A 112,799-nucleotide genomic window follows, 5' to 3' on the forward strand; every position below is an offset into this window, starting at 1 on the left:
TGGAACCGCGACCGGGTTTCCGGCTGGCTGTTTGCGCCCTATGCCCTATGGGTGGCCTTCGCCACCTTGCTCAATGCGTCGCTGCTCCTGTTGAACTGAGTGCTTTGCTGCAGTGCAGCAAAAGCATTTGCGTGGCGTTCAGGCGTCTGCGATAAGCTTTGCAGATAAATCAGGGCGATGGCCATGGCAGCAAAGATCGTACCCGCACCCGATTATGAGGACCGCGTCAGGGCGTCGTTCGCCCGCCAGCAGGCGATGGCGACCATTGGCGCCGAGCTGACCCTTGTGACGCCGGGCATCATCGAGATCGAAATGCCCTATTCCCAGGCACTGACCCAGCAGCACGGTTTCCTCCATGCCGGGGTGATTTCGACGGCGCTGGACTCGGCCTGCGGCTATGCCGCGTTCTCGCTGATGCCGGAAAATTCCGGCGTGCTGACCATCGAATTCAAGGTCAACCTCCTGGCGCCCGGCCGGGGCGAACGCTTCCTGTTCCGCGGCTCGGTGACCAAACCCGGCCGCACCATCATTGTCGCCGATGGCCAGGCGTACGCCTTTGCCGCCGATGGCGAGGCCAAGCTGATCGCGACCATGACCGGCACGATGATGACGGTGGTTGGCCGTGACGGGATAGCGGGATGAGGAGTGGTCCGTGTAACCGACGAAAAGCCCCCAAATTGGCTTTTCGAGCGACCCGGAGCCATAGCGAAGGGCCGGCAGCCGACGAGAGCACCGCCCTTTTTGTTCCGCAGCCGAGGGAGTCGAATTCATGACCGGCAAAGTGTCGCGAATTGGCGGCAAGGACGTACTTTTCGTCATGGCGGCGCAGGCCGAGTACGGTCCGCATCTGCAAAAACTGTTCACGCCGCTGATGACGGGCGTCGGCCCGGTAGAGGCAGGTGTGCGGCTCGGCGCCGAACTGTCATGGCTGAAATCCGAGAAGGCGTTGCCCGATCTCGTCGTCTCGCTCGGCTCCGCCGGCAGCCGCACGCTTGAACAGACGCAAATCTACCAGGCGGTCTCGGTCAGCTATCGCGACATCGACGCTTCGCCGCTGGGCTTCGAGAAAGGGGTTACGCCGTTTCTCGACCTGCCGGTGACAGTGCCGCTGCCGTTCAGGATACCGGGCATTAAAGAAGCCAGCCTGTCGACCGGCGGCGCCATCATCACCGGTGCCGCCTATGACGCCATCGCCGCCGACATGGTCGACATGGAAACCTTCGCCTGCCTGCGCGCCTGCCAGTTGTTCGATGTCCCGCTTATCGGCCTGCGCGGCATTTCAGACGGTGCAGCCGATCTGCGCCACGTTGGAGACTGGACCGAATATCTGCATGTCATCGACGAGAAGCTGGCGGATGCAGTCGTGCGCCTCGAACAGGCCATCGGCTCCGGCACGCTACACAAGGAGCAGCCTGGGCAAGAGCCGGCAGCGCTCTGAAAGTCGGGCTACGCACCCCATTGCGCCGACTCGTTTCTTTCTCTAAAGGCTCGCCATGACGACAGCCAATCATCCCGATACAGTCCTGATTGTCGATTTCGGCAGTCAGTTTACGCAGCTCATCGCCCGCCGCATCCGCGAGGCCGGCGTGTTTTCCGAGATCGTGCCGTTTCAATCGGCCGAAGCTGCCTTCAAGCGTATCAATCCAAAAGCCGTGATCCTGTCGGGCGGTCCCGCCTCGACATCAGACATCGGCAGCCCGCGCGCTCCGCAGATCGTCTTCGATGCCGGCGTGCCGGTGCTCGGTATCTGCTACGGCCAGATGGCCATGTGCGTGCAGATGGGCGGCGTCGCCGAAAGCTCTAACCATCGCGAATTCGGCCGCGCCTTCGTCGAGATCGAAAAGGACAGCCCGCTGTTCGAAGGCCTGTGGGCGCCCGGCCAGCGTCACCAGGTGTGGATGAGCCATGGCGACCGCGTCATCTCGCTGCCCAAGGGGTTCGAAGTCTTCGGCAAGTCGGAAGGCTCGCCCTTCGCCATCTTCGGCAATGTCGCGCGCAAGATGTACGGCATCATGTTCCATCCGGAGGTGGTGCATACGCCGGATGGCGCCAGGCTGCTCCGGAACTTCGTCCACAACATCGCCGGCATCGAAGGCGACTGGACGATGCGCGCCTATCGCGAGCATGCGGTCGAAACCATTCGCAAGCAGGTCGGCAAGGGCAAGGTCATCTGCGCGCTGTCGGGTGGCGTGGATTCCTCGGTCGCCGCACTTTTGATCCACGAAGCGGTCGGCGACCAGCTGACCTGCATCCTCGTCGACCATGGCCTTATGCGCAAGGACGAGGCGGCCGGCGTGGTGGCGATGTTCCGCCAGCACTACAATCTGCCGCTGATCCTGGTCGACGCGTCGGAAAAATTCATCTCGGCGCTGGAAGGCGAGTCCGACCCCGAGAAGAAGCGCAAGACCATCGGCCGGCTGTTCATCGAAGTGTTCGAGGAAGAGGCCAAGAAACTCGGCGGCGCCGATTTCCTGGCGCAAGGCACGCTCTATCCCGACGTCATCGAGAGCGTCTCCTTCACCGGCGGCCCGTCGGTGACCATCAAGTCGCACCACAATGTCGGCGGCCTGCCGGCGCGCATGAACATGCAGCTGGTCGAGCCGCTGCGCGAACTGTTCAAGGACGAGGTGAGGGCACTGGGCAAGGAACTCGGCCTGCCCGAAAGTTTTATTGGCCGCCATCCGTTCCCCGGACCAGGCCTTGCCATCCGCTGCCCCGGCGGTATCACCCGCGAAAAGCTCGAAATCCTGCGCGAGGCCGACGCCATCTATCTCGACGAGATCCGCAAGGCCGGCCTCTACGACGCCATCTGGCAGGCTTTCGCCGTGCTGCTTCCGGTGCAGACCGTCGGTGTGATGGGCGACGGCCGCACCTACGAATTCGTCTGCGCCCTGCGCGCCGTGACGTCCGTCGACGGCATGACCGCCGACTTCTACCACTACGACATGGCTTTCCTCGGCGCGGCGGCCACCCGCATCATCAACGAAGTCCGCGGCATCAACCGCGTCGTCTACGACGTGACGTCAAAGCCGCCAGGCACCATCGAGTGGGAGTGATTCAGGCCCACTCAAACGCCGCCGAAATATGCCGATCTGCGATGTAACCTACTGAAAACAAAAATAAATCCTTCACGGACAATCAGCGACAATCGGTACGCAAAGATTAACTTTGACGGACCGGTTGACGGACCCTTCCGCACATTGCCCACCCGAGTTTTTCCAAGTACCGTAGGAGCCAACGAGGCTCGTGACGGTACTTTTTTCTGCCTAAGGCATTGAAGAAAAAAAAGGAATTTCCTGCCACGCAGCCTCGAAATTGTACTGACGGTACTTTTCAGAAGGCAATGGGTATGCTGACGGATGCCGCCCTTAAGGCACTGAAACCAAAAGAGAAAATCTAGATTGCGGACCGCGACGGCATATATGTTCGCGTCATGCCCAGTGGCGCGATCTCCTTTCGGCTGGATTACAGGCTCAACGGACGCCGCGAGACGGTCTATCTTGGCAGGTATGGACGGGACGGAATCTCGCTTGCCTCGGCCGGGAGAAGTGTCTCGACGCGAAGCGCGCTATTGGCGAGGGACGGTCGCCGGCGATAGAAAAGCAGCGCGACAAGCGCCGAGTTGTCACCCCGATCTCCGGCCGACTTCAGCGCCGAAATGGCTACCAAACCAAAGCGATGCCCGGGCCTTCAAGGCCTCTTCTTATTCCGGCCAAGCCGGCCCGGAGCGCCGCATTCACTCACATCCCTTGAACCTGAGTGCAGAGTTGCCGCATCGAAGCCATTTGAGCAGCCGAGTTCGCGCCCGAACCCGTGCTGGTGCTGGCGGTCGTATCGCCAGCTGTATTCGAGGATCCCGACGTGCCGGTGGTTGTACCCGAACCAGTGCTGTTGCTGGCCGTGGTGTTACTGCCGGTCGAACCAGAGCTGCCTGAAGTGCCGGTGGCTGTGCCAGAGCCGGTGCCGATACTCGCCGTTGTATCACTGCCGGTCGAAGCCGAGCTACCTGACGTGCCGGTCATTGTGCCAGAGCCAGTGCCGTTACTGGCCGTCATTCTCGAGCAGTCGGAGCGAACCTGTGCCTGCTGTTCAGAGCTCAGGGACGACCAGTTCTTGCGGATCTCATCCTGCGACAGAAGTCTTCCCGAATTGGCGTCGCTGAAGAATGAGCCGGAGAGCTTGCTGTCCCAGCCGCTCGGGATACCGCTTTGGCCGGAGCGGGACGTAGAGCTCATACCCGACCCGGCCGATGAGCCGGAAGTTCCGTTCGTGCCGCTGGATGTTCCCGACGACTGCGCCAAGGCCGCGGTGGCGAGACAGAGAGAGATCGCTGTAGCTGTCAAAATCTTACGTTTCATGTGAGTCTCCTTTGGGGTTCGACGCCGTTGCGGCGTCGAATCCTAATCCCGAGGAAAGGCACTTGTTCCTGTAAAGAGTGGAATTCGATGTCATGATCCTTGTGCACCAGCCTTGGCCTCGAATGCGATGCCGGAGCGCTTCAACGACGACTGACGCCTCAGGCGAGAGCTGTCCGCTACTGGGTGTTAGAGGCGATATGCGGAACGCTTCCCGAATAGTTGGGTGCCACCATCGGGTAATTGCGAGGCAGGTTCCATTTGGTTCGGTAATCGTCCGGATTCATGCCCAGTCGGCCAAGGTGCGAACTGCGTCGGGTCTCGGTTAGAGACAGGAGGGTGGCCTTTGCCGCGGCGTATAGCTCGACATGCGGAGCTCGTCTCGACCGCGCACACTCAATATGTTTTACGATGACGCCGCCAGATGTCATATGAGCGAATGCCTTTCCGGCGAAATAAATTGCTCCCAGCAGGTCGACGCTCAGCACCTTCAGCCAGCCCGCTCTAGTGAATGCCTCAATGGTTAAAGATTATCAGGCCGGCGCGTTGTTGACGATTATCACCAACCTGCCGAACGCGTGAGCGCAAGTCGACAGCACCGTGATAGCGGCCTCCCCGGCGCGCCCCTTGTCGAACCGATGCGCGCCTTCTCGACCTTGCCTCCACCCACGTCGGCTCACCCGTGCACCTTCGGTGCCCAACCGCATGGCGATGGCCAGTCCAATGCCGCTTGCAGCACCGGTTACAATGCAGTCTTGTTATCCAGGCGCATCGGGTTCGACCTCTTTCTGGGGAGCAGCAAGTGGTTCAGTCCAGCCTTCAGCGACCCGATCCACGCTCAGCAGGCTGCGCGCATAATCCTGTTGCGCGCGAACAATGGCATCGTCTTGCTGTGAGGGAAGAAAGACCGGCAAAGCAAGGCAGACACTTTGTGTGGCCAGCAGCTTGTTCCAGTTCGCGATCAGCCCCTTGAAAGCGCGCCCCACCGCCCTCGGATTTCGGTCGAGGTCATAGAGGCCGAGCGGATTGATCCGTTCGTTGTTCTCCCGAAGCGCACTGTCCCAGTCCACCTGATCCGTCAGCGAGTACCAGGTGAAGCCTACGATGGGGATGCCATCGTTGCGGATCCGCAGCACGTTGGCCCACTCTTTCCACAGCCAATAGACGGCCTCGTCTCCATTGGGGCCTTCGCTGATGTTGGTCTCCGTATGCATTACGGGAAGCCGGTAGCGGTTGAAGTACTGCCGCGTGATCTCGTCATAGCCAAACACCTCGCCGGACCCGGACGTCGTTCCGTCTGCCCAAACCCGATGTTCGTTGGTCTGGTAATAGTCGGTGCCCATCACGCAATGCCTGCGCAGATGGCTCTCCAGGAAGAAACTGTATTCTTCGGCCGTCATCCCGTTTTCGAGAAGATAGCGATAGGTGTGCGCGTCGACGTCATGACCGTAGTTGAGATCAAGCGACAGGAAACGCTCGCTGTTGAACCGTTCCGCTCTGCCGACCGCCTCGGGAGAATCGGCGTGGAAGTATTCCGAGGATTCGCTCTGTATGAAGATGGCGTCCGGCCGCACTTCGAGGATCGCCCGCATGGCAAGCACGTTCGCCTTCACGATGTGCTTGAGGGCGGTGACGAAAGCAGTGTCGCTGCTCAGTTGTTCGTTCCACCATCCCCAGCGAGCCGAAAAGGTGGCGCAGATGAACATCTCATTTATTGGGGTGAAGAGCTGGATCCACGGATAGCGCATCGCGAAATCCCTGGCGTAGTGCTCGAATAGTGTCGGAAAGTCCGGGTTCTGGAAGTTGCCAACCCAGTCCGGCACGCCAAAATGGCAAAGGTCGACGATCGGAAGAATGTCTTTCTCCTTCAGGTCCGCGAAGGTCTCATCGGCGAATGCCCAATCATAACGTCCATCACCCAGCCACGTTTTGTGGATGGGAGGTCCGTAGCGGAGGAAATGCACCCCGAGATCCTGGACCAGTTCGAAGTCGGTGCGCCATCGTTCGTAGAAGCGGCATTTTTCCATTTCGTCGACGCGCTCCCGGCCTTGTCGAATGGTGGGGGTGCTGTTCTCGATGCCGGTGGCAAACATGAACGTGAACATTGATGGTCCTTAGCCAAGGCGGAGATGCCCGCGCTTGGGTCAAACGTTCAGTGCTCGACGCAGTTCCTGCAAGACTGCTTGTCAAGTTCGGTGGGCGCCTGGCAACCACGTGCCTGCAAGTGCTATTCAAAGTCGGGTGACCGGTCTTTGCGAAAGGCAACGCCACATGGCGGGAAAGCCTTCGAACCGGCTTTTTGCCAAAGCCGGAGAATGGCTGGTCGAGAAGGTTCGGCGGCGATTTCTCCAGCCCTACCCGGCCATTCGGAAGACGGCGCTACGCTCGTGATCGTGAGCAGGGCCACCCCAGGCATAGGCGGGTCGAGATTGGCGGAATTCTATCCCACGGTTCAAGCGAGCAGCTTGCGCCGAATATGATCGGACTATGCTGGACGGAGAGGTCGGCTTCGGGCCAGCCCAGTTGGCGTCAAACGGGTCTTTGCGAGTTAAGGCGGTATGGCAGTTATCCACGTTTGCAAACCGTAAGCGGATGTTCCGCTGCCGGCCCCATTTGAGCCATTCACTGGGAGGCAGACCCGCAGTACATCACCGATATTCTCGAAGCCAATAGTTAGTCTCGTTCATCGTCCCATGGTTCGACAGACCCATACGAGAGAATACGAGAGGTGTGGACCGGCGAACCATCCGCTGTATTGATCTCCTGTAGAAAACAGTGCCCCTCAGAGACTAGCATGATCATTATTTGTCAATGCGCTACGAAGCTGTTCGCCCAATTGACTCAAGAAGCTGATCCAGCCACTCCCTGACCGCATTTATCTTCTGCCGAACGGCAGCAACGCGCCTGAATCCTGCCTCCGGATCAATGTTCGCGTACGCAAAAACCGCCGCTCGCGAACATACATTGACAGGTCCAGTTCCGAATAATAAGTTCGGTCACAGAACGAATTAACCGGGGTTCGATGTGACTGACCTGCCGCGCATATCCCGTCAGTTCTCACAGCGCTCCGTGATGGAAGCGATCGTCCAGGGCGGGCCGATCTCGCGCGCCTCGATCGCCAAGCTGACGGGCCTGTCGAAGCAGACCATCTCCGAAATCATGCGCGGGCTCGAGCAGGAGGGCTGGGTCCAGGAAACCGGCCGCACCAGCGGCCATGTCGGGCGCACCGCCGTCACCTACGAACTGGTCCACGACGCAGCCTATATCATCGCCGTCGACCTTGGCGGTACCAAGGTGCGGGTCGCGCTGACCGACCTTGCCTGCCAGATCTTTGCCGAAGCCGCCACACCGACCGATCCGCGCGGCGGCCAGTTCGTCGTCGATCAGATTGCAGCGCTGGCCTTCGATGCCGCGGCCAGACAGCACGTCGCGCGCAAGAAGATACGCCTGGCCGTCATCGGCGCGCCTGGCGCTCCTGACCCGGCCACCGGCCGCATTCTAATGGCGCCGAACATTGCCGGCTTCGACACAATGAATGTGCTGGATGCCTTCGAAGAAGCGCTCGGCGTCGCGGTGATGATCGAGAACGACGTCAATCTCGCGGTGCTTGGCGAGAACTGGCTCGGCCAAGGCCAGGGCATCGACAATCTCGCCTACATCGCGCTCGGCACCGGCATCGGCAGCGGGCTGATGCTGGGCGGCCATCTGGTGCGGGGTGCTGGGCACGCCGCCGGCGAGATCGGTTTTATGCCGATCGGCGCCGATCCCTTCGCCGAGGAATCACTGCGCACCGGCGCATTCGAACGCGCGGTGGCCACCCACGCCATGACCGATCGCTACCACGCCCTCACCGGCAGGCAGGTCTCGGTGCCGGCAATATTCGAGAATGCCGCGCTTGGCGACAAGGACGCGCTCACCGTGCTCGACGAAACTGCCCGCCATCTGGCGCAAGGCGTTGCGGCAATCGCAGCGATCGCCAATCCAGAAAAGTTTATCCTCGGCGGCTCGATTGGGTTGCGGCCCGAAATCCTGTCCAGGGTGCAGGCGCTTCTGCCGCTATGCTTCCCCTATCCGGTCAGGGTCGAGGCGAGCGAACTCGGCGCACGCGCAGCCCTCATCGGCGCGGCGGCAATCGGCCTTGGCCAATTGCACAACACGCTGTTCGGCGTCGACGCGCCTGATGGCCGGATTTCGCTGCCGCCTGCCCAGGCCGCCGCGCTGAAGGAGGCCGCGATATGACTTGCAATATTACCGCCCGCCTGCAGGCAGCGCTCGACCGTGACGACGCACTAACGCTGTTTCGCGGCGCCATCGGCCGAGAGAGCATCACCGGCAACGAAGCCAACTTCGTCGACTTCCTCGAAGCCAGGATGCGCGACCTTGACCTCAGCGGCCTGACCAGGACGGAATTCCTTCCTGGGCGGCCCAACATCTGGGGCGAGCGCAAGGGGGCCGACCAGGGAAAGCGCCTGCTGTTCATCGGCCATACCGACACCGTCCATGTCGACGGCTGGCGCGAGCATTGGGCAGGCACCGAGCGTGAGGATCCGTTCGCCGCCCCGATCATTGATGGTGCTGTCTGGGGCCGAGGCTCCGGCGACCTCAAGGCCGGCATCATTGCTTCGCTGGCGGCACTCGCGCTGCTCGACAAGGCCGGCGTTCGCCTCAAGGGCGACGTCGCCTTTGCCTTCGTCGGCGACGAGGAGAGCGGCCAGCCCGGCACCGGCATTTCCGCCGGGATCAAGCACTTCGTCGGACGCATCGAGACCGGCGAGGTCACAGCACCCGATTTCAGCGTCTATGTCGAGCCGACCCGCCTGGCCGTCTATGCGGCACAGATCGGCTTCTTCATCACCGATATCTCGATTACCGGCAAATCCGCCTATTTCGGTGTGCCAGAACTCGGCAAGGATGCGCTCCGTGCAAGCCATGCCGCGATGACGGCGCTTTGGAAGCATTCGGATGAGGTCGCCGCGCGCGCCGAGCACAAACTGGTCGGGCGCGGCTTCCTGCTTATCACCGGGCTTGCCGGCGGCGGCTACATTGCCGTTCCCGAGCGCTGCACGCTCTCGCTGATCCGCAAGCTGTTGCCTGGCGAGGACCTCGACACCGCCGCCGCCGAGATCGAGGCTGCCGTGCGCGGCGCGATCGCCGATCCGGATATTTCGGTAGAGTTCGCCTACCCCGCCGGCCGCGACCACAGGCTGGGCGGCACCGCTGCCGAGATCGGCGAAACGCGGGCAGAAGTCGCCATGCTGTCCGACGCGATGGCTGGCGCAATGAGCGGACGCGGCGTCATCGAGGGCGCACCGTTCTGGTCGGAGTCCCCCTTCATCATCAATCAGCTCGGTATTCCTGCCGTCTATTGCGCGCCCGGCGACATCAGGAATTGCCACACATTCGAGGAGCACGTGGATGTCGAGGAATATTTCGCCGGCATAGTCGGCTTCGCCGCCTTCATGGCCCGCTATTGCGGCGTGGCCGACTGAACCACCAACGAAGCAAAATGGGAGAACTGACATGCCGATGAAGACACTGATCGCCGCCGCCTTTGCCGGCGGATTGATGCTTGCCGCCAACCCAGCTTTCGCACAGACGGTCGGCCCGCAGGGCGAGAGCGCCACGCCGAGCGCCGACGTGATCCTAAGCGATGCCGACATCGCCGCGCTCAAGGACAAGGGCTACAAGGCTGCGTTGCTCTGGCACACCTCGTCCGATTTCACCAATGCGGTAACCGCCGGCGCCACCGACGAATTCGCCCGCGCCGGCATCACCATTGCGGTCAAAACGGATGCCCAGTTCGACTCCGCCCGCCAGCGCAGCGACATCGAGACGGCGTTGGCCGCCAAGCCCAACGTCATCTTGGCGCTGCCGCTCGACCCGGTCACCTCGGCAGAAGCCTTCCGCCAGGCGGTCAAGGACGGCACCAAGTTGGTGTTCCTGTCCAACTTGCCCAAGGGCTACAAGCAGGGCACCGATTACGCTTCGATCGTGACTGACGATCTATTCCAGATGGGCATGCAGGCTGCGGACGCGATGGCCAAGGCGATTGGCGGCAAGGGCAAGGTCGGCTACATTTTCCACGACGCTGCCTACTACGTCACCAACCAGCGCGACCAAGCCTTCAAGACTACCATCGAGAAGGTGTATCCCGACATCAAGATCGTCGCCGAACAGGGCATATCCGACCCGGCCCGCGCCGAGGAACTGGCCAACGCGATGCTTTTGCAGCATCCCGATCTCGACGGCATCTACGTGACCTGGGCCGAGCCGGCCGACGGCGTGCTGTCGGCGCTACGCGGCGCCGGCAACGCCAGGACCAAGATCGTCACGCTCGACCTCGCCGAGCCGGTCGCGCTCGACATGGTCAAGGGCGGCAATGTCGCAGCCCTCGTCGCCGACAAGGCCTATGAACTCGGCCGCGCCATGGCTGCTTCCGGCATGAAGTCGCTGCTTGGCCAGCCGACACCGGCCTTCGTCGTCGCCCCGGCCCTGACCGTCACCAAGGAGAATGTCGCGCAGGGCTGGAAGGACTCGCTCAACCGCGACGCGCCGCAGCCGGTGCTCGACGCGGCCAAGTAAGGCTCTCGCTCGGGCGCGGCCCGCCGCACCGGAGCTTTTCTTCGACACAACAAAAAGGGAACCGGGATATGCGCAAAGCATCTGTAATCATAACGACAGTGGCGAGCCTGCTAGCCATGCACGCCTTCGCCGCTGAAGGCGTCACCACAGGACCGAATGGTGAAAAGCCGGTGCCGGCGAGCAGTCTTACGCTGACGCCAGCCGAAGAGCAGCAGATCAAGGACGGCAAGTTCACCGCCGCCCTCGTCTGGCACGAGATGAGCGAATACACCAACGCCGTCAACGCCGGCGCCCATGACGAATTCAAGCGCCTCGGCATCGAGGTGGTGGCGCAGACCGATGCCGGTTTCGACGCCGCGCGACAGAAGGCCGATATCGAGACGGTGATGGCCAAAAAGCCGTCGATCATCCTGTCGCTTCCCGTCGATCCGGCGACCGCAGCTTCGGTCTACGATCCGGCACGCCAGGCCGGCGTCAAGCTCGGCTTCGTCGACAATTCCCCGGCCGGCTACAAGCAGGGCAGGGACTATGTCACCATCGTCTCCGACGATCTCTTTCAGATGGGCAACAAGGCCGGCATCGCCATGGCCGAGGCGCTCGGCAAGAAAGGCAAGGTCGGCTACATCTTCCACGATGCCGACTTCTACGTCACCAACCAGCGCGACCAGGCCTTCAAGAAGACCATCGAGCAGGACTATCCCGATATGAAGATCGAGGCCGAGGCCGGCATGGCCGACCCGGCGCGCAGCGAAGACATCGCCCAGGCGATGATCACCCAGCATCCGGACCTGGACGGCATCTATGTCACCTGGGCCGAACCGGCGCTGAGCGTGCTTTCGGCCTTGCGCGGTGCCGGCAACACACACACCAAGATTGTCACGCTCGACCTCAACGAGCCTGCCGCGCTCGACATGGTCAAGGGCGGCAACATCGCGGCCCTCGTCGCCGACGAGGCCTACAGCATTGGCGTGACGCTGGCGCGCGCCTCGGCAGGTTCGCTGGTCGGCAAGAAGGCCGAACCATTCTATGCCGTAGATTCCATCGCCGTCACCAAGGACACGGTGAAGGACGGTTGGAGGAAGTCCCTCAACAGGGACGTACCGGCGGCCATCGCGGACGCGGTGAAATAGGCTCGAGGCGAAGCGCTCACCACCGGAGGGATAAATGTCCAGTGCCAACACCAGTGCCGGTGGCAGCTTCGCCAGCCGCTTCAATCTGCAGCAATATGTCGTCTACCTCGGTTTCCTGGCGATCTTTCTGTTCTTCGCCATTGTGCTGCGGGACAGCGGCTTCCTCACCGTCCGGAACTTATCGAACATCGTGTTGCAGACGACGCCGGTGACGATCATGGCCATCGGCCTGGTCTTCGTCATGTCGGCCGGCGAAATAGATTTGTCGATCGGCTCGATCGTGGCGGTGGCGGCCCTTGCAGCCGCCGTCACCATCAACGCGTACGGCATGCCGGCAGGGATAGTCGCCGGCCTCGGCGCCGGCCTGCTGATCGGCGTCATCAACGGCGTGCTGGTGGCGTATGTCAGGCTGCCCTCCTTCCTGGTGACGCTGGCGACGCTCGGCCTGTTCGCCGGCGTTTCGCGTTCGATGACAGACCTTCGCTCGATCTCGGTGACCAACGAAGCGTTCACCGGCTTCTTCGGTTCCGGCTCGCTGCTCGGTGTCCCCTCACTCGTCTGGTGGTCGGTGATTGCCGTGGCCATCGGCCACCTGGTGTTCCGCGAAACCCGTTTCGGCGCGCATGTGCTGGCGACCGGCGACAATGCCCGCGCCGCAAGCGTATCGGGCATCAGCGTGCCCAGGATCAGGCTCGCCGTGCTGACCATCAGCGGCGGGCTCGCCGGTCTTGCCGGCTTGCTCTATGCCGGTCGCCTGCAGGCGGCGAAATATACTCTCGGCGAAACCGACTTGATGACGGTCATCGCCGCCGTCATCGTCGGCGGCACGCTGCTCAATGGCGGCAAGGGCTCCGTGGTCGGCGCGCTGGTCGGCTCGTTGATGATGGGCATGCTCAACAACGGCCTGATCCTGATGGGCCTGTCGGTCTCCGACCAGATGATCGTGCGTGGCCTCATCATCCTGACCGCAGTCGCCGTGTCGCTGCGCGAAAAGAACCGCTGAAGGAAGCCATCCATGTTTCTCGACATTTTGCGCCGCCGCAACCCCGCCTTCATCGAATCAGCTATCCGGTTGCACCAGCAAGGTAAGTTGCCGGCCAATGCTTATGTGCTCGATCTCGACACGGTTGAGGCCAATGCGCGGGTTCTCAAGAGCGAAGCCAGCCGCAACGGCCTGAAGATCTTCGCCATGACCAAGCAGGTCGGCCGCTCCTCGTCGTTCTGCCGGGCCGTGATGCGCGGCGGCATTGACCGCGCGGTCGCCGTCGACATGGCTTGCGCCCGCGCCACCCACAAGGCAGGCATGAAGCTTGGCCATCTCGGCCATCTCCAGCAGGTCGCAAAATTCGAAGCGGCGGCTGCGGCGAAAACCTTCAAGCCGGACTACTGGACCGTGTTCAATGATACCAAGGCTGGGGAAGCGGCAACAGGCGCCAAGGCGGCCGGCTATGTGCAGCATCTGCTGGCCCGCATCGCCGCCGAAGGCGATATCTTCTATCGCGGCCATGAAGGCGGTTTCAATGCCGCCGACATTATCGATGTCGCCGACCGGCTGGATGCCGTCGAAGGCGGCCGTTTCGCCGGCATCACCACTTTCCCTGCTCTGCTGTTCGACCATGCTTCGCGGAAAGTGCTGCCGACCCCCAATCTGGCGACGCTCGCGAAAGCTGCGGAAGCGTTGGCCAAGGCAGGCCGCAAGGACATTGAGATCAACGCGCCGGGCACCACGTCGAGTGTCATGCTGGCGGCACTCGCCGAGGCTGGCGCGACGCAGTGCGAGCCCGGCAATGGACTGCATGGCACCACCGCGCTGCATGTCATGGAAGATTTGCCGGAGCTGCCGGCGGTGCTCTATCTCACCGAGGTCTCGCATCTCTCCGGCGGCAAGGCCTATTGCCTTGGCGGCGGCTTCTACATCGATCCGATCTTCCCCGACTACGACGTCAAGGCGATCGTCTCGGCTGAACCGACGACGGCAGGCTCGGCACTGCGCAGCGTCGAGGTGCCGCCGCCCTCTGCGATCGACTATTACGCCATGATCGATGCCGCCGGCGCGAACGCGCCGAAGCCTGGCGACAGCGCCGTGTTCGGCTTCCGTGGCCAGGCCTTCGTCACCCGCGCCCATATTGTCGGCATGTCGGGCATTTCGACGGACAATCCGAAAGTGGAAACCATCGAGAACGGCTTCGGTGAACCCTATGCCTGGCCAGTCTAGGAGAAACACATGACGGTGAGCGCGCCCATCCTTCAGCTGCACGACATTCGCAAGAATTTCGGCGGCATCACCGCGATCGAGAGTTTTTCGCTCGAGGTTTTCCCGGGCGAGATCGTTGCACTCGTCGGCGACAACGGCGCCGGAAAGTCGACGCTGGTCAAGATCGTCTCGGGCGTCCACCCGCCCTCGTCCGGCACCATCGTCATCGAAGGAAAACCGGTGACGATGTCGAATGCCACCATGGGGCGCGCGCACGGCATCGAGGTCGTCTACCAGGACCTGGCGCTGGCCGACCAGCAGACGGTCTACATGAACATGTTCCTCGGCCGCGAGCCGCTGAACCGCCTCGGTTTGCTCGACCGCCGCCGCATGATCGACGAGACCGAGAAACTGGTAAAGGAACTGGACGTGCGCATCCCCTCCGCCCACGCCACTATCCGCGATCTCTCCGGCGGCCAGCGCCAGGGCGTTGCGATCGCGCGCGCCACGCATTGGGCAAGCAAGCTGATCCTGCTGGATGAGCCGACGGCGGCGCTGGGCGTTGCCGAAACCGCCCGGGTGGAGGCTATCGTCCAGTCGCTGAAGCAGCGCAATGTCGGCATCCTGATCATCAGCCACAGCCTCGACCAGGTCTTCAAGCTCTCCGACCGCATCTGTGTTCTCAGGCGTGGCAAGCAGATTGGAATTCGCGAGACCGCGAAGACCGATAAGAACGAGATCATTGCCATGATCACCGGCCTGCAGCAGCAATAGCAGGAACCTCTCTGAGAGCCCCCGCCCGAGATCCGGATGTTGTCGGCGATCACGCGATCGATCAGCTTGTGCCGCGTGGTGATCGCCATCGGCCCGTCCTGGTCGTAGCTGCCTTGCCACTCCGGATGCGGCGCCAGCAGCGCTGGCACATACATCGTGTCGCCCGAATTCATGCGCTGTTCCTTGCCGTAGTTTGCGAGGTAGACCGAGTGGCCGGGCGTGTGGCCGGCGCAGCGATGATCTGGAAGCCGGGCGCGACTTCGGCGCCGTCATGGATGCTGCTGGAACTGCTGCGTCTGGTGAAGCTGCCTGCATCGCCTGAATTTCTCCAGGCGTATCCGCACCAGCTTTCTGGCGGCCAACAGCAGCGCGTTGGCATCGCTATCCCAGTCTCGATTTGATAGGACCTATGCAATGTATCGCGGCGCCGACATCACCGTGCCGCCCGGCGGCGTCAAGCTGTCCGGTTTCGGTCGCGACAAAGTCGCTGCATGCGCTGGACAGATACACCGTCTCAAAACAGCCTGGATTTCTCTGGGCTGCCCGTTTCTCGCTAAGCGCTGCCGAGGATGAAATCGGCGCACCGATCGGCGATCATGATCACCGGCGCGTTGGTGTTGCCGCTGATGAGACGCGGCATGATCGAGGCGTCGCAGATGCGTAGGCGCGGCACGCAGCGCACGCGCAATTGCGGGTCGACCACCGCCTGGTCATCGGTGCCCATCCGGCAGGTGCCGCAGGGGTGATAAACCGTCTTGGCGTGTTCGAGGATGTGGTCTGTTATGGACTGATCGGAAAGGTCGGCGGCCCCGCCCGGCGACAGCTCCTCGGCGATCACCGCCTGCAGGGCCGGCTGACGCAGGATGGTGCGGGCGATCTTCATGCCGGCGAGCAGCAGGGCAACCACGCAAGATGCGACGGCAGGCTTTCCCTACGAAACCCGCTTCGAGGATCTGGAATATCTCACCACCGGTCGCACCGATCTGGTTTCGGTTCTTACCAACAATGCCTACCTCCATTCCCATTCCTCATTCTTTTGTCTTCCTGCTTGTCCTGGCGGCGGTGATGTTGGTCGTTCTGCACCGTACCGCCTTCGGACTATATCTCTACGCCGTCGGCAAAAATGAAGAGGCCGCGCGGTTTTCGGGAATCCGTACCGGCCGGGTTATCATCTGCGCCTATGTGATCTGCGCCGGGCTGACGGCGCTGTCATCCATCTTTCTCGCAATGTACACACGCTCGATCCTGCCAAGCTCGCACGGCAATTTCTAGGAGCTCTACGCGATCGCCGCCGCCGTCCTTGGAGGGTTCTCGTTGCGGGGCGGGGAAGGCTCAATCATTGGTGTGGTGCTTGGAACGATCTTGCTGCAGGTGCTTCAGAACCTTGACAATCTTCTAGGCATTCCCTCCTCACTCAACTTTGCCGTGAGTGGATCGGTGATCCAGATCGGGGTACTGGCCGACCAGGAATACACAGAGTTTCGAAAGCGCCGCGAATTGATGCGGGGCCGGCTCGCAACCGCCGAAGGTAGGCTGTGATGCCCGAGCCGGTGAAATAGGTTGTTCACGGCAGTTGCGATCGCCGACCGGTTGGCTGCTTGCGCCCGGGGGGCAGCCGAAGGCCGGGATCTAAAACGCCGCAATATTGCCTCTCGAGCGGCTCCTGCTTCGAAGGCAGTCGCCGCAATGTCGATGCAGTCGGCTCATGATGTGCCGAGTTTCGATCTCGCATGGCGATGTAACTTATGCGATCAGCCCGTACTGCCGTGCCTTGTTGCGCAAGAACGGCAGACCGTTGCCCATTACAACCGCTTCACTCTCGGCCACCGGACGCCACACGCTGAGGCCAAACGCCAGACGCGGATCCATGTTGATGAAGCTCTCCATCGCGAGCCCGCCCTTGAAGCGGATCGCGGCCAGCGTTGCGAACGTCTCATCCCAATTGCAATTGCCCTCGCCTGGGGTGCCGCGATCAGACTCGGAGAGGTGGATATATTTGAGGTAATCGCGGGCGACGATAATACCGTTGCCCATACCTTTCTCCTCTATGTTCATGTGGTAGGTATCAAGGTGCACGAACATATTGTCGGCGCCCACTCGTTCGATCAAAGCCACCGCCTGAGCCGCGGTGTTGATGATGTGGTTCTCGTAGCGGTTCACGGCTTCGACACCGAGTTCGACGCCGCGAGACTTGGCTTGCGCGGCGGCGGACGTCATCACTTTCGCAACGTTATCAAGTTCGTCCTGGGTAGGTGGCACGCCAGTACGCTCGCCGATGCCGCCATAGATTACGCCGCACAGCGCCTGGGCTCCGATGTCGGCCGTCTTGTCGATAGCCACCTGGAGAAAGTCAATCGCCTCCTGCGGGTGGCGCGATGCCCACGCATATTCGGGCAACCCTAGCGAGCACACCGCCTGCATGCCATTTGCCGCCAGCAGCTTGCGGGTGTGATCGGCATCGCAAGAAAATGGATCGGCCAGCGAAATTTCAATGAAATCGAGATCGTATTTTTTCACCGCCGCTACTGTGTGCTCGGCGCCCTCTACGGACCAACCACTCGTCCACATGCTCGTATGAACGCCAAAACCCTTCATCGTGTTATCCTCATGAAATTGAGCTGCCCGGCAGCCCACCGCAAGATCATGACGCCGATCAGCATGATGCCCCAAATGGCTGTGGCCAGGTGCTGGCTGGCGCCCAAGAGATTCAGTCCCGAAGAAAGCAACTGCAAAACGATGAGGGCTAGGAAGACCGAAACGACCTTGCCGAAGCCGCCAAACGGATTCACCCCGCCCAAGAAGCAGGCAAGCACCGTAATCAGCACATAGGACTCGCCATGGCCGACACGGACGGAATTGAATCGTGCCATCATGATAATGCCGGCCAACGCACACATGGCGCCAGACAGCGCGTAGATCAGAATGATCACGCGTCGCGTCGAGATGCCGGAATAGCGCGTCGCCTCGATGTTGGAGCCGACCATATAGTTTGAAAAACCAAGCCTGGTTCGGGTCATCAAGACATGCCAGACGATGACTGCGCCGAGCAGTATCAGCAGCGGGACAGGAATGCCGACGATGCTGCCGTGGCCCAGGGGCTGGATGAATTCGGGAAAGCCCGAAATATCGGCGCCGCGGGTCAGAAACTCGCCAAGGCCGCGCAGGAAAATCATCACCGAGAGCGAAACAAGGATGGGGTGCGCGCCGGTATAGGCTATCACCGGGCCCATGACCAAGCCGCTTGCCGTGCCAACGCCGACCGCAAGAACGGAACCGAGTAGAAAGGCATAGATGCTTGCGTCCGGTCCTCCGTTGGCCTGAAGAACCCAGGCGAGCGTGAGGCCACAGAGATTGGCCGTGAACGTCACGGCGAGATTGATACCGCCCGAGATGATCGGCATCAACATCGCGAGCGTAAGCAGTCCAAGTTCAGGCAACTGGAAGGCCACCGATTCAAAAGTTGCTCTGGACAGGAACCGCGGCGAGAGAGACCCGAAAAATCCAATCACCAAAATCAATGCCAGCAAAAGCCCGATATTCTCGGCGCCCAGCTTGCTGGCAAGACGGCTCAAGGATTCATGCCGTAGGGCTCCAGTTTCGAGCACGCGCTGCGTCATGTACCCATCCTCTGCCGCAAGCCCGCGAGGATGAGCCCGAGCGGGGCGTTGGACAGCGTGATGGCAATCAGAATGACCGCCCCGACGATCATCTTGAAAGCATAGGGCGAGATGCCGAGGAGGTTCAGCCCGTTTTGCGTCACCGACACAAGAAACACGCCAAGGATGCAACCGAGCACGGTGCCGCGCCCGCCACCCAGTCTGGCACCGCCAAGGACTACCGCTGCCAGCACGTCCAGCTCGCGCCCCACCAATGCGTTGGGCACGACTTCCTGGGAATAGTGCACCTGCACAAGTCCCGCGATCCCGGCCATCAAACCAAGCCAGCCGAAGGCAATGAAGTGCATCGCCGCGATGTTGATACCGAGGCGACGGGCGCCCTCCGGGTTGTCGCCAAAAGCGTATAGCTGCCGTCCCGTGGTGGTATACCGGATAAGCCCCCAGGTGGCGGCGACGCAGACCGCCATGATCGCAACCGGCAGTGTTAGCTCGGCCCAATTGCCATTCGCCTGTTTGAACTCGAAAAGCACAGTGCGATGCGTCCACCATGCAGGCAGATTGTAGATCGATACACCGTGCGTGAAGAACATCAGCAGGCCGAAAAAAATATTGAAGGTGGCGATGGTGACAACGATTGAAATGATCTGGAAATAGTAGATGAGGCCGGCGTTCACCGCACCCAGGGCGATCCCGACAATTGCCGCCAAGGTGAGGCCGATGAACCAATCACCACCTCCCATTTGGGCTAGAGCCAGCGCCACGACGTATTGAACCACTGACGCGGCCACAGCGAAGGAGATGTCGATGCCTCCCGCGATCAACACCACCAGCAGCCCAACCGCGAAGATCAGATTTGTCGAGCTTGTGTTGAGCAGATTGAAGAGATTGGCAATGGTGAAGAATTTGTCGCTCGCAACGGAGAGACCTGCGCTCATGATGAGAAGAACCACAACGAGCCATGTCTCGGTGGGATGAGCCCGGAAGAGCTTGCCGCGGTTACGCATAGACGGCAGCTTCCAGGTCACCGAGCGGGATGGCGTGCGGGTCGTATTCGGCGACTATCTTGCCCGCGGCCATATGGAGGATGCGATCGGCGTTGAAATAGACCTCCGGCACTTCATCGGATATCAGCAGAATCGCCAGGCCTTCGGCAGCGAGCTTGGCGACAATCTCGAAGATGCCGGCCCGTGCGCCAACGTCCACCCCCACGGTCGGCGAATCAAGAATGATCAGTTTCAGTCCGACCGCCAGCCATTTGGCGATGGCCACCCTTTGCTGGTTGCCGCCTGAGAGCGTGGAAATCGCATCGGTCTGCCGCCCGACTTTTATCGCCAATTCCTCGATCCAATGATTGACGAGCGCATCCTTCTTCTCCGAGGAGATCAGCCCTCGATCAAGGATCTTGTCGAGCACCGGGATAACGGCGTTGTCGGCGATAGACTGAGCTTGTATGAGACCAAGGGACAAGCGGTCTTCGGAGAGATATCCAATACCCGCGCGGATTGCGTCGCGGTTGGAGTTCAGATGAAGAACCGTCCCGTTGAGTGCGATGCTGCCGCGGTCTGGGCGCAGCATGCCGAAAATCGAAAGCGCGAGTTCTGTGCGACCGGCGCCGAGTAGCCCGGTCAGGCCAAGCGTTTCACCGCGCCGTATTGTCAGCGAAACGTCGTCATAGTCGCCTGCGCGGGTCAATCGGTCGATCTTCAACACGACGGGTGATCCACTAAGGTTTCTCGTGCTCACGGTTTGGTCGAAAGTCTTGCCGGTCATTAGTTCGGTGAGGCGTGATTGGGTCATTCCGGCGGTCGGGAACACCCCAACGACCTTACCGTCGCGCAGAACGGTGACGCGACTTGAGATCTCCAGAACTTCTGCAAGGCGATGGCTGACGAAGACGATAGCCATGCCTTCATTCGAGAGTGTTCGAACGATCGCGAGCAACCGGTCTGTTTCCGATTGAGTAAGCGACGATGTGGGCTCGTCCATGAAAATAACCTTCGCATCGCCGGCGAGCGCCCGGGCGATGGCGACGATCTGACGTTGGGCGATTGCAAAGCTACGCAGAGGCGCGTCGACATCGAGGTCGGCGCCAAGCCGCGCCAACAGCCCTCGCGCCACCTCGCGAATGCGCGAATGATCGACGAGCCGAGGCATTTTGCCGAGGACAGTTCTGATCCCGATATTTTCCGCGACTGTCATTTCAGGAAACAGTGCGAGGTCCTGCCAGATGACTTCCACCCCGGCGCTGCGCGCCGCAGCCGGCGACATGATGTCGACAGACTTTCCGGCGATCGACATGTTTGCGCCGGCTAGCGGCTGACAAACGCCGGTGATTACCTTGATCAGGGTGCTCTTGCCGCTGCCGTTCTCACCGGCGATGCATTGCACTTCACCCGGGAGAACCTCGAAGGCGACATCCTGGAGGGCTCTAACGCCACCAAATGTGACGCTTATGTTGCTAAACGACAGAACCGATGGGAGGTCCTGCGTCGTAGACGCGACGAGGTTCACGGCGGGCCCTTCTGAAATGACAAGGATGGGGCGTGCCGGGATTGATCTGCCACCCCGGCACGCCAGCCATGGTCCGCCATCTAAAGCCCTAGGGCTGCAAGACCATCGACCGTTTCGACCGTGATAGGCTGCACAGCGTCCACGATGATGGTGCCGGTTTTGAAGTCAGGGTGAACGACACCCAGACCTTCGATCGTCATGCCGTCGGTGATTTCACCGCCGCCCGCCAGAAAATCAGCCATCGTTACGAATACTTTGCCCGCTTCCAGAGGATTCCACATATAGCCGCCGTCAATAATGCCGGACTTGAGCATTGCGCTGCCTTGACTAGGCGAGAATGAACCGACAAGAACCACCTTGTCACCAAGCTTCTGCTCCTCGATCGCGCGTCCGGCGCCGATCGGTCCCTGACTGCCGAACGTCAGGAAGCCGCCGAGGTCAGGATTGGCGGCAAGCACATCCAGAGCCGTCTTCCGGCTGTCATCGGCGCTTTCGGCCACGCCATATCTGTCGCCAACCATCTGCATGTCGGGAAAGTTCTTCTTCAGGTAGGCGATTGCAGCATCGGCCCAGGCATTGTGTGCGGGCACGGTAAGAGAACCCACGTACACCACGTACTTGCCTTTGCCGCCCATTTTCTCGGCAAATAGCTTGGCATGGGCCTCACCGAAACCAACGGCCGAGACCATTTCGAAGTCCCAATCAGCGTTCACCTGGTCCGGCGATTCATGAGTTATGACCTTGATGCCCGTGTCGCGCGCCTTTTTTAGAACCGGCTCGAGAACGTTTGCATCATTCGGCACGACGCCAATTACGCTGACGCCCTGAGCTATGAGGTCTTCGATCGCGCGGACCTGAAGTGCCGGGTCGGCGCTGGTCGGCCCGACCATGAAGCCGTCGTCGCCAAGCTCTTTCGACTTTTCCTTTATTCCCGTTTCCATGGCATTGAACCAGGGAATGCCGCCGATCTTCACGACGACTCCAACCTTGACGTCCTTTGCCAGCGCAGCATTCATTGTGGCGACCGAAAGGGCTGCGCCGAACGCTGCCGCGAGTATAGTTTTTGCTAACATTTAATTCCTCCCTGATTGACGAGTTTTTGGGTTGCCTATTGCCCATGTCGGCTTTGTTTGGCCCACCCCTTTGTGCCCGACGGCATTGACGCACTCGGCGCCGCATTCCTCCCAGAACGCGCCATAAAAGACTTTGAACGCCGGCCGGTCAAGGTGCTAAATAGATTTAGCAAGGCGGTCACGCCACCGGCGTCTAAAAACATTTGTCGATTGATGTAAACGATCCGCCCTTTCGCACTCAGGCTGCACCCGTGGAAACGACATGCGATCCCCCGCCAGCCTTGGGTGGAGGCGGTGCTACCCAGATCCGAGGTGCTGATGAACGGAGTTGAACTTCTGCAACGATGTCTTGCGACAAAGAATTGCTAGTGGTCGATGCTCGATTTGGATGCCGAATCCCAATCTTCTTGGGCGCCGTCATGCTCTCCGGTTCGCCCAAAGCTGGTCGGTACGGTCACCAGCGGAAAGTGGTCTATCGAATAATTCTCCAGAAGCGAAAATCCTTCAGCAATCATCACCTCGACATTCTGTCGGACCATGGTCACATCGAAGGGCAAATGCGCCGCGAATGGATCCCAGTCGAAGCTTCCGACAACAACCCGTCCAAGCTCACTTGAGGCTAGCGTCGAAGTGAACCGCAACGTTCCTTCAAGAGCGGTCACGCCGTTGACGAACATACCTGAGGGCAGATGCCCAAGCTGAGCGTATCGTGCAGCGAGAGACCGAGCAGCGTTGGTCGGTGCGTATCCGCAGCAGTCAATCGTGCCCGGGCCCGTAACAATCCCATGCGCTGCCAGCGCATCGTGAAAACCCAGCAAACGGCTACGTGTTGCGTCATCATCGCTGACCCCGCCAAAGAAGAAGAGATCTTCGGTGGAGCCCCCTCGTTCTTTCAATTTCTGAACAATGATCTCTGTGAGCGCCTTGGCGCCTCCGTAGTTGTCAGAAACAACCGAGGGAGCCCGGCGGCCTGGCAGATCGATGTTGATGCACCGGACGCCCGCTGCCCGGCACAGATCATTCAGCGGATCCGGGTCACGAACGCCCGCAAGGAAGAGAAATTCCACCTGCTGAGCCAGCAGGGTTTCCGTCACACTCAACTCGTTATCAGGATTGCGATGGGTGCTGACGACGATCGGGCACAAGCGGTGGACGCGGGATTCCGCTTCAAAGGCTTCGGCCAATCCGGCGAAGAAGCGATTGCGGTAATGTGGCAAGATCATTCCAGCGAGTCCGGATCGGGAAAGCCGCAATCCTCGTGCCTTGAGGTTGACAGCATAGCCAAGCCGCTCAGCCCAATCGAGGATGGTCGCTGCGGTTTCCGCCTTGATCCGGTGCTGTTGCCACGAGCCATTGAGGACGAGACTGACCGCTGTCGGGGACAACTTTGCCGCCACTGCGATGTCATAAATCGTTGACTTGCGTCGGACAGACTTTCTCGCCATTCGTGACGCTCCTACTAGCAGATGCAGTAGACGCTAGTGCGGGGTCAAGGCAACATCTCTAAATTGCGTCAAACGGTTTGGAGGAGCGACCCCACGGAAGGACGCGGCCTCTCGTGCCTCCGGTCCGGTCTCCCTGATTGTCTCGATCGTTGTAATGACAGCGCCAGGGAAATCGGCAGATTTGGGATTTTCCCTGAAGCTTCGTTCAGCGTCACTGGAGACACCAACCCCAGTGTTTCGGCTTTGGTCTCCCCGATGATCAATCACCTTGCAAAGGTCGACGAGAAGTTTCGATCAGTTTGGAGCCCACCGTTGGCGATGGTCGGGCGCACGCGTCACGATCGAGTCCTCCGTTTCAATAGCGGGAAGATGAAAGCTTTGGGTTTCTGAGTCTCTATCTGGCCCCAAAAGGGTGCTGCCGGATGCGCCTTCGTCTCCGGGCGTTGTTTGCGTACTTGGCCGAGGTGCCCTTGCTTGGCAAGTTCCTTCCGCGACAAGGGTCTGCTCGACAGCATTTTCGTCGCTATTGCCAATGCGGAGCCCCGGAGGATCAAAACCGGTTAGCAGCATGATGCCGACGGTCAGAGCAAGCGACTCAGATTCCCGATTTGCTCAGAGTCTCCCAGCCTGTGGCTCTCCGTGCAGCCGGCCTTGAGCGTCTGGCTCGACCTTTTTGAAAGCTCGCCTCCAATCGCTGGACGAGTTTGGCGGCAAGGCTAGTCGTCTCCATCGGTGTTATGATCGATGCCAGGGAGGCCGCCTGGACCATGGCGTGAACTCATTGCCGTATGCTGGCAGTGCAAGGCAATGAACTGACTGCACAACATGTAGGTGCATTCGTGGATCAAATTTCCAGATAGCCAAACAGCGCGCGTATCTCGATTAGGTGGCAAGGAGTTGCGAAAGCTATGTTCGTAGTTTGAGAATCGTCCGATATGCCGCACAACGATGCCGGCAAGACGAGCCGAGGATGATCTGACGCAATGTTCAGATCCAAGAAGGACGGTTACCTGTGGCCCAGAAAGGAATTACACTAAAGGACGTTGCCGCAGCGGCTAAGGTGTCGCGCGCCACGGCCGCCCGGGCGCTCAACAGCTATGGTTACGTTGGCGACGAGACGGCGCTCCGCGTGGTTGAGGCAGCCGAAAGGCTGGGCTATCGGGCCAACCTCGTCGCGCAGGCGCTGCGCAGCGGACAATTGCCGATCATAGGCTTCGTGCCCGGCGATATCCAGAATCCGTTCTTCGCCCGAATCGCGCACGACATAGAGGTGGAACTGCGCAAGCACCGCCACAATCTTCTGATTGCCAGCAGCGAGGAGAATGTAGAACAGGAAAAAGAACTGCTTGAGAGCCTTCGCTCGCTCAGCATTCGCGGCTTCATCCTTGCCCCAACGTCTGCAACCGACAGCCAGCATATTGTGCAACTGGCCCGCGAAGGCGCACCGATCGTGCTCATCGACCGCGTTGTAAAGGACCTGCAATGCGACAGCGTCGTCGTCGACAACGAGGGCGGGGCGCGCGAGGCAGTGGACTATCTGGTTGGCAACGGTCACCACCGGATCGGTCTTCTGCGCGACGAGTCACGCATCTTTACGGCACAGGAACGCTTGGCTGGCTACGAAAACTCGCTCCACTCGCATGGGATCGCAATCGATGAAGCGCTCATCGGCGTATCGCGCTCGACCGTCGAGCACGCCATCGAAGCCACGATCCGCCTGTTCAGCCGGCGCAATCGCCCCACCGCACTGTTCACGGTGGACAGCCTCATGACGCAAGGCGCGCTTCTTGGCCTGCGTTCAATGGGGCTCTCGATTCCGCATGACGTGTCGGTGGTTGGCTTCGATGACTTCAACCTCGCCACGTTCACCGATCCGCAGATAACGGTCGTGGCGCAACCCATCTCCGAGATCGGACCGCTCGCCGCTAGATATCTGCTGGAGCGGCTTGCCGGCAAAAAGGTTGCACCGCGCCGTACCCGATTTCAGACCCGCTTGATCGTACGCGGATCGGTTGCCCGGCGCGCTGTGCGCTAAAGAGCAAACCCCTCGATTTCGGAGAATTTCGTCTAAAGGACTTGCCATTGGCGAAATTGCGTGTCCATTATCGCTTGTGAGATCGATCTCACATCGGAAAACGAGCTAGACGGCCCACCGACGCCTAAGGCGGGCTAGAGGCCTGTCACACGCGAAATACAAGGAAAACGTCATGCTGAACTTCGATAGGGACCGCTTCGTGAAGATCCAAAGCGGGGCCGTCGCCGTCGCAGGTGAGGTTCGCTCACTGATGCGCACACTGCTGGCAGATGGCGTCGAGCGGCTGTTTTTCATGGGCACCGGCGGCGTGCAGCTTCTAACCTCGCCCGCGATCGAGTTGGCGCAGCGCTGTTCCACCTTCCCGGTGAGCGGTGCCTATCCGGCGCAGGTCGTGATCGATCCGCCCGCCGGTCTCGACAGCAAGGCCGTGGTGGTCATCCCGTCCTTGTCGGGCACGACCAAGGAAGGCGTCGAGCTCATGGCCTTTCTGAAAAAACGTGGTGTGCGCACGATTTCGCTCACCGGCCATTCGGATACGCCAATCGCACGGGAGGCTGACCACAATTTCACGAACTTCGCCGAAGACGACACCTCGTCGGAATCCTTCTACCTGCAGACGCTGCTGATCGTCCTGGCCCTGCTGGAAGAGCGCGGCGAATATGATGATTTTGATGGCACTGTCGCCGAACTCAAACTGCTGCCGGATCTGCTTGCCGACGCCAAGGCTGCCTTTGAGGACAGGGCGGCCGAACTGGCCCAGACAATCAAGGACGATACCTATCACATCTTCACCGGCGCCGGCTCGGTGTGGCCGGAGGCACACTATTACGGCATGTGCATCCTCGAAGAGATGCAGTGGATTCGCACCCGCCCGGTGCACGCCGCCGACTTCTTCCACGGTACGCTCGAGTTGGTCGAGCCGGGCGTCAGCGTTTTCGTGTTCAAGGGCGAAGATGCCCTTCGGCCCCTGGCCGACCGGGTCGAGAACTTCGCCAGGCGCTACACGGACCGCGTTCGCACGCTGGACGCGGCCTCGGTCAAGTTGCCGGGCATCTCCGCAAAGGTCCGCGGCATGATCTCGCCGGTTCTGCTCGCCACCTTGCTCGAGCGGCTGAGCGCCCATCTTGAGGTGCTGCGCAACCACCCGCTGACCACCCGTCGCTACTACAAACGCGTGGAATATTGATCCCCTCTTACCTCTGAAGGAGCTATCCATGAAACGTTCGCTGCAAGTCGTGGCGGTCACGGTGGCCGCGGTATCATCATTGGGGCTGTCGATAAGCGGCAGTTCCGCCGCTTCGCCGGCTGTCACGGCCGACCCAAACGCCAAGGTGGAATACACCGGCACGCTTTCGGTCCTGACGAAGTTCGGGCTGCAACAGCTGTCGCCCTATTTCGTCAACCTGGCACAGGCCTATGAGAAGCTCCATCCGGATGTGAAGGTCGAACTTATCCAGGAGAGCGACGACAGCGTGAAGGGCAAGACCAAGACGCTGGTCGCTTCCAACTCGCTGCCCGATATCTATTTCTCCTGGACAGGCAGCTGGGGTGGCAATTTCGTGCGCGGCAATCGCGCCGTTGATCTCACGCCCGTCATTGCTGCCGATACCGAGTGGGGCAAGTCGCTGTCTCCAGCCGCCGTCAAGGCGTTCCAATACAACGGCAAGTTCTATGGCATTCCGCTTTACCAGGATGCCAAGTTCATGGGCTACAACAAGCAGATCTTCGCCAAGCTCAGCCTCAAGGCACCCGGCACTTTCGAGGAATTGCTGACCAGCTGCGACGCCATCCGCAAATCCGGCGTGACACCGATCTCCTTCGGCAACAAGGAGGCCTGGCCGGCAATCCACTTTGCAGGCCAGCTGCTCGCCTACAACGTGCCGCAGGCAACGCTGGAACGCGACTTCGATCCGGCCACCGCCCAATACACCGACCCAGGCTATGTCGCAGCACTCAAGCAGTTCAGCCAGCTTGTCGAGCGCTGCACCGATGGCGCCGGCGTCAACGGCACATCCTATGCCTCGGCTCTCCAGGCCTTCACCAACGCCCAGTCGGCCATGTACTACCAGGAAATCATCGAGTTCGATCAGGCCGCCACGCCGGAGTCGGCGTTAAAGCCCGCCGATTTCGGATTCTTCCGGCTGCCGGTGCCCGCCGGCGCCAAGGGTGACGCCAAGTCGATCGAGGGCGCGCCGGAGGGCTACATGATCAATGCGGCATCGAAGAACATCCCGCTGGCGATCGATTTCATGAAGTTCGTGACCTCGAAGGAAAATGCGCAGGTCTTGTCTGCGCCACCCTATGGCCAGCCGAGCGCCACCATCGGCGGCGCCTCGGAATCGAACATGAGCGCGGCTGTGGTCGATGGCCTCAAGGATATCAACGCCGCCTCATACCTCATGCCCTGGCTGGATACGGCCAACCCACCGCGCGTCGCCGCCGTCTGGCTGTCCAGCCTGCAGGCGCTGGCGGGCGGCTCGATGACGCCCGAGCAAGTGATGGACGAGGTGCGCAAAGCCGCATCCGCGGCCAAATAAAGCAGGCGAGCATGGCAAGGGCCTCGGACACAGTGGACAGCGGCGCCGACATCGGCGTCGCCAGGCCGCAACGGCCAAAGGGCCGGCGGGCCTGCTTCGCCAACCTGTTGTCGTTGCGATGGGCGGCGATCGCGCTCATCCTCATCGGCTGGTTCGTCTATTATCCGATCGTCGACAATTTCATCGTCAGCACCACCGACCAGGACATCTACACCGGCGAGGTCACCAATGTCGGCCTCGCCAACTACGACCGGCTGCTACACGACCCGGTCGTGCTGCTGGCGCTGTGGAACAACTGCCTCTACGCTCTCATCTCCGTCATCTTCCAGGTCTTCGGCGCGTTCCTGCTGGCGGCCATTATCGAGGACCTGAAAAGCGAAAGCTGGCGCCGGCTGTGGCGCGCCGTCTATTTCGTCCCGTCGGCAATCTCGATCACGGTGACCGGCCTGCTGTTTTATTTCATCTACCAGCCGCAGATCGGCTTGCTGGATGCCGCGCTCAGCCGTGTTGGACTGAGCCGGCTCGTCATGCCTTGGCTCGGCAATGAGCACACCGCCATCTATGCCATCATCGCCATGAGCCAATGGCAGGGTTTTGGCTATTCGACGCTGCTGTTCGCCATCGCCATCCAGAAGATTCCGCGCGACCTCTACGATGCCGCAACGATCGACGGCGCGGGTCCTCTTCGCCGCCTGTGGAGCATCACCTTTCCGCTGACCCGGGAAATGACGGGGTTGATGATCATCGTCACCATCACGGGCGCGTTCCAGGTGTTCAACGAGGTCATGGTGATGACCGCAGGCGGGCCCAACAACAGCAGCCAGGTGCTGGGCACGTGGCTCTACCAGAAGGCCTTCATCGAGGACAATTTCGGCTATGGCGCGGCGATCGCCGCCGTCATCTTCATGTTGACCATGCTCACAGGTGCGGCACAGCTCTGGTACACCAAGCGCCGCCGGGTGCAGCTATGAGTGCGATGGTCGCAGCCGGTCGCAGCCGGAACGTGAATGTGTGGTCGGTCATCGCCAGGACATTGCTCTATTCGTTCCTGGTCTGCCTTGGTGTCGTCGTCATCTATCCGCTGATCTGGATGGCGCTGAGCGGCTTCAAGGACAATGCGCAGATCTTCGGCGATCCCTTCGCCCTGCCCACCCATTGGTCGTGGAACAATTACATGCAGGCATGGAACCAGGGCGTGCGTGGCTACGTGACAGTCTCGGTGCTGGTGACCGTCGCTTCGGCCATATGCACCGTCCTGATCAGCGCCTGGACGGCCTTCGGCCTGACCCGCACCAAGATGTCGGCAAAGCCGCTGGTTATTGCCATCGTTCTGGGCGGCTTGATGCTGAGCCCCACCGTGGCGATCATTCCACTGGTGAAGATGTTGCAGGCGCTCGGTCTCTACAACACCTACTGGGCGCTGATCATTCTCTACACGGCGTTCCGTGTGCCGTTCACCACCTTCCTCATCCGCGCCTACATGCTGGATCTGCCTGAAGACATCGACGAGGCGGCGACGATGGATGGCGCCAGCGAGGGTCAGATCTTCTGGCGCATCACCTTGCCGCTGTGCCGGCCGATCATCATTTCCTGCGTCATCCTGCACGTCCTGTTCGCCTGGAACGAATATCTCTTCGCCATGATCTTCACGAGCGGCTCGGATGTGCAGACGCTGCCGGTCGGACTGACGTCGATCATGGCAACCCACGGGACCAACTATGCCGTGGTGTTCGCGGCCATGACGATCTCGGCGCTGCCTATCGTGATCGTGTTCTTTGGCGCGCAACGCTACTTCATCCGTGGCTTGGCCGAAGGCATCGGCAAATAACAATTCCCGAAAGGAGCCTTCATGCCGCAGCTCGCTGCTCATCAGCTGATCGGAGCCAATTTCAGCTTCCAGCACTTCCCCTTCGATGAGGTCGCCAGGACGATCAGAGGCTTTGGCCTGCGCGAGATCGAGCTGTGGGGGATTGCCCAGCATCTGGACCTGTTCCACGCCACGGACGCACGTGTCGAATCCGTTCGCCGGGTACTCGCCGACAACGAGCTGTCGGCCTGGTGCTTTACGCCTGAGCAGGTGTTGTATCCAATCAACATTGCCTCCGGCGACGCCGCACTGCGCCAGGACAGCATCGAGCGGTTTTGCCGTGCAGCCGACATCTGCGCGGCGCTTGGCGCCCGCTATCTCTTCCTGACGCCCGGCCGGGGCTACGAGAGCGAACCCCGGCAACCGGCATGGGACCGCGCGGTCGGTTCGATCGGCGAGATCGCCCGGCGCGCCGCCGCAAACGGGGTGCGCTGCCTGCTCGAGCCGTTGCAGCGGTTCGAGAGCAACCTCGTCAATGATGCGGCAGGCCTGCGCCAAATGCTGGACGAGGTGGGCGCTGAAAACATCGACGTCGTGCTGGACACTGTCGCCATGGCCACGGCCGGCGACACCGTGGCCGGCTATGTCGACCTGTTCGGCTCGCGTCTGGCGCATGTCCATCTGGTCGACGGCACACCAGGCGGGCATCTGGTGTGGGGGGAGGGCACGCTGCCGCTCGGCCACTACGTCAGCGAACTGGCGCGCTTGGGCTATGCCGGAAAGTTCACCTTCGAGCCGTTCGGCAACGGCTCCTACGCGCTCGATCCGGTAAAAGCCTGGACACGCTGCCTTGGCGCCATCGCGCCATACCTCAATTGCGCAACGGTGCCGGCATGACGTCGAAGAAGCTTATCGCGGTCGGGGACAATTGCCTTGATGCCTATTTGACCAACAACTTGATGACGGTGGGCGGCAACGCCTTGAATGTCGCGGCGCAATGGCGGCGCAACGGCTGGTCCGCGCGCTATTTCGGCGCCGTCGGGAACGATCCCGAAGGCGACGTGGTGCTTGCCGAACTGCAAGGTGCCGGCCTATCCCCGGACGACGTCGAACGGCGTCGCGGCGATACGGCCGTCACCTTGCTGCGCGATGAATCCGGCGACCGGAAGTTCCTGCACGAATCCTTCGGTGTGGGCGAAAACTACATGCCGGCGCCCGCGCATTATGCGGTCATCGCCGCGGCCGACTGGGTGCATCTCGGCACCAACGCCAACAAGCACCTTGTTCAACGATTGGTGGCGGACCATGTGCCGTTCAGCATTGATCTATCGACCGCCCATATGGCGCTGCCGCTCGACGGTGTCCCGCTTGTGTTTGCGTCCGGACCGGACGATGTCGATGTTCCCATCGAGCCATCGCTGGGCGCGCTCAGGGCGGCCGGCGCAAGGCAGGTAGTTTTGACCTGTGGTCGACGCGGCTCCTACTTCGACGATGGCACGAATGTCGTGCATGCGCCGGCGACGCTTGTCGATGTCGTGGATACGTGTGGCGCCGGCGACAGTTTCATTGCCACTTTCCTCGCCGGCTTCCATTTCGGCGGCCTCGGCGCCCTGGAGGCATTGCACAGGGCGTCGATCGCGGCGGCGCAGACCTGCACCCATCTTGGCGGGTTTCCCCAGAGACCGCGTCCGATACCCGATTGGCTGCCAGCCAAATATGCCAGCTTCATTGTCGATGCGCAGGGAGCCCAAGCGTGAGTACAATTCGTTTGCGGCAGCCTGCGGTCGCGCTTGCATCTGACCGGTCGTTTTGGCTGCAGGACATTGCCGCCGCCCCTGCGACCGAGCCATTGCGAGGCGACGAGCGCGCCGACGTGGTGATCGTCGGTGGCGGCTATACCGGTCTGTGGACGGCGCTGCGGATCCTTGAACTGGCGCCGCAAACGCGGGTGGTCATCCTTGAAGCCGATCTGTGCGGATCGGGGGCCTCGGGGCGCAACGGCGGTCAGGTCCATTCATGGTTCGCCGAAATCGACCAGATCAGTGCGGTCGTCGGTCTCGAGGAAGCGCGCCTGTTGTGCGCCGACACGGTGGCATCGATCGCGGAGCTGAAGGCGCTGCAGCAAAACGGCACCATAGACATGGACTTGAGGCTGGATGGATGGCTGTGGACCGCAAGCTCCATTGCGCAGGAAGGCGCCTGGGAGACCGCCGTGGCCTTGACGGCAGCTGTTGGAGAAAACCGTTTCAGGCCGCTGACGGCCGAGGACATTCAACGCCGCACCGGTTCATCGGCCTCCTATGTCGGCGTCGTCGAGACCACTGCCGGCACGGTCCATCCCGCCAAACTTGCCATCGGATTGCGCAAGCTGGCACTGACACGCGGCGTCATCATCCACGAGCGCAGCCCGGTCCTCGCCATCGAACCGGGCATGACATGCACGGTGCGCACGGCGCATGGCGCGGTACGGGCTGACAAAATCGTGCTTGCCGCCAACGGCTGGCTTTCGGCGCTGCCGGAACTGCGACGGCATCTTTATGTCGTCGGCAGCGAGGTGATTGCCACTGCCGCCGTCCCCGAACTGCTCGACAGCATCGGCTGGCGCGACGGTGCCTCGATATGCGATTCCCAGGCCCACGTGCTCTACTACCAGCGCACCATCGGGGGCAGGGTGGTCTTCGGTCGTGGCAGCGGCAACGTCGCCTTCAGTGGAAATTTGGGCGCCAGCTTCAACCGCAGCCCGGAGCACGGCCGCGACAATATGCGAGAGCTGCATCGGGTCTACCCCTCGCTGCGCGGTGTGGCGATCGAATATGACTGGTCGGGGCCGATCGACTGCGTGCCTGAACACGTTCCTGTCTTCGACCACCTGCGCGATCATCCCAATATCTTCTACGGCATGGGATTTAACGGCACCGGCATCGCGCAGACGCCGATAGCCGGACGCATTCTGGCGAGCCTGGTGCTCGAGCGAAAGGATCGCTGGAGCGAAAGCGGTCTGGTCGGCATCGAGCGGCGCATGTCGCTGCCGCCCGAGCCGTTGCGATATCTCGGCGCCAGACTTGTCCGCGCCGCGGTGCGCCGCAAGAACGAGGCCGAGATCCGCAACCGCAAGGCGGGCAGGATCACCAATCTTTTGGCGGCACTGAAGCCAGGCAGGCGCAAGAAGTAGCCGGGCATCTGGCTCATCGTCACGCTCTTCAAACCATGAGCCGGCACGTGCCGTCCCGATGACGGTGGACGCGGCATTGCGATCAGGGTGCTTGCTGGGTTGATCGACGTACATTCTTAAAGCGGAGTGCGTCGACCTTGTTCTAACGTATTCATGTTGGCCGTATCGCCATCACACCTATGCTTGGCGCACTTGCGGCTTTCCATTCGAGGGCGGGCCAACGGATCCGCGTGCAATGATGGCGGTCGGCAAAACGAGCTTTTCCGCCGGGCGGGAATCTCCCTTCAATCGCCGGATGAGCAATTCCGCGACGCTCTTGCCAAGCGCGTAGACGGGCTGGTCGATAACGGTGATGGGCGGCGTGGTGACGCTCGTCCAGTCCGCATCATGGAAAGTGATGAGCGAAATGTCTTCGGGAACCCGCAGGCCGCGCTCGCGGGTCACCTTGAAGATCTCCAGCGCAATGACGCTGTCGGAGGCGAGGATCGCCGTCGGCCGATCCGGCGCCGACAGCATCTCGCCGGCAACCCTGCGCGTTTCGGTGGGGCTTGTCGCGCCAAGGCGAACAAAGCGTTCTGGCCGATCAAGTCCGGCCTCTCGGCACACGGTGAGGAAACCGTCGATGCGCTCACGGACCGACGAGGTGTAGATCTGCCCGAGATCGCGGTACTCGTGCCCTTCGGCGTCGACCGCGGTCACATAGGCGATGTTGCGGTGGCCGGCATCGGCTAGAAAGCGGGTCGCCAGCATGGCGATGCCGCGATCGTCGGTCGTGACCGTATCGACATCCAGATCTGCCAGCGCCCTATCCAGCAGGGCAAGCGGTCGGCCCGAGCGGTGGATATCGCGCAGGTGCGCGATGTCGCGCGATTCCGACGGCGTGACGATCAGCCCGTCGACGCGCTTGCCGATGAGCAGTTTCACGGCCGCCTTTTCCGCCTCGATCTTCTCGCCGGAATTGGCCAGGATGACGTTGAACCCGGCTGCCTTTGCCGCGTCGCTGATGCCGCGTACCGCGAGGCTGAAGAACGGGTTCTCGATGTCGCCGACAACCACGCCGATGATGCCGGAGCGGCCGGTCGTCATGCTGCGGGCGAGCTCGTTCGCACGATAGTCCAAGGCCTTGGCCGCGGCCATGACTTCCGCGCGGATCATGTCGCTGACGACGCCGTATCCGCCGAGCACGCGCGCGGCTGTCGCTTTCGAAACATTGGCCGCACGGGCGACGTCGCTGACCGTTATCGACGGGGTCTTGGGGGCGGTTCTTTTCATCGGATGACGACTACAAGAGTTGTTGACGGGAGGTCAACGTGGCGATAACGATTAACAAAGAGACCGGTCTCATGCAATATGAGACCGGTCTCTTTAGAAGGAGTGGAGCCGAGAGGCGTGACGGACCGTGATTTCGGCAAGGGCATGTCGGGGCGCCAGATGGCGGCTCGACGGAAATACCAAGAAGAACAGACCTTCAGAGTGGAGAAAGACATGAGCAGCAAAGAAATTCTCAAGTCGTTGATGTGCCCGGTCAGAACCGGCGCAATGGCTCTTATGGCGATGTGCCTCGGCGCCGGGCTGGTTTCAGGAGCGGCCGCCGCGGATGACAATCCCTATGGCCTTATTGATGCGAAGGTCATTAGCGTCGGAACCATGGGCGATGCCAAACCCTACGCTTTCACCCAGGCCGATGGGTCGTTCACCGGCTTCGACATCGAATTGTTCCGCAACGTCGCGAGCCGCCTTGGCTTCAAGCCCGACCAGGTGATCTTCACCGGCCAGGAATTCTCGGCGCTGATGCCTTCGGTTGCAAACGAGCGCTTCGATGTCGCGGTCGCGGCAATCGGCACGACGGAAGCACGCAAGAAGACCGTCGACTTTTCCGACGGGTATATCGCAGGCTATCTCTCCGTGCTTACCGCCGACAAGGCGATCACGGCGGCGGACGGGCTCAAGGGCAAACGTCTCGGCGTCGTACAGGGCACGCTCCAGGAAATCTACGCGGCGAAGAATTTTGTCGGAACCGATCTCGTCAAATTCCCCGACAACAACTCCGCCGTTTCGGCGCTTAACAACGGAACCGTGGATGCCCACTTCCTCGATTACGAGGCCGCCAAGGACTATGGCCTTCGCTACCCGAACCTGAAGATCGCGGTCAATATTCCTTCCTTTGACGCGCCGGCCGGCTTTGTCCTGCGCAAGGGCAACGACAAGCTCCGCAATGCGCTGAACACCGCCCTTCACGCGGCCATGCAGGACGGCACCTGGAAGACGCTTTATGAAAAGTGGTTCCCCGGCTCGCCGATGCCCGACCAGTATCTTCCCAAGAAGTAGACCGTACCCGGCCGCTGGCTTTCATGCCGGCGGCCGGATTACGCCTCCGTCCTTGATGCGGACGATGTAAATAGCGCAACCAAAAGGGGGGCGAATGAACTGGCTCGAAAACCTGCGGCGCAGTTTCCTCGACTGGCACGCAATGGCGGACGTGCTGCCCAGCATGATCACCATCGGATTGAAGAACACCTTGATCCTCGCCGCCGCGTCGACAGTACTGGGTGTCATCCTCGGCATGATCCTGGCGGTCATGGGCATCTCGCAATCGCGCTGGCTGCGCATTCCGGCGCGGGTCTACACGGATATATTCCGTGGGCTGCCGGCGATCGTCACCATCCTGCTGATAGGCCAGGGCTTTGCCCGCATCGGCCGTGAAATCTTCGGCCCTTCGCCCTTTCCGCTCGGCATTCTTGCGCTGAGCCTGATCGCCGGCGCCTATATCGGCGAAATATTCCGCTCGGGCATCCAGAGCGTCGAGCGCGGGCAGATGGAGGCCTGCAGGGCGCTCAGCATGAGCTACGGCCAAGGCATGCGCCTGATCGTGATACCGCAAGGCATCCGCCGCGTCTTGCCGGCCCTCGTCAACCAGTTCATCGGCAACGTCAAGGATTCAAGCCTTGTCTACTTCCTCGGTCTGCTCGCCTCGGAGCGCGAGATCTTCCGTGTCGGTCAGGACCAGGCAGTGGTCACCGGAAACCTCTCGCCATTGCTTCTGGCCGGCGTGTTCTATCTCATCATCACCGTGCCGTTGACCCATGTGGTCAACTATATCGACAACTCGCTGCGGGTCGGAAAGCAAAAGGCCGGCCTCGTCGTCAGCGGCCTGGCCGAAGTGAGCGAACTGGAGGGCGCCACCGGCAGTGCACCTTCGGAGGCCGGCTCTGATGCCCGCTCAGCGCTGCCCCGCTTCAAGGGCGGCAGTCTCGCCATCACCGATCTCGACATGGCCTATGGCGACCTCGATGTTCTCAAAGGCGTCAGCCTGGCGGTCAAGCCTGGCACGGTCACATGCGTGATCGGCCCATCAGGTTCGGGCAAGTCGACCCTGCTGCGCTGCCTCAACCGCCTGGTCGAGCCCAAGGGCGGTGAGGTGTTGCTCGATGGTGCGAGCATCCTGGCGATGAAGCCTGAAAAACTGCGCCGGCGTGTCGGCATGGTTTTCCAGCAGTTCAATCTGTTTCCCGACCACACCGCGCTCGAAAACGTCATGCTGTCGCTGACCAAGGTAAAGGGGCTCCCTGTACAGGAAGCTGAGCGCATCGCCGAGGCGCGCCTTGCCGACGTCGGGCTTGCGACCCGCAAACACCATCGTCCAGGGAGCCTTTCCGGTGGCCAGCAGCAGCGTGTGGCAATCGCTCGTGCATTGGCGATGGACCCGGAGGTCATCTTGTTCGATGAGGTAACGAGCGCACTCGATCCAGAACTGGTGAAGGGTGTGCTCAACCTCATGGCGGATCTCGGCCAGCGCGGCATGACAATGGTCGTGGTGACGCATGAAATGGGCTTCGCCCGCAAGGTCGCCGATCAGGTCGTCTTCATGGATGAAGGCCGCATCATCGAGGCCGGCACGCCTGCCGCGATTTTCGACACGCCGAAAAGCCCGCGTCTGAAGCACTTCCTTGCCGAAGTGCTTTGATCACGCATGAGCCCTTCAAGACGGCCGCCCAAACCAACCTCCACCAGTGAAAGATATCTCATGGCTGCATCACATCAGGTTTCCAAGGTCGTTGTTGTCGGCGGCGGCATTTTTGGCGTCTCCTCGGCTGTTCATCTTGCAAGGCTCGGCATCGAGACCGTGCTGGTCAATGATGGACCGCTCGCCAAGGGAGCTTCCGGCCGCTCGCTCGCCTGGATCAATTCGGCGCGCAGGCGCTCGGCTGAATATCATCGCCTGCGCATGATCGGTATCGACCGCTACCGCAGTTTGTCGGCGCGATGCCCGGATGCCGCCTGGCTGCGTTTCGACGGTGGCCTGACGTGGGATGCGGACGATGCCTCAAACGAGATCGCCGATGTCTTCGCTCACGAAAAACGTCTCGGCTATGATGCGCAGCATCTGTCCGCGGACGCCATAAGGTTGGTCACGCCGGGTGTCTGCGCAAGCGCTGTCACGCCTCAAGGCGCGATCTTCAACGCGGGTGAGGGCTGGGTCGACCTGCCGTCGCTGATCGAAATATTGATCGCGGAATTCGTGGAGCGGGGCGGCCAGGTGGTCACCGAGGCCGGAAGCGCTACCGTCACCGTCGCCAACGGCCGCGCCACCGGCGTCACCACCACCAGCGGGATCAGCTTCGCCGCCAACGCGGTGCTTCTGGCGACCGGTGCGGATGTGCCGCGAATGGTTGCCGTGGCCGGTCAGCGTATTGCCGATGGGACACCAATCGCGCTGCTGGTCAGGACCAAGCCAGTCGACTTGCCTCTACGCGCCGTGCTCAACACGCCGCGCGTCGCCATCCGGCCGACGCCTGATGGCGCCCTGGCGCTCGATTCTGCCTGGTCGGAAGAAGAGGTGGTAGTCAATCCGGACGGGACTTATCGCGTAAAAGCATCGACCATCCAGGGGCTTCTCGACGAAGCGTCGAATGTTCTCGACGGTCATCCGAAATTGGAATTGGAGAGCTACGGTGTCGGGCCCAAGCCGATCCCCGGAGACGGCGAGCCGGTCTTCGGCCAGTTGCGGGAGATCGAGGGGTATTACGTCGCCTTCAGCCACAGCGGCGCAACACTTGGCTTGATTGCCGGCGAACTGCTTGCAACCGAGATCGCCACCGGAACAGAGCACCCACTCCTTGCAAGCTTTCGACCGTCTCGATTTTCACTTTAGCCTGCCAATTCGCCTCGGAATGGGATGTAATGTGGCATGCTTGGAGTTTCGCTAGCCGAGACGGCGGCCGCCTGGCCGCTTACGCGCACCTGACAAGCGAATATGTTCCGGAACATTTTCTCCACGTTGAAGTTGGACAGCGCCAGGACCGTCGTTCGTCCAAGCTCAACCAGCGCTGAGAAATTCCATGACCAACCAACACCCCAAGACTAAACAGCCCACGGACAAGGATCTGCGAGACAACCCGGGAATCGGCACCTCGAAGGGCGCGGTCAAGGGCGGCGATATGCTCGACGAGAACGATGCTCTCGATGGGGACAATACGTTCGAAGGCGATGTCCAGAACGATGTGACGCCTCAGGGCGGCATCAATCCTGACCAGACCGGACGCACGAACAAGTAGGAGGCGCCTTGCCATGGCCGGCCGGAAGACCCACGAGCAGCAGCTGCGCATCATCGAAAAGCGCGAGAACACCAGCAATGCCGGCGACGATTTCAATGCCGAGGATGAGCTGAAGAGAACCAAGCAGGAGCGCGAGGCGCGGCAAGACGGCGCCAATCTGCGCGACGAGGGCGTGGAATTGACCGACAAGGACGATCGCCAGATGATCCGCGGCGAAAACCAGGAGAGCGAGCACCACAAGCGCAGGCAGGACGACTAAGCCTGTCGTCTTTAAGGCTATCGAGGAGCCATGCCAGACTACCGGCACGCCAGGCACCGCATGGTCGAGGCGCACATCGCCCGCCGCGGTGTGCGCGACGAACGAGTCCTTTCGCCACTGAGGCGGAAATCCCGCGCGAGAAATCGTCGACGAGGGGTGCGAGGAGTTCGCCTATGGGGACGGTCCGGGCGGCGTTGCGCTCTGGCTATAGGGACCTGCGAAGACGCGACCTGAACATCGGCCAGCTCTGCCGCGAGCGCTTTTGGCGATCAGACAGCCTCGGCCACTACATGCAATCCTCGGCCTCGCAGCAGTTCGATGCCTTCGTCTGTTCGATCGCACCTCGCCTGTTCAGCCGCTGACTGCCGAACAGCGCCTCATCGGGTGGTACTGAGACCTTTGCCTTCGGCACCTGAATGCGGCCTTGCCTTCGGGCACGGAACATCTCACCGACTTTCTGGTTAGGCAGGCCGGATGAAGGGAGCTTTGCGCATGGCCACTAATTTGGAAGACGGCAAGACCGCTCAATCTTCCGACGACTTGCATGGCGGCAATCGCGGCGGCGACAAGGACCAGCGTAAGACTGACAAGACCGCGAACAAGAGCAGCCGGGCGGCGGGATCCGCATCGCGGTAGGACCGAGACATGCCGACCGCCGCGGACATCCTCATCGAGACGCTGATCGACTGGAACGTCGATATCATCTTTGGCCTGCCGGGCGACGGCATCAATGGCATCATGGAGGCGCTGCGCAGGCGGCAGGACCGTATCCGCTTCATTCAGGTGCGGCACGAGGAATCCGCGGCGTTCATGGCGTGCGCCTACTCAAAATGGACAGGCAAGCTCGGTGTCTGCCTCGCAACTTCCGGCCCTGGCGGCACACACCTCCTGACGGGACTCTACGATGCCAAGCTCGACCAAGCGCCGGTGCTCGCCATTACCGGCATGCAGTTCCACGACCTCATCGAGACCTTCACCCAGCAGGATGTCGACTTGACGCGCGTCTTCAGCGATGTCGCCGTCTTCAACGCGCAGGTCTCCGACGCGGCGCATATGGAAAGCCTGGCCGGTCTCGCCTGCAGGTCGGCGCTGGCACGTCGCGGCGTTGCGCATCTGTCGATCGCTAGCGATGTGCAGGAGCACACGCTCGACCAGGCCAAGCGCTCGAAGCGCAACAAACCGTCGCATACGCCGGATCGTTGGTTCGAAGGAAGCAGGCTTCCCGACGAAGAACAACTTGCGAAAGCCGCCGAGATCCTGAACGGCGCGACGAAGGTCGCGATCCTCGCCGGTCGGGGCGCGCTTGGTGCCAGGCACGAGTTGGAAGAGACGGCGGAGCTGCTTGGTGCCCCCGTCGCAAAGGCCTTGCTCGGTAAGGCTGCCTTGCCCGACGATCACCCGCTGACGACTGGCGGCATCGGAATTCTCGGCACGCTGCCGTCGCAGGAAATCATGGAGGAATGTGACGCGCTGCTCGTCGTCGGCTCGACCTTTCCCTACATCGAATACTACCCGAAGCCGGGACAGGCGCGCGGGGTGCAGATCGAGCGCGACCCGCAGCGCATCGGCCTGCGCTATCCCATTGAGGCCGGCCTTGCCGGCGATGCCGCCGTGACGCTGCGATTGCTGAACAAGCGCCTGAAGCGCAAGGATGATCGCAGCTTCCTCGAGAAGGCGCAGGCGGGCATGCGACGCTGGCGCGAGATGATGGCGCAGTCGGAGCAAAAGGCCGCCACTTCGCTCAAGCCCCAGGTGGTCACACGCGCATTTGGGAAACGATTGCCCGATGAGGCGATCCTGGTTGCCGATTCCGGCCAGAACACCGAGATGGCAGCCCGCCATATCGAACTGCGTGACGGGCAGGCCTTCGGCGTCTCGGGCGCGCTGGCCTCGATGGCATGCGGACTGCCCTACGCGATCGCCGCGGGCCTGGCCTTTCCCGGCCGGCCGGTCTTCGCGGTCGTCGGCGACGGCGGTCTCGCGATGCAGCTCGGAGAGTTCTCGACGGCAGTTCGGTACCGGGTCCCACTCAAGGTGCTCGTGCTCAAGAACGGCATGCTCAATCAGATCGCCTGGGAGCAGATGATGTTCCTCGGTAACCCGCAATTCGCCTGCGAACTCCAGCCCATCGACTTCGCCATGGCCGCCGAAGCCATGGGCGGCGTTGGCTACAGCGTCTCTCGCGCCGAGGAGGTGGAAGGCGTTCTCGACGCTGCCCTGGCTGCTGAGGGTCCGGTGGTCATCGAGGCCGTGGTCGACCCGTACGAACCGATGATGCCACCGAAGATGCCGCCGGATTATGCGAAAAATTTCCGCAAGGCGCTACCGGATACCCCCGGACGCGCGGAAATCGAGGCGAATATGGCGCAAGAGCCGCTGAGGTCGATGATTACCGCCGGCGAGAAAGACTGACCAGCCACACAAGAAGCAGCGGACCAGCATCCATGACGACGAAGAAGGAGCACGAGTTGAACAAGACCGACAGCGGCACCGCAAATCGCAGTTCGCCGAACCTCATGGGCGCCGGCCAAGCGTGCAAGGCCGAGGAATGGGGAGGTGGCTCGAAAGCCGCCAAGGGACCGATCACGGAACCGGATCGACACAACCGCAACTCCAGCCAAAAAAGGAGCTGACATGCAGGATGCCCAGCAGAAATATCCTCAGCCGCCGCTTCCCGAACAGCAGCAGGACATGCCCGGCTATACCGACGAGATGGATCCACGGCCCGACCACGGAGAGGAGAGCTATCGCGGCAGCGGTAAGCTGACGGACCGCGTCGCGCTGATCACCGGCGCGGACTCGGGCATCGGCCGGGCGGTCGCTATCGCGTTTGCACGCGAAGGCGCCGACGTCATCATCTCGTACCTTGAAGAGGACGAAGATGCGCAGGAGACGGCGCGCTTGGTCGAGGAAGCGGGGCGCAAGGCGGTGCTCGCACGCGGCGACATCTCGGACGAAATCTTCGCGCGGTCGCTTGTGCAGCGAGCTATCGATGAATGCGGGCGCCTGGACATCCTCGTCAACAATGCAGCCCACCAGGCGTCGTTCGAGAAGCTGGAGGACATCAGCGCGGAGGAATGGGATCTCACCTTTCGCACCAATGTCTATGCGATGTTCTATCTGTCCCAGGAAGCAGTGAAGCACATGGAACCCGGCTCGACCATCATCAACACATCCTCGATCAACGCGACCAGTCCCTCGCCGGCACTGCTTGCCTACGCCACTACCAAAGGAGCGATCGCCAACTTCACCGCCGGACTTGCAGGACTGGTAGCTGAACGCGGCATTCGCGTAAACGCGGTCGCTCCCGGGCCGATTTGGACGCCGCTGATCCCGTCGACAATGCCCTCTGAGAAGGTCAAGGAGTTCGGGAAGAACACACCGCTCAAGCGTCCCGGGCAACCGGCAGAGCTTGCAGCGACCTATGTGCTGCTTGCCTCGGAAGGATCGAGCTACACCACCGGCGCACTCTACGAGGTCACCGGCGGACGGCCGATGCTTTGAGCGAGCGTACCTGCCAGCTCCACGGCGCCCACTCCCGGTAGCGCACCCACATGTGGCGAGGCTCATGCGCGATCAGGATCGCGGACAACCGCCACGTCCGCAAACTGGTTGAGGCGGATGCCGAAGCCTCCCACCAGACCCTGAACCGGAGGTTGGTAGACGCGAAGCTGACTTCATTCCGGGTTCAACCGGAGCGTCAGCTTTCGGGGAGGGGCAAACGCTGGGTGAATGTCCCCGATAGGCGCATTGCAGCCATGCCGCCGTCGCGTTGTGAGACTGATTTGGCGACCAGCAAAACAGCAGCCTCTACGACTCGTCCCTCTCATCGCGCAAATTAGACACAACGCGGCGGTTCTGCGACCTGCAGGCGGAGTCGGGGCAGTCGCGGACGAGCCTGTCCTTGCCGTAGCCCTTGGCCCACATGCGGTTCCGGTCTATGCCGCCGGCGGCGAGGTAGTCCATCACCGCATCGGCGCGCTGCTGTGACAGCGCCGTTTCACTTGCGCCGGGATCGTCGGCGAAACCCTGCAGCTTGAGCAGCCAGCGCGGATGCTTTGTCAACCAGGCGATCTGGGTGTCGAGGGTGGCCTTGGCGACAGAATCGAGCGCGGCCGAACCTTTCGTGAAGTAGGTGCGGCGGCCGACATTGAGGATAAAATCCTCCTCGCTGCCCGGCTGCACGTTCTGGAAGCCGGCAATCTCGGCGTTGGTGACGTCAGGCGTCGACGGGGCCAGCGTGTTGCTGGTCGAGCAGGATGCGGCCAGAACCAGCAGGCCGGCGGCGAGCAGCCGGCGCGTGTTTTCAATCATGCGGTTCATGATGCGCCAATCATTCGACAGTGGTGGAGGCGGGCGCCTGGTCGGCGATGTGCGGCAGGACCTCCACCGCGGTGCCGATCGGGCACCGCTGATAGAGGTCGATGATATCTTCGGGGAACATGCGGATGCAGCCGCTGGAAGCGTCGGTGCCGATGCTCCATGGCTCCAGCGTGCCATGCAGGCGGTAGCCGATGTCGGCGCCGTCGCGGTACAGATAGAGCGCGCGCGGCCCGAGCGGATTGTTGGACGCGCCGCCTGCGATCATGGGAGGTAGGTCCGGCTTGCGCTGGCGCATTTCGGGGGGCGGGACCCATTGCGGCCACAGCGCGCGGCGGTCGATCGTCGCGCGGCCGTACCATTTGAAGCCTTCCTTGCCGACGCCGACGCCGTAGCGGATGGCAGTCTTGTTTTCCATGATGAGGTAGAGGAAGTGGTGGCGGGTATCGACCACGACGGTGCCGACAGGCTCGCTGCTGAAATACTTGACGATCTGGCGATGCCATCTCTTGTCGATCTTGGCGAAGTTCGTCTTGCGATAGACGAAATCGTTATCGCTGGCGGTACCGGCGAAAAAGGATTTTGCCCCCGCGGCTTGAACAATATTGCTGGTTCCACCGACCGCGACCAGCGCCAGACCGCCGAGCACGACACCCCTGCGTGATAAAACCATCGGCAATCCCCCATGCCTTAAGCCTGGCGAACCATAGTTGAGAATGATTTCGGCTCAAAGTGGAAAATGCTGCAGTGGGTGGGCCGCAAGCGGTCTGTCCGCTTGACGGCAAAATAGCGGCTGCCCGCCGGCTCACGCCGGCGGGCTTTTTTGTGCGGACGGGAACATCCTCGCTCCAAGGGTGTTTTGTCACACCCGGCTCGTTCTTCATCGGTCGTGCCGGTGACCAAGATGTCCCCTCATTCATCATGGTCGGCCCGCGCAGCCTTGACCGCACGCGCGGGCCATCCCATCACAAGGCCCGCTGGCTCACGCTGGCGGGTTTTTCCGCGTCCAGGCGCCGAAACTCATCTTGGCATGCCTGTTACAACGAACCAGGCGGATTCCGCGCTCGGTCTCCGCACGCCGCGAGGAGGACTTGCGACATGCCTCGCTGCGGGATTTTCGCGATGAGTCTATCTAGCTCCTGCTGAACGCCATGGCTGACCACCGGGCGCGTTTGGACGACCTTCCAGTCGAAAAGCCCGCGGCAATCGCACCTTAGGCGAAGAGGCTTTGCTTTGTTGATGCAGTTATCATCGCATCAATCGTGGGTAGCAACGCGGTTGTTGCGTGTTGTTGGAGAGATGGGGTTTCCCGAAAAGAATGAACATGCGCAGATAAAAGAAGCGAGCAGGATGGCCGTGAGTACATCTGCGAATACCTATTACTCTCATATGTGCTCGCTCCTCGGAAGGCGATCCCGCCACCCTCTCGACAGTGAAGATGGCGGGATCTCAACCGGCGACAAGGGACTTCGATCGACGGTCGGTCTCCAATTCGGCTTCCGGCTGCGTGTTCCGCCGTTCGGGCTTCTTCCAACCGCCGTCAGACGCAAGTCCTATCCCATAAGACTGATGGCCAAATTCGGAACATCCGCTGAAGCATTGCGTTCGGCAGCGTGAAACCCCAAGGCAAAGGATGACTAATCATGTCGAATTGCGAGACTGCAAAATCACATTCGTTAGGAAATCGCGTGGCTGATCTCACAGCCAAGATGCGTGAAGCGCAGATTGACGCGGGTGAAATGATGGCCTTCCACAAGGTTGCAACTATGTTGGAGGACAGCCAAGGACGTATCAATGGCGACGACTTGATCGCCGCATCCTTCGTTCTGCTGGAGGACCGGGCGCCCGAGTGACCCTGCGTTGGTCGGCTTCGATCGTTCCTTGATCAGCACTGCGCAGCCGTTTTTTTGTCACGGCCGGCGTCTCCGGGACCGCGGGAATAGCGCAAGGCTGGAGGGTGCTGTTAGGGCCGCCGCGCCTAACAGCCAAGAGACACCGCTTCGAATTCGACCGCCAGGCGCTCGCCGGCTTTGTCCGAGGGAGGGCATTCACTTTGAAGGCAGCTACGGCGTGTCCTCGCTACCAGTGCCATGCATGCTGGAGCCATGCATGAAGGACTGGATCTCGTCCGCATCGATCTTGCCGTCACCATTCTCGTCAATGCTACTGAACATCCTGCCCACCGCGCGTTGAACCTCGTCCTCGGAAACCGATCCGTCGCCATCGGTGTCCAACAGCCCGAACATCAGTCGCATGCCGGCACCGCGCATCAGCTGATGATGCCAGCGTCCAGCCATTCTGTGTCCACGATCGCGGCCACCGTGGTTCTGCCAACGGCCGCCATCTTCATCGTGGCGGTCAGCACCCTCGTTGCGATCGCCTTGATAGTTGCGACTATCTTCCTCGCGGAAACCTTCTTCGGAACGGCGATCCTGCTGCATTCTCTCCCGGATAGCTTGCTCAACCATCTGGCGGATCATTTCGCGTGTTGGTGCATCCGCTTGTCCGGTCGCATCCGGCAACTGTCCGGCGGTCGGCGGTTCGGTTGCCGGAGCGGGTGCAGGTGTCGAGGGTGATGGTGTTCCGCTTGTCTGGGCGAGTGCGGGGGAGGTCAGGGCAATGAAAACGGCGGCCGCGGCCGTCTTGCTGTGTGGAAATCTCATGGCATGCTCCATCAGTGCTTTCGCTTGAAGGCCAAACTGGAGCTCGATGTGATTGTTCCCCGAAGGGATCAGGTCACGGCGAAGTTACTGAGGCATGCCCCCGTCTGAGGTAGATCAGGGTCTTCGCCAGGGAATAATTCGGCTCTTCTTCCCTAGGCACAAGAGGAAGCCGGCGCCCATTTTTGCGGGCAATGAACGTTGGACATTCGGCCTCGCCAATTTCTGCCAATCGATCATACCGACGCACCAATTCCGTCTGCGTCCTCTCCTTTCGTGGGACGGAAGCCGTTTCGACCGCACGCCGTCAATCGCGAATCCCGCGTCCATATGCTGCGCGGCCATGATGCATATTTTTTATGTCACGGACCTCTGTCCGTCTGGACACCATGTTAGCCAGCGCTAAATCAGAGCAATGCGACGCCTCCTGCTGGGACTTACAGTTTTTCTCTTTTGGACCACGTTGCTTCAGGCCGAGGCGTGGCAGCCCTTCGGCGTCCGACAGCTTGGCTTTAGTTTCGATATTCCTCCGAATTTCGTCCTGACCCAGAATTCGGAGCAGGGCGCGGCTTTTCAGGGCCCAAGAGACGCGTTTCTGGTCGTTTGGGGCGCGCGACTGGGCAAAGCAAGTTTTCGCGCCGAGATTGAACATCGCATGATCGAGGACGAAAAGGCCGGTTGGCGACTGACCTATCGGCGCCTAGCCCCGAAATGGGCCAGCTACTCCGGGGTCAAGAATGGCGAGATTCGCTACGTCCGTGCAATTATGGTCTGCAACCAGCGTGCCGCGCTTTTCACAATGAATTATCGAAAATCCGAAAAGAAACCGTATGACCCTGTTGTTGTGCGCATGGTCCGGTCCCTGAGAGCGGAAGGATGTTAGCCAGCAAAAGGCGAGGTTGCCGTAGTGCTTCCCTCGGCTAAGGGCCCAGTGGTCAACACGGCTCCCCAATAGCCCCGCCCAGTCACATGAAAGCAGGCACCGGCAGATATGCGGCCGAACGTTCTCACGCTGGCTCAGCCGCTCAAAGCCCATCACCGAAAAGCTGCTTAGTGCGGTCGCCAGCTAGAGCTACCACTGAGCCATTCCCGCTGCGGCTGGGTAGCGCCTCAGTTCCGTACGCGTTCATACCAAGAACGGGCGGGGCGAACGTCCTGATAGAGCTACGGCTGTAGAAGCGCGCCGCCAAACTGCGCCCACAAGCGCTCGCACTCTCTCGCCCTTAGGCTCGGGGTACCGGGCGCGCCATAGAAGACCATGGCGCCGCGAATGTCGTATCCAAGCACCGAGGCGTTGGCCACGAACTGGATGGCTCTTCCCAAGCTGGTGATGCCGATGTCGACCTCAGCTTTGTTGGTGAGGTCGACCACGCCTACTATCTCCGCATTGGCGCTCCTGCCCGCCAAAACGGCCGTCGATATTCCATCATGCACGGCAAGAAGCATTTCGGTGAGTTGCCCGGTGGAAGGGCTCTACAAACGCTTAAATGTCAGGTTTGTTCCCAACTGGCCTTGGCGGCTTTCCGACTACCAAGACTGGGTCACGCGGCCTCTTATGTGCGCGTAGTTGACATCGTCTGCTGGACCGAACGGTCAGGCCGACGAGCCCAGTTCCTCTCAGCATCAAGCAGTTCATTCTGCCCAATCAAGCCGTTCATAAACAGCCTGAGTATGTGCGCAGCTATGCGCTCTCCGTTCTGCGAAGCAAGAGGTAGGGCGCGCTCTTTGCAGACCGTGTGACAAACCTGGGCGAGCATCTCAATGTCGCTTGGCCCCAAAAACCGACCCGGATACAACATACCGTTTTCCTGTTGGAGAGTTGGAATGGCTATCCATTACGCAGGGTCACCGGCAGCCACAATCAACTATGATAGTGAGATGTCGAGTCCCGGTGGAAAAAACAGTGAGGTCCCAAAAGCGGTCGCGCTTGTCTCCGATTGACAGATGCCTCGACGCTACACCGACCAGCGCTACCGCACCCGCTTCATCGACGCGGCTTTGCAAAGGCCTACGACCAGTTCGCTACCAGCTGCCGGACCGCCCAGGCGAGCATGCCGCCGGCCTTTACCGAAAGCGCGATGTCGTGGATGAGGCAGCCTTTTCCGTATACATCCAGTTGTTACGCTGCGCATCTGCTTCGGTTCGAAAACTCGCCGCGAGCCTGGCGTGCTCGCGTGTCCGGGCCGAAAACGCCTTCACAGCCCACATGTTGATAACGACATCGATGAGGCTGCCGCCGACCTCGTTGGCATAGGATGCTTCCCGGCAAGGGCATCGACCAATGCCCCGGGGCCGACCAGCACGAACCTGCGGGGGCTTTCCCGGAACAAAGCGTCGACGATCCGGTTCGGCAGGGAAGCGGCCAAAATTCATGCCATCGGACATGCCGAGGCAGATGACAGATGAAAGGGAAGCTGAAGATGACGAAGTCTCGCGACCGCACCGTTCCCGGCGACGGCAAGATCGAAACCGGCCCGAACACATCTCCGCAACAGGATCCGGCAGAGGGGTCGCGCGAGACAATCGATCGCGAACTCGAGCGGACAGACGACGATAATAATTCCGACGAAGCGGAACGCTTGCGCCGAGACCTGCGGAAAGGGGTGGCGGAAGAGACCGAGCTTCCCGAACGCGGCTCGGCCTGAGGATCGCCGGAACCTTGCCAAGGTACGAGACATGGAAGGCTAGACGCCTGGTCGCATCGCTGCTTGCTTCCTGCCTTTAACGCACCGGCCACACAACCATGCGCGGCGGTGATCCACGGCGAGAACGGCCACTCGACGGTCCACTCTGTTCCAGCAAAGTCGGCTCGCCGAAAGCAACCACCTCTGGCGTTAGGGCCTGACGAGATGCCACCTGTCCAGGTCGAATGGCGCCAGGGTCCGGAAATCTCTATCAGGCTGTGCCGGCCTCCTGGCTGCGCTGCGAGCGGGCACGGTCGCGGGCTGCGGCAGTGCCTCCGGGAAAGCCGCTTCGATCGCTGTAATCGCGTGGCTTGGTCCCGCTCCGAGAGTGGCGCGCGGTCACGCTTTTCGCACCGATGATGTCGAGCAATGTGATGCCGGCGACCATGGCAAGCGCTAGGCCTACATTATCGCGCTTTGGGTTGCCATGCCGATACGCTGTCAGCAATGTCGCGATATCCAGGCCGTCGCCGGCCACCCGGCTCCAAAGCCCGGCCTGCTTGTCCACTGAAAGCGAGAGTATGCCGCTGCTTATTTCCCGCGCCCCATAAGCGCGGATCAGGTCTTCCTTGCCGCGCATGCCGAGCGCGCCGGCAATCCGCTCAGCGCCAACCATCTCGGCGACGCCAAGCGCGATGCTGAACCAGCCGAGCTTGCGGGCAAGGCCATCGGATGCCCCGACCGCACTCTGCCCAGTCTTCAGCACTTTGGGATCGCCAGGCGATCGGGTGATGTTGGTAAGTTTGGCAATCACGTTCATGACGATTTCCCTACGGTTTCAGTACAACCTTGATGCAGCTGTCCTGCTTGTCGCGAAACACCTTGTACATCTCGGGTCCCTGCTCGAGCCCCACGATATGGGTGATGACGAAGGATGGGTCGATCTGGCCATCTTCGATGCGGCGCAACAGATCCTCGGTCCAACGGTTGACATGGGTCTGCCCCATTCGGAAGGTGAGCCCCTTGTTCATTGCCTGTCCCATCGGAATCTTGTCGACCAGCCCGCTGTAGACGCCGGGGATCGAGATCACGCCGGCCGGCCGGCAGACATAGATCATCTCACGCAAAACGTGCGGTCGATCATTTTCCATCAGCATCAACTGCTTTGCGCGATCGTAGACGGTATCGGGCTGGGCCAGCGAGACGTGGCTTTCCATGCCGACGCAATCGATGCACTTCTCCGGGCCCTTTCCGCCGGTGAGTTCCCGCAGTCGTTCGACGACACTTTCCTCGGCGAAATTGATGGCGATGGCGCCGCCGGCCGCGGCCATGGAAAGCCGTTCCGGCAGGCAATCGATCGCCACCACCTGTTTCGCGCCGAGCAGCAGGGCGCTGCGTATGGCCATCTGCCCGACTGGGCCGCAGCCCCACACCGCAACCGTATCGGTGGGCTCAATGTCGCACTGTGCCGCCGCCTGCCATCCGGTAGGAAAAATATCGCCGAGGAAGAGAACCTGCTCGTCGGTAAGGCTGTCAGGCACCTTTACGTGCGTGGCATCGGCGAACGGCACACGCATGTATTCCGCCTGTCCCCCGGGATAGCCGCCGGTCAAATGAGTGTAGCCGAACAGACCCGCGGTGGTGTGCCCGAACACCTTGTCACCGAGATTCTTCTTGCGGTTTGTGCGTTCGCAAACCGAAAAGTTCTGTCGCTTGCACTGGTCGCACTCACCGCAGATTATGGTGAACGGCACGACGATGCGGTCTCCCTCCTTCAGAGCGCCGTTGACGCCCTTGCCGACCTCGACGACCTCTCCCATCATCTCGTGGCCCATGATGTCGCCGGGCAGCATGGCTGGCACATAGTTGTGGTAGAGGTGAAGGTCGGAGCCGCATATGGCACAACTCGTCACCTTGATGATCGCGTCACGTTCATCCTCAATTTCCGGGTCCGAAACCTGATCGCAGCGTATGTCTTCCTTGCCGTGCCAGACCAACGCTCGCATAGCTTGCTCCTATTTTCGCAAGATCTGTGGGTAGGGACCTCGCGCCTTTCCTAAGCGGGCCGATGCCTGGTTGGATCGACTGTGCCGCTGCTTGTCGAACCACAGGGGCGGACCGATGTTCCGGGAGCTCGAGAGAATTTTTGGGCGATTCCAGACCCGCACCTTGGAAGGATCTGTCGCGGGCACCAGCGGCCTTCGCGGGCGCGTCGGGGCACGAACCGCTGGAGCCCGAGCCACGAATGGACGTACTCAAGTGTACCAAAGAAGGTCCGTCCGCAGGTGTCCCTTCGCGGCGATCGACACCTCATCTGCTCGATTCTCGCGGCCATAACCGGCATTCTCTTCCTCGCCCTCACAGGTCGGCGGAGGCGCTCAAGGGTCAGCGCTGTGTGACCGGAGCAGGTAGGAGATGCCGCTCACCGGCGGGCGCGCAGCCCGACCCGACGCGATCGACATGGGGTGGATGGGCGCCATCGCGACGGCGACACTAGCGGAGTATTTCGCAGAAATACAATGATTAGCGGGCAGGGCGGACTGCTAGCCGTGCGCAGCGATGAACATGGCGACGGCCGACCGGCAATAGGATTCGATTTCGTTGTCGTCCGCCGCTCTCGCCTCATCGAAGCGTGCGATAATCAAAAGATCGGATCCTTTGAAAAGCGCGGCAAACAAGCGGGCGGACCGGAGAGGATCGGGCACGTTCAGAACCGCCTTCGCGTGCAACTGACGCAACAGGACCTCGATTTGGGCGATGACATGGGCGGGGCCGGCTTCGAAATGGAGCTTGCTTAACGACCTTGGATTCGTCTGGTCGGCCATGACCATGGCTTCGACACTGCGGACGTCTGATCTCAACAGCGTCCGAAGCAGGGATGATCCCACCGCCATGAGCTGATCTTCGACCGAACCGCCGACGCCTTCAAGAAGGGCCAGTGGCGCAAACAACTGATGGCAGCCGGCCGAGATGGCCGCGCTGAACAGCGCCTCCTTGTTCTCGAAATGCCGATAGATGCTGAGCTTGGATATCTTCGCCCGCTGGGCGACCTTGTCCAATGTGGTCGCTTGAAAACCCAATTCCACAAAGAGTTCGGACGCAGCGTCGAGTATCGTTTGGCCAAGCGCCTCGTTGGCGGGCCGGCCGCGCCGGCCGTGGCTATTTTCGGTCACGACAATTCCAGTCCTTGACAGTATCCTAATTCTTGGATTACGATACCATGTAGTTTCTGAAATGCGCAAGCCGATGGGTAGGTTTGGTCCAACCAGCCCCTCATCCACAACACGGAGCCCATCATGGATGACGTCATCATCATCGGCGGCAGCTTTGCCGGTCTCGCCGGTGCCCTGCAACTCGGCCGTGCCCGCCGTAAGGTCACCGTTCTCGATACCGGCCTGCCGCGCAACCGCTTCGCCGGCCACTCGCATGGCCTGCTCGGCCACGATCACAAGCCACCGCTGGACATCCTGGCCGAGGCGCGGCGGCAGCTGGCGCGCTATCCCACGATCAAGCTGGTCAATGCCCGGGCCGACAGCCTCTCCGGGGCCATCGACGATTTCTCCGTCCTCACTGGCGATGGCGGAAGCCTCGGCGCGCGCCGCCTGATCCTGAGCTATGGCGTCGCCGACCAGATGCCTGATGTTCCGGGCTTTGCCGAAGGTTGGGGCACGTCCATCGTGCCCTGCCCCTATTGCGACGGCTTTGAAGTCGCCGGCCAGCATTGGGGCCTCGTCTGGTCCGGCCCACAGTCGATGAATCAGGTCAGGCTGTTCCACGATTGGACCGACAGGTTGACGGTCTTCGCTGATGGTCACGACATTCCGCCCGATATCCGGGCCGGTCTGGCGCGCCGCAACATACCTGTCGTCGACGGCCGGATCAGCGAGATCGGCCATCACGGGGGGCATAACGCCACCGTCAAGCTCGATACCGGCCCCAATGTCGCGGTCGACATCCTGTTCGCGCATCCGCGCAACAAGCCGTCCGCAAGCCTGCACGAATCACTGGGCCTCGCCACGGTCGATACGCCCCTCGGCGTAATCCTCAAGGTCGACGAGCGCCGCGAAACCAGCATGCCCGGCATCTACGCCGCGGGCGACCTCGCCAACCCCCTCACGCCGCCATCGGTCACCCTGGCAATATCGCACGGCGCGATGGCGGGCATCTTCGCCCAGCAGTCGATGCTGGTGTGAGAGCGCAGATTCCCTTCTCCGGGGTGCCGCGGCTATCGTATTCTGAAGGCGAGGTTACGGAACGCCGGCCCGCTCTCCTCTGAGGGGCATCTTTGGCCGGTTGGCTTTGAGAACTCAACTGCGCTGCCGGCATGACGGCGATCGCCGACATCGGTTATCAAGCTCAATCACGCTGGAAAGCATGAACCACGTCGACGTCGACATCGACGGCGGGCTTACGGTATGGGGACCGGTGGCGGGAGATTCGCCACCGCTGTCGGTACCCGATGCTGCGACGCTACTTTGCAGAACGGTCGCGTCCAGCAGCGCTTCTGGCGGAAGTCTCAGGCGGCCACGACGCGGGCCAGCAGTGACGAGGCCTCGGTACCAGCCAAGCCAAGGTCACGGACGCTGCTCATGTGATTGGCCCCGCCAAGGGTCGTGCGCGAAACAGTCAGTCCCTGTGTGTCAAGGTGGTCCGTGAAGAGTGCGGCCTGGCTGTGGAACGGCGGCGTTTCATCGGCGCCGACCAAGATATCTACGCCCACGGATGGATCGAAACTGTGATCGATGGGCGAGAATCGGCGGGCCTCCTCGTCGGTGATCGCGATCTCGGCGGCAAGGAACGACATCTGCAATGGCTTCAGGTCGTAAAGGCCGCCAAGCAGCAGCGCAGCTTTGATGCCGGAAGCCCGCTCGTCACCGCCGAAAAGCATTGTTGCCAGATGCGCACCGGCGGAATGACCGCTAACGGTCAGCAGGCGGGTATTGCCGCCATGGTGTGCGACATTGTCAAATACCCATCGCTTGGCGCGGCGCACCTGGTCGACGATCCTGGCCATCCTGACGGTCGGCATCAGCGCGTAGTCGACAATGACCGCGATCGCACCTGCGTTCGTAACGGTCTCGGCGACGTAGGAATAGTCGCGCTTGGAGAACATGCGCCAATAGCCCCCGTGGATGAACATGTGCACCGGCAGGCGGTCCCGTTTGCCCTCGGGAAAGAACAGATCCACGGTTTCGGTGGCGTCAGCCCCGTAGGCGACATCGGCGACCATGGGAACATTCGCCCTGGTGTCCTCGCTTCTGCGAACGATCTCGGCGACCATGTCGTCGAACTCGACCACATGATCGCGAATGCGAAACGGATCTTTGGCGTGATGTCCGCTCACAGGGTCACGGCGATGTACTTGGCCTCCATGAACTCGGCAACGCCATGCTTCTGGCCGCCTTCTCGCCCCAACCCGCTTTGCTTGACTCCGCCGAAGGGCGCCGCCGGATCCGACATCAGGCCGCGGTTGAGCGCGATCATGCCCGACTCGATCTTTGATGCCACGCGCATTCCTCTGGCCAGGTCGCGCGTGTAGATGTAGGCCGCGAGACCGTATTCTGTGTCGTTGGCCTTGGCGATGACCTCCGCCTCGCTGTCGAAGCGACTGATCGGCGCCACGGGACCGAAGATCTCCTCGTGAGCCATGGCAACGTCGGCCGGCACGTCCTTGAGCACCGTTGGCGGATAGAAAAAGCCTCTGCCTTCAGATACGCCGCCGCCACACAGGATTTTGGCGCCGCGGGCAACGGCGTCCTGCACAAGCCGGTCGATCTTGTGCACAGCCTTCCTGGTGATCATCGGCCCGCATTCTGTGTCTGAGTCTGTGCCCGGGCCCAGGTTGAGTGCCGCCATGCGTTTGCTCAAGCCTTCCGCGAAGGCATCATGGATGCCGGCCTGGACGTAAAGCCGGTTGGCGGCCGTGCAGGCTTCGCCGGCGTTGCGCATCTTGGCAACCATCGCACCGTCGAGGGCGGCTTCCAGGTCGGCGTCGTCGAAGACGATGAAGGGTGCGTTGCCGCCAAGCTCCATGGAACAGGAAATGACGTGCTTTGCGGCTTCGGCCAGCAGCACGCGCCCGACGCCGGTCGAGCCGGTGAAGGACAGCTTTCGCACGCGCGGATCGGCCAGCATGGCCGCCGTCACCGGTCCGGGGGTCGAGGTCGTCAGGACGTTGACGACGCCGGGCGGCACGCCGGCTTCCTCGTAGAGCGCCGCAAGCGCATAGGCCGTCAGCGGTGTCTCGCTGGCGGGCTTCAGGATCACCGTACAGCCGGCCGCCAGCGCCGGCGCGATTTTGCGCGTCGCCATGGCGGCCGGAAAATTCCATGGCGTGATGAGCACGCAAATGCCGATGGGCTGGTAGTCGACAATGATCCGGTTCGCGCCCGAGGGCGCAAGGCCGAACTCGCCGTTGATGCGGACCGCTTCCTCGGCGTTCCAGCGAAAGAATTCCGCCGCATAGGCGACTTCGCCGCGCGCATCGCGCAGCGCCTTGCCGTTCTCCAGCGAGATCAGCGCGGCCAACGTCTCCGCCCGTTCGGTCATCAGTTCGAAGCAGCGCCGCAGGATTTCCGATCGCCTGCGTGGCGGGGTCTCGCGCCAGCCGGCCGCCGCCTTTGCGGCCGCGTCGACGGCGGAGGTGGCGTCGGCGAGCGTGGCGTCGGGAACCGCAGCGATCACGGCTTCGGTCGAGGGATCGACCACTTCGATCACGCGACCCTCCGATGAAGGCCGCCAGCGTCCGCCAATGTAGAGACCGTGCGAGACCGTGGCGTAGTCGAACATATCTTGATCCTCGTCGGATATGCCTGCGGCAATGTTCATTGGATGAACTCCTGGTCGGTCACATCATGGTGGCGGACATGTCGCCGTCATAAGCAGCCCTGACCAGCCGTCGCATCGCGGCAAGGTCGAACGGGCGGGGATTGTTCTTGATCAACCGGTCGATGCCCAGCGCCTGCTCAGCCGTCCAGTCGATCTTGTCTTCGGGAAGACCCAGTTCGGCCAATGTCGGTGTGATGCCGATGGCGCCAAACAGCCGGCTCACCTCACGGATGGTGGCGTGCGCCAAGGCATCGGCGTCGCCGCCGCCCTGATGGGAAAGGCCAAGAGCAGCGCCGACTTCCGCAATCTCCGCGGCTGCTGCGGCCAGATTGTAGGTCATCACATAGGGCAGCATCGTGGCCACTCCCAGGCCATGCGGGGTGTGGGTAAGCGCGCCAACGGGATACTGCACCGCATGGGCGGCGGCCGTTCCCGCCGTACCGAAGGCGCAACCGGCGGCCAGCGCTCCCATCATGACGTCGGCGCGCGCATCCTCGTCCGATCCGTCGCGATATGCCTTTTCGAGACTGCGGCCGAGCAGCCTGATGGCCAGAAGCGCGAAATGGTCGGTCAGAGCGCTCTTGCCGATGAACACGTGCTGTTGCGGCAAATGAGGGTCGACGCCGCGTTTGGCCGCTGTATAGGCCTCGATTGCGTGCGTCAGCGCGTCGGCGCCGGCGATCGCCGTCAAGGACGGTGGACAGGTCACCGTCAGATCCGGATCGCAAAGCGCCACTGCCGCGATGAGATGCGGACTGGCGATACCCACTTTCAGCGTCCGATCCGGGTCGGAGATCACGGCGACGGGGGTCACCTCGGAGCCTGTTCCAGCCGTCGTCGGCACTGCGATTACCGGAAGGGTAGGGCCGGGTACCTTGAACTCGCCATAGTAGTCCTCGAGCTTGCCGCCATGGCTGAGCAGAAGTGCAGCGCATTTGGCCATGTCGAGGCAGCTGCCGCCCCCGATTCCGATCACCATGTCGGGCTTGAAACCCTTCGCCTCCGCAATGCAGGTGGCGACGCTGTCGCGCGGCACATCCGGCAGCGTTCGGTCGAAGACCAGCGCCTCGATCGCCGCGTTGTGCAAGCCAGCCAGAATCTCGGCGAACTGCGACGTCGCCGCGAAGCGCTCATCGGTACAGACGAACGCACGCCGCCCATGTCTGGCGGCAATGGCAGGCAGGACATGGCGCTGGCCTTTGCCAAACAGAATCTCGCTCGGCAGGCGCGCCGCTGCAAACAAGCTCATGCACAAAATCCTGCGAAGACGGATTGGAAGCCGACAGGCTTGGCTTCGTGCCAGAGGCCGACCTCGGCGCTGCAGGTCATGATCATGCGATATCCCCATAAAATCGTATAGGATATAGGATTGAGTTTCGCGAAGCATCATGTTAGTGGGTGGTTCTGTCAAGAGGCAAACGATGCAGCACACGGACCTGACGGTTGACAATGAAGCCCGTGCGACCCGTCGTATTCAGCGCGCCAACAGCCTGGCTGGCGACGTTTACGAAGCAATATTCGCGCAGCTCATGTCTTTGAGGATTGCTCCGGGATCGCGCATCACCGTCGACAATCTCGTCAAGGAATTCAACGTCTCGCATACCCCCATTCGTGAAGCGCTTGGCAGGCTGGAGGGGGAAGGGCTGGTTCTGAAAACCCACCTGATCGGCTATCGCGCCGCCCCACAAATCACCCGCCGGCGCTTCGACGAGCTTTACGAGCTGCGTCTATTGCTTGAACCTGCCGCCGCGGCCAAAGCCACCGCAACAATGGACGGCGAGCGCCTTGCCGCGCTGCAGGAGGCGGCCGGCGTCATGGCTCGGCGGGTGGGGAAAGACGAACGCCTGCGCTATTCGAACTTCGCCCGTCAGGATGCCATCTTCCACGACAAGATCGTCGAGTTCGCCCAAAACGAACTCATTCGCGAGACACTGAATCACCAGCATACCCACTTCCATATCTTCCGGCTGATGTATCACTCCAGGGTGACCGAAGAGGCGCTCGACGAGCACGAGGCTATTCTCGCTGCCTTTGCCGCGGGCGATCCGGACGCCGCCGAAAAAGCCATGCGTGCGCACATCGAAAATTCGCGGGACAGGCTCCTGCCTGCGTTCGAGTAGCCTGGCGATGTTGCTTGTCAGAGGCACCCTCAAGCGCGGCGCGCCGCTGTCCGCCCAGCCTGCCGCCTACGAATTCTATTCCCCGTTCTGAGCCGATTTCGATCCCGGGAAGCGAGGCGCGCAGTGCACCTCGCCCCTGAAACAAGCCGAGAGGAAAAGACATGCCAGCCAAAAAAATCCTGATGCTGACCGGTGATTTCACCGAGGAGTATGAAATCTTCGTCTATCAGCAGGCGATGGAAGCGGTGGGACACACCGTTCATGTCGTGTGCCCCGACAAAAGCGCCGGAGACATGATCAAGACATCGCTGCACGATTTCGAGGGCGATCAGACCTACACCGAAAAGCCCGGCCATAACGCGCTGATCAACAAGACCTTCGCCGACGCCGAGAAGCAGCTGAGCCAGTACGACGCTGTCTATTGCGCCGGCGGTCGTGGCCCCGAATACATCCGCACCGACAGGCGGATACAGGCAATGGTGCGCCATTTCCACGAGGCAAAAAAGCCGATCTTCACGATCTGCCATGGCGTCCAGATTCTGATCGCGGTCGACGGCGTCGTGCGCGGCAAGAAGGTGGCGGCGCTCGCCGCTTGCGAGCCGGAGGTGACGCTTGCCGGCGGCACTTATATCGATTTGTCTCCCACCGACGCCTATGTCGATGGGACCATGGTTTCAGCCAAAGGCTGGACCGCGCTTGCGGCGTTCATCCGTGAATGCCTGAAGGTGCTGGGAACGGAAATCCACCATTCTTGAACCGTTTGTCCCGGCGCATCCCTGAGGGGATGCGCCGGCTCCCTCAACGGCGCGGCGACTTCCGTCATTTCATCAAGTTCAGATCTGGAACCTGCGGCAGGTGTGCTCCAGAACCTTGTGCCATCATCACCTCGGACGCCTTCAAGGCGCTGCCGCATCGCGTGCGTGCACCAGCGCGCCATCCTCGTTGAGCTTTCCCAGCTTGACGGGTGCGAACCCGAGTTGATGGACTCAATGGGAGGTTGACATGAAGTCGGCGCCCGGGAGCTGTCAGGGCTTCACGAACCGAAACGCGAAGCGATCGGTCTCGCCCTTGATCGCGGGATCGAACACCTTGATCGAATGCGGGTCATCCTTGTTCGCGAGCACGGTGCTTTCCGCGTCCAGTACGAAGCCGGCCGCCTCCACCTCCTCGCGGACGAATGCAGGGTCGATCCGATGCAGCGACCGGGTGTCGCTCGTGCCCGACCCAGTGGCGGCGGCGTGGTCGACGATAACGTAGGACCCACCGGGTTTCAGCCGCTTGTAGACAGCTCGATTGAAGTCGGCCGCCGCCGCACCCTTCTTCTGGATCAAGGCGGTGTGAAGATCGTGGTAGAACAGGTGCAACCACATGACATCGGCTGGCTGCGTAATCTCCGGCATCGCGACGAGATCCGCCGAGGTGGCTTCGACGTTCTCTCGGCTCGGCTCCTTCGCGAGCGTTCGCATGAGGCCGACCGGATCGTTCTTGAAGTGGGCGACTTCGGCCGGCACGAAGCTGTAGACCCGCCCCTCTGATCCGACGATGTCGGAGAAGAGGCGCGTCCAGTCTCCGTCGCCAGGGTAAACGTCGATCACGGTGGAGCCCGCCTCGATTCGTGCGAACCGGATTAAATCGGACACCTTGGATTGGTCGTACATCGAAATTTCCTAGTGGATATTCTTCTGGGTGCTCATACTGATTTCTCCATTTGCTCGGATCGGATCGGGCTTGATCCGATCCGAGTTCCGATCGCGTGCGTCGTCTCTTTGCCGGGGACGTCGCGCTCGTCAGTCGAATTTGACCAAGTCCTTGAAGATCAGATGACCCCAGCTGTTTCCGCGCGCCTGGACCAGCAGGCCACCTTCCGACACCCCGCCAAGCTTAATCGGCGCGAAACCGAGATTTTCCGCAAGCTCCCCAGTCTGTGTTGCGGCAGCATCATCGTCGCTTGCCAAGAACACGACCCTCCGGCCACCATGTACGGCCGGATCCTGATCAAGCACCGGGGCGACCAGATGGTTGAAGCCCTTGACCAGTTTTGCGCCAGAGAAGGCCTGCGCGATTAACTTGGAAGAAGGTTGTCCTCCCAGTTCCTCAGGGGGCACGCCATAGGCATTGGTCACATCGATGATCGTCTTCCCCTGCCAGGTGGGGAGCGCCTTCGCAACATTCGGGTGCGCCTCGAAGCGGACAGCCAAAAAGATGATGTCCGCCTTGATGGCTTCCGCCAGTTTTTTGGGGATGATGGTGGGTCCGATCGCGGCCGCATCGGCGGCAAAGCTTTCCGGGTCGCGTGTGGTTGCAACGGAAACTTCGATGCCGTTTCGGGCAAACGCCTTGGCAAGGGCCCGTCCGATATTGCCGAATCCTACGATTGCATAGTTCATAGTATTTCTCCGATCTGGTGCTAATGCCGGGGTCAGACTTGCGCCATGCCCCCATCGACGGCGAGATCCACGCCGGTGACGAAAGAACTTTCATCGGAGGCGAGGAACGTGACGGCAGCAGCGATTTCCTCTGGTTTGCCCCTGCAACCCATTGGGATCTACGACGGCATAGAGGCGATCCAGATCTTCCAGGAGCGACACGTCACCCACGACCGTCGTAACGCTTTTCATGATGAAGGCTGCGGCCTCGTTCAGCTCTTTCTCTCTTCGCCCGGTAATCACGACGCGCGCTCCTTCTTCTACGAAGCGCTTGGCTGTGGCCAATCCGATCCCGCTGCTTCCGCCCGTGATGACTGCGATCTTGCCTTCGAGTTTTTTCATAATTCTTTGTCTTTCGTTGCGCACGGGCCAGGTACGGACCGCGCTGGGGGTCAGAGTTGAGCCAGGCCGCCGTCGACGGCGACCTCGCTGGCGGTCATGAAGCTGCTGTCCGGCGACGCGAGAAAGGCGGCCACGGCCCCGATCTCCGCCGGATCGGCCATGCGCTGGAGCGGGGTCATCGCGCCGTAGGCCTTCTGGCCTTCCTCGCCTAACGCCTCCTTCGCGAGTTCGGTCGCCGTCGCTCCGGGCGACAGCACGTTTACGCGGATGCCGGTGCCCTTCAGGTCTTCCGCCCAGGTCCGCGCCAGGTTGCGCACTGCCGCCTTGCTCGCGCTATAGGCAGTGAACCCCGGAGCGCCCGTGGTGCCGGCGCTCGACCCGGTCAGGATGATCGAACCGCCCTGGCTCATCAGCGGCAGCGCCTTCTGGACCGTGAAGATCGTACCCTTCACATTGGTGTCGAAGGTTTCGTCAATGTGCCTGGCGGTGATCTGGCCGAGCGGAAGCGGGCTTCCCGCCCCGGCATTGGCGAAGACGATGTCGAGGCTTCCGCGCTCGGCCTTCACCGCAGCGTAGAGTCGGTCGAGGTCGGCCTCATCCGAGACCGAGCCCATAACCGCGCGGGCATTAGGCCCAAGGTCAGCCACGGCGGCGTCGAGCGCTTCCTGCCGGCGGCCGAAGATGAAGACGAAGGCGCCCTCCTCGATAAAGCGCTTGGCTGCGGCGCGGCCGATGCCCGTAGCGCCGCCGGTTATCACAGCGGTCTTTCCATTCAGTCTGTTCATGATGCATCCTTCGTTTCGCCGTCTCGTGTCTTTGGCTGTACGGGAAAGTCCCGCGAGAGCCTCAAGATGGGTTCGCCGAAGTCGGGCGGTGAGTGCGCAATCGCGCACATCGCTGGTGCGAAAACGATCCAGTAGATGATTGAACGCCACGATGACCGCACGAACTTACGGCTGATCGTGTTAGTATGGGCTTTTGCAAGCCGCACTTCGCTGCGCAGGAATGCACCATGATCGACTGGGATGACGTTCGCTACTTTCTTGCTGCCGCGCGCGTAGGCTCGGTGCGTGCCGCCGCCGCACACCTCGGTGTGAACCACTCGACCGTGCTGCGACGCATCGCTCAGCTCGAGGAACGCCTCGGGGCGCAGATGTTCGAAAAGCTGCCTTCCGGCTACCGCCTGACGGCTGCGGGCGAAGAGGTCCTCGATCTCGCGACCCAGATGGAAGCGTCGTCGCACCAGCTGGAGACGCGAGTCTTCGGTCGTGACCAGAGCGCGCGCGGGCTTTTGCGGGTGACGCTTCCACCGTTCCTCGCCACACACCTGCTCATGCCGGATCTCGCCGACTTCGCGCGTTTGCATCGCGACATCGAGATGGAAATCTTGTCGTCCGGTGAGCTGGCAAATCTGACCAACCGAGAGGCCGACGTCGCGATCCGCATTGTCGCCGACCGCAAGACCCTGCCGCTCAATCTTCACGGCCTGAAGGGACCGGAGCTGTTCAGCGGCGTCTACATGTCTCGCGATCGACTAGCCGCGTGGCGTGCGGGCACGCCTGATCCCATCCGGTGGATAGGCATAGACAATCATGGAATTCCGGACTGGGCGCGCGAGGGAGAAGTTCACGTCACGGGAGTACCGTTCAGGACACCTGACGCCGAGACGCAGATCATCGCGGCGCACCAGGGGATTGGGATAACGAAACTGCCGTGCTTCGTCGGAGATGCCGACCCCCTGCTGGTGAGGGTGCCGGGGATCGACGTGCCCATGCATGGGACACTGTGGCTTCTCACGCAAGGCGAGACACGCAAGACGAAGCGGGTGCGGCTCTTCACGGAGTTCGTATCCCGCAGGCTCGCCGCGTACGCTCCGCTTCTCTCGGGGCTGTCCATATCGCGCGACTGACGCCCGGCAGGTCCGCCGGCAACGCTTCCCGCATCCGGGTGGAAGCCGAGCTGCGATCGCCTGAAGCGGCGTGTTCAATCCGCGAATCCAGTGGGAGTAGGAAACGGCGGCAGTAGCGTAGAGGTACCAGCCTAAGCTCGACCTCTTCCCACACCATGATCAGACAACGATGCCACCGTCTTCAGCGCGCCATCGAGCATGTCGCCTTTCTCGTCTTTCAGCGCAGCTTCGCGCAACCGTCTGATCCAGTCGGCAGCGTCATCGCGGCCCTTGACCAGATCGAGCGCCGACAGCACGCGATCGAATTTGGACTGGGCGCGGACGTGGGTGTCGCTGTAGCCCTTGATCAGCCGGCGGCAGTTCAGGATTTCGACGGCGAGCGCGTAATCCTGGGGCACATATCCAATTGCCAATGCATACCACCGCTCCAGATGCGCCGTCTCGACCTTGTGGCGCAACAGGCGCCGTCGCCAGCGGCGCAGGCCGCCGATGAACCAGAGGACCGCAAAGCCGGCAAAGCTGTCGGTGCGAATGCGCCGGCCATGGTTGATGCGACGATCAAGGAAAGCAGCGAGTTTCGGCCGGCTCTCAATGTAGTTGCCCAGCCCCGCCGGCAAGGTGCCGCAGAACTCCTCGATGCGCGGATGGAAATACTCGGTCACCTGCAGGATGGAGCCGTTCTTGACGCCGACCTCGCGGCGCACGCGCTGGGCGCGGGTCGAGCGAGTCTTGAGATCGGCGACGCGGATCATGTCGTCATAGCACAGGGCGTTGGCCAGATGCTTGGCGGCAGCGATGGACAATGCATGGGCATGGCCGGGATCATCAAGCGCAACGGCCTTGTCTAACCGGTCGAGATAGTCGCGGCCATAGGCGATGTCCTGGTAGTCGACGACCTTTCTCAGGCCCCGAAGCGCCATGTCGCGCACCGCCGCGGGCATCAGGTCGATGCGGGCGGCCAGCGCCTGCCAACCCTGCAGCAGGTTCTGCGGACCGCTCACGCGCCCTGCACCCGGAGCGGGGTCGACCGTGGCCGGTTCTGCCGGCTGTGGCGCGGGGGCCGTCGTACCGCGCGCGCGGTCGTAGGCGACGGCGAAGGCAGCGAGGCTGGCTTTCGCGCCCCGGCCGCCGGCGCCGATCGCTTGCTCATAGCTTTCACGCGTGAACGGCAATGCGTCGGAGCCGGCCAGCGCGCCAAGCAGACTGGCCGAGATCATCGAGCCATTGTCGGCGGCGATCTTTTCCATGTCGAAGGCGATGAAGCGTTTCGATGCAGCTTCCGCCGTCGCGTGTACCTTGGAAGACGAGGCCCGGCCGTCACCCGGCTCGATCTTTTCCGACACCGCCGCAATGCGATGCGAAGAAGCAATGAGCGTGGTGCGATCGGGCGTGACGAAGCCCCTGATGATGGCGCGGCCGGCTTCCATCAGCTCGGCGGCGATCAATATGTCGACGTCGCCCTGCGAAGGCGACAGGGCAAAGACCGGCAGCCGGCCGGTGTCGCGGGCCATCTCGACGTAATAGATCGTAGCGCCGGTGCGCTGGGCGACGCCGGCGACGGAGGTCGATTGCGCGACGTAACCATTGCGCTCGGCGACATCGGTGATCCAGTCGGCGAGCACGCCGCCGCCCTGGCCACCGACCGCGAGCAAAGCGAGTTTGATCACCGGCTCGGTATCGGCGGCACCGGATTTCGGGCGCAAGGGCGAAGCCTGGTCAAGCATCGGCGAACGTCAACCTACGGCTCTCGCGGCGGCGCTGCATCAGGCCGATCACGGCGCGGCGAGCGCTTTCCAGGAAACGGTCCCAGCGGCCCGGATTGTGCACGACATCGGCGCGGTAGAAGGATGGGCACAGCACGGCGGCGTCCGCCACCTCCCCGCAATTGCCGCAGCCGACGCAGCTCTGGTCGATCGATGCCACCGGATCGTCACGCAAGGGATCGTCGAGCGATTTCACCGACAGCGACGGGCAGCCGGACAGCCGCATGCAGGCGTGGTCGCCGGTGCAGATGTCCTCGTCGACGCCGAATTTCGGCTTGACGACACGGGTCCCTCCCTTGATCGCCTTGTCGACCAGCGGCTTTTCGCGACGCTGGCGGTTGAGCATGCATTCGGAAGAGGCGACGATGACCTTTGGTCCCTTTTCCTCCGTCGTCAGCGCCTCGCGCAGCGTGTCCTGCATCTTGCCGACATCGTAGGTGCGGTCGATGTGGCGCAGCCATTTGACGCCCATGCCCTTCACCGCTTCGGTGATCGGATGCTTGGTCGACTTGGTCTTGTTGCCCGCACGCGACGACAGGATGTCCTGCCCACCGGTGGCGGCGGAGTAAAAATTGTCGACGATGACGATGACGCCGTCATTCTTGTTGAACACCGCGTTGCCGATCGAGGAGGTCAGGCCGTTGTGCCAGAAGCCGCCATCGCCGACGAAGGAGATCGACCTCCGTTTGGCGTCGGGCGAATTGAAGGCTGAAGCCGAGGCCGGCCCGAGCCCGTAACCCATGGTGGTGGCGCCAAGCTCGAAGGGCGGCATGATCGAGAACAAATGACAGCCGATGTCGGAGGCGATGTGGTGCTTGCCGAGTTCCTGCTCGACCAGCTTTGTCGCGGCAAAGATCGGCCGCTCCGGGCAACCGATGCAGAAGCCCGGCGGACGGCCCGGCACGACATTGATCAGGTCGGCGGTGTCGACGCCGTCGCCGACCTTGTTGGGCGCGCGCACCTCGCCCGGCAAGAGATGCGAGGCCTCGGCGCGCAGGAAGGCGCCGATGCCGTCGAGCATGACCTGGCCGGTATATTCGCCGGCCATCGGCAGATACTCCTTGCCGACCAGCCTGGTACCGCGCCCGGCCTTGTGCAGCATGGCGGCAAAGGCTTGCTCGATGTAGTTGGGCTGGCCCTCCTCGACCACGAGCACCGCCTGCTTGCCTTCGCAGAAAGACAGGAACTCATCGTCTATCAGGGGATAGACGGCGTTGAGCACATAGAGCGGCACATCCGTCTCGCCGTAGGTGTCGGCAAGGCCGAGACGCTGCAAGGCGCGGATGACCGAATTGTACATGCCGCCCTGCATGACGATGCCGACCGAACCGTGATCCGAGCCGAAGAATTCGTTGATCTTGTTCCTCGCGATGAAATCGACAGCCGCCGGCCAGCGTTTTTGCACCTTCTCCTTCTCGTGCAGGAAGGAGGCGGGTGGCAGCACGATGCGGCCGGTGTCGCGGCGCGGCGCGTCGAGCGCATCGGCCACCGTCATCGGCGGGCGCTTGTTGTCCTTGGCGATGAAATGGCCGTGGACGTGGCAGCAGCGGATGCGCACCTGCAGCATCACCGGCGTATTGGACGCCTCGGATAGCTCGAAGCCATCCTCGACCGCCTTGACGATCGAAGCCAGGTTCGGGCGCGGGTCGAGCAGCCAGACCTGGCTTTTCATGGCGAAGGCATGGCTGCGCTCCTGCATGATCGAGGAACCCTCGCCATAATCCTCGCCGACGATGATCAGCGCGCCGCCGGTTACGCCGCCGGAGGCGAGGTTGGCCAGCGCGTCGGACGCGACATTGGTGCCGACAGTCGACTTGAAGGTCGCCGCGCCACGGATGGGGTAATGCACCGAGGCAGCGAGCATGGCGGTGGCGGTGGCTTCCGAGGCGCTCGCCTCGAAATGCACCCCGAGTTCGCCCAGAATCTCCTGTGCGTCGGCCAGCACGTCCATCAGATGGCTGATCGGCGCGCCCTGGTATCCGCCGACATAGCCGACGCCGCATTGCAGCAGCGCCTTGGTGATGGCGAGAATGCCTTCGCCCGCAAATTCCTCGCCGGCGCCGAGCCTGAGTTTTTCGACTTCCTTGGCAAAAGAGCGTTCGGCCATTTTTCCAACCTTCCGTTGCCGGCGGTGCGGCCGGCGCCTAACGTCTAGATGTCGTGCTTGCGAATGTTCTTCAGCATCTTCTGCAATGTGGCGATCAGCGCCGCGTATTCGGCGTCGTCGACATCGTCGAACATCGCCTCGAACGCGTCATGCATTGCCGGCCAGGCGCGCGCGAACTCGGCGCGGCCGTCATCGGTCAGGAAGACATGGCGGATGCGGCTGTCTGTGACGCCTTGCTCGCGCCGCACGAAGCCTTGCCCTTCCAGCGTGTCGAGCGTGCGGCTCAAGGTCGACTGCTCGATGACGGTGTAGACCGAGAGGTCGTTGACGGTGACACCGTCGGTGACCGACAGCACGGCGAGCGTGCGGACCTGCGGAATGGTCAGGCCCTGCTTGCGGAAATCGTCGCGCAAGGTGGCGTTGTAGCGCCCCATGATGCGGTTCATCAGATAGGGCGCGAATTGCTGCAGGCCGATCTGGCCAAGCGTCGAAATGCGCTGGCGTTTTTCTGCGACCTTCTGCTCCATCACAGCCTGCCCGCCAGAAGAAAGCCGGAGCCGCCGCCGAGCCCTGCACCCGGATGGGTGGAGGCGCCGATGTGATAGAGGTTTTTGATGCCGGTCTGATGGTTGCGGCTGGTCTTGAACGGCCGCCACAGGAACGACTGGTCGATGGTGGACGACCCGCCATACGGGTCGCCGCCGACCAGATTGATGTTCATCGCTTCGAGATCGGCCGGTGAATAGGCGCGGCGCGCAATCACGCTGCCCTTGAAGCCATCGATGTGGCTGGCGAGAATGGTTTCGACGCGGTCGGCGTAGGCTTCACGCAGCGCCTCGGTCCATTGTCCGTCAGCCGGTGCATGCAGCGTGCCTGCGGCGTCGCCCTTGATGTGCCTGGGCGCCTCGGGCAGTTGCAGCCACAGGATCGCCTTGCCCTCCGGGCAGCGCGACGGATCGAGCGCATGCGGCTGGCCGACGCAGATGGTCGGCACTTCGGGCAGCATGCCGCGCGCCGCCTCGTTGCAGGCTTTCGAGACGCCATCGAGCCCCGGCGTCAGGTGCAACAATGCCACCTGGTCCAGGCCAGCACCGCGCCATGCCGGCGGCTTGTTCAGCGCATAGTGAATCTGGAAATTGCCTTTGCCGTAGCGATATTTCTGTGTCGCTTCGACATCGGCCTTGGGAGCCTCGCTGCCGAGCAACCGGTGGTAAAGCTGCGTCGGCGTGACCGAACAGATGACGCTCTTGTTTGCTGTAATCGTTTCGCCCGAGGCGAGCCGTACGCCGGTCGCGCGGCCACCGCTCTGGACGATCGAGGCGACATCGGCGACGGTACGGATGTCGCCACCACGTTCCCTTATCAGAGCTTCGAAGGCGGTGAGCAGGGTCTTCGCTCCACCCTTGACGATCGGCGCCCCGGCCGCTTCCAGCGCGAAGGCAATGACCTTGGCGATCTGCCCTGAGAAAGCATCTTCCGGTCCAAGCCCGGCATGCAGCACCCAGGGCGCCCACAGCGCGCGGATTGTCTCGGACTGATAGGTGCTTTCCAACCAGCTGCGCGCCGGCACCAGTGCCTCACCCAGAAAAGCGGCAAGGCCACGCGGGCTGCGCCGCCAGGCATCGCCGGCCAACAGCTTGGCTGTCGGATAGGACCACAGGCTGCCGCCGAGCAGGCCGAACAGCAGGCCGGCATTGCGCTCGATGCTGCCGACATCGTCGGCGTGCCGGTCGCCATCGCCGGGGGCGATCGCATTGATTGCAGCGACGTTGGCGGCGCGGTCGGTGGTGAGCACGGCATGGCTGCCGTCCGGCCGCAGCACGCCGGTTGGCGTGCCGGTGTGACAGAACTCCAGCCCGTGCCGCGCGAGATCGCTGCCCAATGCCGCAAAGGCCGGCGAGGTGATGAACAGCACGAAGGTGGTCGCCATCACGTCATGGATGAAGCCGGGCGCGGTGATCTCCTCGGTACGCATGCAGCCGCCGATGCGGTCGTTGCGCTCGAGGACGAGCACCTTCGCGCCCTTGCCGCCAAGCATCGCCGCGCAGACCAGCGCGTTGATGCCGCTGCCAACGATGATGTGATCCGGCTGGCTCACCTCAGCGTGCTTTCTCAGCCTTTCGACACCAGCGCCAGCGCGCGGATCGGGCTGCCGGTGCCATGTTCGATCTTGAGCGGTGCGGCGATCAGGATGGCGCCTTTTGGCGGCAACTGGTCGAGGTTGCAGAGGCTGGCAAGGCCATAGCGGTTGGCCTTGTGCATCAGCGTGTGCGCCGGGAATGGCGGCTCCATGCCGCCGGCCTTGCCGGCATCGGTGCCGATCGTCTCCGAGCCCCAGCCCTTGATGTCCTTGCTGATCAGATACTGGATGGCTTCGGCCGTCGGACCTGGCGTATGCGGGCCGGTCTCATTGGCGTTGAGGAACTCAGCCTCCGAACCATTGCGCTTGTACCAGTCGGTGCGCATCACCACCCACTCGCCAGGGCTGATGGCGCCATGCTTGGCCTCCCACGCCTTAATGTGGTCGACGGTGAGCAGGAAATCGTGATCGGCGGCGGCTTCCTTCGAGCAGTCGATGACATTGACCGGGCCGACGAAGTTCTGCGCCGGAATGGTGTCGGTGGCGCCGTCCGGATAATCCTTGCCGCTGATCCAATGCTGCGGCGCATCGAAATGCGTGCCCGAATGCTCCCCAAGCTTCAGCCAGTTCCATGCCCACCACGGGCCGTTCTTGTCATAACGGGAGATGTTATGGATCTCGACCTTTGGCGTGTCGACGGCAAGCTCCGGCGGCAGCTTGATAAGAGGCGTGTCGGGTCCGAGTTGCGCAGAGAGGTCGACCACCCTGATGGCGCCTGAAAGCAGCTGGCCGGCGACTTCGCCGAGGAGTTTTTGCGTGTCCATGGTCTGAAGTTCCCTCTTTATGGTGAAGATCAAGGCTCGTCTCGGCCCTTAATATCCTACTAGACGAAAACATATGCATCTGCAATTATCTTTAAGCATAAAGGAAATGGGAACGGGGCGTGAGCGAGTTTGACGCCATATTCGTCGGGGCGGGCCACAACAGTCTGGCATGCGCCGCGCATCTGGCGCTCAAAGGCTGGAAAACCGGGATTTTCGAGCGCAGCGCAGCAATCGGTGGCGCCGTCCAGACCCACGAATACACGCTTCCCGGCTTCCGGCACGATTTCGGTGCAATGAATCTGAGCCTGTTCGCCGGCTCCGCCTTCCACCGGAAATATGCAAATGAATTGAAAGCACAGGGTCTTGAGTTCGCGCCGGTCGCCGACTGTTTTGCCAGCGCCTTCCCGGACGGACGCTGGTTCGGCGTCAGCAACGATCTGGAAAAAACCACCGGCCGCATGGCCGCTTTCTCCGCCGCCGATGCCGCGACCTGGCGTAGACTGGTCGCCGCCTTTCCGGGTGAAGCCGAGCACCTGTTCCGGCTGCTGGGATCGCCGATGAGTGCGCGTGCGCTTGCCGGCACCGCCTGGAACCTGTGGCGCAAGAAAGGCATGTCCGGCGCGCTCGATACGGGACGGCTGCTGTTGTCATCGCCTCGCGCCTGGCTGGAGGAAAATTTCGAGTCCGCGCATGTGCGGGCAACGCTTGCCACCTGGGGCATGCATCTCGACTTTGCACCCGACATCGCCGGCGGCGCCGTGTTCCCCTATCTGGAATCCATGGCCAACCAGACCTTTGGCATGGTGCTAGGCAAGGGCGGCGCCGACACGATCATCCGGGCGCTGGCAGGTATGGTCACCTCGGCGGGCGGCAAGATCGTCACAGGGACAGAGGTTGCCGAAATCACCGTTTCCGCCGGCAAGGCGACCGGCGTGCGGCTTGCGTCCGGTGAGACGCATACGGTAACGAAGGCGGTCATTGCCGGCGTCGCGCCCAGGGCGCTGACCGGCAAGTTGCTGCCCAACGGTTCCGGCGACACCGGCTTCGACACGGCTATGCAGAAGTTCCGGCACGCGCCGGGCACGATGATGATCCATCTGGCGCTCGACGACCTGCCGGACTGGCGCGCCGGGGCCGAGCTGCGGCAGTTCGCCTATGTGCATCTGTCGCCCTCGCTCGACGCGATGTCGCGCGCCTATCAGCAGGCGATGGCGGGCATGCTGCCGGACGAACCGGTGCTGGTCGTCGGCCAGCCGACAGCGGTCGATCCGTCACGCGCGCCGCAGGGCAAGCATGTGCTGTGGGTGCAGGTGCGCATGCTGCCCGCCGAAATCCTGGGCGATGCGGCCGGCAAGATCGCGCCCGCGCACTGGGATCAGGTCAAGGACGTCTACGCCGAGCGCGTGCTCGACATCATCGAGACCTACGCGCCCGGCCTGCGTACAAAAATCCTCGGCCGCGCGGTGTTCTCACCCATCGACCTCGAGCGCGAGAATCCCAATCTCGTCGGCGGCGACCAGGTCTGCGGCAGCCACCATCTGGCACAGAATTTCCTGTTCCGCCCGGCGCGCGGTTATGCCGGCTGGAACACGCCGGTCGGCAATCTGCATCTCATAGGCGCCGCGACATGGCCCGGCGCCGGCACCGGCGCGGCCTCCGGCTTCATGCTCGCGCAACAGCTTGGCGGGAGGTAGCTCGCAAGATTTCATGAAGGCGACGAGAGGCAAGGCGCTGCTGCCCACGAAGCCCGGATCGATAAACTGATAGTGCCGCGCAAAGACAACAAAACCAACAAGGGGAACGACCATGACAATCAACAGACGAGAATTGCTGGGATACAGTGCCGCGGCACTTGGGGTGGCGGCGATCGGCCTGCCTGAGATCGCCAAGGCGGCAGCGGGCGAGCTGACCATCGCCTACAACGTCAATCTGCCGTCCTGGGATCCGACCACCGGACCTTCGGCCGTCAACCCGACGATCCAGGGTCTCTACCAGTCGGTGTTCGACCAGTTCATTCCGCAAAAGCCGGACCTGTCCTTTGCGCCTGGCCTGCTCACCGAATGGGGCTGGAACGAGGATCGCACCAAGGTGACGATGACGGTGCGCGAAGGCGTGACCTGGCATGACGGCTCGCCCTTCACGCCCGAGGACGTGGTCTGGTCGCTGCAGCGGGCGGGCGACGAAAAGACCGGCAATCCGATCCAGTTCGTCTGGAAGAACGTCAACAATTTCAAGATCGACGGCAACAAGATCACCGGCGACGTCGTGCAGTTCGATCCGGTCTATTTCAAATGGATGTCGTTCCTGACCGGCTACATCCTGCCGAAGGCCTATTACGAGAAGGTTGGCGCGGAAGGTTTCGAGAAGGCGCCGATCGGCACCGGCCCGTACATGGTGGAAAAATTCGAGCGAAATGCTTTCCTCCGACTGAAGGCCAACCCGCACTATTGGGGCGACAAGCCGGCCTTCGAGAATGTGACGATCAAGTTCGTCACCGACGCGGCGAGCCGCGTTGCCGAGATCGAATCCGGTTCCTCGCAGGTGACGCTGGAGGTCCCCTATGAAGAGTATGACCGGCTGATCGCCAAGGACGGGCTTGCCGGCTCGTGCAAGCCCGTTTCCGACATCGGCATGATCTTCTTCAATGACATCGAAGCGATGCTGGACAAGAACGTCCGCCAGGCCGCCGTCATGGCTGTGGACAAGGAGCTTCTGGTCAAACGGCTGCTGCGCGGCTATGGCCAGCCGATCGCTACGCTGGAGACCCCGGAGTACACGGCCTTCGACGCCTCGATCAAGGTCGAGCACAATCCTGAAAAGGCCAAGGAGCTGCTCGCGGCTTCCGGCTATTCGCCGGAAAAACCGGTCAAGTTCACCATCCAGACGACCAAGGGCTTCAAGCCCAAGGATTATGAGATGATCCAGGCAATCGTCGGCATGTGGCGCAAGGTCGGCATCGAGGCGACGATCGAGGTCTACGAGATCGCCAAGCACTATGAACTGCGCGCCGCCGACAAGCTGGCGCCGGCCGCCTTCTACAATTGGGGCAATGCCATCGGCGATCCGACAACGTCGACTGGTTTTGCCATGTATGGGCCGAGCCCGCACTCGGTGTGGGACAGCCAGGACCTGATCGACATGATCAATCCGCTCTGGGGCGAGAAGGACGAGGCCAAGCGCATCGCCGGCTGGAAGGCTGTCGACAAGTATATCGCCGAGCAGGCCTATGTGCTGCCGCTGATTCAGTATGCGCAACCTATCGTGCATGCCAAGGGCGTCAACGTGGTGCAGCATGTGTCCGGCGCGCTGCTGCCGGCGCTGATGACCCCGGCCTGATATCGGCTTGTGGGCGCCACCCTTCGCTGAGCGGCCCCCTCATCCGGCCCTTCGGGCCACCTTCTCCCCGCTGGGGAGAAGAGACCAGCTCAGCTGTCCGTGACCTCTTCTCCCCTCGGGGAGAAGGTGGCCGCGAAGCGGACGAATGAGGGGGCTCTTCGTTAGAAACGCACTGGGCCAACACCAGAATGCTCCTGCAACGATTCCTGATCCGTCTGCTGACGATGCTGATCACGCTGTTCGGCGTGGCCGTCGTCGTCTTCGTCGTGATTCGCGTCGCGCCTGGTGACCCGATCGCCATGATGCTGCCCCCCGGTGCGACAGATGCCGACATCGACCGGCTGCGTGCACTCTACGGGCTCGACAAGACCATCGTGCAGCAATTCTTCATCTGGCTGTCCGGCGTCGTCAGGGGCGATTTCGGCACCTCGATTTCGCTCAGGCAAGATGTGCTCAGCCTTGTCTTCAATCGTTTGCCGGCAACGCTGGAACTTGCCATCATCGCGCTCGTCATGGCGGTTGGGCTCGGCGGCACGACGGCGATCCTCGGAGCCCGCGAGCGCGGCACGGCGGTCGAAGCCGGCATCGATATCGCCAGCGGCGCCGCCCTTTCCATTCCCGATTTCCTGTGGGGCCTCGTGCTGATCCTTTTGTTTGGCGTGCTGGTGCCGATCTTCGATATCTCCGGCCGCGTGTCGCCGCAGCTCGACCTGCCCTTCGTCACCCAGTTCTATTTCTTCGAGAGCTTGCTTCGGCTGCGCTTCGACCTGACCTGGGATCTGCTGAAACACATGCTGATGCCGGCAGTAGCCTTGGCATTGCCGCTGGCGGCAATCATCGCGCAGTTGCTGAAACAGTCGCTGAAGGAAGTGCTGGACCTCGACTATGTCGTGCTGGCGCGGGTGAAGGGGTTTTCGGAAACGCAGGTTATCCTGCGCGAGGCGCTGAAGAACGCTGCCTTGCCGACACTGACTCTCGTCGGCGTCCAGTTCACCTTCCTCATCGGCGGCACGGTCATCGTCGAGCGGCTGTTTTCCTACGAAGGGCTCGGCAACATGGCGATCGATGCCGTCATCAACCGCGACCTGCCGCTTATCCAGGGCATTGTTTTGGTGTTCGCGCTGCTGTTCGTGCTGATCAATCTAGGCGTCGACATGATGTATGCGCTGCTCAATCCGAGGCTGCGCCATGGATGAGGCGCGCGTCGTCCGGCGCGGATTGGGCCCGAGGCTGTGGCTGGCCGGCGGCTGGCTGCTGCTGGCGCTTCTGGCCGCGATCTTCGCGCCGCTGGTCGCACCGCAGGACCCGCTGGCGCAAGACCTGATGCTGGAACGGCTGCCGCCATTCTGGATGAGTGGTGCGGAATCCGGCTATTGGCTGGGCACCGACAGCCTCGGCCGCGATCTCCTCTCCAGGCTGATCTTCGGCGGCCGTATCGCCTTCATCGTCGCTTTCGCGGCGGCGATCGCCGCCTGCCTTGTCGGCTCGACGCTCGGACTGGTCGCCGGCTATTTCGGCGGCTGGGCCGACCGCATCATTTCACGCATCGTCGACGTCTGGATGGCATTCCCGCCGGTGCTGTTCGCCATCCTGCTGGTCGCGGTGCTCGGCACCGGCCTCAGTTCCGTCATCCTCGCCATCGTCATAATCGACTGGACGCGCTTTTGCCGGGTGATCCGCGCGGAAGCGATGGGCCAGTCGCGCATGGACTATGTCGAGAACGCCCGCATCGCCGGCTATGGCCGCATCGGCATCATGCTGCGCGAGGTGCTGCCCAATGTGGTGCCGTCGATCGTGGCACTGCTGTCGCTGGAGATGGGCATCGCCGTCATCGTCGAGGCCATCCTGTCCTTCGTCAATCTGTCGATCTCGACCGACGATCCGACCTGGGGCGGCATCATCGCCGAGGGCCGGCTGTCGATCCATCAGGCCTGGTGGCTGCTGGTGTTTCCGCTTGTCACGCTGATCCTCACCGTGCTGTCGTTCAGCCAGTTCGGTGAGGCGCTGAAGACACGCTTCGATCCGGTGCTGCGATGAGCGCTTGCCTGGATATTGCCAATCTGAGCGCCGTGCTGCCGAACGGCCAGCGCGTGCTGCGGTCGGTGTCGCTCTCCGTGCAGCCGGGTGAGGTGCGTGCTCTTGTTGGCGAGAGCGGCGCCGGCAAGACGATGATCGGCAAGGCGGTGCTCGGTGTGCTGCCGTCAAGCGTGCGCATCGTCGAAGGCGCCATGCAGCTCGAAGGCGGAGACCTCGGCAGGCTGCAGCCCAAGGCAAGGCGCACGCTGATCGGCGCTCGCACGGCGCTGATCCCGCAAGATCCGTTGACTGCGCTCAACCCGTCGCGCCGCATCGGTCCGCAGATGACTGACCGGCTGGTGCGCATTCTCGGCTGGAACGGTGACAAGGCGGACAAGCGTATCCGGCAATTGTTGGATGAGGTGCAGATCCGCGATCCCGACCGGGTGCTGAAATGCTATCCGCACGAGCTGTCCGGCGGCATGCGCCAGCGTGTGCTGATCGCCGCCGCCTTCGCCGCCGAGCCACGGCTGATCGTTGCCGACGAGCCAACAACCGCGCTCGACGTGACCGTGCAAAAGCAGATCCTGCGCCTGATCGCCGAGTTGCAACGCGAGCATGGCACCGCGATCCTGTTCGTCACCCACGATCTCGGCGTCGTTGCAAAGATCAGCCAGCAAGTGTCTGTGCTCTACGCCGGCAAGGTGGTGGAAGAGGCTGATACAGCCGCTCTCTTCGCCGCGCCTGAGCATCCCTATACGCGGGCATTGATGGCCGCTACGCCGCGCTATACGGATCCCTTTGCCTCGCTGAAGCCGGTGGACGAGACCGTGCTGGCCGGGCTTGCCGCCGAGATCGGCGCGGCAGACCAGGCGTGGAGGCGGCCGCATGGTTGAGCCGCTGTTTTCCGTGCGCGGGCTGAAGGTGGCGCTGCCCGACATGACCCGCAAGCCGCTGATCGGGCGCGCGCCGCTGGCCGAGATTTTGAAAGGCCTGGATTTCGATTTGCCGAGAGGTTCGGTGACCGGCATCGTCGGTGAATCCGGGTCCGGAAAATCGACGCTCGGCCGCACGCTTGTCAGACTTCTGGAGCCGAGCGTCGGCAGCATCCATTTCGAGGGCCGCGATATCGCCCATCTGCCGGATGCGGAGCTGCGACCTCTGCGCCGCGACCTGCAGATGATCTTCCAGGACCCGATGTCGTCGCTCAACCCGCGTCGCACCATCGCCGGCATCATTGCCGCGCCGCTCAAGCAGAATGGGCTTGGCGACAGGCTCAAGGAACGCGTCGCCGAGGCATTGCATCGCGTCGGCCTGCCGCAAAGCTTCGCTAGTCGCTATCGTCATGAACTGTCGGGCGGGCAGCGCCAGCGCGTCGGAATTGCGCGCGCGTTGGCGCTTTCGCCGAAATTCGTGCTGGCCGACGAGATCGTCTCCGGCCTCGACGTATCGACCCAGGCGCAGATCCTCACCCTTTTGGAGAGACTGGCCGCGGAGATGGGGCTGACGGTCGCCTTCATCAGCCACGACCTGTCGGTCATCCGGCGGCTGTGCCAACAAGTGATCGTCATGCGCGAGGGCAGGATCGTCGAGGCGAGCGCCACCGATGCGCTGTTCGACAATCCCAGGGAGACCTACACGCGCGACCTGCTTGCCGCCATCCCACTGCCTGAGATCGACGCGGACTGGTTGCGGCCAGCAACGAAAGCGCCGGCATAGGACTGTTCACCCACCACGCCGAACAGCGGGCTTCGGACGTGCACGAGGGCAAAATCAGCCCGCGAACGGAGGGTAATATGAATTACGCAGCCCGCGGCACGATGCTTGCCGCGATCCTGTTCTGCTCGATGGGAACGGCTTCGGCCGATGCGATCCCCGGCATGCGCGGCCACGACCACACCGGGATCACGGTGCCCGACATGAAGCAGGCGGTCGACTTCTTCACCGAAGTGGTCGGCTGCAAGAAGGCGATGTCGTTTGGTCCGTTCGCCGATGACAAGGGCACCTTCATGCAGGATCTTCTGGGCGTCGATCCGAAGGCTGTCATCGAGCAGGTCACCATGGTGCGTTGCGGCTATGGCTCGAATATAGAGCTGTTCAAATACACCGCGCCCGACCAGAAGGATTTGACGCCGAAGAACAGCGATATCGGCGGCTTCCACATTGCATTGTACGTCGATGATGTCGCCGCGGCCAAAGCCTATCTCGACGGCAAGGGCGTGAAGACGCGGATGGGGCCGCTGCCGGTCAAGGAAGGTCCGGCGGCCGGCCAGACCATTCTCTATTTCCAGGCGCCATGGGGGCTGCAGCTGGAGGCGATCAGCTATCCCGACGGGATGGCCTATGAGAAAGGTGCCGAGACTGTGCTGTGGAGCCCGAAGAACCCGGACAAGTGATTTCCAGAGCGCGCTTGCGGGGCCAGCCCGCAGGCGCGCCACCCGTGTCCAGCAATCGTTCCAACATGAAACTTTAAGCTTGAAATATTTTATCTCCGGCGCGATACTTGATATGCAGCAAGCGAAGAGGAGATCGCACGGATGAAGGTTGCGGTTCTCGGTGGCGGACCAGCCGGCCTCTACTTTGCCATTTCAATGAAGCTGCGGGACGCCGCCCACGAGATCACGGTGTTCGAGCGCAATCGCGCCGACGATACGTTCGGCTGGGGCGTCGTGCTGTCGGCCGAAACACTCGACAACCTTGCCAAAAACGACCCGGTCAGCGCTGTCTGGATCAAGAAGCATTTCGCCTATTGGGACGACATCGCCGTCATCCATGACGGCGTGCGCACGGTCTCGTCGGGCCACGGTTTCTGTGGCATCGGCCGCAAGCGGCTTCTGGTCCTGCTGCAGCGACGCGCGCGCGAACTTGGCGTGAGGCTGATGTTCGAGAGCGATATCGCCGACCCTCAGCCCTATATGGAGACGCATGATCTGGTCGTCGCCGCCGATGGGCTGAACTCAAGGGCGCGCAACACCTTCGTCGAAGTCTTCAAGCCCGACATCGACACCCGCAAATGCAAATTCGTCTGGCTCGGCACCAACCAGAAATTCGACGACGCCTTCACCTTCATCTTCGAGAAGACCGAGCATGGCTGGGTGTGGGCGCACGCCTATCAATTCGACAGCGAGACAGCGACCTTCATTGTCGAGTGCAGCGAACAGACCTGGGCTGCCTTCGGCTTCGGCGCCATGTCGCAGCAGGAATCCATCGCCGTCTGCGAGCGCATCTTTGAGAAACATCTCGGCGGCCACGCGCTGATGACCAATGCCAATCACATCAGAGGTTCGGCCTGGATCAATTTCCCGCGCGTGCTGTGCGAACGCTGGTCCTACAAGAACCTGGCTCTGATGGGCGACGCGGCGGCCTCGGCACATTTCTCGATCGGCTCCGGGACCAAGCTCGCATTGGAAAGCGCGGTGGCGCTAGCCGAATATGTCAAAACCGAACCGGACCTCGACGCCGCCTTCCGCAAGTATGAGGATGCGCGCCGCACCGAGGTGCTGAAGCTGCAGTCGGCGGCGCGCAATTCGCTGGAGTGGTTCGAGGAGGTCGAGCGCTATCTCGGCCTCGATCCGGTGCAGTTCAATTATTCGCTGCTGACCCGCTCGCAACGCATCAGCCACGAGAATTTGCGGCTGCGCGATGCCAAATGGCTTGAAAGCGCCGAGGAATGGTTCCAGCGCCAGGCAGGGGCAGGCGACAACAGGCAGCGCCGGGCACCGATGTTCGCGCCGTTCAAACTGCGCGACATGCAGCTCAACAACCGCATCGTCGTTTCGCCGATGGCGCAGTACAAGGCAGTCGATGGCTGCCCGACCGACTGGCATTTCGCCCACTATGCCGAGCGTGCCAAGGGCGGCGCCGGGCTTGTCTATATCGAGATGACCTGCGTCAGCCCGGAAGGACGCATCACGCCCGGTTGTCCCGGCTTCTATGCGTCCGAACATGAGGTGGCGTGGAAGCGGCTGGTCGATTTCGTCCACACCGAGACCGAGGCGAAAATCTGCGCCCAGATTGGCCATTCCGGGGCCAAGGGCTCGACCCGTGTCGGGTGGGAAGGCACCGACGTGCCGCTCGCCTCGGGCAATTGGCCGGTCATGGCGGCCTCGGCGATTGCATGGTCGCCTGAGAATCAGGTGCCGAAAGCCATGGACCGCGCCGACATGGACGAGGTGCGTGACCAGTTCGTCGCGTCCACCGAGATGGCAGATCGCTGCGGTTTCGACATGCTCGAGATCCATGCCGCGCATGGCTATTTGCTGTCGTCCTTCATCACGCCGGTCACCAACCAGCGCACGGATGAGTATGGCGGTTCGCGGGAAAATCGCATGCGCTATCCCCTGGAAATCTTCCATGCGGTGCGCGCCGCCTGGCCGACGCGAAAGCCGATCTCGGTGCGCATTTCGGCCAATGATTGGGTCGGCATCGAAGGTGTGACGCCGGCCGATGCGGTGGAGATCGCGCGGATGCTGCACGAAGCCGGCGTCGACATATGCGACGTCTCGGCAGGCCAGACCTCGATTGCCGCCAAGCCTGTCTATGGCCGAATGTTCCAGACGCCGTTCTCGGACCGCATCCGCAACGAGGTCGGCATGGCGACGATGGCGGTCGGCAACATCTACGAGCCGGATCATGTCAATTCGATCCTGATGGCCGGCCGCGCCGACCTGGTGGCCCTGGCACGGCCGCATCTCGCTGATCCCTACTGGACGCTGCATACGGCCGTGACGCTCGGTGATCGTGGTGTCAAATGGCCGGATCCCTATCTGCCCGGACGCGACCAGATCTACCGGCTGGCCGAGCGCGATGCGGCGGCGTGGCTGAAAGTATGACGACGGCCTTGGCGATTTCAGGCAAACATGCGCTGGTCACTGGCGGCGGCTCCGGCGTCGGCCGGGCCATCGCGCTCGTGCTGGCCGAGGCCGGCATAGAGGTGACCATATGCGGGAGGCGCGACGCCGAGCTTGCCAAGTTGGCCGGCGAGAACGACCGCATCCACGCCATGTCAGCCGATGTCACCGACGAGGCGGCGATGATTTCGCTCTACGCGCAAGCGGAAGCCGTGCGCGGCCCGTTCGACATCGTCGTCGCCAATGCCGGCATGGCCGGCAGCACGCCGGCGCACAGGACCTCGCTTGCCGACTGGCAGCGGACGCTCGACGTCAATCTGACCGGCGCCTTCCTGACGGTGAAGCCGGCGCTGGCCGGCATGGCCGCGCGCAAGGCGGGCCGGATCGTCTTCGTCGCCTCGACCGCAGGGCTGAAAGGCTACCCCTATGTCGCGCCCTACGTGGCGGCCAAGCATGGGGTGGTCGGGCTGATGCGGGCACTGGCGGCCGAGACGGCGAAATCCGGCGTGACCGTCAACGCCGTTTGCCCGGGCTTCGTAGAGACCGACATGCTGGCGGACTCCATTCAGCGCGTCGTCGAAAAGACCGGCCGCTCAGTCGAGCAGGCGCGGGCGAGCCTTGCCTCGACCAACCCGCAAGGCCGTTTCATCCAGCCGCAGGAAGTTGCCGCGACGGTGCTCTGGCTGTGCGGCGATGCGGCTGCGTCGATTACCGGACAAGCGATTTCGATCTCAGGAGGCGAAACATGGTAGCCGGCCCATTGCCCGCGCCGTCGGGACCCGGCAAGGACCGGCTGCGTCTCTGGATCAGGCTGCTGCGCGCCTCGCGCACGATCGAGGCCGAGCTGCGCGAGCGCCTGAAGAAGGAATTCGATACGACACTGCCGCGTTTCGACGTCATGGCCGCCCTCTACCGCGCGCCGGAAGGCATGCTGATGAGCGATCTGTCGCGCTTCCTGCTGGTATCCAACGGCAATGTCACCGGCATTGTCGACCGGCTGGTTTCGGAAGGGGTGGTCGCGCGCGCGCGCCGCAATGGCGATCGCCGCACATCCATGGTGCGACTGACCGACGAGGGTTCCAAATCTTTTGCCGCAATGGCCGCGGCGCATGAGGGTTGGATCGGAGAATTGCTGGCCAAGGTCAGCGAGGAGGATGCGCGCCGGCTGACCGGCATGCTGACCTCGTTCCGCAGCAACTGGGAGGGACGCGAATGAGTTCGATGGCCGGCCTCAAGCCGAAGCACTTCCTTTGGGAAGTCGAAGGCAGGATCGCCAGGGTGCGGCTCGACCGGCCGGAGCGCAAGAATCCGCTGACCTTCGACAGCTATGCGGAACTGCGCGACACGTTCCGCGATCTCGTCTATGCCGACGACGTCGACGCCGTGGTGTTCCTGCCCAATGGCGGCAATTTCTCCTCGGGCGGCGATGTCCACGACATTATCGGCCCCTTGGTCAAGATGGACATGAAGGAATTGCTCGCCTTCACCCGCATGACCGGCGATTTCGTCAAGGCGATGCTCAATTGCGGCAAGCCGATCATCGCGGCGGTCGACGGGGTCGCGGTCGGCGCCGGCGCCATCATCGCCATGAGCGCCGACATCCGCATCGCCACGCCGGAGGCCAAGACCGCTTTCCTGTTCACCCGCGTCGGGCTTGCCGGCTGCGATATGGGCGCGTGCGCGATCCTGCCGCGCATCATCGGCCAGGGCCGTGCCGCCGAATTGCTCTACACCGGCCGCACGATGACGGCGGCGGAAGGCGAGCGCTGGGGCTTCTACAACAGGCTGGTCGATGCCGCAGTGCTCGAGGCCGACGCGCTCGAGATGGCGGCGCGCATCGTCTCCGGCCCGACCTTCGCGCACGGCATCACCAAGACGCAGCTCAACCAGGAATGGTCGATGGGCCTCGACCAGGCAATCGAAGCGGAAGCGCAGGCGCAGGCGATCTGCATGCAGACGCGTGACTTCGAGCGCGCCTACAAGGCCTTCGTGGCCAAGGAAAAACCGGTGTTCGAGGGGAATTGATGGCAGACAGGAGCTTCCTCAGCTGGCCGTTCTTTGAAGATCGCCACCGCGAACTGGCCGAAAGGCTGGAAGCATGGTGCGTCAGGAACCTGCCCGTCGATCACCATGACGTCGATGCCGCCTGCCGCGAACTGGTGGCGAAACTTGGCCGCGACGGCTGGCTGAAGCCGACGGCGCTCGATACGGACAATCCGGGACCGCTCGATGTCCGCACCTTGTGCATCACCCGCGAGACGCTGGCGCGCCATGACGGGTTGGCCGACTTTGCCTTCGCCATGCAGGGGCTCGGCACCGGCGCGCTCAGCCTGTTCGGCACGCCCGACCAGCAGCAATGGCTGGCAAAGACCAGGGCCGGCAAGACGATTTCCGCCTTCGCGCTTTCGGAGCCACGCTCCGGGTCGGATGTCGCCAACACCGAAATGATGGCGAGCCGCGATGGCGACTTCTATATCCTCAGCGGCGAGAAGACCTGGATTTCCAATGGCGGCATTGCCGATCTCTACGTCGTCTTTGCCCGCACCGCCGAGGCACCGGGTGCCAAGGGACTTTCCGCCTTTCTCGTACCCGCTGATACCAAGGGGCTTGGCATTGCCGAGCGCCTTGAAGTGATCGCGCCGCATCCGCTGGCGCGGCTTTCCTTCGATCAGGTCCGGGTGCCGGCCTCGGCGCTGATCGGCAAACCGGGAGACGGCTTCCGCATCGCCATGTCGGTGCTTGACGTGTTCCGCTCCACGGTCGGCGCGGCGGCACTCGGCTTTGCCCGCCGGGCGCTGGACGAAAGCATCAGCAGGGTGGCCGAGCGCAAACTTTTCGGCGCTCCGATGGCAGAGCTGCAGATGGTGCAAGGCCATATCGCCGACATGGCGCTGGACATCGATGCCGCAGCGCTGCTGGTCTACCGCGCTGCCTGGACCAAGGACATGGGCGCGGCTCGTGTCACCCGCGAGGCGGCGATGGCCAAGCTGTTCGCCACCGACAAGGCGCAAGAGGTGATCGACAAGGCTGTGCAGCTGCATGGGGGGGACGGCGTCCGCAAGGGCCATATCGTCGAGAGCCTCTATCGCGAGATCCGCGCGCTACGCATCTACGAGGGCGCATCCGATGTGCAGAAGGTGGTGATCGCACGGCAGGTGATGGGCGCGGCCTGACGGCGATGTATTTGATTTGAGATTGATCTTTAAGAATACCGGGGAGGCTTGAAAATGCACGAGATCCTGCAGCCGGAGGGCTGGGCGAAACCGGTCGGCTACGCCAACGGCATTGCTGCGCGCGGCAGGCTCGTCTTCGTGGGCGGACAGGTCGGCTGGAACGGGCAGTGCCAGTTCGAGACCGACGATTTCGCCGGCCAGGTGCGGCAGACGCTGCAAAACATCGTCGCCGTGCTGGCGGAAGCCGGCGCGGAGCCACGGCACATCACCGCGATGACCTGGTATTTCACCGACAAGGCCGAATATCTCGGCAATCTCAAGGGTATAGGCGAGGCCTATCGCGAGGTGATCGGCCGGCATTTCCCAGCGATGGCCGCCATGCAGGTGGTGGCGCTGGTGGAAGATCGCGCCAAGATCGAAATTCAGGCAACCGCCGTCATTCCGGATTAACGAATTCGTTATTCCCGGATTGATCAGCAGCGCAGCCCCGCCCGCTTCAGCAGCGGAAATACGTGGTCGCAGAAATAGGGCAGTTCCTGGGTGTAGTTGACGAACGACAGCGCGATGCCCTGGTAGCCATGCCCGGCTATTGCCGCCATCTCGGCGGCAATCGTCTCCGGCGTTCCAACCAGCGGGTAGGTGCCGGCGCCGCCGGCGAAACGCTGCCGGTAGCGGTCATAGGCATGCGGGTCATGCGACTGCGAGAACTCCTTCTTGCCTGCCATATGAGCATCGACCGCATTGTGGTCGACCAGATCGACGGCATAGCGCGTGTAGTAGGCCTGCGCCTCTTCCATGGTTGGACGGCAGACGACATGCGCCACCGTGTAGACGCCGACGTTGCGGCCAACCTTGTCGGCCCGCTCGCTGATGTCGGCGACATGCTTGCCGGCATCGCTCATTTCCGAAAAGGTCGTGAACAGATAATCGCATCGGGCGGCGGCGAAATCCCGGCCCGGGCCACCGAAAGCAGCGTTCATGGTCACCGGGCGTGGAACCTGCAGGCTCGCCGGCCGGCTCACCGCCTCCTTGAGGCGATAGTATGTGCCTTCATAGTCCAGAGGCTGGTCCGAGGCGTAGAGCTTTTCCAGGATTTCGATCCATTCGGCGGCCTGGTCGTAGCCCTTCTCGACCAAAGGCGTGCCGAACATGCCGAATTCCTTCGGGTTCCAGCCGCAGACGATGTTCAAGCCGGCGCGGCCTTGGCTGATATGGTCGACAGTTGCCAGCGCCTTGGCGGCATAGAGCGGATGCACCAGCGGCACATGCACGGTCATGAACAGGCCGATCTGCTCGGTGGCCACCGCCAGAGCTGCTGCCCAGGTGAAGGTCTCGAACGACCATTCGCGCACCTTGTTGCGGCCGCCAAAGCCACGCCAGCGCGCGATCGGAAGCATAAATTCCAGCCCGGCGCGGTCGGCGATCTGCGCCGCCGTCAGATTGTCCTCCCAGCTTGCCGTCCAGCGTTCCGGCACATCGGTGATGGCCAGACCGCCATCGGCATTGGTCGAAAAGACGCCGAGCTTCAGTTTGTTCGAGCTGTGCAGGGGATGCGTTTTGATCATCATGGGAACTCGTGGCGGGAGACCGACACGCTAGGCCCGCGCAAAAATATTTCAAGCCTGAAATAGCTTCGCCTCGCCGCCGATTGCGGATATGAATTTGGAGGGGAAAAGGGGATGGATATGAGCGCGTTCCGTCAGAAGTGCATCGGCAAGACCAATCTCGTCGGCTCCTTCGCCGCTATTCCCCATCCCGTCGCCGTCGAAGTGATGGCGCTCACCGGCCTCGACTTTGTCTGCATCGACTGGGAACATGCCCAGATCGCGCGCGACACGATCGAAACCATGGTGCGCGCGGCCGACGTGCATCGCGTGCCGGCCATGGTGCGTGTTCCCGGTCATGCGCCGGAAGCTATCCAGGCGGCGCTCGACAGCGGCGCACAAGGCGTGCTCGTGCCGCGCGTCTCGACCGCTGCTCAGGCCGAGGCGGCGGTGAAAGCCTCGCGCTATCCGCCGCTGGGCGAGCGCGGCGTCGGGCCTGGCCGCGCGGCCGGCTATGGCTATCGCATTCCCGAATATCTGGCCGCGGCCAATGACAGGGTGGTCGTCGCGGTCCAGGTCGAGACATCGGAGGGGCTGGCCAACATCGAGGCGATCGCGGCCATAGACGGCATCGATGTGGTCTTCGTCGGCCCCGGCGATCTCTCCGTGTCGATCGATGCGATCGGGCCGAAAGGCGTGGACAAGCTCAATGAGGCGATCACAAGGATCATCCGCGCGACCGTCGCGCATGGCAGGACATCAGGCTTATTTTGCGCCAGCCCACAGACGATCAGCCAGTGGGCCGCTATCGGCGCGAGCTTCTTCGTGCTGGCCAGCGATACGATGTTTCTTGGCGCCGGCGCTGCGGCCAACTGCACCGCTGCGCGCGCCGAGCTGGGGTGAGACGGGCGGGATCGGGCAGAAACTTTTTAAGCTTAAAACTTTTTCCTTGAAAAGCGCAGCACATTGGATAGCATCCAAACTCGATGGCGACTTGTCGTGCCGGTGGGGCTTGCCGGGCAGTCCGTCGCGGTGCTCCGGGTGGGAGGGGTTTCAGTCCTTGTCGTTCATACTGCCCCAGTCATCGTCCAGCGCGCGTTATGCTTTCGACGGCGTACGTGCCCAGATCCGTGACCTGCACACCGAAAACATTGCCAACCTTGCCGTGCGCGCCCGAGAACTGGGCGACGTGATCGCGCTCTGGTACGGCGAAGGCGACATGGTGACGCCGGCCTTCATCCGCGATGCCGCGAAGGCCGCCTTCGATGAAGGCCAGACGTTCTACGTCCCCAACATGCGTGGCCATGGGCCACTGAACGAAGCCCTGGCCGAGTATCAGACGCGCATCCACGGCCGGTCGATCCCGATTGCGCGCACCACCGTCACGCCCGGCGGCATGCAGGCGCTGTACCTGGCGCTGGAACTGCTGGTCGATACCGGCAGCAACGTCGTCTATGTCGCGCCGCAATGGCCCAACATCCACAACGCCATCCATCTGATCGGCGGCGAGCCACGGCCGTTTTCGCTCGACTTCAAGGGCGACTGGCATCTCGATCTCGACCGGCTGTTCGCCACTTGCGATGCGCGTACCCGCGCGATCTTCCTGTCGACGCCGTCCAACCCGACCGGCTGGACCGCGTCGCGCGATGAGATGCAGGCGCTGCTCGACTTCAGCCGGCGCACCGGCATCTGGATCATCTCCGACGAGGTCTATGGCCGGCTCTATTTCGAGGGCAATGTTGCGCCTTCCATCCTGCAGATCGCCGAGGATGGCGACCGGGTGCTGTCGGTCAACAGTTTTTCGAAAGCGTGGGCGATGACCGGCTGGCGCATCGGCTGGCTGACGCATCCGTCGGGGGTAGCCGACCAGCTTGGCGCCATGACGCAGTATATCAACAGCGGCACCGCCGCGCCGATCCAGGCCGGCGCTGTCGCCGCCATTCGCCAAGGCGAGTCGCTGGTCGAGGAGATCAGGCAGCGGATCAAAACCGGCCTCGACCTTGCCTATGACAGGCTGGCCCAGATTCCCGGCATCATCCTGCCGACGAAACCGCGCGGAGGCATGTATGCCTTCTTTGCCATGGACGGCGAAAGCGACGCCCGGCAGGCCTGCGCCAGGATACTGGAGACGGCGCGCGTCGGGCTGGCTCCCGGCCACCTCTTTGGAAATTCGGCAGCGGCCTTCCTGCGGATGTGCGTGTGCCGTGAACGCGACCAGATAGCGACCGCGCTCGAGCGCATGGTCGCCGCCATGAATTGACGCCCCGCTGGGAGGTGGGACGGCAACAAACCGTGCGGGAGCAAACCCGCCCGATCACAACCAGAGGGAACACAAAATGAGCTTCACTCGTCGCAACCTGCTTCTTCTCGCCGTCACGATCGGCATCGCTGCCGGCCCGGCCACCGCCTTTGCCGCCGATGTGCTCAATGTCGGCGCCTACCCGACCAATCCGCCCTTCGAATACAAGAACGAGAGCGGCACGTTCGAGGGCTTTGAAGTCGACATCGTCAACGAAGCGGCCAAGCGAGCCGGCATGACCACCGACATTGCCGACCTCGGCTTCCAGGCGCTGTTCGCGGCTGTCAGTTCCAACCGCATCGATGTCGCGATCTCCTCGATCACCATCACGCCGGAGCGACTGAAAACGCTGTCCTTCACCCAGCCCTATTATGACTCCGACATGGGCATTGCGACGAAGACCGATAGCGCTGTTAACACCGAGGCCGACCTCAAGGGCAAGATCGTCGGCGTGCTTTCAGGCTCGACCGGCGAGACCTGGGTCAAGGCGCATCAGGAGGCTGACGGCTACAGCGACGTGAAGGGCTATGACACGCAGCAGAACCTGCTGCTCGACCTCAGCGCGGGCCGCGTGGACGCCGCCGTCAGCGATATTCCGGGCATGGAATACTCCTTCACCAAGATGAAGGACCTCAAGGTCAAGCAGCGCATCAAGACCGGCGAACAGTACGGTCTGATGATGAGCAAGGACCATCCGCTGCTCGGCAAGCTGAACGACGCGCTGACCGCGATGAAGAAGGACGGAACGCTGGCCGCGATCCACAAGAAGTGGTTCGGCAGCGACGCGCCAGCCGATTCCTCGACGGTCAAGGAAACGCCGCTGCCCAAGGCCTGACCGGCAATGCACTTAAATCGTGCCGGCTCCCGGGCCGGCACGATTCATTTCACGCTCCGGCGCCTGCTGCCGCACGGATGCCTCATGGGAGGCAAGGTCGATTGGTTTTAACTTGAGCATCCTTTGCTCTGGGGTTCGGGAACGCTCCCATGTCGCTAATCGACACCTTCTTCAATCCTGACGTGATCATGTCCAGCCTGCCGGCGCTGTTGCGTGGCTTCCTGAACACGCTGCTGCTCGGCATTTTGAGTATCGGCATCGGCATTCCCATCGGCCTGGGGATCAGCCTGTTGCGGCTCTATGCGCCGAAGCCGCTGCGCTGGCTGGCGGTCGGCTACACCGACATCTTCCGGGCCCTGCCGGTGCTGGTGGTGCTGATCCTGATCTATTATGCGCTGCCCTTCCTCGGCATCCGTCTGTCGTCCTGGGCCTCCGCCGTGACGGCGTTCGCCATCATCATGTCGGCCTATTCAGCAGAAGTGTTCCGCTCCGGCATTGAGAGCATTCCGAAAGGCCAATTCGAGGCAGCACAGGCGCTCGGCCTGCCTTTCCTTTTGACCTTGCGCAAGGTGGTGCTGCCGCAGGCGATCCGAGTCGTCATCCCGCCGATGACCAGCAATTGCGTCTCGATGTTCAAGGACACGTCGCTCGCTTCCACTGTTGCGCTGCCTGAACTGTTGAAGGAAGCGACCAACGCGCAATCGCTCTATGCCAATCCCTCGCCGCTGATCGGCGCCGCTTTGGTCTATCTCATCTTCCTCTGGCCCATGGTCCGCCTCGTCAGCCTGCTCGAAGACCGCTTCAAGACCGAGAAGACGCGCTGACCTCATCAACCGTCCCGCTTCCCAAGCCATTCGCAGGAGATACAGTTGAGCAATTCCCAAGCCGCCGGCGGCTTTCCGGTCGACACCATCCGCGCCATGTTTCCGGCCTTGCAGCGCGCCGGTGATTTCATCTTCATGGACAACGCCGCCGGCGCGCAGATCCCGCAGAGCGTGCTCGACGCGGTGACCAATCACCTGGTCTCGCACAATGTGCAGCGTGGTGGTCGCTATGGGCGCTCGGTCACGGTCGACCAATCGGTTGCGGATGCTCGGACGAGCGTGGCCTTGCTGATCAACGCCTACAGTCCGTCGGAAATCTGCTTCGGCATGAACGCCACCTCGTTCATTCGCCTGGTCAGCCTCGGCATCGGCCAGATGCTGGCCAAGGACACAGAGCGCGACGAGATCGTCATCACCGATATGGACCACGACGCCAACATCGCCACGTGGCTGGCGCTGGAGCCCGCCGGAGCCAAGTTCAAATGGTGGCGCATGCGCGAGGACGGCAACCTGCATGTCGACGACCTCAAGCCGCTGGTTTCCGATCGCACCCGTCTTGTCGCCTGCACGGTGACCGCGCATTCGATCGGCTCGATCGTCGACGTCGCTTCGGTGGCCGCGATCGCGCATGCGGCCGGCGCCGAAGTGTTCCTTGACTGCGTGCATTACGGACCGCACGGGCTGATCGACGTGCAGGCCTGGGACTGTGATTATCTCGTCTGCTCCGGCTACAAGAATTTCTCGCCGCATATGGGCTTTCTGTGGGGCCGCTTCGAAACGCTGAAGCGGCTGCCGACCTTCCGCGAGGATTTCATCCCCGACGAGCCGCCTTACAAGGTCGAGGCAGGCACCTTCATCTACGAGAACGTCTCAGGCATGGATGCCGCAGTGCAGTACCTGGAACTGATCGGCCGCAATCTGGCGCCCTCCAACAACCGCTCGCGGCGCGACAACATCGTTGCCGGCATGGGCGCCATCCGCGATTACGAAGTGCTCCTGGCGCGTGAGATGCTCGCCGTGCTCAAGGGATGCAATGCCACGATCTACGGCGTCGCCGAGGAAGCCCGCATCAACGAACGCGTGCCGACATTCTGCTTCAACATCGGCAAGCTGTCGCCGCAGCGGATCGTCGAGGAAATGGCTGACATGCAGATCGGCATCCGCGACGGCCATATGTATGCGCCCCGGCTGATGAAGCGTCTCAACCTGTCGATGGACAGCGGCGCCATCCGCGCCTCGCTGGTCCATTACAACACTGTCGACGAGGTCAGGCGTTTCGGCGAGGCACTGCGCGCCGTCATCGCAAGGCTGTCGTAGCTGGTCCTTAAACCTCTCCGGCGCGGAACATCGGCCCGCCCTTGTGGGCCGGGAAACCATAGCCGTTGATCATCACCAGATCGATGTCGGAGGCACGCGCCGCGATGCCTTCGGCGAGTAATGCCTTGCCCTCGTCGGCCATTGCCGCCAGCAAGCGCGTGACGATCTCATCGGGCGAAAAGCGGCGCGGCACGATGCCCTTGGCCGCTCGCACGGCCTCGATCAGCGCCGTTACTTGCGGGTCGCTCCTGCGCTCGCCGTCGGAATAATCGTACCAGCCGCGCCCGGTCTTGCGGCCGAAGCGGCCGGCCTCGCACAGCCGGTCGGCGATCTCGACATAACGTGCTTGCGGATCGCGCATCGCCGCCTGTCGCTTGCGCCGCGCCCAGGCTATCTCCAGCCCAGCCATGTCGTTGACCGCGAAGATCCCCATCGGGAAGCCCCAGGCCTCCAGCGCGGCATCCACCTCATCGGGTGCTGCGCCATCCTCCACCATGAACTCCGCCTCGCGGCGGTAGGCGGAATAGATGCGGTTGCCGATGAAACCCTCGGTAACGCCGCACACGACAGGCAGCTTGCCGAGCTTCCTGACGAAGGCGATCGCCGAGGCGAGCACATCGGGCGCCGTCGCCGCGCAATCCACCACTTCGGTGAGCCGCATGACGTTGGCCGGGGAGAAAAAATGCAGGCCGACGATCCGTTCGGGCCGGGCGGTTGCAGAGGCGATCTCGTCGGGGTTGAGGTAGCTGGTGTTGGTCGCAAGGATGGCGTCCGGGCGGACGATACGTTCGAGCTTCCGGAAGAGTTCGGTTTTTACCGCGAGATCGTCGAACACTGCCTCGATGACCAGATCGGCCTGCACCAGCCTGCCGGCGTCGCTGGCCGCTTCAAACCGGCTCAGCGCCTCCCTGCGCGCATGATCGGTGAGACGGCCGGATTGGACCGACTTGTCGAGAAGCCCGGCGATACGCTCGTATCCTTTTGCCGCGGCGCCGTCGTTCTGCTCGATGCCGATTACGCGATAGCCGGCATTCAAGGCCGAGACCGCGATGCCTGCACCCATCAGGCCGGTTCCGACGATACCGACGGTCTCGACCTTGCGAGGCGTGACACCCTCCAGCCTGTCGACTTTGCTGGCTTGCCTCTCGGCAAAGAAGACGTGGCGCAACGCTGCCGCTTCGCGAGAATCCCGGAGGCGCAGGAAGGTCGCGCGTTCGTCCGCAAGACCGTCCTCAAGTTTGGCCATGGACGCAGCCTGGACCAATCTCACGGCTTCTGCAGGCGCGATCTGTCCACGGCTGCGGGAAAGCACCATTCTTGCGGCTGCCGCTTCGGCTTCGGGTTGCGAGCGTGGGACGGAAAGCGCGCCCGTGCGCCGCAACGGTTGGCCAACGAGACGGCGGGCGACATCGAGCGCGCCTTCGGGAAGATCGTCTGCAATGGCATCGATCAGACCGAGAGTGAGCGCTTCGTCGGCTTTCGCGGGCCGACCCGTGCCGATCAGGTCGATTGCGGCGACCGTGCCGATGAGGCGGGGCAGGCGTTGGGTTCCGCCGGCCCCAGGCACTAACCCGAGCTTGACCTCGGGCAGGCCGAAGCTGGCCGCCTTGCTGGCCACCCGGTAGTGGCAGGCCAGCGCAATCTCGCAGCCGCCGCCGAGCGCCGCGCCGCCAACTGTCGCGACGACCGGTTTCGCGAAGCTCTCGATCGCTTCGATCACTTCAGGCAGTGTGGGCTTGATAGCGGGCTTGCCGAATTCCTTGATATCGGCGCCACCGATGAAGGTGCGCCCAATGGCGGTCAGCACCACGGCAGACACTTCATCCGACGCCGCACGCCCAAGCGCAGCCATCAGTCCGGCCCTGACATGGAAGGACAGCGCGTTGGCCGGCGGATTTTCGATCGTGACGACGAGAACGCCATCGACGATCTTGCCTGTGACACTCTCGGAAAATCGTGCTGTGTTCATGGAGTTTTATCCCGGAACGACGGCAAATCTTCCTCCTCCTTCTGCTCTCCGCCAAATGCCGGTGTCCCGGCTCGGACGGATGAAGAGCCATGGGGTTCTTCAAATAATTTCAAGCTTAAAATAATTAGAATTCAAAAAACTTCAAGCCTACCGGAGTCGACTGCAAAAGGCGTCGCTACCACGACGGTGATCGGTCAGACTTGACGGTTACACTGCGGTGCCGGGTCAAGGCGAGTTTGTGGAAACCTTCGGCAGCAGGGCTTTGAAATAGTCGATCGTCTGTTGCAGCCCGGCTTCCAAAGTCACTGTCGGCTCCCAGCCGACAAGCCTTTTGGCAAGGGTGATATCGGGCTGGCGGTGCCGCGGATCGTCTTGCGGAAGATCGCGGTAAATTATATCCGAACCTGATCCGGTCATCTGCGTCGTCAGTTCGGCCAAGCGCCTGATCGTTACTTCCCTTGGATTGCCGATGTTTACTGGACCGGTCACCTCCGGCCCCGTATCCATAAGGCGCAGCATGCCGCTCACCAGGTCGTCGACGTAGCAAAACGACCTTGTCTGTGAGCCGTCGCCGAAAATGGTTATCGGTTCACCACGAAGCGCCTGCACGATGAAATTTGAGACAACCCTGCCGTCTGCCGGGTGCATGCGCGGCCCGAACGTATTGAAAATCCGCGCGACCTTGACCCACAAGCCATGTTGTCGGTGATAGTCGAAGAACAGCGTTTCGGCGCAGCGTTTGCCTTCATCGTAGCATGAGCGCGGCCCGATCGGGTTTACATTGCCCCAGTAACTCTCGGGCTGCGGATGCACAGACGCGTCACCATAGACCTCGCTGGTGGAGGCCTGAAAGACTTTGCATTTCAGCCGCTTTGCCAGTCCAAGAACATTGATGGCGCCGTGCACGGCGGTCTTGATCGTCTGAACCGGGTCGTACTGGTAGTGAACAGGAGAGGCCGGACACGCCAGGTTGTAAATCTCATCGACTTCGACGTAGAGCGGAAAGGTCACGTCATGGCGCATGAATTCGAAGCGGGGATGCTTGGCCAAATGGTCGATATTGCGCTTTGATCCGGTGAAAAGGTTGTCGACACACAAGATTTCGTCGCCTCGTTCCAACAGGCGGTCAATAAGATGCGAGCCGATAAACCCTGCGCCCCCGGTAACGAGAATGCGCCTGCGGCTGTCATAGAGTCTGGCCAATTTCTGCTCCCAGGCAAATGCTGATCGACCAGATATCGGTCGCCACACGCAGGATACGACGTGTCCGCAGCCAATGCACAAGGACCAAACTGAAATTTCGCAGATCCGCTCGGTGCCGATGCGAATTCCGATCCGGGCATTTGGTTTGATCAGAAGGCACGATTGAGGCCGATAGTGGCCTATGGATTGGCAGCAGAGAATATCAGCCCTGTCGTCAGGGCCGCCGCTGCGTAGATGGCCGGCAGAACCTGACGGTTCACCCCAATCCGCAGCAGAGAGTGGCTCGAAACCCGGTCCTGCTGGATTTTATCCACAACATCGATGGCATCGGCGGATGGCAACATGAAAATGGCAACGACCATTTTTCGTGAGACATTCCTCTTCGCGATAGAGCATCGTTGAATTGGCCAACAGCCTGCCATACAAGCACGTCGGCTCAACAGGTGGCTCGAGGAACCCCACGGATGTCCGAACGCATTGCAGTTATCGGCCTGGGTTATGTCGGCCTGCCGGTATCCATTGCCTTTGGGAAGGTTTTCCCCGGCACCATAGCTTTTGACATCAGCGAGCGTCGGATCGGGGAATTGCGTGGCGGCGTCGATCGTACGGGGGAAGTTGACGCAACGGCGCTCAAGGAGACCTCGATAGGGCTGACCACCGACCGGGAGATGTTGAAAGGCGCTACTTTCTTCATCGTCGCCGTGCCAACCCCTATCGACGCAAATCGCGCTCCCGATCTAGCTTCTTTGAAACTGGCGTCCGAACTCGTCGGCGAGGCGGTGAGCAAAGGCGCCGTCGTCGTTTTTGAGTCGACAGTCTATCCAGGTGTGACCGAAGATTTCTGTGGGCCGATCATCGAGCAGGTTTCCGGCCTGCGACATCCCCGCGACTTTGCCCTCGGCTATTCGCCCGAACGCGCCAACCCCGGCGATCGAGAACACTCGCTGCAAAAGATCGTCAAAGTCGTCTCCGGCGAGAATAACGAGACGCTGGAGCGCGTCGCGAACGTTTATGGCCGTATCATCGATGCCGGCGTCTACCGCGCCCCGTCGATCAAGGTGGCCGAGGCAGCGAAGGTTATCGAGAACACCCAGCGCGATCTGAACATCGCGCTGATGAACGAACTGGCAATGATCTTCGAGCGGCTCGATATCCGGACGCAGGATGTTCTTGATGCTGCGTCGACGAAATGGAACTTCCTTCCCTTCAAACCGGGGTTCGTCGGCGGCCACTGCATCAGCGTCGATCCATATTATTTGACCGCCAAGGCCGAGGCCGAAGGTTACCATCCGCAGATCATCCTCGCCGGACGTCGCATCAATGACGGCATGGGGGCCTTCGTCGCCCAGCAGGTTGTCAAACGGCTGATTGGTTCTGACACGCCCGTCAAAGGGGCTTCTGTCGGCATTCTCGGGCTGACATTCAAGGAGGACGTGCCGGATTTGCGCAACAGCCGCGTTTTCGACATGGTCAAGGAACTAAGGCAGTTCGGAATTGTCCCCAAAGTCCATGATCCCCTTGCCGATGTCGAAACCGCTCGGCGTGATCACGGCGAAACAATCCTGCCGCTCGATGAGATAAACGATTTGCAGGCGCTTGTTCTGGCGGTGCCTCACAGGCAATATCTCACCAACGAAAGAGCGCGTCTTTTTCAAATGATCAGGCCGGGGGGGACACTGTTCGATGTCAAGTCGGCCATCAAGCCCAATGAAGTTCCCGACAACATAAAATACTGGAGCTTGTAAAGCTCGCCTGAAATTAACGCTAGGATATGCAGTGACATCAAGCAGGCCGATACTGATCACCGGCGCAGCCGGGTTCATAGGGTTTCATCTTTGCCTGAGGCTGCTTGCCGAAGGACGCCAGGTTATCGGCCTCGACTCCATGAACGAGTATTATGACGTCAGCCTGAAGCAGGCTCGTCTCGAGCGGCTGAAAGCGTTTTCGAATTTTTGTTTCGAGCATGCCGATCTCACGGAGCGGGACCGTATTTCGGAGCTCTTCCTTTCGGCCGCGCCGGAGGTTGTCGTCAATCTCGCGGCGCAAGCCGGCGTACGCTATTCGATCAGCAATCCGCACGCCTATGTGGAAAGCAACCTCAGCGGCTTTGTCAACATCCTGGAAGGATGCCGGCAGGCGTCGGTCGGCCATCTGGTCTATGCATCGTCGAGTTCGATTTATGGCGGCAGCACCCGCATGCCGTTTTCCGTGCACGATCCGGCGGACCATCCGCTCAGCCTTTACGCCGCAAGCAAGAAGGCGAACGAGCTGATGGCGCACACATACAGCCATCTGTTTGGACTGCCGACCACCGGGCTGCGTTTTTTCACCGTCTATGGTCCGTGGGGGCGGCCGGACATGGCGCTGTTCATCTTCGCCAAGGCTATCCTCGCCGGCGAGCCGATCGAGGTCTTCAACTATGGCAACATGCAGCGGGATTTCACCTATATCGACGACATTGTCGAAGGTATTATCCGCGTCATGCAGCAACCCGCGACACCCAATCCTGAGTGGAAAAGTGTCGCGCCAGACCCAGCGACCAGCAACGCCCCGTTCAGGATTCACAACATCGGCGGCAATTCGCCCGTTCAACTGAACCGATTGATCGAGGTGCTCGAAGACGCGCTGGGACGCAAGGCAAACCGCAACCTCAGGCCACTTCAGCCAGGCGACGTTCCGGCAACTTTCGCCAATGTCAGCTCGCTCGAGGAGGCGACTGGCTTCAAGCCCAAAATCCCGATCGAAATAGGGGTTCCGCGCTTTGTCGAATGGTACCGGGAGTTCTACCGAGCATGATCGGACGCTTCGCCACCTGGAGGCGGCTGGCTCCTGACCAGCCATGGCTGGCGCATGCCGCTCGGAAAACTCAATAAGCCGCAGCCGAACTGGGTGTTGCCTGAAGGCGGTCAATATCTTTCCGGGGCGGCGCACCGAACAGGCGACGATATTCTCGGCTGAACTGCGAAGGGCTGTCATAGCCCACCGCGAACCCGGCCGTGCCTGCGTTTGCGCCGCCGGCAAGCATAATCCTTCGCGCCTCCTGCAGGCGCAGCTGCTTCTGGTATTCGAGCGGGGTCATGCGCGTAATCGCCTTGAAATGGGCATGAAGGGACGACGCGCTCATGCCTGATGCCGCCGCAATCTCTTCGATGCGCAGTTGTGCCTGGAAATGATTGCGGATCGTGGCGATGGCGCGGCTGACCTGGTTCAGGTGGCTGTCCACCGACGCCATCTGGCGAAGCGTGTCACCGTGCGGTCCGGTGAGGAGCCGGTAAAGGATTTCGCGTTCGATCAGCGGCGCCAGCACGGTGATGCTCTCGGGGCGATCGAGCAGCCTGACAAGCCGACAGGCGGCATCAATCAGGTCGGGGTCACTTGGATAGGCAGCTAACACCGGCAGATCCCTGCTGGGGGATGCACGTCCTTCTTTCACAAGCAGCTCGGCCAGCGCGGTGGAATCAAAATCTATCTTGCAACAGAGGTAGGGCGCCGCCGGGCTCGCCTCCAACACATGCCCGACCAGCGGCAGGTCGACCGAGACGAGCAGGTAGCTCGATGCGTCATAGACCACGCTCTGGTCGGCCAGCGAGACGCGCTTCGATCCTTGGGCGATTATGCAAAGCGACGCCTCGTAGACCGCAGGCACGGGTGCACTGGGCTGGTTGGCGCGAATGAGCGACAGCCGCGGCACCGCAGTGCCGGCCATGCCAGATTTCAGCGCAAAGCGGGTGATCAGCTCGGCGAGTTCATTGATTTTCTCCATGCCGCATAAATCTTCATGGCGCGAAATGTTGCAAGGCATTTCGAGTTCATTTGGAGGATCGTGCAAACTGTTTGGACGATCACGCTACCGGCCTTTGCCGGTTCGCGCCATCTATCTCCCCGTCACCGCAGCGAAAAAGGAACGATCATGACGGGACTTAAAGACAAGGTTGTACTCATCACCGGCGCCTCCAGCGGCATCGGCGAAGCGACGGTTCGGGAACTTGCCGGTGCCGGCGCCAGACTGTTCATCGGGGCCCGCCGCACCGAGCGGCTCAAGGCGCTGGCCGCAGAAATAGGCAAAGGCGTCGCGTGGCGCGAACTCGACGTGACTGACGCGGCGAATTTCGACGCCTTTGCCGATGCCGCTCATGCCGAATTCGGGCAGATCGATGTGCTGGTCAACAATGCCGGCGTCATGCCGCTGTCGCCGCTTGCCGCGCTGAAGCGCGATGAGTGGTCTCGCATGATCAATGTCAACATCGGCGGCGTGCTGAACGGGATCGCCGCGGTGCTGCCGCGCTTCGTCGCCCAGAAGAATGGGCATATCGTCAATGTCGCCTCGGTCGGTGCGCATATCGTGCTGCCCACCGCGGCGGTCTATTGCGGCACGAAATATGCCGTCTGGGCAATCACCGAGGGGCTGCGGCAGGAGCATGACGACATCCGCGCCACGATCATCTCCCCCGGAGTGACCGCAACCGAACTGGGCGACGATATCAGCGATCCTCAGGTCGCCACGGCTCTGAAAGAATGGCGGCAGAAGTCGCTCACACCGGACGCCATTGCACGGGCGATCCGTTTTGCGCTTGATCAACCCGATGGCGTCGACGTCAACGAAGTGATCGTACGGCCAACCGCCGCCAATATGTAGAACTTGCTGCCGGATGCCGGCTTTCGGCGAGCTGGGGCGCTCTCCGAGATCCGGCAAACGGCCCACCCCTCAACGCACCCGCCCTCAGCCTCTGGCGTAACTTCCGCGGGCCACATCGTACCGGCTCTCGAACGCGCGCGAAAAATGCGCACTCGAATTGAACCCCCAAGCAAAGGCGATTTCCGAGATCGTGGGCGACGCTCGGGCGGGCGACAACAATTCTTCCTTGCTGCGCTCCAGCCGCCTGTCCCAGACGAAGCGTTCCGGTCTCGCGGCAAGGCCGGTGCGCCGCTGGGAACTTAACCCGCTAATCATCTCCCCTGCGACGGTAGAGATGTCAGGCTTCGCCGGCCAGGCGCGCTGAAATCAGCCGCGCCGCCTTGATCACCGCTTCGCCCTGGCTGGCCGCCATGCTGTCATCGGCGCGTGACACAGGCGAGGCCACCGCCAGAGTGCCTAAAGGACGGCCATCGGAGCCGAGGATTGCCGCGGCTATGCTGTGGACGCCTTCTTCATAGCCTTGGGAGCTCGAGGAATAGCCGCGCTTGGCGGCAAGCCGGATCGCCTTCATCAGCCTGTCGGGCTGCGTCACCGTGTGTGGCGTGAAGGTCGGCAACGGCTTGTCGACATAGGCCTCGGCCGCTTCCCGAGGCGAAGCGGCGAGAAAGGCGATGCCGGAGGCGGTGCCGTGCAAGGGCAGCACCTGGCCGACATCGACATTGACCCGGTTGGCCTTTGCCGACAGCTCGACATGGACCGTCAGCAGTGCGCCGGCGCTGAATTCCGACAGATGCACCGTCTCGCCGGTTTCCAGCGCCAGCTCGCGAACCACAGGTGCTGCCACGCGCACGAAGGGAAAATGCGCGTCGCGAAACCGGGCCAGCCGCGACAGGCCGGCGCCGAGCCGGTAGCGGCGGCTTGCCGGCTCTTGTTCGATCAGGCGGTGGTCGGCCATCGCCATCAGCAGGCGCCGCGCCGTCGCCTTGTCGAGGCCGGTTTTGCGGGCGAGCTCGGACAGGCCGATCTCCGGTTCGCCGAGCGTGAACTGTTCCAACAGCGATATCGCTTTGCCGACTGTGCTCATCGTGCATCCTCAAGATACTTCGCATGGGAGGGAAGCCAATCCACCTTGCAGTCCGCTCATAGCACATAAAATGGTGGTTCAAATAACGAACCGTTTGGAAGCGACAAAAAACACCAGCAAGTTTCGCGGCGACATCAATCTCGATGCGCCGCGCCGTGCGAGGGGTGATGCTGCGCGGCAACACCTATCAACAGGTGGATCAACTCGGCGGCGCTGCGCCTGGCCGGCGTGTCGACCCAAACGCCTGATCCTGGCCGGCGCGGAAGCTTCAACTCTGCCCCAGCTGCGCGCGGCGCCAGGCGGCGGGCGCCTGGCCAACCCGCTCCCGGAAGAAGCGTGAGAAATAGGCCGGATCGTCGAAGCCGATTTCGTAGGCGATGTCCTCGACGGTGCGCACGGTGAACAGCAGCAAGCGCTTGGCCTCCAGCAACCGTCGCTCGCCCATGAGCCGCTTGACGCCGCTGCCAAGCACCCTATGGGCGGCCTTGTCGAGAAGATGCGGTGTCGTGGCCAGCGCCTCGACGTAGCGGTCGACGGGCCAGTTGTCGCGGAAATGCGCATCGACCAGACGGCGCAAGCCGCGCGCCAATGCAGCATCGGAAGAGCCAGTCGCATCCATTACCTCGGGACCAAGACGCGCGACGTGGGAGAGCGCGACGGCAATCAGCGCCGGCAGGGTCTTGTCACTCCCGGCCTGCGCCTCGGCATATTCCGTGGCGATCATCTCCAGCACCGCCGCAAGCCTTTTCCACGCGACGTGCTGAGGAAGGCTATCGGCAAAAACCGGCCGATCCAATGGCAGCAGGCTGTGAGCGGCTATTGCCGCAAGCGCATCATCGGCGACCGAAACGACGATGGCGTCGGTGCCGGGCCCGATCGAGAAGCCATGCACGATGGTGCTCGGCACGAAGCTGACGGCCGGCGCCGAAAAGTGCCAGGATTGATCCTCGATGCGATAAGTGCCGGAGCCGCTTGTCCAGTAGGTGATCTGGCCCATTTGCGGATGCTTGTGCGCGGCAACCTGGCCGAGATGAATGTTGCTGCGCGCAAGCACCGTCTCGACATGCAGGAAGCCGACTTCGAGCGGCCGCACCGGCTCGCCATAGACAAAGAAATCAGGAATGGAATTGAGGCTCATGGCGCCGGAAAAAGTCCAATCGGTTTTGCCGTTACGTCCTAACCGATCCTTGCCAGGAGAGCTAGAGTTGATGCCATAAGTGGAGGAACATCATGCGATCGGAAGACTTTCGTGCCGACAATGGGCGCCCGTTCACCGGGGCCGAGTATCTGGAGAGCTTGCGCGACGGCCGCGAGGTCTACATCAACGGCGAGCGCATTGCCGATGTCACCACCCATCCGGCGATGCGCAATTCGGCGCGGTCGCTGGCGCGCCTCTATGATGCGCTGCACGATCCCAAGCGGCAGGGCACGCTGACCTCGCCTACCGATACCGGTTCGGGCGGCTACACCCACAAATATTTCCGCGTCGCCAAATCCTCCGGCGAACTCGCGGCCCAGCAGACCGCGATCGCCGAGTGGTCACGCATGTCCTATGGCTGGATGGGCCGCACGCCCGATTACAAGGCGGCACTGATGAACACGCTCGGCGCCAATGCCGACTGGTACGGCCCGTTCAAGGACAATGCGCTCGCCTGGCACAAGCGTGCGCAGGAAGCCGTGCTGTTCATGAACCACGCCATCGTCAACCCGCCGATCGACCGCCACAAGCCGGCCGAACAGGTGAAGGATGTCTTCGTCCACATCACCAAGGAGACCGACGCCGGCATCTATGTCTCCGGCGCCAAGGTGGTGGCGACGTCCTCGGCGCTGACCCACTACAATTTCCTGGCGCAGAGCTCGGCGACGGTCACCGAAGATCCGTCGCTGTCGGTCATGTTCATCGTGCCGATGAATGCGCCGGGGGTAAAGATGTTCTGCCGCGTCTCCTATGAGCAGACGGCCAACACGGCGGCGGCTCCGTTCGACTATCCGTTGTCGTCGCGCTTCGACGAGAACGATGCCATCCTGGTGCTCGACAATGTCTTCATCCCCTGGGAGGACGTGCTGGTGCTGCGCGACGCGCAGAAAATCCTGTCCTTCCATCCGGCTTCGGGCTTCATGCATGGCTATTGCTTCCAGGGCTGCACACGCTTTGCCGTCAAGCTCGACTTCCTCGCCGGCCTGCTGGCCAAGGCGCTGCGCGCCACCGGCGGAGATGCCTTCCGAGGCAACCAGGCGGCGCTGGGCGAGGTCATCGCGCTCAGGCACATGTTCTGGAGCTTTTCCAACGCCATGGCTTATAATCCGATCCCCTGGGCGAATGGCGCTGTCCTGCCCAACCTGGAAGCAGCCCTTGCCTACCGGACTTTCATGTCGGAAGCCTACCCGCGCGTCATCGACACGGTGCGCCGGGTGATCGCCTCCGGCTTGATCTACCTGCCGTCATCGGTGCGCGACTTCAACAATCCCGAGATCGACAAATACCTCGCGCAATATGTGCGCGGTTCCAACGACATGGGCCATGTCGAGCGCATCAAGATCATGAAACTGTTGTGGGACGCGACCGGCACCGAGTTCGGCGGCCGCCACGCGCTCTACGAACTCAACTATGCCGGTGCGCCGGAAGAGGTGCGGCTGCAGGTGCTGAAGGGCGCCGAACGCGGCGGCCGGCTGAAGGCCATGGAAGAACTGGTCGACACCTGCATGGCCGACTATGACGAGAACGGCTGGACGGGAGATACCTGGCTCAATCCGCTCGCTTCTACGGCCGGGTGATGTCAGATGGCCACGCAGATTTCGAAGGCCGATTTCCGCGACGCCATGGCAAGGGTCTGCGCGCCGGTCAACATCGTCACGACAGATGGTCCGGCCGGGCGCGGCGGCTTCACCGCCACCGCCATGTGCAGTGTGTCGGACGAACCGCCGACACTGCTGGTGTGCATGAACGGCCGCTCGACGCAGGCCGCCATGTTCCTCGCCAACCGGCGCTTCTGCGTCAACGTGCTGACGCATGACCATATGCACCTGGCCGGCAAGTTCGCCGGCGCGACCAGGGACATGGAGGCACGCTATTCGGCGGCGCGCTGGCAAACGCTGGCCTCAGGCACGCCGGCGCTGTCCGATGCGATCGTCAATTTCGATTGCGAGATCGAGGATGTGCACATAGTCGGCACGCATAATGTCATGATCGGCCGGGTTATCGACGTCAGGCACGGCAGCGGCGGCTCGGCGCTGCTTTATGTCGACCGCAATTACACGCAGCCGACGCGGCTTGGCAGTTTTGGCGGCTGAGCGGGAGCAGTCAGTTCTCGCCGGCGATCAGGCTCTCCAGCAGATCGAGCAATTGCTCGAGCCTCTCATGTCCGAAGCGCTGTTCGATGTCGCGGTAGATGACGAGGCGTTCCGGCGACAAGGCATCGATAAGGGCGGAGCCCGCCGGGGCGATCGTCAGCACGACACGGCGGCCATCGCCTTCCGCCCTGTTGCGGGTGATGAATTTTCGGCCCTCGAGCGTCTTGATGATGCGTGTCAGGCTGGGCGGCAGCACCGAAGCGCGATCGGCAAGTTCCGTCGCCTCGACAGGGCCGGCCTCGCTCAGAACGCGCAGCACACGCCATTGCTGTTCGGTCACGTCATGCGCCGCCAGCATAGGGCGAAACCGCGCCATCACCACTTCGCGGGCATGGAGCAGCGCCATCGGCAGAGAACGACGGGTGTTTTCAGGCAGCAAGAAGCAGCGTCCCCAATGATGCGGGCGGTCGGCGGGACCGCACGCCAAAACCTGACCTTTCCATCCCGTATCGTCGCCTCAACTTGGATGCAAGTCTTGACTTCAGGGATGCTGCATGTAATTAACGCGTTAATTACAGCAGTGGAACAATCCGGGGAACGAGACGCGGTGCCTCACTTTTCCATCGAGTATTCGGCCAACCTCGATGCCAAGGTCGACATGAGCGAATTGTGCGCGCTGGTGTTGCGCACCGTGCTCGGCACCGGGCTGTTTGAAACCGGCGCGGTGCGGGTGCGGGCCTTCCGCGCGGAAGCCTATGCCATCGCCGACAGCCTGCCGGAAAACGCTTTCCTCGACATGTCGTTTCGCATTGGAACCGGGCGCAGCGCCCAGGACAAGAAACGAACCGGGGAGGCGGTCTTCGCCGCGGTGAGCGAATACCTTGGCCCCCTGTTCGAGACCCCGCATTTCGCTCTTTCCCTGGAGATCAGGGAGATCGACCCGGTACTGAGCTGGAAGAAAAATGCAATCCACCCGCGACTGCGCGGCAAGTGACGGAAGCTGATATGTCCGACCTCGAAGGCAATCTGAAAAAGGCCGAGGCCTATCTGGCCCGTTTCAAGCGCGACGGCGTGCTGAACCAGATCGGCGGCGAAGCGGTGCCGGCGGTGGATGGCTCGACCTTCGAGAGCATGTCGCCGGTCGATCTCAAGCCGCTGGCCAAGGTCGCGCGTGGCAGCGCCGCCGATATCGACCGCGCCGCCAAGGCGGCAAAGGCGGCGTTCCCGGCCTGGGCCGCCATGCCGGGCGACGGGCGCAAGAAGCTGCTGCACAAGATAGCCGATGCGATCGAAGCGCGCGCCGAGGAGATCGCCTTCGTCGAGTGCATGGACACCGGCCAGGCGCTGAAATTCATGGCCAAGGCCGCGCTGCGCGGCGCCGAGAATTTCCGCTTCTTCGCCGACCGCGCGCCGGAAGCGCGCGACGGCGAGACGCTGCGCACGACAGGCCAGGTCAACATCAACACGCGCGTGCCGATCGGCCCGGTCGGCATCATCACGCCGTGGAACACGCCGTTCATGCTGTCGACATGGAAGATCGCGCCGGCGCTGGCGGCAGGCTGCACCGTCGTCCACAAGCCGGCCGAATTTTCGCCGCTGACCGCTCGCCTGCTGGTCGAGATCGCCGAGGAGGCCGGCCTGCCGAAAGGCGTGTGGAACCTGGTCAACGGCCTCGGCGAGCACGCCGGCAAGGCGCTGACCGAGCACCCTGACATCAAGGCGATCGGTTTTGTCGGTGAGAGCCGCACCGGCTCGATGATCATGAAACAGGGCGCCGATACGCTGAAGCGCGTGCATTTCGAACTGGGCGGGAAGAACCCGGTGATCGTCTTCGCCGACGCCGATCTCGAACGTGCGGCGGATGCGGCCGTGTTCATGATCTACTCGCTCAACGGCGAACGCTGCACCTCATCGTCGCGGCTGCTGGTCGAAGCCTCGGTCTACGACACATTCACGGATCTGGTCGCGGAGAAGGCAAAGCGCATCAAGGTTGGCCATCCGCTCGATCCCAAAACGGTGGTCGGTCCGCTGATCCATCCGGTGCACGAGGAAAAGGTGCTGTCCTATATCGAGATCGGCAAATCGGAAGGCGCGGTGGTAGCCGCCGGCGGCGGCAAGTTCGCCGGTCCGGGCGGTGGCTGCTATGTCAGCCCGACGCTGTTTACCGGCGCCACCAACAGGATGCGCATTGCCCAGGAAGAGATTTTCGGGCCGGTGCTGACCGCCATTTCCTTCAAGGACGAGGCCGAAGCGCTGGCGCTGGCCAACGACACCCAATACGGCCTGACCGGCTATCTCTGGACGTCGGATGTTACCCGCGCCTTCCGCTTCACCGATGCGCTGGACGCCGGCATGATCTGGGTCAATTCGGAGAATGTGCGGCATTTGCCGACGCCGTTTGGCGGCGTCAAGAATTCGGGCATCGGCCGCGACGGCGGCGACCATTCCTTCGATTTCTACATGGAGACGAAGAACATCGCCTTCGCCACTTCAGCGCACGCGATCCAGAAACTCGGCGGCTGACCGGAGGACATCGGATGCCACTGCCCAAACCAAACCTCTATCCCGCCTTCAACATCGTGCGCCTCAGCCATGTCGAACTGGCGGTCACCGACCTTGCGAAATCCCGCGCCTTCTATGTCGACACGCTCGGCCTGCAGGTTACCGACGAGACATCGGAAGCCATCTATCTAAGGGCGTTGGAAGAGCGCGGACACCACTGCATCGTGCTGAAGAAGGCCGGCAGCGCCGAAGCCCGCGATCTCGGCTTCAAGGTTTTCTCGGATGAGGATCTCGACAAGGCCGAGCACTTCTTGAAGGCAAAAGGCCTGCCGGTGGAGTGGGTCGAGCGACCCTACCAGTCGCGCACCTTCCGCACCCGCGACCCGCACGGCATTCCGCTCGAGTTCTTTGCCCAGATGGAAAGGCTGCCGCCGATTCATCAGAAATATGCGCTCTACAAGGGCGTGAAGCCGCTGCGCATCGACCACTTCAACTGCTTCTCGCCCAACGTCGACGAGTCCGTCGCCTTCTACAACGAGCTTGGCTTCCGCGTCACCGAATACACCGAGGATGCCAGTAGCGGAAAGCTGTGGGCGGCCTGGACGCACCGCAAGGGCGGCGTCCACGACATCGCCTTCACCAACGGTGTGGGTCCGCGCCTGCATCACGTCGCCTTCTGGGTGCCGACACCGCTCAACATCATCGACCTGCTCGACCTGATGGCGACGACCGGTTACCTCGCAAACATCGAGCGCGGCCCAGGCCGGCACGGCATTTCCAACGCCTTCTTCCTCTATGTTCGCGATCCTGACAATCACCGCATCGAGATCTACTGCTCGGACTACCAGACGGTGGATCCGGATCTGGAGCCGATCAAGTGGGACCTCAAGGACCCGCAGCGCCAGACGCTGTGGGGCGCGCCCGCGCCGAAAAGCTGGTTCGAGGAGGGTAGCATCTTTGCCGGCGCGGCCGCGCGCCAACCGGATTTGACGGCGTCGCCGATCATCGCACCGTGACCACAGACGCGAACCTGACGGAGACCGGGATGACTGCACATGGGCGGCTCGCCACCTTCACTGTCGGCGGCAAGACGCGCTATGGCGTGGTCACAGATAAGGGCGTCGTCGACCTGTCGGCGCGGCACAGCCAGTGGCCGACGCTGCGCGAAGTGATCGAGGCCGGCGTGCTACGGGGGCTGGCGGAAGAGGCCGAAGCCTACGCCGTCGATTTTCCAGTCGACGCCGTCGCTTATGAAATCCCTGTGCCGTCCCCGGAAAAGATCGTCTGCGTCGGCGTCAACTATCCCGACCGCAACGAGGAGTACAAGGACGGCCAGGCAGCGCCCTCCAATCCGTCGCTGTTCATCCGCTTCCCCCGCTCCTTCGTCGGCCACGACGCGCCGCTGGTGCGGCCGCCGGAATCGCCGCAGCTGGACTATGAGGGCGAGATCGTCATCGTCATCGGCAAGGGTGGACGACGCATCGCCGAGAGGGATGCGCTTGACCATATCGCGGCACTATCCCTGTGCAACGAAGGCACCATTCGCGATTGGGTACGGCACGCCAAGTTCAACGTCACGCAGGGCAAGAATTTCGACCGCACCGGCTCGCTCGGTCCGTGGCTGGTGCCGTTCACCGACGAGGCGCAGATTGCCGACATCGCGCTGACCACCCGCGTCAATGGCGAATTGCGCCAGCAGGACCGCACCAGCCGGATGATCTTCTCGTTCCGCAAGATCATCGCCTATGTCTCCACCTTCACCACGCTGGTGCCAGGCGATATCATCGTCACCGGTACGCCGACCGGCGCCGGCGCCCGCTTCGACCCGCCGATCTGGCTGAAGCCGGGCGACGTGATCGAAGTCGAAGCCGACGGCATCGGCGTGCTCCGCAACGGCGTCGTCGACGAGGTAGCATCGTGACCCCCGAGCAAGCTGAAGATGCCGCGGCAAGGCTGTTCGAAGCCGAGCGTTCGCGCCGCCAGATCCGTCTGCTCAGCCTCGATTTTCCCGACGCGACGATGGAGGATGCCTATCGCGTCCAGGCAGCGCTGGTGAAACGCAAGACCGATGCCGGGCTGACCCCGAAGGGCTGGAAGATCGGCCTGACATCGAAGGCGATGCAATATGCGCTCGCCATCGACACGCCGGATTCGGGCGTACTGTTCGACGACATGTTCTTCAACGACGGCGCGACGATACCCGTCGGCCGCTTCATCCAGCCGCGCGTCGAGGCCGAGATAGCCTTCGTCATGAAGGCGCCGCTGAGGGGCCCAGGCGTGACCATCTTCGACGTGCTCAACGCCACCGATTATATCACGCCGGCGCTCGAAATCCTCGACACGCGCATCGAACGCGTCAATGCCGAGACAAAGAAGGCGCGCACTTTCTTCGATACGATTTCCGACAACGCCGCCAATGCCGGCATTGTCATCGGCGGCCGGCCGCAACGACCCGATGAAGCCGATATGCGCTGGATCGGCGCCATCGTCTCGCGCAATGCGGAGGTCGAGGAGACCGGGCTTGGCGCCGGCGTGCTCAACCATCCGGCGATGGGCATTGCCTGGCTGGCGGACAGGCTCGCCCGCTACGGCATGTCCATCGCGGCCGGCGAGGTGGTGCTGTCCGGATCGTTTGTGCGCCCGGTCGAGGCGCGGCCCGGCGATACCATCGTCGCCGACTTCGGCAGCTCGGGAACGGTCAGCATCCATTTCGCCAAGAGCTGACGGCTCTCATCGGCTCGTCAGTTGGGCTGTTCGCCGCGCAGGTAGTCAATCACCACATCGGCTGCGATGGTCGACATCCGCAAGCCGACATCCCTGGTGATGTCGCCTTCGACGCGGCTTTGCACCCAGCCAAGAAAGGCGAAGGCACGCAACGCGGCGAATAGAGGCAATGCGGCGATGTCCTGCGGGATCAGCGCACGCTCTTGCTGGTAGCCGTCAAGCAAAGCGGTTTCGATCAGCGGGTAGATCGCCTCCTCGCGGTTCTGATAGAGGGCGACGGCAAGGTCGTACATGTGCCAGCCATGGCCGCAATCGTCGAAATCGATGATGCGCACCGCGCTGTCATGGATGAGCACATTTTCGCGCACCAGATCGGCGTGGATGATGCCGAAATTGCGCGCGCTGCGCTCATGTTCCGACAGCGCCTTCACTGCCTTGTCGCGCGCCTGCAAGACCAGCGCGCGGCGAGGACCATCGAGAAAGGGCGAGGTCTCGAACCGGCCCCAGACCGGGTTCGCACCGAAGAAGCCGTCGAAGTCCCAGGCATGGCGGACGAAGCCCGCGGGCGGCGTCCACGAGGCAGTGACATTGTGCATATGGGCGATGGTCCGCCCGATCGCCGTGAAGATCTGGATCGACTGGTCGGCCGTGTAGGCCAGTGGCACGCCGCGTGCGCCCACGGCGCGGCCCTCCAGCCAGCTCAGGCAATCGGCCTGCCGGGGCTGCGCCGAGGTGGCCGTTCTGACAAGCACGAACGGATCGCCGGCCTGTGTTGCGACGCAAGACGGCGTGGCGACGCCGGCGGATTGCAGGAAGCCCATCCATTGCAGTTCCGAACGCAGCGCGGCGTCCGTGTGGTAGCCGAGCCGGTGGATGCGCATGGCTGCCGGCTGGCCATCCGGCAGCCGCACGCGGAAGACGGCGTTCTCGCGGTGCTTCAGAAGTTCCGGCTCAGAGTTGCGGACGCCCCAATGTTCGAGCGCACGCCTGGCGAGCTCCGTGACATCGGCTGCCGTTTCGGGCTGGGATTGGGTGGAAACAGAATTCACGCCGGCACTCCGCCGACTTGGCCCAGCACCTCGTCCAGCAGGCCGATCAGGAACTCGGCATTGTCGCGCGAGAACGGCATGGGCGGGCGGATCTTGAGCACATTGCCGTGGATGCCGGTCTTGCCCATCAGCACGCCGCGATGGCGCATGCGATTGGCGACCTGCTCGGCAATGTCGGGCGCCGGTTCGCGCGTGTCGCGGTCGTGGACCAGCTCGGCGCCGAAGAACAGTCCGGCCCCCCTGACCTCGCCGATGCACTCATGCCGATCGGCCAGCGGGCGCAGCAGGCCAAGCGCACAGGCACCGACGTCTTGCGCGTTGGCGACAAGGTTTTCCTGTTCGATGACGTCGAGGACGGCATTGGCGACTGCGCAGGAGACCGGGTTGCCGCCAAAGGTGTTGAAGTAGCGGAAAGCGTCGCGGAAGGTCGCCAGTATCTCCTTGGTGGTGACCACGGCCGCGATCGGATGGCCATTGCCCATCGGCTTGCCCATGGTGACGATGTCGGGGACGAAGCCGGCGCGCTGATGGCCCCAGAAATGGCTGCCGGTGCGGCCGAAGCCGGGCTGCACTTCGTCGGCGATGACCAGACCACCGGCTTCGCGCACGGCCCCCAAGGCGTCGTCGAAAAATCCGGTGGGCAGAGCCGGGAAACCTTCATTGGCGAGCAGCGGACACAAGATGATGCCAGACAGGCCAATGCCATCCTGTGCCAGCGAGGCGATCGCTTGACGCACGGCGTCGCCAAAGGCCTTGCCATTGGCCATCGCATCGGGATGGCGATAGCTGTCGGGGGCCGGCACCAGCCTGACATGGGGGGCGCGGCCGCGGATCGGAGGCATGCGCGTGCTCAGCTGCGAAACCGCCGTCGTGTTGCCATGATAGGTGGCGTCGGTGGCGATGATGCCCATATTGCCGGAGGCGGCCTGCGCCATGCGCAGCGCGATGTCGTTGGCCTCGCTGCCGGTGCAGGTCAGGATTGCGGTGGCGAGGCTTGCATTGAAGGTCGCCGTCAGCCGCTCGACATAGTCGAGAATTGCGGTGTGCAGATAGCGTGTGTGGGTGTTGAGCAGGCTTGCCTGACGGCACAAGGCCTCGACCACATGCGGGTGGCAATGGCCGACATGGGCGACGTTGTTGTAGGCATCGAGATACTTGCGGCCGTCGGCATCGTAGAGCCAGACGCCTTCGCCGCGCACCAGGTGCACGGGCTCGTCGTAGAACAATTGCGATTTCGCGCCGAGCAGGCGGGCACGCCGCTTGACGAGCGCTTCCTCGCTCGGGTTCTTCTCAGATTGGGTCATTGCGTACCAAACTCCATTGCGTCAGCGGGTCTATCAGGCCCTCGACAGACCTGCATCGATGGCCTCGCCGATCTTTGCCACGTCGGCGGCGCCGATGATCAGCGGCGGCGACAGGATGATGTTGTTGCCGGACACGCGCAGCATGACGCCGGCGTCATAAGTGGCTTCCGAAACCACGGCCATGGTCTTCTTGTCCACCGGCTTTTTCGTCGTGCGATCGGAGACCAGCTCTAGCGCAGCCATCAGGCCCTTGTACCTGATGTCGCCGACGATCGCGTGCTTGGCTTTTAGCCCCTCCAGCGTCGCCGCGAGCTCGATGCCGCGCGCGGCTGCGTTCTCGTCCAGGCGAAGCCGCTTGGTCTCGGCAAGTGCAGCCAGCCCTGCCGCGCAGCCGACAGGATGGCCGGAATAGGTATAGCCATGACCGATCGCCCCGAAGCTGGTCTTGTCGGCCTCGAAGACGTCGGCGACCTTGGCGCCGATCAAGGTGGCGCCGAGCGGGAAATAGCCCGAGGTGATCGCCTTGGCGATGGTCATGAAATCCGGCTTCACGCCGGATAGCCGCGAACCCGACCAGGCGCCGGTGCGACCGAACCCCGTGACCACCTCGTCGGCGATCAGCAGGATTTCGTGGCGGTCGCATATCTCGCGGACCAGCGGCATGAAGCTGTCATGCGGAACGATGACGCCGCCGGCGCCGAGAACCGGCTCCATGATGAAGGCGGCAATGGTGTCGCCGCCCTGGAAGGCGATCTCATCCTCCAGCGCTTTGGCGCACAGTTTGGCCAGCCGCGCCGGATCGGTCTCATCGAACGGATTGCGGAAGGTCCAGGGTGCGGGAATGTGGAAGACGCCGGGCATAAGCGGCTCATAGTTGCGGCGGAAATTGGCGTTGCCGTTGACTGACGCGCCACCGAAATGGGTGCCGTGATAGCCCTTCTTCAGCGCGAGGAATTTTGTCCGGTCGCCCTGGCCGCGGATCTTCCAGTATTGGCGGGCGAGCCGCAGTGCGGTTTCGACCGAATCCGAGCCGCCCGAGGTGAAGAAGGTCCGCACCATGCCTTCCGGTTCGAACCATTCGCTGAGTTCGTAAGCGAGCTCGATCGACGGGCCGGTCGACGTGCCGCGAAACCCGGAATAGTAGGGCAGGGCGCTGAGCTGGTCGGCGATGGCCTTCTTGATCGGGTCGCAGGAGTAGCCGAGATTGACGTTCCACAGTCCGCCAACCGCATCGAGCACGGTGTTGCCGTCGATGTCGGTGACCATCACGCCTTCGCCTTTCATGATCACCTTTGGCGGGTTGGCCCGCATCTCGGCCGGGTGTGCCATCGGATGCCAGATCGGCTTGGCGTTTTTCTCGGTGAGGAAATTGATGTCGCGCATCGCAAGGCTCCGCAAATGTCTCAGGAGATGAGGTCGAAATGGCCGAGGGCCTCGGCATAGGAAAGTGCCGGCCGCGCGACGTCGAAATGAACGGTGCGCATGCCGACGGCACGGCCGCCATCGACATTGCGCTGCTGGTCGTCAACGAACACACAGGCGCGGGCAGGCAGGCCAAGCGCCTCGGTCACCAAGGCATAGGCGCGCGGATCGGGCTTGAGGATGCGGGTATAGGTGGCGTCGACGATGGTGTCGAACAGCTCGAGCAGCGGCAGCCGCTGACGGAAGCCGGCGCCATAGAACAGATCTAGCTCGTTGGACAGGATCGCCAGGCGAAATCCCGCCGCATGCACGGTCCGGATGGCGCGGACGGCTTCGGGCCGCACGATCTTTTCCGGCTCGGCTCCGCGTGCGCGCTGGACGAATGTCTCCATTGCCTCCCAGTCCTCGCCGACGAGCCGGCCGACTTCGCTGGTGCGGGTGCGCCAATAATCGCGCTCGCTGATGTCGTTGGCCTGCATGGAGCGCCACAGCGGATCTGAATCCGGGTCGAACGGCCCGTGCCATTGCAGCGTTCCCGGCGCGAGGCCGAGCGCCTGTTCGGTCAAGGCATGGGTCTCGAAAAGGGTCCGGGTGACGACGCCGCCGAAATCGAGGACGAGCGCCTGGGCAGGAACAGCGCTCACGCAGCCACTCCCTTGGCCGGCATGCCGCGCGGGATGATGCCTTCCTCGACCCAGCGGTCGAAGATTTCGAGCGCCTTGCCGACGAACTCGTCGCTGTTGATGTGGGCGTCGATCTCGTGGAACTCGACGCCGGCGGGAATGGCCTTGCGCATCTCATCGGTGAACGCCGCGAGGGCTTCGGGTTCGTACAGCGGCTCGCCCTGCGCATCCCATTCCTGGATGCCGCCGGAGGGCAGGATGAAAGCGGAGCGCCCCTTCGACGCACCGAGCTTGGCGGCGATGGTCCTGGCGACTTCACGGCGGTCGGCGGCATCGACGGTGATCGAGCCGATCAACCTGTTATGAGCATGGAATGGCCGCTGCGCGAACTTTGTCGGCAGCGCCTGCCAGGTCGGCAAATCGACCATGTCTACGGCGCCAGGGGCTGCGATCTGCGGAATGCCGCGGGCGCCGGCATTCTCGAGCCGGTCGGCGCCGGAGCTGACGACCGAACCGGCAAGATGATTGGTGATCTCCTGCAGGCTGAAGTCGAACACCGCGCAGAAATGGTCCTGGCTGGCGATCGATTCGAAGGCCCGGCCCCCCATCCCGGTGGTGTGAAAGACTGCGACGTCATAGCCGCGCTGCTCCAACGCCGGCTTCAGCGTCTTCATATAGCGCAGGCAACTGCTGCCCAGCGAAGTCATGCCGATGGTCGGTCCGACCGCCGGGGCCGAAGCACGGGATGCAAGCACGATCCTCGCCGCACCGACCACCGCGCCGCAGGCCTGGGAAAGGACCAGCTTGCAGATGGTGTTGAGGCCGTAGAGCCCGCCTGCCCACAGGATCATCATCAGGTCGGGCGCGACGCGCTCGGGCGGAATGAGATGCGAGTAGGCGATGGTCGAGACGACGAATTTCGGCACGCCGAGCGGCAGGCACAGCGCGACATCGAGCGCCAAATCGGTTCCCATCGAACCACCGATGGCGATGAAGGCGTCGATCTCGCCGCGCTGGTGAAGCTGGCGCACCAGCTGAACGGCGCCGACGGCCATCAATGTCATGGCGGTGTTTTCGTCGCCGCTCGAGACGATTTCGGCCATCGTCACGCCAGCGGCCCGCGCAACGGCATGCTTGTCGTGATCGGGACTATAGGCGGGGGCGCCCAGCACGCTGACATCCATCATCACGGCGCGGCCACCGGATGCCTCGATACACGCTTTCATGAACAGCAGTTCGTCGGTCTTGGTGTCGCCCGTGCCGATGACCAGGATGCGGGGCGTCGCCATATCTGCAGACATCAGGCCTGCCTCCTCAGGGTTTGCAGGTTTTCGCCATTGAGGCGCATCGAAATCTCCCGTGCCGCGGTCACAACCGCAAGCCCTCGTTCCACGATCGTAGCCGGTGTCGTCCTGGCCTTCGGGGCTGCCACCGCAATTGTCCCCAGCGCAAGACCATCGGCGGCGCGGATTGCAGCCGCGACGCCGATCACGCCGTCCTCATGGCCCTGGTCGCAGATCGAATAGCCGCGGTCGCGCGCCTCGCCGATCGACTTTGAAATGGCGGCCGGCTCGACGAGGGTATGATCGGTGAAGGCCTCAAGCGAACCTGTCAGGCATGCTTTCACGGTCGCGTTGTCGGCGAAGGCGAGATAGGCGATGCCGGAGGCGGTGGAATGCAGCGGCAGAAGCTGGCCGACATCGATGTTCACCCGGTTTGCCCAGCTTGAATGCTCGACATAAACGGTGA

The 112,799-nt window shown here is 62.3% G+C and carries 110 protein-coding genes and 5 pseudogenes (1 of these 115 only partly in view); 69 read left to right on the forward strand and 46 right to left on the reverse strand.

What is annotated here, in order from left to right:
* From ACYG97_RS28635 to ACYG97_RS28660, 6 genes and pseudogenes are all read left to right on the forward strand, one after another.
* Window positions 1-99: the final stretch of a TspO/MBR family protein gene (locus ACYG97_RS28635; RefSeq protein WP_023732332.1), read on the forward strand. Its footprint begins 354 nt before the window's first position; 99 of the gene's 453 nt are visible here — the last part of the coding sequence; its start codon lies off the left edge, out of view; it ends in the stop codon at window positions 97-99.
* An 84-nt stretch (window positions 100-183) separates the two neighbouring features.
* A complete protein-coding gene (locus ACYG97_RS28640) occupies window positions 184-642 on the forward strand; it encodes a PaaI family thioesterase (protein ID WP_023701303.1) in 459 nt (152 codons plus the stop codon).
* 127 nt (window positions 643-769) lie between these two features.
* Window positions 770-1,438: a 5'-methylthioadenosine/S-adenosylhomocysteine nucleosidase gene (locus tag ACYG97_RS28645; RefSeq protein ID WP_023732331.1), complete on the forward strand. Its 669-nt coding sequence runs from the start codon at window positions 770-772 to the stop codon at window positions 1,436-1,438.
* Between the two features lie 55 nt (window positions 1,439-1,493).
* Complete coding sequence (guaA, locus tag ACYG97_RS28650) at window positions 1,494-3,056, forward strand: glutamine-hydrolyzing GMP synthase (protein ID WP_023732330.1); 1,563 nt, start codon at window positions 1,494-1,496, stop codon at window positions 3,054-3,056.
* A gap of 344 nt (window positions 3,057-3,400) precedes the next feature.
* Window positions 3,401-3,624 (forward strand): annotated as a pseudogene (locus ACYG97_RS28655) (Arm DNA-binding domain-containing protein); the annotation flags it as partial.
* Window positions 3,625-3,813: 189 nt separating this feature from the next.
* A complete protein-coding gene (locus tag ACYG97_RS28660; RefSeq protein ID WP_023732329.1) occupies window positions 3,814-4,362 on the forward strand; it encodes a hypothetical protein in 549 nt (182 codons plus the stop codon).
* Window positions 4,363-4,534: 172 nt separating this feature from the next.
* On the opposite strand, the gene ACYG97_RS28665 is transcribed toward ACYG97_RS28660, so the two are convergent.
* Window positions 4,535-4,876, reverse strand: a complete 342-nt coding sequence (locus ACYG97_RS28665) for an SDR family oxidoreductase (protein ID WP_460221634.1) — start codon at window positions 4,874-4,876, stop codon at window positions 4,535-4,537.
* 237 nt (window positions 4,877-5,113) lie between these two features.
* Window positions 5,114-6,460, reverse strand: coding sequence for a family 1 glycosylhydrolase (locus tag ACYG97_RS28670; protein ID WP_023732328.1), 1,347 nt, complete (start codon window positions 6,458-6,460; stop codon window positions 5,114-5,116).
* 919 nt (window positions 6,461-7,379) lie between these two features.
* Between ACYG97_RS28670 and ACYG97_RS28675 the strand changes: the two genes are divergently transcribed.
* From ACYG97_RS28675 to ACYG97_RS28705, 7 genes are all read left to right on the forward strand, one after another.
* On the forward strand, window positions 7,380-8,594 hold the full coding sequence (locus ACYG97_RS28675) for an ROK family transcriptional regulator (RefSeq protein WP_023732327.1): 1,215 nt from the start codon (window positions 7,380-7,382) through the stop codon (window positions 8,592-8,594).
* The gene (locus tag ACYG97_RS28680; RefSeq protein WP_023695126.1) at window positions 8,591-9,844 is read left to right on the forward strand and encodes a M20 family metallopeptidase; all 1,254 of its coding nucleotides are present in this window, start codon (window positions 8,591-8,593) and stop codon (window positions 9,842-9,844) included. The genes ACYG97_RS28675 and ACYG97_RS28680 overlap by 4 nt, the downstream gene beginning before the upstream one ends.
* A gap of 31 nt (window positions 9,845-9,875) precedes the next feature.
* Window positions 9,876-10,937 (forward strand): substrate-binding domain-containing protein, encoded by a 1,062-nt coding sequence (locus ACYG97_RS28685; RefSeq protein WP_031261875.1) that lies wholly within the window; start codon window positions 9,876-9,878, stop codon window positions 10,935-10,937.
* Window positions 10,938-11,005: 68 nt separating this feature from the next.
* Complete coding sequence (locus tag ACYG97_RS28690) at window positions 11,006-12,067, forward strand: substrate-binding domain-containing protein (protein ID WP_023681811.1); 1,062 nt, start codon at window positions 11,006-11,008, stop codon at window positions 12,065-12,067.
* A 34-nt stretch (window positions 12,068-12,101) separates the two neighbouring features.
* Window positions 12,102-13,070, forward strand: coding sequence for an ABC transporter permease (locus ACYG97_RS28695; protein ID WP_023692325.1), 969 nt, complete (start codon window positions 12,102-12,104; stop codon window positions 13,068-13,070).
* A gap of 12 nt (window positions 13,071-13,082) precedes the next feature.
* Window positions 13,083-14,282, forward strand: coding sequence for an alanine racemase (locus ACYG97_RS28700; protein WP_023732325.1), 1,200 nt, complete (start codon window positions 13,083-13,085; stop codon window positions 14,280-14,282).
* A gap of 9 nt (window positions 14,283-14,291) precedes the next feature.
* The gene (locus tag ACYG97_RS28705; RefSeq protein WP_023686849.1) at window positions 14,292-15,035 is read left to right on the forward strand and encodes an ATP-binding cassette domain-containing protein; all 744 of its coding nucleotides are present in this window, start codon (window positions 14,292-14,294) and stop codon (window positions 15,033-15,035) included.
* A gap of 23 nt (window positions 15,036-15,058) precedes the next feature.
* On the opposite strand, the pseudogene ACYG97_RS28710 reads toward ACYG97_RS28705, so the two are convergent.
* Window positions 15,059-15,312 (reverse strand): annotated as a pseudogene (locus tag ACYG97_RS28710) (MBL fold metallo-hydrolase); the annotation flags it as partial.
* On the opposite strand from ACYG97_RS28710, the gene ACYG97_RS28715 reads away from it, so the two are divergent.
* Window positions 15,272-15,436, forward strand: coding sequence for a hypothetical protein (locus tag ACYG97_RS28715; RefSeq protein WP_023715648.1), 165 nt, complete (start codon window positions 15,272-15,274; stop codon window positions 15,434-15,436). The pseudogene ACYG97_RS28710 and the gene ACYG97_RS28715 overlap by 41 nt on opposite strands.
* Before the next feature lie 152 nt (window positions 15,437-15,588).
* Here the strand turns inward: ACYG97_RS28715 and ACYG97_RS28720 are convergent, their stop codons facing one another.
* The gene (locus ACYG97_RS28720; protein ID WP_031261873.1) at window positions 15,589-15,918 is read right to left on the reverse strand and encodes a GMC oxidoreductase; all 330 of its coding nucleotides are present in this window, start codon (window positions 15,916-15,918) and stop codon (window positions 15,589-15,591) included.
* Window positions 15,919-15,925: 7 nt separating this feature from the next.
* Between ACYG97_RS28720 and ACYG97_RS28725 the strand changes: the two are divergent.
* A pseudogene (locus ACYG97_RS28725) lies at window positions 15,926-16,574 on the forward strand (ABC transporter permease); the annotation flags it as partial.
* 204 nt (window positions 16,575-16,778) lie between these two features.
* On the opposite strand, the gene ACYG97_RS28730 reads toward ACYG97_RS28725, so the two are convergent.
* The 6 genes from ACYG97_RS28730 to ACYG97_RS28755 form a co-directional block, all read right to left on the reverse strand.
* Window positions 16,779-17,630, reverse strand: a complete 852-nt coding sequence (locus tag ACYG97_RS28730; protein ID WP_023732321.1) for a sugar phosphate isomerase/epimerase family protein — start codon at window positions 17,628-17,630, stop codon at window positions 16,779-16,781.
* Complete coding sequence (locus ACYG97_RS28735) at window positions 17,627-18,652, reverse strand: ABC transporter permease (RefSeq protein ID WP_156937151.1); 1,026 nt, start codon at window positions 18,650-18,652, stop codon at window positions 17,627-17,629. The genes ACYG97_RS28730 and ACYG97_RS28735 overlap by 4 nt, the downstream gene beginning before the upstream one ends.
* The gene (locus ACYG97_RS28740) at window positions 18,649-19,656 is read right to left on the reverse strand and encodes an ABC transporter permease (RefSeq protein ID WP_023732319.1); all 1,008 of its coding nucleotides are present in this window, start codon (window positions 19,654-19,656) and stop codon (window positions 18,649-18,651) included. The genes ACYG97_RS28735 and ACYG97_RS28740 overlap by 4 nt, the downstream gene beginning before the upstream one ends.
* Complete coding sequence (locus tag ACYG97_RS28745; RefSeq protein WP_023732318.1) at window positions 19,649-21,163, reverse strand: sugar ABC transporter ATP-binding protein; 1,515 nt, start codon at window positions 21,161-21,163, stop codon at window positions 19,649-19,651. Before ACYG97_RS28745 ends, ACYG97_RS28740 begins: the two co-directional genes overlap by 8 nt.
* 80 nt (window positions 21,164-21,243) lie before the next feature.
* Complete coding sequence (locus tag ACYG97_RS28750; protein WP_023704355.1) at window positions 21,244-22,236, reverse strand: substrate-binding domain-containing protein; 993 nt, start codon at window positions 22,234-22,236, stop codon at window positions 21,244-21,246.
* 365 nt (window positions 22,237-22,601) lie between these two features.
* On the reverse strand, window positions 22,602-23,681 hold the full coding sequence (locus ACYG97_RS28755) for a LacI family DNA-binding transcriptional regulator (RefSeq protein ID WP_023667744.1): 1,080 nt from the start codon (window positions 23,679-23,681) through the stop codon (window positions 22,602-22,604).
* A 1,012-nt stretch (window positions 23,682-24,693) separates the two neighbouring features.
* On the opposite strand from ACYG97_RS28755, the gene ACYG97_RS28760 reads away from it, so the two are divergent.
* The 8 genes from ACYG97_RS28760 to ACYG97_RS28795 all read left to right on the forward strand — a co-directional run bounded on the left by ACYG97_RS28760 (window position 24,694) and on the right by ACYG97_RS28795 (window position 33,232).
* Window positions 24,694-25,716: a LacI family DNA-binding transcriptional regulator gene (locus ACYG97_RS28760; protein WP_023667745.1), complete on the forward strand. Its 1,023-nt coding sequence runs from the start codon at window positions 24,694-24,696 to the stop codon at window positions 25,714-25,716.
* 172 nt (window positions 25,717-25,888) lie between these two features.
* Window positions 25,889-26,902: an SIS domain-containing protein gene (locus tag ACYG97_RS28765; protein ID WP_023710094.1), complete on the forward strand. Its 1,014-nt coding sequence runs from the start codon at window positions 25,889-25,891 to the stop codon at window positions 26,900-26,902.
* Between the two features lie 28 nt (window positions 26,903-26,930).
* On the forward strand, window positions 26,931-28,253 hold the full coding sequence (locus ACYG97_RS28770; RefSeq protein WP_023732316.1) for an ABC transporter substrate-binding protein: 1,323 nt from the start codon (window positions 26,931-26,933) through the stop codon (window positions 28,251-28,253).
* Between the two features lie 11 nt (window positions 28,254-28,264).
* The gene (locus tag ACYG97_RS28775; RefSeq protein WP_023732315.1) at window positions 28,265-29,224 is read left to right on the forward strand and encodes a carbohydrate ABC transporter permease; all 960 of its coding nucleotides are present in this window, start codon (window positions 28,265-28,267) and stop codon (window positions 29,222-29,224) included.
* A complete protein-coding gene (locus ACYG97_RS28780) occupies window positions 29,221-30,081 on the forward strand; it encodes a carbohydrate ABC transporter permease (protein ID WP_023714949.1) in 861 nt (286 codons plus the stop codon). Before ACYG97_RS28775 ends, ACYG97_RS28780 begins: the two co-directional genes overlap by 4 nt.
* A gap of 21 nt (window positions 30,082-30,102) precedes the next feature.
* Window positions 30,103-30,957 carry a sugar phosphate isomerase/epimerase family protein gene (locus ACYG97_RS28785; RefSeq protein WP_023732314.1) on the forward strand — a complete coding sequence of 285 codons (855 nt, stop codon included), beginning with the start codon at window positions 30,103-30,105 and terminating at the stop codon, window positions 30,955-30,957.
* On the forward strand, window positions 30,954-31,817 hold the full coding sequence (locus ACYG97_RS28790) for a PfkB family carbohydrate kinase (RefSeq protein ID WP_023732313.1): 864 nt from the start codon (window positions 30,954-30,956) through the stop codon (window positions 31,815-31,817). Before ACYG97_RS28785 ends, ACYG97_RS28790 begins: the two co-directional genes overlap by 4 nt.
* Entirely contained in the window at window positions 31,814-33,232 is a 1,419-nt protein-coding gene (locus tag ACYG97_RS28795; RefSeq protein ID WP_023732312.1) for an NAD(P)/FAD-dependent oxidoreductase, read from the forward strand. Before ACYG97_RS28790 ends, ACYG97_RS28795 begins: the two co-directional genes overlap by 4 nt.
* 177 nt (window positions 33,233-33,409) lie before the next feature.
* On the opposite strand, the gene ACYG97_RS28800 is transcribed toward ACYG97_RS28795, so the two are convergent.
* A complete protein-coding gene (locus ACYG97_RS28800; RefSeq protein WP_023732311.1) occupies window positions 33,410-34,504 on the reverse strand; it encodes a LacI family DNA-binding transcriptional regulator in 1,095 nt (364 codons plus the stop codon).
* Window positions 34,505-34,717: 213 nt separating this feature from the next.
* On the opposite strand from ACYG97_RS28800, the gene ACYG97_RS28805 reads away from it, so the two are divergent.
* The 10 genes from ACYG97_RS28805 to ACYG97_RS28850 all read left to right on the forward strand — a co-directional run bounded on the left by ACYG97_RS28805 (window position 34,718) and on the right by ACYG97_RS28850 (window position 42,550).
* Window positions 34,718-35,560, forward strand: coding sequence for an ABC transporter substrate-binding protein (locus ACYG97_RS28805; RefSeq protein WP_023732310.1), 843 nt, complete (start codon window positions 34,718-34,720; stop codon window positions 35,558-35,560).
* Between the two features lie 94 nt (window positions 35,561-35,654).
* Window positions 35,655-37,196, forward strand: a complete 1,542-nt coding sequence (locus tag ACYG97_RS28810; RefSeq protein ID WP_023732309.1) for an amino acid ABC transporter permease/ATP-binding protein — start codon at window positions 35,655-35,657, stop codon at window positions 37,194-37,196.
* 60 nt (window positions 37,197-37,256) lie between these two features.
* Window positions 37,257-38,384, forward strand: coding sequence for an NAD(P)/FAD-dependent oxidoreductase (locus ACYG97_RS28815; RefSeq protein ID WP_023695155.1), 1,128 nt, complete (start codon window positions 37,257-37,259; stop codon window positions 38,382-38,384).
* 187 nt (window positions 38,385-38,571) lie between these two features.
* Window positions 38,572-38,787, forward strand: a complete 216-nt coding sequence (locus ACYG97_RS28820) for a hypothetical protein (protein ID WP_023732308.1) — start codon at window positions 38,572-38,574, stop codon at window positions 38,785-38,787.
* A gap of 13 nt (window positions 38,788-38,800) precedes the next feature.
* The gene (locus ACYG97_RS28825; RefSeq protein WP_023667758.1) at window positions 38,801-39,046 is read left to right on the forward strand and encodes a hypothetical protein; all 246 of its coding nucleotides are present in this window, start codon (window positions 38,801-38,803) and stop codon (window positions 39,044-39,046) included.
* 173 nt (window positions 39,047-39,219) lie between these two features.
* Entirely contained in the window at window positions 39,220-39,408 is a 189-nt protein-coding gene (locus tag ACYG97_RS28830) for a hypothetical protein (protein WP_023732307.1), read from the forward strand.
* A 130-nt stretch (window positions 39,409-39,538) separates the two neighbouring features.
* Window positions 39,539-39,682, forward strand: coding sequence for a hypothetical protein (locus tag ACYG97_RS28835; RefSeq protein WP_023732306.1), 144 nt, complete (start codon window positions 39,539-39,541; stop codon window positions 39,680-39,682).
* A gap of 9 nt (window positions 39,683-39,691) precedes the next feature.
* Window positions 39,692-41,458 (forward strand): thiamine pyrophosphate-dependent enzyme, encoded by a 1,767-nt coding sequence (locus ACYG97_RS28840; RefSeq protein WP_023732305.1) that lies wholly within the window; start codon window positions 39,692-39,694, stop codon window positions 41,456-41,458.
* Window positions 41,459-41,490: 32 nt separating this feature from the next.
* Complete coding sequence (locus ACYG97_RS28845; protein ID WP_023732304.1) at window positions 41,491-41,679, forward strand: hypothetical protein; 189 nt, start codon at window positions 41,491-41,493, stop codon at window positions 41,677-41,679.
* Between the two features lies 1 nt (window position 41,680).
* Window positions 41,681-42,550, forward strand: coding sequence for an SDR family oxidoreductase (locus tag ACYG97_RS28850; RefSeq protein ID WP_023707232.1), 870 nt, complete (start codon window positions 41,681-41,683; stop codon window positions 42,548-42,550).
* Window positions 42,551-42,856: 306 nt separating this feature from the next.
* On the opposite strand, the gene ACYG97_RS28855 is transcribed toward ACYG97_RS28850, so the two are convergent.
* Both ACYG97_RS28855 and ACYG97_RS28860 read right to left on the reverse strand, forming a co-directional pair.
* The gene (locus ACYG97_RS28855; protein WP_023732303.1) at window positions 42,857-43,369 is read right to left on the reverse strand and encodes an OmpA family protein; all 513 of its coding nucleotides are present in this window, start codon (window positions 43,367-43,369) and stop codon (window positions 42,857-42,859) included.
* A 10-nt stretch (window positions 43,370-43,379) separates the two neighbouring features.
* Window positions 43,380-44,039: a L,D-transpeptidase gene (locus tag ACYG97_RS28860; protein ID WP_023732302.1), complete on the reverse strand. Its 660-nt coding sequence runs from the start codon at window positions 44,037-44,039 to the stop codon at window positions 43,380-43,382.
* A 1,015-nt stretch (window positions 44,040-45,054) separates the two neighbouring features.
* On the opposite strand from ACYG97_RS28860, the gene ACYG97_RS28865 reads away from it, so the two are divergent.
* Window positions 45,055-45,219, forward strand: coding sequence for a hypothetical protein (locus ACYG97_RS28865; protein ID WP_023667766.1), 165 nt, complete (start codon window positions 45,055-45,057; stop codon window positions 45,217-45,219).
* A gap of 210 nt (window positions 45,220-45,429) precedes the next feature.
* Here the strand turns inward: ACYG97_RS28865 and ACYG97_RS28870 are convergent, their stop codons facing one another.
* Window positions 45,430-46,029, reverse strand: a complete 600-nt coding sequence (locus ACYG97_RS28870; RefSeq protein WP_031261868.1) for an EF-hand domain-containing protein — start codon at window positions 46,027-46,029, stop codon at window positions 45,430-45,432.
* Between the two features lie 412 nt (window positions 46,030-46,441).
* Here ACYG97_RS28870 and ACYG97_RS28875 point away from each other — a divergent pair, with 412 nt between their 5' ends.
* Entirely contained in the window at window positions 46,442-46,909 is a 468-nt protein-coding gene (locus ACYG97_RS28875; RefSeq protein WP_023667769.1) for a hypothetical protein, read from the forward strand.
* A gap of 281 nt (window positions 46,910-47,190) precedes the next feature.
* On the opposite strand, the gene ACYG97_RS28880 is transcribed toward ACYG97_RS28875, so the two are convergent.
* On the reverse strand, window positions 47,191-47,472 hold the full coding sequence (locus tag ACYG97_RS28880) for a hypothetical protein (protein ID WP_023682760.1): 282 nt from the start codon (window positions 47,470-47,472) through the stop codon (window positions 47,191-47,193).
* A gap of 974 nt (window positions 47,473-48,446) precedes the next feature.
* Here ACYG97_RS28880 and ACYG97_RS28885 point away from each other — a divergent pair.
* Window positions 48,447-48,671 carry a hypothetical protein gene (locus tag ACYG97_RS28885; RefSeq protein WP_155922421.1) on the forward strand — a complete coding sequence of 75 codons (225 nt, stop codon included), beginning with the start codon at window positions 48,447-48,449 and terminating at the stop codon, window positions 48,669-48,671.
* A gap of 250 nt (window positions 48,672-48,921) precedes the next feature.
* Here the strand turns inward: ACYG97_RS28885 and ACYG97_RS28890 are convergent, their stop codons facing one another.
* From ACYG97_RS28890 to ACYG97_RS28900, 3 genes are all read right to left on the reverse strand, one after another.
* Entirely contained in the window at window positions 48,922-49,470 is a 549-nt protein-coding gene (locus tag ACYG97_RS28890; RefSeq protein ID WP_023732300.1) for a hypothetical protein, read from the reverse strand.
* Window positions 49,471-49,480: 10 nt separating this feature from the next.
* Window positions 49,481-50,656: a zinc-dependent alcohol dehydrogenase gene (locus ACYG97_RS28895; protein ID WP_023732299.1), complete on the reverse strand. Its 1,176-nt coding sequence runs from the start codon at window positions 50,654-50,656 to the stop codon at window positions 49,481-49,483.
* Window positions 50,657-51,193: 537 nt separating this feature from the next.
* Window positions 51,194-51,823 carry a TetR/AcrR family transcriptional regulator gene (locus ACYG97_RS28900; protein WP_023732298.1) on the reverse strand — a complete coding sequence of 210 codons (630 nt, stop codon included), beginning with the start codon at window positions 51,821-51,823 and terminating at the stop codon, window positions 51,194-51,196.
* A gap of 123 nt (window positions 51,824-51,946) precedes the next feature.
* Here ACYG97_RS28900 and ACYG97_RS28905 point away from each other — a divergent pair, with 123 nt between their 5' ends.
* Entirely contained in the window at window positions 51,947-52,843 is an 897-nt protein-coding gene (locus ACYG97_RS28905; RefSeq protein WP_023732297.1) for an NAD(P)/FAD-dependent oxidoreductase, read from the forward strand.
* A gap of 323 nt (window positions 52,844-53,166) precedes the next feature.
* On the opposite strand, the gene ACYG97_RS28910 is transcribed toward ACYG97_RS28905, so the two are convergent.
* From ACYG97_RS28910 to ACYG97_RS28920, 3 genes are read right to left on the reverse strand one after another with little or no spacing between them, the layout of a single operon-like run.
* Window positions 53,167-53,994: an alpha/beta hydrolase gene (locus tag ACYG97_RS28910; protein ID WP_023732296.1), complete on the reverse strand. Its 828-nt coding sequence runs from the start codon at window positions 53,992-53,994 to the stop codon at window positions 53,167-53,169.
* The gene (locus ACYG97_RS28915) at window positions 53,991-55,439 is read right to left on the reverse strand and encodes an NAD-dependent succinate-semialdehyde dehydrogenase (protein ID WP_245260732.1); all 1,449 of its coding nucleotides are present in this window, start codon (window positions 55,437-55,439) and stop codon (window positions 53,991-53,993) included. Before ACYG97_RS28915 ends, ACYG97_RS28910 begins: the two co-directional genes overlap by 4 nt.
* 58 nt (window positions 55,440-55,497) lie before the next feature.
* A complete protein-coding gene (locus ACYG97_RS28920) occupies window positions 55,498-56,727 on the reverse strand; it encodes an iron-containing alcohol dehydrogenase (protein WP_023732294.1) in 1,230 nt (409 codons plus the stop codon).
* Between the two features lie 172 nt (window positions 56,728-56,899).
* On the opposite strand from ACYG97_RS28920, the gene ACYG97_RS28925 reads away from it, so the two are divergent.
* Entirely contained in the window at window positions 56,900-57,598 is a 699-nt protein-coding gene (locus ACYG97_RS28925) for a GntR family transcriptional regulator (protein ID WP_023732293.1), read from the forward strand.
* A gap of 161 nt (window positions 57,599-57,759) precedes the next feature.
* Window positions 57,760-58,353, forward strand: a complete 594-nt coding sequence (locus tag ACYG97_RS28930) for a DJ-1/PfpI family protein (RefSeq protein ID WP_023732292.1) — start codon at window positions 57,760-57,762, stop codon at window positions 58,351-58,353.
* 270 nt (window positions 58,354-58,623) lie between these two features.
* On the opposite strand, the gene ACYG97_RS28935 is transcribed toward ACYG97_RS28930, so the two are convergent.
* The 5 genes and pseudogenes from ACYG97_RS28935 to ACYG97_RS28955 form a co-directional block, all read right to left on the reverse strand.
* The gene (locus tag ACYG97_RS28935) at window positions 58,624-59,256 is read right to left on the reverse strand and encodes a class I SAM-dependent methyltransferase (RefSeq protein ID WP_023732291.1); all 633 of its coding nucleotides are present in this window, start codon (window positions 59,254-59,256) and stop codon (window positions 58,624-58,626) included.
* Window positions 59,257-59,385: 129 nt separating this feature from the next.
* Window positions 59,386-59,985 carry an NADPH-dependent F420 reductase gene (locus ACYG97_RS28940; protein ID WP_023732290.1) on the reverse strand — a complete coding sequence of 200 codons (600 nt, stop codon included), beginning with the start codon at window positions 59,983-59,985 and terminating at the stop codon, window positions 59,386-59,388.
* A gap of 32 nt (window positions 59,986-60,017) precedes the next feature.
* Window positions 60,018-60,137 carry an SDR family oxidoreductase gene (locus ACYG97_RS28945; protein WP_460221621.1) on the reverse strand — a complete coding sequence of 40 codons (120 nt, stop codon included), beginning with the start codon at window positions 60,135-60,137 and terminating at the stop codon, window positions 60,018-60,020.
* 7 nt (window positions 60,138-60,144) lie between these two features.
* A pseudogene (locus tag ACYG97_RS28950) lies at window positions 60,145-60,366 on the reverse strand (SDR family NAD(P)-dependent oxidoreductase); the annotation flags it as partial.
* Window positions 60,367-60,416: 50 nt separating this feature from the next.
* The gene (locus ACYG97_RS28955; RefSeq protein ID WP_023699875.1) at window positions 60,417-61,151 is read right to left on the reverse strand and encodes an SDR family NAD(P)-dependent oxidoreductase; all 735 of its coding nucleotides are present in this window, start codon (window positions 61,149-61,151) and stop codon (window positions 60,417-60,419) included.
* A 227-nt stretch (window positions 61,152-61,378) separates the two neighbouring features.
* Between ACYG97_RS28955 and ACYG97_RS28960 the strand changes: the two genes are divergently transcribed.
* On the forward strand, window positions 61,379-62,275 hold the full coding sequence (locus ACYG97_RS28960) for a LysR family transcriptional regulator (RefSeq protein ID WP_023667788.1): 897 nt from the start codon (window positions 61,379-61,381) through the stop codon (window positions 62,273-62,275).
* Window positions 62,276-62,406: 131 nt separating this feature from the next.
* Here the strand turns inward: ACYG97_RS28960 and ACYG97_RS28965 are convergent, their stop codons facing one another.
* The 5 genes from ACYG97_RS28965 to ACYG97_RS28985 are packed head-to-tail and all read right to left on the reverse strand — an operon-like array spanning window position 62,407 to window position 69,049.
* Window positions 62,407-63,999, reverse strand: a complete 1,593-nt coding sequence (locus ACYG97_RS28965; protein WP_023732288.1) for an indolepyruvate oxidoreductase subunit beta family protein — start codon at window positions 63,997-63,999, stop codon at window positions 62,407-62,409.
* Window positions 63,992-66,145: a thiamine pyrophosphate-dependent enzyme gene (locus tag ACYG97_RS28970; protein ID WP_023732287.1), complete on the reverse strand. Its 2,154-nt coding sequence runs from the start codon at window positions 66,143-66,145 to the stop codon at window positions 63,992-63,994. The genes ACYG97_RS28965 and ACYG97_RS28970 overlap by 8 nt, the downstream gene beginning before the upstream one ends.
* 44 nt (window positions 66,146-66,189) lie before the next feature.
* Window positions 66,190-66,672, reverse strand: a complete 483-nt coding sequence (locus tag ACYG97_RS28975; RefSeq protein WP_023667791.1) for a MarR family winged helix-turn-helix transcriptional regulator — start codon at window positions 66,670-66,672, stop codon at window positions 66,190-66,192.
* The gene (locus ACYG97_RS28980) at window positions 66,672-68,243 is read right to left on the reverse strand and encodes a phytoene desaturase family protein (RefSeq protein WP_023732286.1); all 1,572 of its coding nucleotides are present in this window, start codon (window positions 68,241-68,243) and stop codon (window positions 66,672-66,674) included. The genes ACYG97_RS28975 and ACYG97_RS28980 overlap by 1 nt, the downstream gene beginning before the upstream one ends.
* A gap of 14 nt (window positions 68,244-68,257) precedes the next feature.
* Window positions 68,258-69,049, reverse strand: a complete 792-nt coding sequence (locus tag ACYG97_RS28985; protein WP_023682742.1) for a cyclase family protein — start codon at window positions 69,047-69,049, stop codon at window positions 68,258-68,260.
* Window positions 69,050-69,168: 119 nt separating this feature from the next.
* Here ACYG97_RS28985 and ACYG97_RS28990 point away from each other — a divergent pair, with 119 nt between their 5' ends.
* From ACYG97_RS28990 to ACYG97_RS29055, 14 genes and pseudogenes are all read left to right on the forward strand, one after another.
* Window positions 69,169-70,743 (forward strand): phytoene desaturase family protein, encoded by a 1,575-nt coding sequence (locus ACYG97_RS28990; RefSeq protein WP_023732285.1) that lies wholly within the window; start codon window positions 69,169-69,171, stop codon window positions 70,741-70,743.
* Window positions 70,744-70,855: 112 nt separating this feature from the next.
* A complete protein-coding gene (locus ACYG97_RS28995; RefSeq protein WP_023686913.1) occupies window positions 70,856-72,385 on the forward strand; it encodes an ABC transporter substrate-binding protein in 1,530 nt (509 codons plus the stop codon).
* 33 nt (window positions 72,386-72,418) lie between these two features.
* Window positions 72,419-72,531, forward strand: a pseudogene (locus ACYG97_RS29000) (endonuclease domain-containing protein); the annotation flags it as partial.
* 42 nt (window positions 72,532-72,573) lie between these two features.
* Window positions 72,574-73,581 (forward strand): ABC transporter permease, encoded by a 1,008-nt coding sequence (locus ACYG97_RS29005; RefSeq protein WP_023732284.1) that lies wholly within the window; start codon window positions 72,574-72,576, stop codon window positions 73,579-73,581.
* On the forward strand, window positions 73,574-74,422 hold the full coding sequence (locus ACYG97_RS29010) for an ABC transporter permease (protein WP_023732283.1): 849 nt from the start codon (window positions 73,574-73,576) through the stop codon (window positions 74,420-74,422). The genes ACYG97_RS29005 and ACYG97_RS29010 overlap by 8 nt, the downstream gene beginning before the upstream one ends.
* Entirely contained in the window at window positions 74,419-75,297 is an 879-nt protein-coding gene (locus tag ACYG97_RS29015; RefSeq protein ID WP_023732282.1) for an ABC transporter ATP-binding protein, read from the forward strand. The genes ACYG97_RS29010 and ACYG97_RS29015 overlap by 4 nt, the downstream gene beginning before the upstream one ends.
* Window positions 75,290-76,120 (forward strand): ATP-binding cassette domain-containing protein, encoded by an 831-nt coding sequence (locus tag ACYG97_RS29020; RefSeq protein ID WP_023732281.1) that lies wholly within the window; start codon window positions 75,290-75,292, stop codon window positions 76,118-76,120. The genes ACYG97_RS29015 and ACYG97_RS29020 overlap by 8 nt, the downstream gene beginning before the upstream one ends.
* Window positions 76,121-76,197: 77 nt before the next feature.
* Window positions 76,198-76,797 (forward strand): VOC family protein, encoded by a 600-nt coding sequence (locus ACYG97_RS29025; protein WP_023732280.1) that lies wholly within the window; start codon window positions 76,198-76,200, stop codon window positions 76,795-76,797.
* Between the two features lie 141 nt (window positions 76,798-76,938).
* Window positions 76,939-79,233: a bifunctional salicylyl-CoA 5-hydroxylase/oxidoreductase gene (locus ACYG97_RS29030; protein ID WP_023732279.1), complete on the forward strand. Its 2,295-nt coding sequence runs from the start codon at window positions 76,939-76,941 to the stop codon at window positions 79,231-79,233.
* Window positions 79,230-80,003 carry an SDR family NAD(P)-dependent oxidoreductase gene (locus tag ACYG97_RS29035; protein ID WP_023732278.1) on the forward strand — a complete coding sequence of 258 codons (774 nt, stop codon included), beginning with the start codon at window positions 79,230-79,232 and terminating at the stop codon, window positions 80,001-80,003. Before ACYG97_RS29030 ends, ACYG97_RS29035 begins: the two co-directional genes overlap by 4 nt.
* The gene (locus ACYG97_RS29040; RefSeq protein ID WP_023667803.1) at window positions 79,997-80,467 is read left to right on the forward strand and encodes a MarR family winged helix-turn-helix transcriptional regulator; all 471 of its coding nucleotides are present in this window, start codon (window positions 79,997-79,999) and stop codon (window positions 80,465-80,467) included. Before ACYG97_RS29035 ends, ACYG97_RS29040 begins: the two co-directional genes overlap by 7 nt.
* Window positions 80,464-81,276: an enoyl-CoA hydratase family protein gene (locus ACYG97_RS29045; RefSeq protein WP_023686918.1), complete on the forward strand. Its 813-nt coding sequence runs from the start codon at window positions 80,464-80,466 to the stop codon at window positions 81,274-81,276. Before ACYG97_RS29040 ends, ACYG97_RS29045 begins: the two co-directional genes overlap by 4 nt.
* Complete coding sequence (locus tag ACYG97_RS29050) at window positions 81,276-82,424, forward strand: acyl-CoA dehydrogenase family protein (RefSeq protein WP_023729161.1); 1,149 nt, start codon at window positions 81,276-81,278, stop codon at window positions 82,422-82,424. Before ACYG97_RS29045 ends, ACYG97_RS29050 begins: the two co-directional genes overlap by 1 nt.
* A gap of 54 nt (window positions 82,425-82,478) precedes the next feature.
* Window positions 82,479-82,874, forward strand: coding sequence for a RidA family protein (locus tag ACYG97_RS29055; RefSeq protein ID WP_023667806.1), 396 nt, complete (start codon window positions 82,479-82,481; stop codon window positions 82,872-82,874).
* A gap of 23 nt (window positions 82,875-82,897) precedes the next feature.
* Here the strand turns inward: ACYG97_RS29055 and ACYG97_RS29060 are convergent, their stop codons facing one another.
* Entirely contained in the window at window positions 82,898-83,989 is a 1,092-nt protein-coding gene (locus tag ACYG97_RS29060; protein ID WP_023732277.1) for an LLM class flavin-dependent oxidoreductase, read from the reverse strand.
* Between the two features lie 120 nt (window positions 83,990-84,109).
* Between ACYG97_RS29060 and ACYG97_RS29065 the strand changes: the two genes are divergently transcribed.
* From ACYG97_RS29065 to ACYG97_RS29085, 5 genes are all read left to right on the forward strand, one after another.
* The gene (locus ACYG97_RS29065) at window positions 84,110-84,871 is read left to right on the forward strand and encodes an HpcH/HpaI aldolase family protein (RefSeq protein WP_023732276.1); all 762 of its coding nucleotides are present in this window, start codon (window positions 84,110-84,112) and stop codon (window positions 84,869-84,871) included.
* A gap of 157 nt (window positions 84,872-85,028) precedes the next feature.
* Window positions 85,029-86,228 (forward strand): pyridoxal phosphate-dependent aminotransferase, encoded by a 1,200-nt coding sequence (locus ACYG97_RS29070; protein ID WP_023732275.1) that lies wholly within the window; start codon window positions 85,029-85,031, stop codon window positions 86,226-86,228.
* A 76-nt stretch (window positions 86,229-86,304) separates the two neighbouring features.
* Window positions 86,305-87,102: an ABC transporter substrate-binding protein gene (locus tag ACYG97_RS29075; protein WP_023732274.1), complete on the forward strand. Its 798-nt coding sequence runs from the start codon at window positions 86,305-86,307 to the stop codon at window positions 87,100-87,102.
* A 149-nt stretch (window positions 87,103-87,251) separates the two neighbouring features.
* Window positions 87,252-87,926, forward strand: coding sequence for an amino acid ABC transporter permease (locus ACYG97_RS29080; protein ID WP_023667812.1), 675 nt, complete (start codon window positions 87,252-87,254; stop codon window positions 87,924-87,926).
* Window positions 87,927-87,971: 45 nt separating this feature from the next.
* Complete coding sequence (locus tag ACYG97_RS29085; RefSeq protein ID WP_023682725.1) at window positions 87,972-89,243, forward strand: cysteine desulfurase-like protein; 1,272 nt, start codon at window positions 87,972-87,974, stop codon at window positions 89,241-89,243.
* A 7-nt stretch (window positions 89,244-89,250) separates the two neighbouring features.
* On the opposite strand, the gene ACYG97_RS29090 is transcribed toward ACYG97_RS29085, so the two are convergent.
* The 3 genes from ACYG97_RS29090 to ACYG97_RS29100 form a co-directional block, all read right to left on the reverse strand.
* Window positions 89,251-91,212, reverse strand: a complete 1,962-nt coding sequence (locus ACYG97_RS29090) for a 3-hydroxyacyl-CoA dehydrogenase NAD-binding domain-containing protein (RefSeq protein ID WP_023732273.1) — start codon at window positions 91,210-91,212, stop codon at window positions 89,251-89,253.
* A 225-nt stretch (window positions 91,213-91,437) separates the two neighbouring features.
* On the reverse strand, window positions 91,438-92,415 hold the full coding sequence (locus ACYG97_RS29095) for a UDP-glucuronic acid decarboxylase family protein (protein WP_023667815.1): 978 nt from the start codon (window positions 92,413-92,415) through the stop codon (window positions 91,438-91,440).
* Window positions 92,416-92,594: 179 nt separating this feature from the next.
* A complete protein-coding gene (locus ACYG97_RS29100) occupies window positions 92,595-92,777 on the reverse strand; it encodes a hypothetical protein (protein WP_023667816.1) in 183 nt (60 codons plus the stop codon).
* 102 nt (window positions 92,778-92,879) lie between these two features.
* On the opposite strand from ACYG97_RS29100, the gene ACYG97_RS29105 reads away from it, so the two are divergent.
* A complete protein-coding gene (locus ACYG97_RS29105) occupies window positions 92,880-94,160 on the forward strand; it encodes a nucleotide sugar dehydrogenase (protein WP_023732272.1) in 1,281 nt (426 codons plus the stop codon).
* Window positions 94,161-94,191: 31 nt separating this feature from the next.
* Window positions 94,192-95,211 carry an NAD-dependent epimerase gene (locus ACYG97_RS29110; RefSeq protein WP_023695199.1) on the forward strand — a complete coding sequence of 340 codons (1,020 nt, stop codon included), beginning with the start codon at window positions 94,192-94,194 and terminating at the stop codon, window positions 95,209-95,211.
* 70 nt (window positions 95,212-95,281) lie between these two features.
* Here the strand turns inward: ACYG97_RS29110 and ACYG97_RS29115 are convergent, their stop codons facing one another.
* A complete protein-coding gene (locus ACYG97_RS29115; RefSeq protein ID WP_023732271.1) occupies window positions 95,282-96,178 on the reverse strand; it encodes an AraC family transcriptional regulator in 897 nt (298 codons plus the stop codon).
* Window positions 96,179-96,325: 147 nt separating this feature from the next.
* Between ACYG97_RS29115 and ACYG97_RS29120 the strand changes: the two genes are divergently transcribed.
* The gene (locus tag ACYG97_RS29120; RefSeq protein ID WP_023682721.1) at window positions 96,326-97,051 is read left to right on the forward strand and encodes an SDR family oxidoreductase; all 726 of its coding nucleotides are present in this window, start codon (window positions 96,326-96,328) and stop codon (window positions 97,049-97,051) included.
* A gap of 84 nt (window positions 97,052-97,135) precedes the next feature.
* On the opposite strand, the gene ACYG97_RS29125 is transcribed toward ACYG97_RS29120, so the two are convergent.
* The 3 genes from ACYG97_RS29125 to ACYG97_RS29135 form a co-directional block, all read right to left on the reverse strand.
* Entirely contained in the window at window positions 97,136-97,366 is a 231-nt protein-coding gene (locus ACYG97_RS29125) for a helix-turn-helix domain-containing protein (RefSeq protein ID WP_023710046.1), read from the reverse strand.
* A gap of 22 nt (window positions 97,367-97,388) precedes the next feature.
* Entirely contained in the window at window positions 97,389-98,135 is a 747-nt protein-coding gene (locus tag ACYG97_RS29130; protein WP_023686930.1) for an IclR family transcriptional regulator, read from the reverse strand.
* A gap of 268 nt (window positions 98,136-98,403) precedes the next feature.
* On the reverse strand, window positions 98,404-99,273 hold the full coding sequence (locus tag ACYG97_RS29135; RefSeq protein ID WP_023692273.1) for a helix-turn-helix domain-containing protein: 870 nt from the start codon (window positions 99,271-99,273) through the stop codon (window positions 98,404-98,406).
* A gap of 92 nt (window positions 99,274-99,365) precedes the next feature.
* Between ACYG97_RS29135 and ACYG97_RS29140 the strand changes: the two genes are divergently transcribed.
* Both ACYG97_RS29140 and ACYG97_RS29145 read left to right on the forward strand, forming a co-directional pair.
* On the forward strand, window positions 99,366-100,910 hold the full coding sequence (locus tag ACYG97_RS29140) for a 4-hydroxyphenylacetate 3-hydroxylase N-terminal domain-containing protein (protein ID WP_023710044.1): 1,545 nt from the start codon (window positions 99,366-99,368) through the stop codon (window positions 100,908-100,910).
* Between the two features lie 6 nt (window positions 100,911-100,916).
* On the forward strand, window positions 100,917-101,426 hold the full coding sequence (locus tag ACYG97_RS29145) for a flavin reductase (RefSeq protein WP_023692271.1): 510 nt from the start codon (window positions 100,917-100,919) through the stop codon (window positions 101,424-101,426).
* A 10-nt stretch (window positions 101,427-101,436) separates the two neighbouring features.
* On the opposite strand, the gene hpaR is transcribed toward ACYG97_RS29145, so the two are convergent.
* A complete protein-coding gene (gene hpaR / locus ACYG97_RS29150; protein WP_023714916.1) occupies window positions 101,437-101,832 on the reverse strand; it encodes a homoprotocatechuate degradation operon regulator HpaR in 396 nt (131 codons plus the stop codon).
* A gap of 201 nt (window positions 101,833-102,033) precedes the next feature.
* On the opposite strand from hpaR, the gene ACYG97_RS29155 reads away from it, so the two are divergent.
* Genes ACYG97_RS29155 through hpaH form a run of 5 tightly spaced genes read left to right on the forward strand, consistent with a single transcriptional unit; the run spans window position 102,034 to window position 106,652 of the window.
* Window positions 102,034-102,420: a 5-carboxymethyl-2-hydroxymuconate Delta-isomerase gene (locus tag ACYG97_RS29155; protein ID WP_023686935.1), complete on the forward strand. Its 387-nt coding sequence runs from the start codon at window positions 102,034-102,036 to the stop codon at window positions 102,418-102,420.
* An 11-nt stretch (window positions 102,421-102,431) separates the two neighbouring features.
* On the forward strand, window positions 102,432-103,949 hold the full coding sequence (hpaE, locus tag ACYG97_RS29160) for a 5-carboxymethyl-2-hydroxymuconate semialdehyde dehydrogenase (RefSeq protein ID WP_023732270.1): 1,518 nt from the start codon (window positions 102,432-102,434) through the stop codon (window positions 103,947-103,949).
* Between the two features lie 14 nt (window positions 103,950-103,963).
* Window positions 103,964-104,944 carry a 3,4-dihydroxyphenylacetate 2,3-dioxygenase gene (gene hpaD / locus ACYG97_RS29165; protein WP_023732269.1) on the forward strand — a complete coding sequence of 327 codons (981 nt, stop codon included), beginning with the start codon at window positions 103,964-103,966 and terminating at the stop codon, window positions 104,942-104,944.
* 29 nt (window positions 104,945-104,973) lie between these two features.
* A complete protein-coding gene (locus ACYG97_RS29170) occupies window positions 104,974-105,849 on the forward strand; it encodes a fumarylacetoacetate hydrolase family protein (RefSeq protein WP_023732268.1) in 876 nt (291 codons plus the stop codon).
* Window positions 105,843-106,652 (forward strand): 2-oxo-hept-4-ene-1,7-dioate hydratase, encoded by an 810-nt coding sequence (gene hpaH, locus ACYG97_RS29175; RefSeq protein ID WP_023682710.1) that lies wholly within the window; start codon window positions 105,843-105,845, stop codon window positions 106,650-106,652. Before ACYG97_RS29170 ends, hpaH begins: the two co-directional genes overlap by 7 nt.
* A gap of 17 nt (window positions 106,653-106,669) precedes the next feature.
* Here the strand turns inward: hpaH and ACYG97_RS29180 are convergent, their stop codons facing one another.
* From ACYG97_RS29180 to ACYG97_RS29205, 6 genes are all read right to left on the reverse strand, one after another.
* On the reverse strand, window positions 106,670-107,701 hold the full coding sequence (locus tag ACYG97_RS29180; RefSeq protein WP_023667832.1) for a phosphotransferase enzyme family protein: 1,032 nt from the start codon (window positions 107,699-107,701) through the stop codon (window positions 106,670-106,672).
* Window positions 107,698-109,005, reverse strand: a complete 1,308-nt coding sequence (locus tag ACYG97_RS29185; protein WP_023732267.1) for an aminotransferase class III-fold pyridoxal phosphate-dependent enzyme — start codon at window positions 109,003-109,005, stop codon at window positions 107,698-107,700. Before ACYG97_RS29185 ends, ACYG97_RS29180 begins: the two co-directional genes overlap by 4 nt.
* A gap of 33 nt (window positions 109,006-109,038) precedes the next feature.
* Window positions 109,039-110,388: an aminotransferase class III-fold pyridoxal phosphate-dependent enzyme gene (locus ACYG97_RS29190; protein WP_023708115.1), complete on the reverse strand. Its 1,350-nt coding sequence runs from the start codon at window positions 110,386-110,388 to the stop codon at window positions 109,039-109,041.
* 20 nt (window positions 110,389-110,408) lie between these two features.
* The gene (locus ACYG97_RS29195; RefSeq protein ID WP_023704730.1) at window positions 110,409-111,071 is read right to left on the reverse strand and encodes an HAD family hydrolase; all 663 of its coding nucleotides are present in this window, start codon (window positions 111,069-111,071) and stop codon (window positions 110,409-110,411) included.
* Window positions 111,068-112,351, reverse strand: a complete 1,284-nt coding sequence (locus ACYG97_RS29200; RefSeq protein ID WP_023686943.1) for a Tm-1-like ATP-binding domain-containing protein — start codon at window positions 112,349-112,351, stop codon at window positions 111,068-111,070. The genes ACYG97_RS29195 and ACYG97_RS29200 overlap by 4 nt, the downstream gene beginning before the upstream one ends.
* On the reverse strand, window positions 112,351-112,799 hold a 449-nt coding region (locus ACYG97_RS29205; RefSeq protein ID WP_460221622.1), incomplete at its 5' end, for an IclR family transcriptional regulator. The genes ACYG97_RS29200 and ACYG97_RS29205, both read right to left, overlap by 1 nt.

It is taken from the genome of Mesorhizobium sp. W067, from assembly GCF_054719525.1.

Coding starts and splice junctions, on each gene's coding strand:
- ACYG97_RS29050 (WP_023729161.1), top strand. CDS start 81,276: ATGGCAGACAGGAGCTTCCTCAGCTGGCCGTTCTTTGAAGATCGCCAC.
- ACYG97_RS28830 (WP_023732307.1), top strand. CDS start 39,220: ATGGGGACGGTCCGGGCGGCGTTGCGCTCTGGCTATAGGGACCTGCGA.
- ACYG97_RS28890 (WP_023732300.1), bottom strand. CDS start 49,470: ATGAACGTGATTGCCAAACTTACCAACATCACCCGATCGCCTGGCGAT.
- ACYG97_RS28775 (WP_023732315.1), top strand. CDS start 28,265: ATGGCAAGGGCCTCGGACACAGTGGACAGCGGCGCCGACATCGGCGTC.
- ACYG97_RS29065 (WP_023732276.1), top strand. CDS start 84,110: ATGAGCGCGTTCCGTCAGAAGTGCATCGGCAAGACCAATCTCGTCGGC.
- ACYG97_RS29060 (WP_023732277.1), bottom strand. CDS start 83,989: ATGATCAAAACGCATCCCCTGCACAGCTCGAACAAACTGAAGCTCGGC.
- ACYG97_RS28985 (WP_023682742.1), bottom strand. CDS start 69,049: ATGGACACGCAAAAACTCCTCGGCGAAGTCGCCGGCCAGCTGCTTTCA.
- ACYG97_RS29030 (WP_023732279.1), top strand. CDS start 76,939: ATGAAGGTTGCGGTTCTCGGTGGCGGACCAGCCGGCCTCTACTTTGCC.
- ACYG97_RS28770 (WP_023732316.1), top strand. CDS start 26,931: ATGAAACGTTCGCTGCAAGTCGTGGCGGTCACGGTGGCCGCGGTATCA.
- ACYG97_RS28975 (WP_023667791.1), bottom strand. CDS start 66,672: ATGGAGCAGAAGGTCGCAGAAAAACGCCAGCGCATTTCGACGCTTGGC.
- ACYG97_RS29090 (WP_023732273.1), bottom strand. CDS start 91,212: ATGAACACAGCACGATTTTCCGAGAGTGTCACAGGCAAGATCGTCGAT.
- ACYG97_RS28955 (WP_023699875.1), bottom strand. CDS start 61,151: ATGAACAGACTGAATGGAAAGACCGCTGTGATAACCGGCGGCGCTACG.
- ACYG97_RS29145 (WP_023692271.1), top strand. CDS start 100,917: ATGGCCACGCAGATTTCGAAGGCCGATTTCCGCGACGCCATGGCAAGG.
- ACYG97_RS28790 (WP_023732313.1), top strand. CDS start 30,954: ATGACGTCGAAGAAGCTTATCGCGGTCGGGGACAATTGCCTTGATGCC.
- ACYG97_RS28960 (WP_023667788.1), top strand. CDS start 61,379: ATGATCGACTGGGATGACGTTCGCTACTTTCTTGCTGCCGCGCGCGTA.
- ACYG97_RS29080 (WP_023667812.1), top strand. CDS start 87,252: ATGTCGCTAATCGACACCTTCTTCAATCCTGACGTGATCATGTCCAGC.
- ACYG97_RS28780 (WP_023714949.1), top strand. CDS start 29,221: ATGAGTGCGATGGTCGCAGCCGGTCGCAGCCGGAACGTGAATGTGTGG.
- ACYG97_RS28765 (WP_023710094.1), top strand. CDS start 25,889: ATGCTGAACTTCGATAGGGACCGCTTCGTGAAGATCCAAAGCGGGGCC.
- ACYG97_RS29045 (WP_023686918.1), top strand. CDS start 80,464: ATGAGTTCGATGGCCGGCCTCAAGCCGAAGCACTTCCTTTGGGAAGTC.
- ACYG97_RS28740 (WP_023732319.1), bottom strand. CDS start 19,656: ATGCGTAACCGCGGCAAGCTCTTCCGGGCTCATCCCACCGAGACATGG.
- ACYG97_RS28820 (WP_023732308.1), top strand. CDS start 38,572: ATGACCAACCAACACCCCAAGACTAAACAGCCCACGGACAAGGATCTG.
- ACYG97_RS28695 (WP_023692325.1), top strand. CDS start 12,102: ATGTCCAGTGCCAACACCAGTGCCGGTGGCAGCTTCGCCAGCCGCTTC.
- ACYG97_RS28860 (WP_023732302.1), bottom strand. CDS start 44,039: ATGGTTTTATCACGCAGGGGTGTCGTGCTCGGCGGTCTGGCGCTGGTC.
- ACYG97_RS29055 (WP_023667806.1), top strand. CDS start 82,479: ATGCACGAGATCCTGCAGCCGGAGGGCTGGGCGAAACCGGTCGGCTAC.
- ACYG97_RS28845 (WP_023732304.1), top strand. CDS start 41,491: ATGACGACGAAGAAGGAGCACGAGTTGAACAAGACCGACAGCGGCACC.
- ACYG97_RS28785 (WP_023732314.1), top strand. CDS start 30,103: ATGCCGCAGCTCGCTGCTCATCAGCTGATCGGAGCCAATTTCAGCTTC.
- ACYG97_RS28970 (WP_023732287.1), bottom strand. CDS start 66,145: ATGGCCGAACGCTCTTTTGCCAAGGAAGTCGAAAAACTCAGGCTCGGC.
- ACYG97_RS28885 (WP_155922421.1), top strand. CDS start 48,447: ATGACGAAGTCTCGCGACCGCACCGTTCCCGGCGACGGCAAGATCGAA.
- ACYG97_RS28915 (WP_245260732.1), bottom strand. CDS start 55,439: ATGTTCGACTACGCCACGGTCTCGCACGGTCTCTACATTGGCGGACGC.
- ACYG97_RS28945 (WP_460221621.1), bottom strand. CDS start 60,137: ATGGGTTGCAGGGGCAAACCAGAGGAAATCGCTGCTGCCGTCACGTTC.
- ACYG97_RS28640 (WP_023701303.1), top strand. CDS start 184: ATGGCAGCAAAGATCGTACCCGCACCCGATTATGAGGACCGCGTCAGG.
- ACYG97_RS28750 (WP_023704355.1), bottom strand. CDS start 22,236: ATGTTAGCAAAAACTATACTCGCGGCAGCGTTCGGCGCAGCCCTTTCG.
- ACYG97_RS28895 (WP_023732299.1), bottom strand. CDS start 50,656: ATGCGAGCGTTGGTCTGGCACGGCAAGGAAGACATACGCTGCGATCAG.
- ACYG97_RS29135 (WP_023692273.1), bottom strand. CDS start 99,273: ATGAGCCTCAATTCCATTCCTGATTTCTTTGTCTATGGCGAGCCGGTG.
- ACYG97_RS28925 (WP_023732293.1), top strand. CDS start 56,900: ATGCAGCACACGGACCTGACGGTTGACAATGAAGCCCGTGCGACCCGT.
- hpaR (WP_023714916.1), bottom strand. CDS start 101,832: ATGGCGCTGCTCCATGCCCGCGAAGTGGTGATGGCGCGGTTTCGCCCT.
- ACYG97_RS28965 (WP_023732288.1), bottom strand. CDS start 63,999: ATGCTTGACCAGGCTTCGCCCTTGCGCCCGAAATCCGGTGCCGCCGAT.
- ACYG97_RS29040 (WP_023667803.1), top strand. CDS start 79,997: ATGGTAGCCGGCCCATTGCCCGCGCCGTCGGGACCCGGCAAGGACCGG.
- ACYG97_RS28705 (WP_023686849.1), top strand. CDS start 14,292: ATGACGGTGAGCGCGCCCATCCTTCAGCTGCACGACATTCGCAAGAAT.
- ACYG97_RS29020 (WP_023732281.1), top strand. CDS start 75,290: ATGGTTGAGCCGCTGTTTTCCGTGCGCGGGCTGAAGGTGGCGCTGCCC.
- ACYG97_RS29005 (WP_023732284.1), top strand. CDS start 72,574: ATGCTCCTGCAACGATTCCTGATCCGTCTGCTGACGATGCTGATCACG.
- ACYG97_RS29075 (WP_023732274.1), top strand. CDS start 86,305: ATGAGCTTCACTCGTCGCAACCTGCTTCTTCTCGCCGTCACGATCGGC.
- ACYG97_RS28935 (WP_023732291.1), bottom strand. CDS start 59,256: ATGTACGACCAATCCAAGGTGTCCGATTTAATCCGGTTCGCACGAATC.
- ACYG97_RS28715 (WP_023715648.1), top strand. CDS start 15,272: ATGATCTGGAAGCCGGGCGCGACTTCGGCGCCGTCATGGATGCTGCTG.
- ACYG97_RS28690 (WP_023681811.1), top strand. CDS start 11,006: ATGCGCAAAGCATCTGTAATCATAACGACAGTGGCGAGCCTGCTAGCC.
- ACYG97_RS28855 (WP_023732303.1), bottom strand. CDS start 43,369: ATGAACCGCATGATTGAAAACACGCGCCGGCTGCTCGCCGCCGGCCTG.
- ACYG97_RS28930 (WP_023732292.1), top strand. CDS start 57,760: ATGCCAGCCAAAAAAATCCTGATGCTGACCGGTGATTTCACCGAGGAG.
- ACYG97_RS29130 (WP_023686930.1), bottom strand. CDS start 98,135: ATGAGCACAGTCGGCAAAGCGATATCGCTGTTGGAACAGTTCACGCTC.
- ACYG97_RS28825 (WP_023667758.1), top strand. CDS start 38,801: ATGGCCGGCCGGAAGACCCACGAGCAGCAGCTGCGCATCATCGAAAAG.
- ACYG97_RS28880 (WP_023682760.1), bottom strand. CDS start 47,472: ATGCTTCTTGCCGTGCATGATGGAATATCGACGGCCGTTTTGGCGGGC.
- ACYG97_RS29105 (WP_023732272.1), top strand. CDS start 92,880: ATGTCCGAACGCATTGCAGTTATCGGCCTGGGTTATGTCGGCCTGCCG.
- ACYG97_RS28810 (WP_023732309.1), top strand. CDS start 35,655: ATGAACTGGCTCGAAAACCTGCGGCGCAGTTTCCTCGACTGGCACGCA.
- ACYG97_RS29140 (WP_023710044.1), top strand. CDS start 99,366: ATGCGATCGGAAGACTTTCGTGCCGACAATGGGCGCCCGTTCACCGGG.
- ACYG97_RS29010 (WP_023732283.1), top strand. CDS start 73,574: ATGGATGAGGCGCGCGTCGTCCGGCGCGGATTGGGCCCGAGGCTGTGG.
- ACYG97_RS28875 (WP_023667769.1), top strand. CDS start 46,442: ATGCGACGCCTCCTGCTGGGACTTACAGTTTTTCTCTTTTGGACCACG.
- ACYG97_RS28680 (WP_023695126.1), top strand. CDS start 8,591: ATGACTTGCAATATTACCGCCCGCCTGCAGGCAGCGCTCGACCGTGAC.
- hpaE (WP_023732270.1), top strand. CDS start 102,432: ATGTCCGACCTCGAAGGCAATCTGAAAAAGGCCGAGGCCTATCTGGCC.
- ACYG97_RS29025 (WP_023732280.1), top strand. CDS start 76,198: ATGAATTACGCAGCCCGCGGCACGATGCTTGCCGCGATCCTGTTCTGC.
- ACYG97_RS29170 (WP_023732268.1), top strand. CDS start 104,974: ATGACTGCACATGGGCGGCTCGCCACCTTCACTGTCGGCGGCAAGACG.
- ACYG97_RS28920 (WP_023732294.1), bottom strand. CDS start 56,727: ATGAGCTTGTTTGCAGCGGCGCGCCTGCCGAGCGAGATTCTGTTTGGC.
- ACYG97_RS28805 (WP_023732310.1), top strand. CDS start 34,718: ATGAGCAGCAAAGAAATTCTCAAGTCGTTGATGTGCCCGGTCAGAACC.
- ACYG97_RS28835 (WP_023732306.1), top strand. CDS start 39,539: ATGGCCACTAATTTGGAAGACGGCAAGACCGCTCAATCTTCCGACGAC.
- ACYG97_RS29015 (WP_023732282.1), top strand. CDS start 74,419: ATGAGCGCTTGCCTGGATATTGCCAATCTGAGCGCCGTGCTGCCGAAC.
- ACYG97_RS28905 (WP_023732297.1), top strand. CDS start 51,947: ATGGATGACGTCATCATCATCGGCGGCAGCTTTGCCGGTCTCGCCGGT.
- ACYG97_RS28670 (WP_023732328.1), bottom strand. CDS start 6,460: ATGTTCACGTTCATGTTTGCCACCGGCATCGAGAACAGCACCCCCACC.
- hpaD (WP_023732269.1), top strand. CDS start 103,964: ATGCCACTGCCCAAACCAAACCTCTATCCCGCCTTCAACATCGTGCGC.
- ACYG97_RS28850 (WP_023707232.1), top strand. CDS start 41,681: ATGCAGGATGCCCAGCAGAAATATCCTCAGCCGCCGCTTCCCGAACAG.
- ACYG97_RS28995 (WP_023686913.1), top strand. CDS start 70,856: ATGACAATCAACAGACGAGAATTGCTGGGATACAGTGCCGCGGCACTT.
- ACYG97_RS28735 (WP_156937151.1), bottom strand. CDS start 18,652: ATGACGCAGCGCGTGCTCGAAACTGGAGCCCTACGGCATGAATCCTTG.
- ACYG97_RS28730 (WP_023732321.1), bottom strand. CDS start 17,630: ATGAAGGGTTTTGGCGTTCATACGAGCATGTGGACGAGTGGTTGGTCC.
- ACYG97_RS29115 (WP_023732271.1), bottom strand. CDS start 96,178: ATGGAGAAAATCAATGAACTCGCCGAGCTGATCACCCGCTTTGCGCTG.
- ACYG97_RS28815 (WP_023695155.1), top strand. CDS start 37,257: ATGGCTGCATCACATCAGGTTTCCAAGGTCGTTGTTGTCGGCGGCGGC.
- ACYG97_RS29200 (WP_023686943.1), bottom strand. CDS start 112,351: ATGTCTGCAGATATGGCGACGCCCCGCATCCTGGTCATCGGCACGGGC.
- ACYG97_RS29035 (WP_023732278.1), top strand. CDS start 79,230: ATGACGACGGCCTTGGCGATTTCAGGCAAACATGCGCTGGTCACTGGC.
- ACYG97_RS29120 (WP_023682721.1), top strand. CDS start 96,326: ATGACGGGACTTAAAGACAAGGTTGTACTCATCACCGGCGCCTCCAGC.
- ACYG97_RS28685 (WP_031261875.1), top strand. CDS start 9,876: ATGCCGATGAAGACACTGATCGCCGCCGCCTTTGCCGGCGGATTGATG.
- guaA (WP_023732330.1), top strand. CDS start 1,494: ATGACGACAGCCAATCATCCCGATACAGTCCTGATTGTCGATTTCGGC.
- ACYG97_RS28700 (WP_023732325.1), top strand. CDS start 13,083: ATGTTTCTCGACATTTTGCGCCGCCGCAACCCCGCCTTCATCGAATCA.
- ACYG97_RS28720 (WP_031261873.1), bottom strand. CDS start 15,918: ATGAAGATCGCCCGCACCATCCTGCGTCAGCCGGCCCTGCAGGCGGTG.
- ACYG97_RS28940 (WP_023732290.1), bottom strand. CDS start 59,985: ATGAACTATGCAATCGTAGGATTCGGCAATATCGGACGGGCCCTTGCC.
- ACYG97_RS29190 (WP_023708115.1), bottom strand. CDS start 110,388: ATGCGCGACATCAATTTCCTCACCGAGAAAAACGCCAAGCCGATCTGG.
- ACYG97_RS28755 (WP_023667744.1), bottom strand. CDS start 23,681: ATGGCGAGAAAGTCTGTCCGACGCAAGTCAACGATTTATGACATCGCA.
- ACYG97_RS28800 (WP_023732311.1), bottom strand. CDS start 34,504: ATGAAAAGAACCGCCCCCAAGACCCCGTCGATAACGGTCAGCGACGTC.
- ACYG97_RS28645 (WP_023732331.1), top strand. CDS start 770: ATGACCGGCAAAGTGTCGCGAATTGGCGGCAAGGACGTACTTTTCGTC.
- ACYG97_RS29100 (WP_023667816.1), bottom strand. CDS start 92,777: ATGGTCGTTGCCATTTTCATGTTGCCATCCGCCGATGCCATCGATGTT.
- ACYG97_RS28840 (WP_023732305.1), top strand. CDS start 39,692: ATGCCGACCGCCGCGGACATCCTCATCGAGACGCTGATCGACTGGAAC.
- ACYG97_RS29185 (WP_023732267.1), bottom strand. CDS start 109,005: ATGACCCAATCTGAGAAGAACCCGAGCGAGGAAGCGCTCGTCAAGCGG.
- ACYG97_RS28870 (WP_031261868.1), bottom strand. CDS start 46,029: ATGAGATTTCCACACAGCAAGACGGCCGCGGCCGCCGTTTTCATTGCC.
- ACYG97_RS29125 (WP_023710046.1), bottom strand. CDS start 97,366: ATGATTAGCGGGTTAAGTTCCCAGCGGCGCACCGGCCTTGCCGCGAGA.